The organism is Bacillus sp. MMSF_3328 (genome assembly GCF_030733525.1).
Classification (GTDB): Bacteria; Bacillota; Bacilli; order Bacillales; family Cytobacillaceae; genus Bacillus_AB; species Bacillus_AB infantis.
This window is the reverse complement of record NZ_JASHIV010000008.1, coordinates 57,672-173,014: the sequence shown is the minus strand read 5'-3', so window position 1 is coordinate 173,014 and position 115,343 is coordinate 57,672. Positions and strand designations below refer to the sequence as shown.

87 protein-coding genes, 1 pseudogene and 4 riboswitches (2 of these 92 cut by a window edge) are annotated in these 115,343 nt (G+C 45.2%); of the genes and pseudogenes, 23 read left to right on the top strand and 65 right to left on the bottom strand.

Features of this window, described 5'->3' with window-relative positions:
• The 3 genes from RBB45_RS15110 to RBB45_RS15100 all read right to left on the bottom strand — a co-directional run.
• Positions 1 to 1,983 carry the 5' portion of a S8 family peptidase gene (locus RBB45_RS15110; RefSeq protein ID WP_306009862.1) on the bottom strand. 1,530 nt of this gene lie to the left of the window's left edge, so 1,983 of the gene's 3,513 nt are visible here — the first part of the coding sequence; the start codon lies at positions 1,981 to 1,983; its stop codon lies beyond the left edge, outside the window.
• 291 nt (positions 1,984 to 2,274) lie between these two features.
• Positions 2,275 to 3,357: a hypothetical protein gene (locus RBB45_RS15105; protein WP_022544413.1), complete on the bottom strand. Its 1,083-nt coding sequence runs from the start codon at positions 3,355 to 3,357 to the stop codon at positions 2,275 to 2,277.
• A gap of 12 nt (positions 3,358 to 3,369) precedes the next feature.
• A complete protein-coding gene (locus RBB45_RS15100) occupies positions 3,370 to 4,815 on the bottom strand; it encodes an MBOAT family O-acyltransferase (RefSeq protein WP_306009861.1) in 1,446 nt (481 codons plus the stop codon).
• 164 nt (positions 4,816 to 4,979) lie between these two features.
• On the opposite strand from RBB45_RS15100, the pseudogene RBB45_RS26325 reads away from it, so the two are divergent.
• Positions 4,980 to 5,639 (top strand): annotated as a pseudogene (locus RBB45_RS26325) (C39 family peptidase); the annotation flags it as partial.
• On the top strand, positions 5,613 to 6,683 hold the full coding sequence (locus tag RBB45_RS26320; protein ID WP_371931597.1) for an S-layer homology domain-containing protein: 1,071 nt from the start codon (positions 5,613 to 5,615) through the stop codon (positions 6,681 to 6,683). The pseudogene RBB45_RS26325 and the gene RBB45_RS26320, both read left to right, overlap by 27 nt.
• Before the next feature lie 112 nt (positions 6,684 to 6,795).
• On the opposite strand, the gene RBB45_RS15090 is transcribed toward RBB45_RS26320, so the two are convergent.
• The 4 genes from RBB45_RS15090 to RBB45_RS15075 all read right to left on the bottom strand — a co-directional run bounded on the left by RBB45_RS15090 (position 6,796) and on the right by RBB45_RS15075 (position 12,876).
• Complete coding sequence (locus RBB45_RS15090) at positions 6,796 to 8,802, bottom strand: phosphodiester glycosidase family protein (RefSeq protein ID WP_022544415.1); 2,007 nt, start codon at positions 8,800 to 8,802, stop codon at positions 6,796 to 6,798.
• A gap of 172 nt (positions 8,803 to 8,974) precedes the next feature.
• Positions 8,975 to 10,243 (bottom strand): S-layer homology domain-containing protein, encoded by a 1,269-nt coding sequence (locus tag RBB45_RS15085; protein WP_009792950.1) that lies wholly within the window; start codon positions 10,241 to 10,243, stop codon positions 8,975 to 8,977.
• 210 nt (positions 10,244 to 10,453) lie between these two features.
• Positions 10,454 to 10,618 (bottom strand): YwzD family small protein, encoded by a 165-nt coding sequence (locus RBB45_RS15080; protein ID WP_156917022.1) that lies wholly within the window; start codon positions 10,616 to 10,618, stop codon positions 10,454 to 10,456.
• A 149-nt stretch (positions 10,619 to 10,767) separates the two neighbouring features.
• Positions 10,768 to 12,876 carry an S-layer homology domain-containing protein gene (locus RBB45_RS15075; RefSeq protein ID WP_306009859.1) on the bottom strand — a complete coding sequence of 703 codons (2,109 nt, stop codon included), beginning with the start codon at positions 12,874 to 12,876 and terminating at the stop codon, positions 10,768 to 10,770.
• A gap of 231 nt (positions 12,877 to 13,107) precedes the next feature.
• Here RBB45_RS15075 and RBB45_RS15070 point away from each other — a divergent pair, with 231 nt between their 5' ends.
• Both RBB45_RS15070 and tagU read left to right on the top strand, forming a co-directional pair.
• On the top strand, positions 13,108 to 13,911 hold the full coding sequence (locus RBB45_RS15070) for a hypothetical protein (protein WP_306009858.1): 804 nt from the start codon (positions 13,108 to 13,110) through the stop codon (positions 13,909 to 13,911).
• A gap of 249 nt (positions 13,912 to 14,160) precedes the next feature.
• A complete protein-coding gene (gene tagU, locus RBB45_RS15065) occupies positions 14,161 to 15,087 on the top strand; it encodes a polyisoprenyl-teichoic acid--peptidoglycan teichoic acid transferase TagU (RefSeq protein ID WP_306009857.1) in 927 nt (308 codons plus the stop codon).
• A 46-nt stretch (positions 15,088 to 15,133) separates the two neighbouring features.
• Here tagU and RBB45_RS15060 read toward each other — a convergent pair whose 3' ends face one another.
• The gene (locus tag RBB45_RS15060; protein ID WP_022544416.1) at positions 15,134 to 15,268 is read right to left on the bottom strand and encodes a hypothetical protein; all 135 of its coding nucleotides are present in this window, start codon (positions 15,266 to 15,268) and stop codon (positions 15,134 to 15,136) included.
• Between the two features lie 23 nt (positions 15,269 to 15,291).
• Positions 15,292 to 15,377, bottom strand: a riboswitch (cyclic di-GMP riboswitch).
• Positions 15,378 to 15,559: 182 nt separating this feature from the next.
• Between RBB45_RS15060 and RBB45_RS15055 the strand changes: the two genes are divergently transcribed.
• Positions 15,560 to 15,715, top strand: a complete 156-nt coding sequence (locus RBB45_RS15055) for a hypothetical protein (RefSeq protein ID WP_009792945.1) — start codon at positions 15,560 to 15,562, stop codon at positions 15,713 to 15,715.
• Between the two features lie 112 nt (positions 15,716 to 15,827).
• Here the strand turns inward: RBB45_RS15055 and RBB45_RS15050 are convergent, their stop codons facing one another.
• Positions 15,828 to 16,961: a M20 family metallopeptidase gene (locus RBB45_RS15050; protein ID WP_306009856.1), complete on the bottom strand. Its 1,134-nt coding sequence runs from the start codon at positions 16,959 to 16,961 to the stop codon at positions 15,828 to 15,830.
• Positions 16,962 to 17,139: 178 nt separating this feature from the next.
• On the opposite strand from RBB45_RS15050, the gene RBB45_RS15045 reads away from it, so the two are divergent.
• Positions 17,140 to 17,604 (top strand): hypothetical protein, encoded by a 465-nt coding sequence (locus RBB45_RS15045; protein ID WP_306009855.1) that lies wholly within the window; start codon positions 17,140 to 17,142, stop codon positions 17,602 to 17,604.
• A 244-nt stretch (positions 17,605 to 17,848) separates the two neighbouring features.
• Positions 17,849 to 18,337 (top strand): sigma-70 family RNA polymerase sigma factor, encoded by a 489-nt coding sequence (locus RBB45_RS15040; RefSeq protein ID WP_306009854.1) that lies wholly within the window; start codon positions 17,849 to 17,851, stop codon positions 18,335 to 18,337.
• A gap of 214 nt (positions 18,338 to 18,551) precedes the next feature.
• Here the strand turns inward: RBB45_RS15040 and RBB45_RS15035 are convergent, their stop codons facing one another.
• Positions 18,552 to 19,283 (bottom strand): glycerophosphodiester phosphodiesterase, encoded by a 732-nt coding sequence (locus RBB45_RS15035; protein ID WP_224949526.1) that lies wholly within the window; start codon positions 19,281 to 19,283, stop codon positions 18,552 to 18,554.
• A gap of 143 nt (positions 19,284 to 19,426) precedes the next feature.
• On the opposite strand from RBB45_RS15035, the gene RBB45_RS15030 reads away from it, so the two are divergent.
• Positions 19,427 to 20,287 (top strand): glycerophosphodiester phosphodiesterase, encoded by an 861-nt coding sequence (locus RBB45_RS15030; RefSeq protein ID WP_306009853.1) that lies wholly within the window; start codon positions 19,427 to 19,429, stop codon positions 20,285 to 20,287.
• A gap of 526 nt (positions 20,288 to 20,813) precedes the next feature.
• Here RBB45_RS15030 and RBB45_RS15025 read toward each other — a convergent pair.
• The 9 genes from RBB45_RS15025 to RBB45_RS14985 form a co-directional block, all read right to left on the bottom strand.
• Complete coding sequence (locus RBB45_RS15025) at positions 20,814 to 21,239, bottom strand: hypothetical protein (RefSeq protein WP_148949724.1); 426 nt, start codon at positions 21,237 to 21,239, stop codon at positions 20,814 to 20,816.
• 291 nt (positions 21,240 to 21,530) lie between these two features.
• Positions 21,531 to 22,775 (bottom strand): exo-beta-N-acetylmuramidase NamZ family protein, encoded by a 1,245-nt coding sequence (locus RBB45_RS15020; protein WP_371931596.1) that lies wholly within the window; start codon positions 22,773 to 22,775, stop codon positions 21,531 to 21,533.
• A gap of 132 nt (positions 22,776 to 22,907) precedes the next feature.
• The gene (locus RBB45_RS15015; RefSeq protein ID WP_306009851.1) at positions 22,908 to 24,992 is read right to left on the bottom strand and encodes a glycoside hydrolase family 3 protein; all 2,085 of its coding nucleotides are present in this window, start codon (positions 24,990 to 24,992) and stop codon (positions 22,908 to 22,910) included.
• A gap of 13 nt (positions 24,993 to 25,005) precedes the next feature.
• On the bottom strand, positions 25,006 to 26,703 hold the full coding sequence (locus RBB45_RS15010; protein ID WP_022544419.1) for a serine hydrolase domain-containing protein: 1,698 nt from the start codon (positions 26,701 to 26,703) through the stop codon (positions 25,006 to 25,008).
• Between the two features lie 546 nt (positions 26,704 to 27,249).
• Positions 27,250 to 27,337, bottom strand: a riboswitch (cyclic di-GMP riboswitch).
• A gap of 221 nt (positions 27,338 to 27,558) precedes the next feature.
• Entirely contained in the window at positions 27,559 to 28,728 is a 1,170-nt protein-coding gene (locus RBB45_RS15005; RefSeq protein ID WP_022544420.1) for a toxic anion resistance protein, read from the bottom strand.
• Complete coding sequence (locus RBB45_RS15000; RefSeq protein ID WP_306009850.1) at positions 28,725 to 29,381, bottom strand: 5-bromo-4-chloroindolyl phosphate hydrolysis family protein; 657 nt, start codon at positions 29,379 to 29,381, stop codon at positions 28,725 to 28,727. The genes RBB45_RS15005 and RBB45_RS15000 overlap by 4 nt, the downstream gene beginning before the upstream one ends.
• A 257-nt stretch (positions 29,382 to 29,638) precedes the next feature.
• A complete protein-coding gene (locus tag RBB45_RS14995; protein WP_306009849.1) occupies positions 29,639 to 36,214 on the bottom strand; it encodes an S-layer homology domain-containing protein in 6,576 nt (2,191 codons plus the stop codon).
• Between the two features lie 217 nt (positions 36,215 to 36,431).
• Positions 36,432 to 36,581 (bottom strand): DNA-binding anti-repressor SinI, encoded by a 150-nt coding sequence (gene sinI, locus RBB45_RS14990; RefSeq protein WP_224949511.1) that lies wholly within the window; start codon positions 36,579 to 36,581, stop codon positions 36,432 to 36,434.
• Positions 36,582 to 36,596: 15 nt separating this feature from the next.
• Positions 36,597 to 36,683, bottom strand: a riboswitch (cyclic di-GMP riboswitch).
• Between the two features lie 198 nt (positions 36,684 to 36,881).
• Complete coding sequence (locus RBB45_RS14985; RefSeq protein ID WP_224949510.1) at positions 36,882 to 37,109, bottom strand: hypothetical protein; 228 nt, start codon at positions 37,107 to 37,109, stop codon at positions 36,882 to 36,884.
• Between the two features lie 98 nt (positions 37,110 to 37,207).
• A riboswitch (cyclic di-GMP riboswitch) is annotated at positions 37,208 to 37,290 on the bottom strand.
• Positions 37,291 to 37,454: 164 nt separating this feature from the next.
• Between RBB45_RS14985 and RBB45_RS14980 the strand changes: the two genes are divergently transcribed.
• A complete protein-coding gene (locus RBB45_RS14980) occupies positions 37,455 to 38,963 on the top strand; it encodes an alpha/beta hydrolase (protein WP_306009848.1) in 1,509 nt (502 codons plus the stop codon).
• Between the two features lie 71 nt (positions 38,964 to 39,034).
• Here the strand turns inward: RBB45_RS14980 and RBB45_RS26315 are convergent, their stop codons facing one another.
• The gene (locus RBB45_RS26315; protein WP_371931595.1) at positions 39,035 to 39,787 is read right to left on the bottom strand and encodes a methyl-accepting chemotaxis protein; all 753 of its coding nucleotides are present in this window, start codon (positions 39,785 to 39,787) and stop codon (positions 39,035 to 39,037) included.
• Positions 39,788 to 40,691: 904 nt separating this feature from the next.
• Between RBB45_RS26315 and RBB45_RS14970 the strand changes: the two genes are divergently transcribed.
• Positions 40,692 to 41,930: a helix-turn-helix domain-containing protein gene (locus RBB45_RS14970; protein ID WP_129613255.1), complete on the top strand. Its 1,239-nt coding sequence runs from the start codon at positions 40,692 to 40,694 to the stop codon at positions 41,928 to 41,930.
• 1 nt (position 41,931) lies between these two features.
• Positions 41,932 to 42,084, top strand: coding sequence for a hypothetical protein (locus RBB45_RS14965; protein ID WP_009792924.1), 153 nt, complete (start codon positions 41,932 to 41,934; stop codon positions 42,082 to 42,084).
• 111 nt (positions 42,085 to 42,195) lie between these two features.
• On the opposite strand, the gene RBB45_RS14960 is transcribed toward RBB45_RS14965, so the two are convergent.
• Positions 42,196 to 43,845, bottom strand: coding sequence for a M4 family metallopeptidase (locus RBB45_RS14960; RefSeq protein WP_306009846.1), 1,650 nt, complete (start codon positions 43,843 to 43,845; stop codon positions 42,196 to 42,198).
• A gap of 463 nt (positions 43,846 to 44,308) precedes the next feature.
• Between RBB45_RS14960 and RBB45_RS14955 the strand changes: the two genes are divergently transcribed.
• Positions 44,309 to 44,971, top strand: coding sequence for a hypothetical protein (locus tag RBB45_RS14955; protein WP_306009845.1), 663 nt, complete (start codon positions 44,309 to 44,311; stop codon positions 44,969 to 44,971).
• A 66-nt stretch (positions 44,972 to 45,037) separates the two neighbouring features.
• On the opposite strand, the gene RBB45_RS14950 is transcribed toward RBB45_RS14955, so the two are convergent.
• The 11 genes from RBB45_RS14950 to RBB45_RS14900 form a co-directional block, all read right to left on the bottom strand.
• Positions 45,038 to 45,589, bottom strand: coding sequence for a 3D domain-containing protein (locus RBB45_RS14950; RefSeq protein ID WP_022544423.1), 552 nt, complete (start codon positions 45,587 to 45,589; stop codon positions 45,038 to 45,040).
• Positions 45,590 to 45,776: 187 nt separating this feature from the next.
• Positions 45,777 to 46,016 carry a hypothetical protein gene (locus RBB45_RS14945; protein ID WP_009792920.1) on the bottom strand — a complete coding sequence of 80 codons (240 nt, stop codon included), beginning with the start codon at positions 46,014 to 46,016 and terminating at the stop codon, positions 45,777 to 45,779.
• A 315-nt stretch (positions 46,017 to 46,331) separates the two neighbouring features.
• A complete protein-coding gene (locus RBB45_RS14940) occupies positions 46,332 to 48,008 on the bottom strand; it encodes a DUF4855 domain-containing protein (RefSeq protein ID WP_022544424.1) in 1,677 nt (558 codons plus the stop codon).
• Positions 48,009 to 48,365: 357 nt separating this feature from the next.
• Positions 48,366 to 49,220 (bottom strand): MraY family glycosyltransferase, encoded by an 855-nt coding sequence (locus RBB45_RS14935; protein ID WP_224949495.1) that lies wholly within the window; start codon positions 49,218 to 49,220, stop codon positions 48,366 to 48,368.
• Positions 49,221 to 49,520: 300 nt separating this feature from the next.
• Positions 49,521 to 50,990: a sucrose phosphorylase gene (gene gtfA / locus RBB45_RS14930; RefSeq protein ID WP_306009844.1), complete on the bottom strand. Its 1,470-nt coding sequence runs from the start codon at positions 50,988 to 50,990 to the stop codon at positions 49,521 to 49,523.
• A gap of 12 nt (positions 50,991 to 51,002) precedes the next feature.
• Positions 51,003 to 51,959: a carbohydrate kinase family protein gene (locus RBB45_RS14925; protein WP_129612934.1), complete on the bottom strand. Its 957-nt coding sequence runs from the start codon at positions 51,957 to 51,959 to the stop codon at positions 51,003 to 51,005.
• 200 nt (positions 51,960 to 52,159) lie between these two features.
• Positions 52,160 to 53,830, bottom strand: a complete 1,671-nt coding sequence (locus RBB45_RS14920; RefSeq protein ID WP_306009843.1) for a glycoside hydrolase family 13 protein — start codon at positions 53,828 to 53,830, stop codon at positions 52,160 to 52,162.
• Positions 53,831 to 54,103: 273 nt separating this feature from the next.
• Positions 54,104 to 54,940 (bottom strand): carbohydrate ABC transporter permease, encoded by an 837-nt coding sequence (locus RBB45_RS14915; RefSeq protein ID WP_306009842.1) that lies wholly within the window; start codon positions 54,938 to 54,940, stop codon positions 54,104 to 54,106.
• Entirely contained in the window at positions 54,940 to 55,821 is an 882-nt protein-coding gene (locus RBB45_RS14910) for a carbohydrate ABC transporter permease (protein ID WP_009792913.1), read from the bottom strand. The genes RBB45_RS14915 and RBB45_RS14910 overlap by 1 nt, the downstream gene beginning before the upstream one ends.
• A gap of 84 nt (positions 55,822 to 55,905) precedes the next feature.
• A complete protein-coding gene (locus RBB45_RS14905; RefSeq protein WP_306009841.1) occupies positions 55,906 to 57,222 on the bottom strand; it encodes an ABC transporter substrate-binding protein in 1,317 nt (438 codons plus the stop codon).
• 176 nt (positions 57,223 to 57,398) lie between these two features.
• Positions 57,399 to 58,421 (bottom strand): LacI family DNA-binding transcriptional regulator, encoded by a 1,023-nt coding sequence (locus RBB45_RS14900; RefSeq protein WP_306009840.1) that lies wholly within the window; start codon positions 58,419 to 58,421, stop codon positions 57,399 to 57,401.
• A 348-nt stretch (positions 58,422 to 58,769) separates the two neighbouring features.
• Between RBB45_RS14900 and RBB45_RS14895 the strand changes: the two genes are divergently transcribed.
• The 5 genes from RBB45_RS14895 (at position 58,770) to RBB45_RS14875 (ending at position 65,906) form a co-directional block, all read left to right on the top strand.
• Complete coding sequence (locus RBB45_RS14895; RefSeq protein ID WP_306009839.1) at positions 58,770 to 60,086, top strand: hypothetical protein; 1,317 nt, start codon at positions 58,770 to 58,772, stop codon at positions 60,084 to 60,086.
• A gap of 270 nt (positions 60,087 to 60,356) precedes the next feature.
• The gene (locus tag RBB45_RS14890; protein WP_306009838.1) at positions 60,357 to 61,655 is read left to right on the top strand and encodes an amidohydrolase; all 1,299 of its coding nucleotides are present in this window, start codon (positions 60,357 to 60,359) and stop codon (positions 61,653 to 61,655) included.
• The gene (locus tag RBB45_RS14885; protein ID WP_306009837.1) at positions 61,648 to 62,895 is read left to right on the top strand and encodes a M20 family metallo-hydrolase; all 1,248 of its coding nucleotides are present in this window, start codon (positions 61,648 to 61,650) and stop codon (positions 62,893 to 62,895) included. The genes RBB45_RS14890 and RBB45_RS14885 overlap by 8 nt, the downstream gene beginning before the upstream one ends.
• Before the next feature lie 36 nt (positions 62,896 to 62,931).
• Entirely contained in the window at positions 62,932 to 64,368 is a 1,437-nt protein-coding gene (locus tag RBB45_RS14880; RefSeq protein ID WP_306009836.1) for a M20 family metallopeptidase, read from the top strand.
• Positions 64,365 to 65,906, top strand: coding sequence for an AbgT family transporter (locus tag RBB45_RS14875; protein ID WP_009792905.1), 1,542 nt, complete (start codon positions 64,365 to 64,367; stop codon positions 65,904 to 65,906). The genes RBB45_RS14880 and RBB45_RS14875 overlap by 4 nt, the downstream gene beginning before the upstream one ends.
• Positions 65,907 to 66,121: 215 nt before the next feature.
• On the opposite strand, the gene RBB45_RS14870 is transcribed toward RBB45_RS14875, so the two are convergent.
• The 19 genes from RBB45_RS14870 to RBB45_RS14780 all read right to left on the bottom strand — a co-directional run bounded on the left by RBB45_RS14870 (position 66,122) and on the right by RBB45_RS14780 (position 91,106).
• Positions 66,122 to 68,377: an S-layer homology domain-containing protein gene (locus tag RBB45_RS14870; RefSeq protein WP_306009835.1), complete on the bottom strand. Its 2,256-nt coding sequence runs from the start codon at positions 68,375 to 68,377 to the stop codon at positions 66,122 to 66,124.
• A 355-nt stretch (positions 68,378 to 68,732) separates the two neighbouring features.
• Positions 68,733 to 69,368: a 3-hexulose-6-phosphate synthase gene (hxlA, locus tag RBB45_RS14865; protein ID WP_306009834.1), complete on the bottom strand. Its 636-nt coding sequence runs from the start codon at positions 69,366 to 69,368 to the stop codon at positions 68,733 to 68,735.
• Positions 69,369 to 69,420: 52 nt separating this feature from the next.
• Positions 69,421 to 70,257: an SDR family oxidoreductase gene (locus RBB45_RS14860; protein ID WP_009792902.1), complete on the bottom strand. Its 837-nt coding sequence runs from the start codon at positions 70,255 to 70,257 to the stop codon at positions 69,421 to 69,423.
• Positions 70,241 to 71,329 carry a mannonate dehydratase gene (gene uxuA / locus RBB45_RS14855; protein WP_009792901.1) on the bottom strand — a complete coding sequence of 363 codons (1,089 nt, stop codon included), beginning with the start codon at positions 71,327 to 71,329 and terminating at the stop codon, positions 70,241 to 70,243. Before uxuA ends, RBB45_RS14860 begins: the two co-directional genes overlap by 17 nt.
• A complete protein-coding gene (locus tag RBB45_RS14850; RefSeq protein ID WP_306009833.1) occupies positions 71,326 to 71,961 on the bottom strand; it encodes a bifunctional 2-keto-4-hydroxyglutarate aldolase/2-keto-3-deoxy-6-phosphogluconate aldolase in 636 nt (211 codons plus the stop codon). Before RBB45_RS14850 ends, uxuA begins: the two co-directional genes overlap by 4 nt.
• An 11-nt stretch (positions 71,962 to 71,972) precedes the next feature.
• Entirely contained in the window at positions 71,973 to 72,992 is a 1,020-nt protein-coding gene (locus tag RBB45_RS14845; RefSeq protein WP_306009832.1) for a zinc-binding alcohol dehydrogenase family protein, read from the bottom strand.
• 12 nt (positions 72,993 to 73,004) lie between these two features.
• A complete protein-coding gene (locus RBB45_RS14840) occupies positions 73,005 to 74,279 on the bottom strand; it encodes a TRAP transporter large permease (protein WP_009792898.1) in 1,275 nt (424 codons plus the stop codon).
• On the bottom strand, positions 74,276 to 74,770 hold the full coding sequence (locus RBB45_RS14835; RefSeq protein WP_009792897.1) for a TRAP transporter small permease: 495 nt from the start codon (positions 74,768 to 74,770) through the stop codon (positions 74,276 to 74,278). Before RBB45_RS14835 ends, RBB45_RS14840 begins: the two co-directional genes overlap by 4 nt.
• 92 nt (positions 74,771 to 74,862) lie before the next feature.
• A complete protein-coding gene (locus tag RBB45_RS14830) occupies positions 74,863 to 75,864 on the bottom strand; it encodes a TRAP transporter substrate-binding protein (protein ID WP_009792896.1) in 1,002 nt (333 codons plus the stop codon).
• Positions 75,865 to 75,887: 23 nt separating this feature from the next.
• Positions 75,888 to 76,898: an ureidoglycolate dehydrogenase gene (gene allD, locus RBB45_RS14825; RefSeq protein ID WP_224949433.1), complete on the bottom strand. Its 1,011-nt coding sequence runs from the start codon at positions 76,896 to 76,898 to the stop codon at positions 75,888 to 75,890.
• Between the two features lie 10 nt (positions 76,899 to 76,908).
• The gene (hxlB, locus tag RBB45_RS14820; RefSeq protein ID WP_022544428.1) at positions 76,909 to 77,454 is read right to left on the bottom strand and encodes a 6-phospho-3-hexuloisomerase; all 546 of its coding nucleotides are present in this window, start codon (positions 77,452 to 77,454) and stop codon (positions 76,909 to 76,911) included.
• A gap of 10 nt (positions 77,455 to 77,464) precedes the next feature.
• The gene (locus RBB45_RS14815) at positions 77,465 to 78,421 is read right to left on the bottom strand and encodes a sugar kinase (RefSeq protein ID WP_009792893.1); all 957 of its coding nucleotides are present in this window, start codon (positions 78,419 to 78,421) and stop codon (positions 77,465 to 77,467) included.
• Positions 78,422 to 78,433: 12 nt separating this feature from the next.
• Complete coding sequence (locus RBB45_RS14810; RefSeq protein ID WP_224949431.1) at positions 78,434 to 79,444, bottom strand: LacI family DNA-binding transcriptional regulator; 1,011 nt, start codon at positions 79,442 to 79,444, stop codon at positions 78,434 to 78,436.
• 260 nt (positions 79,445 to 79,704) lie between these two features.
• Positions 79,705 to 80,637: a polysaccharide deacetylase family protein gene (locus RBB45_RS14805; RefSeq protein ID WP_306009870.1), complete on the bottom strand. Its 933-nt coding sequence runs from the start codon at positions 80,635 to 80,637 to the stop codon at positions 79,705 to 79,707.
• Positions 80,638 to 80,639: 2 nt separating this feature from the next.
• Complete coding sequence (locus RBB45_RS14800; RefSeq protein ID WP_306009831.1) at positions 80,640 to 81,989, bottom strand: glycosyltransferase family 2 protein; 1,350 nt, start codon at positions 81,987 to 81,989, stop codon at positions 80,640 to 80,642.
• The gene (locus tag RBB45_RS14795) at positions 81,986 to 82,810 is read right to left on the bottom strand and encodes a glycoside hydrolase family 16 protein (protein WP_306009830.1); all 825 of its coding nucleotides are present in this window, start codon (positions 82,808 to 82,810) and stop codon (positions 81,986 to 81,988) included. Before RBB45_RS14795 ends, RBB45_RS14800 begins: the two co-directional genes overlap by 4 nt.
• 489 nt (positions 82,811 to 83,299) lie before the next feature.
• Positions 83,300 to 90,133, bottom strand: coding sequence for a pullulanase (locus RBB45_RS14790; protein ID WP_306009829.1), 6,834 nt, complete (start codon positions 90,131 to 90,133; stop codon positions 83,300 to 83,302).
• A gap of 471 nt (positions 90,134 to 90,604) precedes the next feature.
• Positions 90,605 to 90,904 carry a hypothetical protein gene (locus RBB45_RS14785; RefSeq protein ID WP_306009828.1) on the bottom strand — a complete coding sequence of 100 codons (300 nt, stop codon included), beginning with the start codon at positions 90,902 to 90,904 and terminating at the stop codon, positions 90,605 to 90,607.
• A gap of 1 nt (position 90,905) precedes the next feature.
• On the bottom strand, positions 90,906 to 91,106 hold the full coding sequence (locus tag RBB45_RS14780) for a helix-turn-helix transcriptional regulator (RefSeq protein WP_022544432.1): 201 nt from the start codon (positions 91,104 to 91,106) through the stop codon (positions 90,906 to 90,908).
• A gap of 323 nt (positions 91,107 to 91,429) precedes the next feature.
• Here RBB45_RS14780 and RBB45_RS14775 point away from each other — a divergent pair, with 323 nt between their 5' ends.
• Positions 91,430 to 92,641: a M14 family zinc carboxypeptidase gene (locus tag RBB45_RS14775; RefSeq protein ID WP_306009827.1), complete on the top strand. Its 1,212-nt coding sequence runs from the start codon at positions 91,430 to 91,432 to the stop codon at positions 92,639 to 92,641.
• A gap of 56 nt (positions 92,642 to 92,697) precedes the next feature.
• Here the strand turns inward: RBB45_RS14775 and RBB45_RS26310 are convergent, their stop codons facing one another.
• The 5 genes from RBB45_RS26310 to codB all read right to left on the bottom strand — a co-directional run bounded on the left by RBB45_RS26310 (position 92,698) and on the right by codB (position 97,258).
• Positions 92,698 to 92,964 (bottom strand): LysM peptidoglycan-binding domain-containing protein, encoded by a 267-nt coding sequence (locus RBB45_RS26310; protein ID WP_009792881.1) that lies wholly within the window; start codon positions 92,962 to 92,964, stop codon positions 92,698 to 92,700.
• A 296-nt stretch (positions 92,965 to 93,260) separates the two neighbouring features.
• On the bottom strand, positions 93,261 to 93,962 hold the full coding sequence (locus RBB45_RS14765) for a phosphoribosyltransferase (protein ID WP_306009826.1): 702 nt from the start codon (positions 93,960 to 93,962) through the stop codon (positions 93,261 to 93,263).
• A 150-nt stretch (positions 93,963 to 94,112) separates the two neighbouring features.
• Entirely contained in the window at positions 94,113 to 94,547 is a 435-nt protein-coding gene (locus tag RBB45_RS14760; protein ID WP_306009825.1) for a VanZ family protein, read from the bottom strand.
• A gap of 176 nt (positions 94,548 to 94,723) precedes the next feature.
• Complete coding sequence (locus RBB45_RS14755) at positions 94,724 to 95,992, bottom strand: cytosine deaminase (RefSeq protein WP_306009869.1); 1,269 nt, start codon at positions 95,990 to 95,992, stop codon at positions 94,724 to 94,726.
• Between the two features lie 3 nt (positions 95,993 to 95,995).
• Positions 95,996 to 97,258 carry a cytosine permease gene (gene codB / locus RBB45_RS14750; protein ID WP_306009824.1) on the bottom strand — a complete coding sequence of 421 codons (1,263 nt, stop codon included), beginning with the start codon at positions 97,256 to 97,258 and terminating at the stop codon, positions 95,996 to 95,998.
• 755 nt (positions 97,259 to 98,013) lie between these two features.
• Between codB and RBB45_RS14745 the strand changes: the two genes are divergently transcribed.
• The 5 genes from RBB45_RS14745 (at position 98,014) to RBB45_RS14725 (ending at position 103,651) form a co-directional block, all read left to right on the top strand.
• Positions 98,014 to 99,261 (top strand): Nramp family divalent metal transporter, encoded by a 1,248-nt coding sequence (locus RBB45_RS14745; RefSeq protein ID WP_306009823.1) that lies wholly within the window; start codon positions 98,014 to 98,016, stop codon positions 99,259 to 99,261.
• 14 nt (positions 99,262 to 99,275) lie between these two features.
• Positions 99,276 to 100,292, top strand: a complete 1,017-nt coding sequence (locus tag RBB45_RS14740) for an NAD-dependent epimerase/dehydratase family protein (RefSeq protein WP_306009822.1) — start codon at positions 99,276 to 99,278, stop codon at positions 100,290 to 100,292.
• A gap of 1 nt (position 100,293) precedes the next feature.
• The gene (locus RBB45_RS14735; RefSeq protein ID WP_306009821.1) at positions 100,294 to 101,355 is read left to right on the top strand and encodes a dihydrodipicolinate synthase family protein; all 1,062 of its coding nucleotides are present in this window, start codon (positions 100,294 to 100,296) and stop codon (positions 101,353 to 101,355) included.
• A gap of 72 nt (positions 101,356 to 101,427) precedes the next feature.
• Positions 101,428 to 102,771, top strand: a complete 1,344-nt coding sequence (locus RBB45_RS14730; protein ID WP_306009820.1) for a helix-turn-helix domain-containing protein — start codon at positions 101,428 to 101,430, stop codon at positions 102,769 to 102,771.
• Positions 102,758 to 103,651 carry a Gfo/Idh/MocA family oxidoreductase gene (locus tag RBB45_RS14725; RefSeq protein WP_306009819.1) on the top strand — a complete coding sequence of 298 codons (894 nt, stop codon included), beginning with the start codon at positions 102,758 to 102,760 and terminating at the stop codon, positions 103,649 to 103,651. Before RBB45_RS14730 ends, RBB45_RS14725 begins: the two co-directional genes overlap by 14 nt.
• Positions 103,652 to 103,734: 83 nt before the next feature.
• Here RBB45_RS14725 and RBB45_RS14720 read toward each other — a convergent pair whose 3' ends face one another.
• The 9 genes from RBB45_RS14720 to RBB45_RS14680 form a co-directional block, all read right to left on the bottom strand.
• The gene (locus RBB45_RS14720; RefSeq protein WP_306009818.1) at positions 103,735 to 105,330 is read right to left on the bottom strand and encodes an extracellular solute-binding protein; all 1,596 of its coding nucleotides are present in this window, start codon (positions 105,328 to 105,330) and stop codon (positions 103,735 to 103,737) included.
• Positions 105,331 to 105,378: 48 nt separating this feature from the next.
• On the bottom strand, positions 105,379 to 106,251 hold the full coding sequence (locus RBB45_RS14715; RefSeq protein WP_009792869.1) for a carbohydrate ABC transporter permease: 873 nt from the start codon (positions 106,249 to 106,251) through the stop codon (positions 105,379 to 105,381).
• 21 nt (positions 106,252 to 106,272) lie between these two features.
• A complete protein-coding gene (locus RBB45_RS14710; RefSeq protein ID WP_009792868.1) occupies positions 106,273 to 107,250 on the bottom strand; it encodes an ABC transporter permease in 978 nt (325 codons plus the stop codon).
• Positions 107,251 to 107,358: 108 nt separating this feature from the next.
• Positions 107,359 to 107,943 (bottom strand): YesL family protein, encoded by a 585-nt coding sequence (locus RBB45_RS14705; protein ID WP_050767281.1) that lies wholly within the window; start codon positions 107,941 to 107,943, stop codon positions 107,359 to 107,361.
• A 119-nt stretch (positions 107,944 to 108,062) separates the two neighbouring features.
• Complete coding sequence (locus tag RBB45_RS14700; protein WP_306009817.1) at positions 108,063 to 110,351, bottom strand: heparinase II/III domain-containing protein; 2,289 nt, start codon at positions 110,349 to 110,351, stop codon at positions 108,063 to 108,065.
• 55 nt (positions 110,352 to 110,406) lie between these two features.
• Positions 110,407 to 111,834: an extracellular solute-binding protein gene (locus tag RBB45_RS14695; protein WP_306009816.1), complete on the bottom strand. Its 1,428-nt coding sequence runs from the start codon at positions 111,832 to 111,834 to the stop codon at positions 110,407 to 110,409.
• A 97-nt stretch (positions 111,835 to 111,931) separates the two neighbouring features.
• Positions 111,932 to 113,005, bottom strand: coding sequence for a dienelactone hydrolase family protein (locus RBB45_RS14690; RefSeq protein ID WP_009792864.1), 1,074 nt, complete (start codon positions 113,003 to 113,005; stop codon positions 111,932 to 111,934).
• Positions 113,006 to 113,032: 27 nt separating this feature from the next.
• Positions 113,033 to 114,871: a ligand-binding sensor domain-containing protein gene (locus RBB45_RS14685; RefSeq protein ID WP_306009815.1), complete on the bottom strand. Its 1,839-nt coding sequence runs from the start codon at positions 114,869 to 114,871 to the stop codon at positions 113,033 to 113,035.
• Between the two features lie 40 nt (positions 114,872 to 114,911).
• On the bottom strand, positions 114,912 to 115,343 hold the end of the coding sequence (locus tag RBB45_RS14680) for a DegT/DnrJ/EryC1/StrS family aminotransferase (protein ID WP_306009814.1). Its footprint extends 801 nt past the window's final position; 432 of the gene's 1,233 nt are visible here — the last part of the coding sequence; its start codon lies beyond the right edge, outside the window; it ends in the stop codon at positions 114,912 to 114,914.

The window sequence follows — 115,343 nt, the reverse complement described above, 5'->3', positions numbered from 1 at the left end:
TCCTTTCGAATTGACATAATGCATAGGCTCAACAGGTTCCTCGCCTTCAAGGAGTTCATAGATATACTGTTCCTTCTCCTCCTCGCTCATCTCTCCCATATCCCCGGGGAAGATCATGTCAAGAGGATACACGCTGATGGTTGAGTCTATTCCAGCAACACCTGTCGACGTAATTTTAATCACCTGCTGCTCTTCCCCTTCAGCTTTGAAGCTTAAATAGTCATCATCGCCGTTTTCGCCTATGAAGGTCAGGCTTTTCTTGGAGTCATAAGGCAGAGTATCCACTTTTAATGGATTCGCCGCTGTCGACTCATCTTCCGGAAGGACCGTAAGCTTTTCAACATTCAGCTCATATTGTGAAAGTTTCTTAGCCGAATCATCATAGCTTCCATTTGCATCTTTTACGCCAATTGCCACAGTTCCTGTGAAAGGCGCTTTTACCAGCTTTCCTTCCGTTTTATTTTCTCTTACTTTATTAACATCTATTATTTCTTTCGCGCCTTTTGGAGAATAGAAATGGATCATCATTTTATAATCATACTGGCTGGAACCGAGCAGAGAAGCCTGGATGTATTCTCCCTCTTTGATATTGAACTTGATCCACTTTTCTTCATAAGGCTTGGTTAAGGTCCCTTTTCTTACAATTTTTTTGCTGCTGTCCACGGTTTCTGCAGCGGTCTGTACTTCTTTTGGGCTTTTTGCCTTATTCACAATGGAAGGAACTTTCTTGATATCAAATTGAAGCGCCTTAACCGGGTTGATTAGACCGCTTCCGAACTTAACATCGTAGCCTGCTGTTCCAAGATCATCGGCCGTGTGCTCCAGGATATATTCGACCTGGGCCGGGGTGAGATTTGGATTCTTGGACAAAAGAAGTGACGCAGCTGCAGCTACCATCGGTGAGGCCATTGATGTTCCGCTCAGCGTTCTGAAGGTTGACTTCTTCTCCGGCTCGTAGATGGTGCTGTATACATCAGCCCCAGGTGCAGCTACATCAATCGATGGGCCATAGGAAGAAAAGTCTCCTAATTTTTTGTACTTATCTACGGCAGATACGCTGATGACCCCTTCATAAGCCGCAGGATAGCTGATGGTGTCATCACCGGTATTCCCGGCAGCCGCTACAATGGTAATATTTTTTGCGAGAGCTTTTTTGACAGCCTCCTCTATGATTGGCGACTTCATCGGACCGCCAAGGCTCATGTTGATCACTTTGGCACCACTTTTGACAGCCTGCATAATGCCCTGGGCAATTGCATAGTCGGAAGCACCCCAGCCCCTGTCAAACACATCGATCGGCAAGATCTGGGCATTGGGATTTATCCCGTATGCACCGACTCCATTATCCTTTTTGGCGGCAATGATCCCAGCAACATGTGTCCCGTGAAAATCTGGCATTCCCGGATTCATTGGATTGACCGTATTATAGCTTGAAAGGAGCTGCCCCTTCAAATCAGGATGGCTGCTGTCAACACCCTGGTCAATGACTGCTACCTTCACTTTATTTTTTCCGGCAAGCTTCTGGGCTTTTTCTGCTTGAAGCATTGTTAAATGATAAGACTCCCCAAGCTTAGGATCCTGAAGCCCGAGAGGCTTGTACATAACAGCAGGGCTGACCGACTGGACCTTGCTGTTTTTTTGATATTTGCCAATCACTTCATTAAGCTTCTTTTTATCCTGAACCTTGACCACTGAATAGTTTAAATCTGCTATCTGTTTTATCACAATTGAACCCATCCGCTTGTGCTCTGCCGCCGAAATGGTTCCCTTATATTTAATAATAAGCGTATCTTCACTGACCAGCTGCCTTTCCCCGGCTTCCAGCTTGTCCTTCAGCAAACGATGATCTTTCAAATTTGAAGCGATGCTGACCTTTTGTCCGCCCTTTGATTCTGCAAGCACATTAACCGGAGCCAGAACTGCTCCCGCCAGCAAACCAGCACTCAGCCCAATCGAGGCAAAGCTTTTCTTCCATTCCCCCATAACTCTTCCCCCTAATAGCATCTGTTTTCTTCTAAACTCTCAACCCTGAATTTCCTAAAACAGGAATACAAGATTCTCACAAGAAATTTTCCCTGCAGTTAAGCACAATAGTAAATATATACATATTAAACCAATATATTCCTACTATATAGACGGATGGGAATGAAAAAAGTTTCATTTATAAAACTATGGTATTAGCAGCAGAATTGACAGGGACCCGCCGGGCTGCTTTGCTCCTCTTCAAGCTTCATAGTATTCTTCAAAAAAAAAAGCATCCGACCGGATGCCTTCTTATTTACTCATAGCCGTTTCACTGCTATTTTCTTTCAGCTGTGCATATTTGAAATTTTTGATCTGCTCTCTCATATTGCTGATTTTCTGGTCGTATTCTGCCAGGGTTTTAATGCTGTTCCCCTTGCTCATTTCGTCAAGCATCCAATCGTTTACATAGGGGAAGTAATGCGATCTGTCCATATAATTGGATACATTGAAGGTTATCTCTGATTCATCCTGGAAATCATAAACTTCCACATTTCCTAAAGAATCAAGTTCTTTAAAGATATCCTTCTTGACCTGAAGCCTGTCTGCTGTAATAACCGGCTTCCCTTCATCTACAACCACATGCCGTGTGATTGGATATGGTGTATAAAAAAAGGTGAATTCTATATCCGGATGCTTCTTTGCCATGGACAGCATGTTGGTCCGGAAGCTTTCCATATAGCTCTCTGTATTATGCGATGCGGCCGGCGGAGCGGATATTCCTTCCAGCTGCTCCTTCATCCCGCTGACTGTAAGAGGCGGCCTTTTCTCACCAAATTTGTAATAGGACCGCGGATCAGCATCCATATTCACTTTATCTTGGTTATGATACTGATAGTCTATTTTCTTCAAGGCATCATAGCTGAGCAGGTACGGCAGATCATTGATGATATTTCTGTCATAAAGATATTCGGGAAAAGTAGCATCCTTCCTGTCAGGTTCGCCTGCCAGAGAATCATAATTGATTTCCCAATAAATCTTTTTAATGTCCTTTGATTTGACGGCGAGCTCTGCAGCTTTTTTCTGCTCATGAGCCGAAGACCCGGATATGGAGGCATTGAGGGATGCTGCATCGAGCTTCCTGTCGATGGTTTCCTCCTTGAAATTATGCGCCATTGAGGTACCGATAAACACGGTATCATAATCGAGATTGCGGATCATCCCTGCCATTTGGTATCTCATATTAAAATTTTTTATGAATGTACGTTTATAGATGCCTTCTTTGTGGTAGTAGACATAAGGATCTGATACATATACCAGTCCCATCAGAATGACAGCCAGGACAATAAATATAAGAGAGAAACCTGTTATAAATCGCTTATACGACATTTCCACTGTCATTGCTCCTTAAAAGTTGAAATATAGGAATTCAGAGATTTTGCCGAGCTGAAGGATCGACACAATTGAAATGATGGCCAGAAAAACCATATTGAACGCTGAAGGCTTGAATCTGTGCATCATTTCAAAGGAATTATGTCTTAAAGTCACAATGAATAAGGCCAATATAATCATGATGAAGCTCGGAAACGTGTAAAACATAGCCCTGTCCGGCATGAGGTTCAGCCCTGTCAACGGCTCGAGCACTGCTGCAGCTCTTGTCGGCAGCTCAAAATTGATGAACCCAAACATGATTTTCAGCATAAGGACAGCCTGAGCAAAGCTTTCGGCCCGGAAAAACACCCAAGCCATATTGACAAAATTGAAGGTGATAAACCAGGCGAGGATTGCCGGCATCTTGAAGCCCTTCCTGCTCCACCACCTGTATACCACAGAGGCAGCCCCGTGAAGGAATCCCCAAAAGATGAAGGTCCACCCTGCCCCATGCCAAAAACCGCTCACTAAAAAGATGATCATAATATTGATATAAGTCCTGAACGGCCCTTTTCTATTCCCGCCAAGCGGAAAGTAGATATAGTGCGTCAGGAAACGGCCCAGCGTCATATGCCATCTCCGCCAAAAATCCTGGATATTAAGAGACTTATACGGAGAATTGAAATTAATAGGGAGCCTGATATTGAAAAGCAGGGCAGCACCCGCAGCCATATCGCAATAGCCGCTGAAGTCAAAATAAAGCTGGAACGTATAAGATAAGGAGACGATCCATGACTCCGCAAAATTCAATTCGGAAATCCTGCTGTAGCCATCATTGGCCCATACTGAAAAAGAATCGGCAATCATGACTTTTTTGAATAGTCCAATCCCGAAAATAAAAAGGCCAAGTGCTATATTCTTCGCCTGAAGGCGGCCGCTTCCCTCTTTATGGAACTCTGACATAATTTCACTGTGGTGCACAATCGGACCGGCAATCAGCTGCGGGAAAAAGCTCACAAAAACCATATATTCATGCAGTTTATAGCCCTTCGTTTCATAGCGGTAGCTGTCAACCAGATAGGCGATCTGCTGAAAGGTAAAAAAGCTTATGGCAAGCGGAAGAGCCAGATGAAGCAGCGGGAATGCATCTCCTGCAAATGTATTGAGAGAGGATAGGAAGAAGTCTGTGTATTTAAAATAGCCGAGCAGGCCGGCATTGAATACAATTCCCAGGGTCAATACAATCTTTCTTTTCTTGATCTCTTCCATTCCCCCAAGACAGGTCCCTATTGCAAAGTTAACCAGCATGGATATCAAAATCAGCGGCAGATAGCTTATGTTCCACCAGGCATAGAAAAACAGGGAAGCTGCGACAATCCACAACTTGGCTGCTGTCCCTTGCTTCATATAGTGAAGAAAAAAATATCCCAAAAAAGCAATTGGCAAAAAATAAAAAATGAATTCATAAGAATTGAAAAGCAATTTGCCTGCACCTCTGTTAAGTTGTAAGTTTTACTGGTCAATTATACTAGATATAAAGGCAGTTGTCATACTTTGCCGAAAAATGCTACGATTCCTATGCTCGTTGATAAAGCCTGCTTAAAAAGCTTTCTCATCAATGCGCTAAAACATTTAAGGAGGCTGTAATGCACTTAAGAAAACTATTTTTTACGGTGTTGATAGGATTTATTTTCACTCTTGCCCTCCTGGAGGAAGAGGCTTTAGCCAAGAAGCTGCTGGATGCCCCCCATATAAAACAATTGCCGGAGCTGCCAAGGGGCTGTGAGGTGACAAGCCTTGCCATGATGCTGCTGGATGCAGGTGCCAAAGCGGATAAAATGACATTGGCCAAGCAGATCAAAAAGGTTCCATTTAAACAGAACGGGCTCCACGGAAATCCATACGACGGCTTCGTTGGAAACATGTATACATATTCCCTTCCCGGCTACGGCGTATATAACGGCCCTATAGCAGAGCTTGCAGAAGATTATCTGCCAGGAAGAACCGTTAATTTAACAGGGCTTGCTCCTTCTTACATATATAAAATGATAGATAAGGGTTCTACAGTCTGGGTCATTACCAACTCACGCTTCAGAGCGCTTCCCACTTCGCAATTTCAGACATGGAACACCAGCACAGGGAAGGTCAGCATTACATACAGAGAGCACAGTGTTCTGGTGACAGGCTATGATTCACAGTATGTGTATATCAATGACCCGCTCTATAAAACCAAAAACCGGGCGGTCAGCCGTAAAAACTTTGAAGCTTCCTGGGTGCAGATGGGCAGACAGGCGATCAGCTATTATCCTAAGAACCAACATTTTTTTGCCGATACAATTGGACATTGGGCAGAAAAAGAGATTAATAGATTTTCAGAGCTTGAATACATAAACGGCTATAAGAATGGATTGTTCAAACCAAATGACAGCATTACACGCAGCCAGCAGGCCATCATGACAGCACGGGTGCTCAATCTTCCTCTCGAGAACAGGAAGAGTCCTTCGTTTAAAGATCTTTCAGTTACGAATACAGAGTACAAAGCTGTTTCAGCACTTGTAGAAGAAGGGATCCTCCAGGACGGGGCAGCCTTTTCCGGCACGAATGCCCTGACCCGGGCAGAGATGAGCAAGATATTAACAATGGCATTTAAGCTCCCGCTGTCTGGAACAAAGCAATTTACTGATGTTTCGGATGCAAGCTGGGCACTGCCATATATACAAACGATTTATGAGTACGGTATCACTTCCGGCTATTCTAATGGCACCTTCAAGCCTAACGACCAGGTGACAAGAGCACAGTTTTCCGTCTTCCTGACCCGAGCGATGGAAAAACTGTGGTTTACAGATATATATAAGCATTGGGCAAGGGATGATATCAGCATGCTGAAGAGAGAAGGAATCATAAAAGGTGAAAGCAACGGCTCCTTCAGGCCGAATGCCAGCATCTCAAGAGCGGAAGCAGCAGTCATGCTGGACAGGTCAATTGACCTCCCTGAAGCGGGCGGGTTCCAGGCAGCCTTTAAGGACCTCCCTGCGAATCATTTTTCTTACAGTTCCGTGATGAAGCTTGTCCAGGCTGGCATTCTATCAGACTCTGAAGCTTTCAGGCCAAATGACGAAATGTCCAGGCAAGAATTCGCCAGGGTTATTGCCCTGGGGTACAAGTTAAACTACACGCCCGCCGATCCCGTGTTCACCGATGTTCCGCCCGATCATGGATTTTATGAGGCGATTCAGGCATTGGCACAGAATAATATCACAAAAGGGAATGGCAGCGGCCAATTCTCCCCCGGAAGCTCGATTACAAGAGCGGAATTCGCAAGTCTCCTGGCGCGCGCCTATAGGAAATAAAAAAAGGAACACCTCTATTATATTTGGGAGGTGTTCCTTTTTTAGGTTTTTCTATGTTGCTGCAGTCTACTTCCGGCTGGGTCAGCTGCTTAGCAGAGCATTAACGACCGGCTTATCTGCTTAAAATCCTGTACAGGAATAATGCATACTGTCCTCTGTTTACCGTGTCGCCAGGCCGGAAGGTATTGTCTTTAAACCCTTCTGTCACCTTATTGGCAATCAAAGACCCCACTGCTTCGTAAGCAAAGCTTGAAGGAGGCATATCAGAGAATCGGATAGGGGCATTGCCTGTCAGCTTAAAGGCCCTTTGGAGTATTACGGCCATTTCAGCCCTGGTCAGGTTGGCATTCGGATCAAATAGATTTCCTTCCTTTCCTTTTATCACTCCTGCAGCTGCGACAGCTGAGATTTCCTTGGCATAACGGTATTCCTTCGGTACATCCGCAAAGCCTGCGTATGGGGCATTGGCAGTATCCAGCTTAAGTGCCCTTGCTATCAGCAGCGCTGCATCCAGCCTTGTTAATGATGCTCCCGGCCTGAAAGTTCCATCATTATATCCATTAATGATTCTCCCATCTGTCAGGAAAGCAACAGAATCAAAGTATGGTGAACTGTAGCCGACATCGGAGAACTTGGCCAGCTCTTCCACTACAGTGATCGGGATTTGCTTCACTGCGTTCCCATAAGAAGCTGTTATCACTCCGGTTCCCGCTGTCGTTGCTTTTACTATATTCCCAGAGACTTCACCGATTGTACTGCTCAGTTTCAATTTGGAAGGATCTTTCGGAAGCGGATTATAAAATTGGTCAAGAACACTGGTTATATTGACAGCTAAAGATGATCCTTTCACAATTTCCCCTGAAGCGGATAATGCCGCATTCAAGAATTTTGGCTCTGAAAGAGGAGCTGTGCTGATTGCCTGAAGGGAAGTGGATACAGCCCTTTCCCTGCCATCAGACGGCTTATTCATCAGTGTGGCCAAGTCATTGCCGTTTTTGCGGGCGATGATGGCCGTACTCCCGCCTCCATCCAAATTAAGAGCTTTATAGGCTCCCAGCTTCACAAGATATTGAGCGAACTCGGTAAGGTTCATCCCCTTGCTTTCTGCCAGCCTTCCATCCACAGTCACCAGGAATACTTTACTCATCGTTTTATCGATGGCTACAGCGGTTCGGGGGGCCCTTTCCCTTGCCCTTGTGCTGTTGGGATCCATCCCCAGATCGACCTTGCCATTATTGACAAGAAGCGGGCCGCTCGCCAGCATATATTCAGAGTTCTTCCATTTATCATCAATATTGATGGCAATCTCTACGGTATCACCGGGCTTCATTTCTTTTAACGCCGGCAGGCTCGTACCGTGGGCAGAAAGAACAAATCCGTCTTCCGGGATTTTGGTGTTCGTGATGTCGCCGTGTGCGCGGATCTGGCTGACTGTGCCTGTAATCACATCACCGAACTCAAGGTCCCTGTTTTTAGAAGCATTGGAGAAGACGACTTCCATCCCATATTGGTTTGTATTCGTATAGCCGTTTGCGTATTCCGGCGTAAACAAAATAAGGTCATCATAATTCCTTATTTTATTCATGCTGGTAATATTCACTGTACGATTATTATGAACAGCAGACATCGAAAGATTGAAAGACTCAATCTGCGGCTTGCCCTGACTGTTGATGCCAAAAGCCACCGGCTTGTTGACATACTGATCAGAGCCTGTAGCGATGATCCCTGTATTCATTACTTTATTACGGTATGAAATCAAGTACATCGGCAACTTTGTGCTCATGTCAAAAAACGATCCATTAACCGCACCTACCACACGATTTCCTTCTCTATGATTAAGCTTCGCCTGAGCAGAAACAGTTGAGATTGTATTGAGCGGCAAAGGTATGGAAAGATCAAGCTTTGTATATGGATCTGCCATATTTACTTCAAGAAATTTAATAGATTGATTATAGGAATTAATAACCTCACGATTTTCCTTATACTTCACTCCAGGTGAAACCTGGAATTGTTCAGCCTCTGCGGCCGAGGCAGCCATGCCCGGAGCCAGGAAGGAACCAGCCTGTACAGCAAGCGCGAATGACAAACAAACAGAAATCAACTTCTTTTTCTTTAACACAATTTGCCCCCTTGATTTATAAAATGTACCAATTTATGTATCTACCATATAGTTTTACCATATTTTCATAGATTTTGTCGATTGAACTCGGAAGAAAACAATTGGTATATTATGGTTCTACAAGCGCAATATGATGTCAAAAAAAAAAGCCGCATCGGCGGCTTCTTTCTTGTTACTGAACTTTTACATTTAAAGTAAGAGTTGTTGTGTTGTTAGACTGATCTGTAAACGGAGCCTCCAGAACATAATTTCCGGCAGGAATAACATCATATTTTGGATGATCGATCAGCTTCCATTTGCCGTCCGTATGAGTCAATGTCCCCCAGTTGGCTCCTATGCCAGCTTTCACAGACTCTACATCTGTGCTTTTCAGCGTCACTTCAACCTGTGTTGCAGAAATGCTGTCGACAACTGTCATTTCCATAGCATTAAGATTAGCAGTACCGTTCGATGCAGGAAGAACAACTGAGGCAGCAGTGCCCCCATTAAAATCGAAAACTGCCGGGGCTGTTACGCCTTCAAGCGTGATAGAACCAACACCTGCTGCCGGCGGCGCAAAATCAAATGCGGTTTCCACGTCATCAACATACAGCCATCCCTGCTTCCCTGCCAAATCGTTATGTTCTACTGTTAACGTCTTGCGGTCTGCCGATAAACTCAATTTTGAAGGCTTTAACTCCATGACGAAGTCACCAGCGAGCTCAACATCTACATAGAAAAGGCTATATACATCTTTAGCAGTATAGTCCTCAGGAGCGGCTTCATCCAAAGCTATAGTAAATGAAGTGGAATTAATTACGGTGACTTCCTCAGCAAGCGGCATGTACATATTCTCAAATACCGCTTCGTAGGTTTTATATAGCAAGTTAACGAACTCGCCCCTCGTAATCTTCAAGTTGGTTCCGAATGAATCTTTTGTTTTCCCGTTTGTAATTTCAGCACCGTAAATGGCTTCAATATAAGGGCCGAAGACACCAACAGCATCCGTGAATGGAGTGTCAGCCGCAAAATCCTCCAGTCCAAAACCGAGCACAAGAATCTTCGCCATAGCTCCTCTTGAAAGCGGTTCGTTCGGAGCAAATGTCTTTTTATCTTTTCCAGAAATGATGCCTTCAGCAGCTAAAGCGTTGACAGCGCCTTCAATCCTTGGAATTAAATCCGTAAATCCTGCATCAGGTGCATTGTTTGTATCTAAATCCAGGGCATTAGCCATGATGACTGCAGCATCGCCTCTGGTAAGGTTCAGATTTGTGCCAAACTCAGTATCAGACTTCCCCTTAATAATGTCCGCTAAATAGAAAAAGGTAACTGCTTCATCATAATTAGAGCTGACATCCTTAAAATTATGAAATTCTGATGCTGAAGCTGCCGGAGCAACTGCTGCTACTGCTATTGCAGCAGTTGTACCTGCAGCAGCAAATTTTTGAAATGCGTTTGCCATGTTCTTGTTTCCTCCTGTTAGAAACTATATAAGTATGATTGCGCCCTCGTGCTTTATATAAGCATAAAAGGGTTTGCAATGATATCTTAACAAATTTAAAGATTTTGTAATACATGTAAATAATACCTATTATTTATTCCAGTATTCTCTCGGATTAATTAATTATGGCAAAAAAAAAGACAGTTCATTATAATCTTGAACTGCCTAAGCTTAGCTGGAGGTATCACTTCTGTTTCCAGAATCCAGCGGAAAAATTTCAATTAGTTTTTTTTGGAGATCCTTGATAAATTCTTCTGTCGAAAGCTGGCTGTCGCTTGTCCCGCTCTTATGCGCCTCTTTCAATATATCAAAGAAGTATTTTTGTTTTTCAGACATTTCCATATACCTTCCAATTCGTAATATCTATTACTATAAAGGAACAGCGCAGCAGTGTAAACAACAAACAGATTACAAGTGTATATTAAATAGATTACTTGTATAAAAAGACGCTGGAAAGTTAAGATTCCTTCCAGCGTCTCCAGTGATTATTTATTGATTGTATCGTTCATCAGATTGGCAGAGATCAGGAAGTTAGCCAGAATCTTAGCCATTTGGTCACGCTGGGTATATCCGTTAGGATCATAGTTTCCATCCAGCTTACCTGAAACGATGCCAGCCTGGTAAACGGCTTCTACACCTTTTTGAGCCCAACCGCCGACTTTCTTCGCATCTTTAAAGTCAGACAGCTTTTTCGACTTATCAAGCTGAGATTTATCATAGTTCAAGAATTTAATGTTCATGGCACGCTCAATCATGGCTGCCGCCTGGGCACGTGTGATTTTTTCATTAGGAGCAAAAGTGCCGTCGCCGATGCCTTGAATAACGCCATATTTAACTGCCGCCATCAATTCGCCTTCTTTGTTGAACCACTCTTTTCCGCTTACATCCTTGAAGGTATGATCATATGCTTGTCCGGGAAGACCCAATGCACGGACCAGGAGAACGGCAAATTGCGCTCGTGTCATATGCTCGGCCGGATCATACTTGCCTGTTTCTTTCCCTTTAATGATGTATTTCGAAGCAAGGGTTTCAATATACTCCTCTGCCCAGCTCTTATTATTAACATCAGGGAATGTAACATCGTTTTCCACAATTGTATATTTAGAGTTCGTCAATGACTTCACTGTTGCAGTTTTGCCGTCAAACAGTGTTGGGACAGCTGAGAATGTTCCATTGTCATTCAACTTAACTGCAACAGACTTTTCAGCATTAAACGTCTTGCTTCCAACAATGTTTCTTTCTACATAAGAACCGAAGACAGAAATCGTTTCAGTTTTGCTGCCTGATACAGCCTGGACGGAAAACTCGATAACATTTGAAGCAAGCTTCAGGCTATTCTTTGTAACTGTACCGCTTACTTTGCTTGGGTCTACCACATTGACAGCTACTGTAAGGCTTAAGCTGCTTTCGCTGACACCAAGCTTTTTCGCAAGGGCACTGACATTGATTTCTGATACCGGCAGATTATAAGATGCTTCCTCCGTACGGACAGCAACAACCGCTTTGGCATTCTTTTTCAATGCTTCGCTGAAAAGGGAAGCAGGAACTTCTGCTTTAACATCCTCTCCTGCACCAACGCTCTCAAGTGTAATTGGTACGACGCTCTTTTCAGAAGTAATGGCAGCCACGATTTCCTGCACCTTCTCAGGTACAACCTTTGTCACAACCTCTGTCACACCTGAAGAGTTCGTCACCTTTTCAATGACAGACGAATCAGCCGGAAGGGTTACGTCGTTTTGGCCAGGGTTAGACGGCTGGGTTGGGACTGGGCCGCCTCCGCCGATTCCGCCTCCAGACGATGGTGTGTTAGGGTTACCAGCCTTTTTGGCAGCCATAATGAATGCCCCTCTTAATGTATCCAAATCATTTGAACTCAGAATACTTTTCGAAACTAACTTATTATTAATATTATCTTTAATATCAAAGATACCTTCAAGACTAGTTCCCATCTTTGAAGCTAGCTTATTATTCAATTCTTTATACTTTGTATTAGAATTTAGCAGTTCATCCCTTATTTCAGCGGTAATACCTTCAATAGAACCTGTTAGTATTACTTCAAATAAGTCTGCAAGGTTCTTGCTAAGGTATTTTTCCCACAGAAGTTTCTCCGAATCAACAAGGAACTCAAGAACAGTGTCAATAGAGCCAGTTCCGACAATTTCCTCAAACGCACGGCCTTCATCAGACTCCTTAAAGTCGTTTAACTGTGTATCAAGATTAGCAGAATTAGCGGTAAAAACAAGCAAGGATAATTCTTTTGCAATGCCCTCGGCTGTAACTTTATTCAATGGTGCGTCTAAATCACCTAATTGGTCATTAATCTTTTGAGCTGTTGCTGGAGTCAGCACAGCTGTCCAATCTCCAGCTCCAAAAGAGCTAAGTCCGTTAGCAGCCTTATTAAAAACAGCTTTCTCTTCGGTTGAGAAATTGCTGTAAATCAGCGTCATTCTGTTCAAAGCATCAGTGGATGTAGCTTCGGCAGCCTCAACTTTTTCTGACGCTGTGAAAATGCCTGTTGTGACAACCGGTGAAAAAGCGATAGTCGCAGCCAGGATGGCTTTGACGGTTTTATTGCTGAATGGATATTTCTTCATAAAATACTGCACCTCTTATTTTTTACTTCCTATGTAAAATATGTATATATTTTGAAGGAGCGGAAAATCTAGTACTATCATACTTTATCGGTTTAACTTATTCAATGGTTCTGGTTATATTTATCTATATAATATTGTAAAACACTTTATATTTTACAATATTTTTCTTTTCTTTCCTATTTTATATGGTAAGATTTTATTATTTGAATCTGAAAGGAGAACTTCACGTTCATGGAAGGTAAGAGAAAAAGAAAGAGAAAGAAAAATAGCAGGAGCAAGGTTTGGAAATATATATTCATCACTTTTCTAGTTCTTCTGATTGGCGGAGGCGGGACGTTACTTTATTTTCTAAAAATAAAAACGTACGATGTGGCTGATGCAAAAGTCGAGGAAATAGTTGATCAGGAATACGATATTGTCCTTCCTGGTGAAGATGGGGAACAAGCCAGTACTGATAATGAATCAACTGCTGATTCCAGCGAAGGCAGCGATGGCGGGGCTGCTTCTGGCACTTCCACCAGTGCAGAAGCGGGGACTTCTTCTGGAACAGCCGAGAAGGCCGGGAAACAAGCACAAGCTGCTCAGAATGGATCTAAGCAAGCTTCGCCTAAAACCCAATCACCCGCCACAGCTGGAAATAAAGGTGCCGGCACAGAACCTGATGCTAAAAAAGATAATCCAGTAACCGTAGCAAGCATAAAGCAAAAATACCAGCCGACCTTTGAATCGCTCGAAAGCCAGGCAAATGAGCGGCTTAATTCACTGGTTTCACAGGCAGTGAGCGAATATCACACAAAGAAAGCGAACGATGAATCCATATCTGTTACTTATTTTTACCGTAAGTACAGTGAGGCTGGCCACGCTTTAGAGAATAGTACTGATGGAGCTTTCCAATATGTTTATGCGGCATTAGAGCAGGACTTGAAAAAGAACGGATTCAGTTCTTCCCATGCGGCAACCTTTAAAACCAAATATGAGAATGCTAAAAAAGCAAGAGAGAGCGCACTGCTTGATAAAGCGAAAAGTGCACTATAAAATTGGAACAAACCACACAGGTTTGTTCTTTTTTCATTGGGAAAAAGGTTTGCAGGATAACTTTTTTCCATTTTAGTATTTTTATGTATCCTAATTAGGTAATTAGACACATTTACAAATAATCTTCAGCATAACAATATAAGAAAGAGCTGGGAATAAACTGCTATACAGATTAGTCCTCTATAATGTTATGCTATCGTTTATGACATAGTTAAACCATTCAATAGACTCGGCTGAAAGGAAAATGAAATGAAACCAACTAAAAAGCAAAAGAAAAGAAAGTGGCTACAGATTACGGCAATTGCTGCTGTCATCCTGGCGGCTGCAGTTGGCGTCTATGCATATTCTGTTTATCATTCGCTGACTTCTGCTGTAGAAACGATGCATCAGCCAATAGAACGGGAAAAGTCCGAAAAGCGCCAGGAGACAGTCACTCTTGAAAAAAGAGATCCCTTTTCAGTTCTCATGCTCGGTGTAGATGAACGTGACGGAGATAAGGGCCGTTCAGATACGATGATTGTCCTGACAGTCAACCCTGAAAAGAATTCGGTTAAAATGCTGAGTATTCCCAGGGACACTAGAACAGAAATTATCGGACATGGTACCACTGATAAAATTAACCATGCCTACGCATTCGGCGGGGTACCTATGGCGATGGATACTGTTGAAAACTTCCTGGACATACCGATTGACTATTATATGCAGATCAACATGGAAGGCTTCCGCGACATTGTCGACTCTGTCGGCGGCATTACTGTTAACAATGATTTAGATTTTGATTCTGGCGGGTATCATTTCCCTGAAGGTACTGTAACAATGGATGGAAAAAAGGCGCTTGCCTTTTCAAGAATGCGATATGAAGACCCTAGAGGCGATTTCGGCCGTCAGCTGCGCCAAAGAATGATTATCCAGGCTGTACTTAAAAAGGGAGTAAGTGTTTCTTCATTAGCCAATTACGATGAGATTTTCTCAGCACTGGGTAAGAATGTGAAAACAAATCTTGCCTTTGGTGAAATGGTTGACATTCAGAAACACTATAAAAATGCAGCTAAGGATATTGAACAGATTTCCATCGAGGGAACCGGAGAAAGAATTGATAACATATGGTATTTAATGGTTTCAGATGAAGAAAAGGGCAGAATTCAGTCGGAAATGAAGAACCATTTAAGCTTATAAATGATAAAGGGCCGGTATCCAAAAGATATCGGCCCTTTTTATCTAGTTAAATTTGGTTGGCGAGTATCGTTACAACTGCACTGGCCAGTACGGTTACTACAGGGATTGAAATGTAGAGCAGTCGCTTTTTCAGCTGTTTCTTCCTCTTGATTTCTTCTGGTGTGGTCCAATTTCTTTTCAAGGTTTGACATCTCCTTTACAAGTGATGGCAGCTGGCTGGCCTTATCGACTGAATAGAGGCCCCTTTAGCTTTGCGTCATCATTTTTCAATGATTTTGCCTTTGGTATTTATATCGGAACTATCTGCCCTTTATTAAACAGGACTTTTATATCATAAACAAAATATCTTGGCAATTCCAGTAATCCTTAAGATTTCATTTAGGTCTTTATGCTCATTTCTGAACATTCCATTGTATCTTCTTTCTTGATAAATTTCTTGAATCCTGTATGATTCCTATGAGGTGCTATTTACATGAAGGATTTTGACAGACTGCCTAAATCAATAAAAAAGACTATCCGTTATATTAATCAGGATGTTAAAACAATCGAACAGCTTGATAGAATAGAGAAGAAGCTCAATCAACAGCTGGCCGACAGAAGAAAGAAGCTGATGGTGAAAGACTTGTGATGCTTTCAAATTCTCCAGGCCTATAAATAGAACAGGAAAGACAGCCACAATAGGACTGCTCACTTCTGTCAGGTTAATTTCTGACTGCAGTTCCGTAATGGCTGTCTTCCTTCTATTCCGACAGCCGCTGGATCGTCTTCGCCAGAAGCAGCGTCCTTTCCGCAAGCGTCGGAATTTCTACATATTCATTTTCGCTGTGGGCATTGCCGCCGACAGGCCCGAGCCCATCCACTGTCGCAACGCCATTGGCAGAGGTGAAGCTGGCGTCCGATCCGCCGCCTGTCGCCGTATCGGAAACCTCAAGCCCAATTTCCTTGCCGACCTCCTGAATGACATGAAGAAGCGATTCATTCTGCTCATTCTTCTCCATCGGCGGGCGGCTGATTCTGCCCTTCACCTCCACCCTTGTGCCAGGCACATCGGTGTGGGAGCAGATTTCCTCAATTTTTTCCTGGAGGAATCTCGCCTGCTCCATATCGGTGATGCGGATGTCCACATGGGCGACCGCGCTTGGCGATACTGTATTGACGGCCGAACCGCCTTCGATCAGTCCGACATTGACGCTGATTCCCTTTTCATGATCGTTGAGCTCATGAAGCTGGATGATCTTATGGGCCAGCTCCTCAATCGCGCTGCGCCCTTTTTCCGGCTCAATCCCCGAGTGGGCAGCTCGACCTTTGACGATCACTTTGTAGCGGCCGCCTCCCCTCCTTGAGGAGACAAGCGACCCGTCCTTCCTGGCAGGCTCCATAATCAGGGCATACTCCTTGCCTGCCGCCTCCCCGATGATCAGCTTCTTGGATGCCGGTGAGCCGATTTCTTCATCTGTGTTCAGCACGATCAGGACATTTTCATATCCCTTTGTCCCGCTCGCTATCAATGCCTTCAAAGCATATAAAAGCTCAGCCTGGCTGGATTTCATATCCGCCACACCCGGCCCCAGCGCCCTGTTCCCCTCGATCCGGAACGGCCTTTTGGCTGCTGTTCCGTCAGGAAATACCGTATCCATATGGGCAACAAGGATGATCTTCGGATCAATGGCATTTTTGTGCCTGATGATCAGATTATTGCCATACTTCTCCTGTTCGTCGACCTGTACCAGGAACCCGAGCCTTTCGTACTCTTCCTTCAGGATAGAGCCTACTCTATCTACCCCCTCTTTATTGTGGGAACCGCTGTCGATATTGACGAGCCTTTCGATCAGCTCCAGCATTTCCCCTTGCCTGCTTCGTATAAAAACCTCCACTTTTTACCCCTCCATAAAAATGAGCCGCAATTATGCACTTTTGTTATGTATCGATTATACCTTACTATTTTGTTTATGTTTCACAATTGGAGAATGTTAACAAGATTAATTTGTCCGGTGATATTTTTCCTCACTGGCGAATATCTTTTTATAACTTGTCTAAAGGAGGCCGGGCACGATGAAAAAACGCGGCAAATTCCCTGTTAAGCTCATCGTGATTCTCATTGCCTGTGCAGCCCTCTTTTTCCTTATCCGGCTCGTCCTGCCTTCCGCAGAAAAGCGGGCCATCAGCACGGTGGATGAGTTTTATACATACGAGCAGAAAGGCGATTTTTCAGCTTCCTGGGAGCTTTTCCATCCGGCAATGAAAAAGAAATTTGATAAAGGCCCCTATATCCAGGACCGGGCTCACGTCTTCTTGAACCATTTCGGGGTCAATACCTTTTCCTATGAGCTTGGCAAGGCGGAGAAGCTTGAGAACTGGAGGATGGCAGATGGCGGGGAAGCCTTTCCTAAGGTTTATAAAGTCACGGTTACCCAGACATACAAAGGGAAGTACGGAAATTTCAATTTAGTGCAGGATGTGTTTGCGGCCGAGATGGAGGATGGCTGGCGGATCCTTTGGGATTATAAGCAGAAATAAGAATTCTCCTGCAAAACCTTTCTTATTTAAGGATGGTTTTCTTGATTTTCTGATAAATTGGCATTTTTTCATTTTTTCTTATTTCCCATGATTTTTATACGAATTTTTTATAAAAAATATCATTTTTAAGATAAAAAAGTACTAAAAAAGAAATTTTCCCTAATTCGCAAACAATTTATTTCCCAACTATGCTGAACTTACCCGGGAATACCTGGCAGGCGCGCCGCCCGATAGGAAAGTCCGCATGGAAAACTTTGAAATGCTTGCAGAACAATACCAGCCGATGATCCGGAAGATCATCCGCACACTATCCATCTATAAAAATGAAGATGAATTCCTGCAGATTGGCCTGATTGCCCTTTGGGAAGCACATGAAAACTTCCGGCCGGAAAAAGGCGAGTTCACTAATTTTGCCTACACCACTATCAAAGGCAAGTTCCTGACAGAAATGACCCGAAACAATAGAGAGGAAGAACAGAAGGTTTATGCGAAGGAAGAATTCTGGGAAAATATCGAGGATGCTGATTCTAGAGTGCCGTTCGAGAAAAAACTGATCCTCTCATACTGCGGGGAACTGACAGATAATCAGACAAAATGGGTGATGTACACGGTGCTGGAGAACTTGACTGTTCCGGAAATTGCAGCAAGGGAAAAGGTTTCTTTGTCTGCAGTCAAGGCATGGCGGAAAGGCGCTAAGGAGAGGCTTAAAGGAAACCGGGAAATTTTTAGTTGAACTGTAACTTTTCTGTAACCATTTTTAACCAGACTATAACTATTTCATAGACGGGGAACTGTATAGTAGAGCTATACCAAGGTTTATCATCGTTTTACCCCATTTTTGAAAGTCCGGCCTGCTGACTGGCACCAGCACGCCCGGCTTTTTTTTGGGGATGGTGACTGGCACCCCAAACAAAAAACAGCCGCCCAACAAACAGCGGCTGTTTAACCTATCTCGCATCCCGAACCTGCATCGCCTTTTCCGGATAATCCGTCATGATGGTGTCCACCCCGAGGTCAAGCAGCTCACGCATCTGTTCTTCTTTATTGATCGTAAACACACGGACCGGGAACTGGTTGCGTTCCGCCTCCCTGCTTGCCTCCGCATAGGCAACCGGCGCATAGACATGCAGTGCTGATGCACCAATTCCAGCAGCATACTTCCACGGCTCATACAACACCTCCATGAACAGGATGGCCGTTTCAATTTCAGAATCCAGCTGATGGACTCTCTTGAGGCTGTAATGATTAAAGGATGAAATAATCGCATGGGATTTATATTCATATTTCTCGAGTGCTTCGAGCACCTTTTCCTCAATGCCCTCATAAGGAATCACATCACTCTTGATTTCAACGTTCAGCCTGATGCCTGATCCCTTGAGCAGCTTCAGCACCTCGCCAAGAACAGGAATCCTTGTTCCGGCGAACTCTTCCCTGAACCAGGAACCGGCATCCAGCCGTTTAAGTTCTTCAAGAGTCATATCCCGGATATTCCCCTTGCCATTAGTCGTCCTGTCGACCTTCTCATCATGGATGACAATCAGCTCGCCGTCCTTTGAAAGATGGACATCCAGTTCAATACCGTCGACTCCGAGCCTCACTGCTTCTTCAAAGGCCGGCATCGTATTTTCCGGATATGTGCCCTTGCTGCCGCGGTGAGCGTAAATTTTAGTTTTTGACACGCTTTCCCCTCCTCTTTCTTCTTATTTCGTTATACCACAAAAAAACAATCTAAAAGAAAAATCCGCTAAAAATTACAAACAACTTTTACAACCGGACAGAATCAGGCATACTGATACGAACGAAAAGAAAAAGGTGCTATCGTGTGAAAACATTTCTTGTTTCCTTTAGTTTACTACTGATCATATGTGCATGCTCAGCCAGTGAGCATCCATCAGACAGCTTTATTGTCATCGGCCACCGCGGTGCCTCGGCCTATGCCCCGGAGCATACGATTGCTTCCTATGAAATGGCCGCCCAGCTTGGCGCAGACTATATTGAAATTGATCTGCAGATGACGAAGGACGGCAAGCTCGCTGCCATGCATGACCAAAAGGTTGACCGCACGACGAATAGATCAGGTGCCGTCCAGTCTTTTACATTGGAGGAGCTGAAGCAGCTTGATGCGGGTTCCTGGTTCAACCGCAAGCATCCCGGTTATGCCGACCCGGCATACAGCCGCCTGAAGGTTCCTTCTTTAGAGGAGATCTTTCAGCATTTCGGCAGCAGGGTGAACTATTATATTGAAACCAAGTCTCCTGATTTATATCCCGGGATGGAGGATGAACTCTTAAGGCTATTGCGTGAATATGGCCTGATAGGCAGCAAAAAGGACAATGCCCGGGTAATCATCCAGTCTTTCAGCAGCAAAAGTCTGAAAAGGATTCACCGGAATGAACCTGACATCCCTCTGATCCAGCTGATCTCCTACAAAGAAAAGGCTGTGTTGACAGATCAGGACATCAAGAAGCTGCAGAAGTATGCAGCCGGCATTGGCCCGAATTATAATATGATTGATGAAGAGTACGTAAAAAAGGCCCGGGCAAACGGACTGCTTGTACACCCCTATACAATTAATAAGCTGAATGAGATGGAAGAAGGGGTCTCTTGGGGAATAACAGGGGCGTTCACGGATTTCTCCGATACGTTGACAGAGGTTATTAGTAATCATGCTGGCAGAGAATAATCAGCATAAACGTAAAAAAACTTCCTTCGACGGGAAGTTTTTTTATCTTCTTTTCGACATACCCTTATTGCAATCAGCCACTAATCTCCTTGATTTTGGATTCTCTCCGGCAATAAGACAAATATTTCTCAGGAAATAAGAAAAAGCCCCGTGAATAGAGTCGTATCTTGTCAATATTTCTTTTGTTTCATTTACAATAAATGGCGGTATAAAGATAATAAGAATTTAGGGAAAATTATTATTGAGAAAAAAGGTCTTGCTGTTACATTGTTGGTTTACTCATCTAGCTGCCGCAGAATATTCGTTTTTTATCTATCAAAAAACACAAGGAGTGGTACTAATGAAAATCAAAGCAGGAAGCTGGGCCATGCTATCCCCACAGGACAAATTCCTTCTACTGAAAATTATCAGCGAACGTTCTAAACATACAGATCATGAATAAGCCATAAAAATAGCTTAGAAACCGGGAGCGGCTTCTAAGCTATTTTATTTATTTCCGGGCATAAAACGAAGATGCAGGAGAATTCTATGTGTTCATATAATGCCTTGTAATCTCATCCCAAATCGCTTTCCCAGCTTCTCTTCTAATCGATGTCAGTGTCTGGCCGAACACAATTCTATGTCCTGCAGCCTTACAGATGATTGCCGCTGGCATAGGGGAAGACAAAATATCAAAGTCATAGAGCTTCATATAAAATTCCTCATCCCAGTGGATGCCGTGCTCATCCTCATGATCGGCAGCCTGGACAACCCCTGTCGCCACACCCCGTGCGATGATTCCCCTCTTGTTGCTATATAAAAACACAAGATCCCCTTCCTGCAGCTTCTTGATCTTTTCCTTCCACGGTGAAAAATATGCCGCACACTTCGCATTGGCCAGCATATCCCTCTCATCCCTGCCATTCGGGCAGCCTGAACGGTTTGTATTGATTAAATAGGCTTTCTGCGGCATGGTATCACATCCTTGGTGTTTTGTTTTTATTATTTTTACCCGGTTTCTGAAGTTGTAAAAGGGGGAGTGTTTTGGTAGAGGGCTAGGGAGTGGAGAGTGCTTATGTGGGAAAGGGTTTTGGATACATGATTTCCTTTCTAAACGGCCTCTCATGTATCCCATCAGGCTCTTCGTATACATGACTCACCCTCTAAACTCTCACTCATGTATTTCATCGCTCAACGCAGGCACCATCCCCCCGCAAAACACAAAAACACCGCCGCATCAAAAGCGGCGGTGCCTGGCACCAGCTTAGTACATCAAATAATCCTTACGCACTTTAGTAAAATCTTTGAGCTCATACTTCCACTGCGATTCAATCCACTCAACAGATTTTCCTTCTTCAATGGCTTCACGGACCCAGCCGTTTCCAATGAGCTGGTCGAAGAAGGAGATGCCGCGGCTGTCTTCAGCGCGGAATGCAAAGTTCTCCGGATACAGGTCATGGATGCTTTTGACGATATGCAGTCCGGTTTTAACTGGTTCAAATTCATCAGGGTCTGTGATGTGGATCTGAATGCCGTGGGACAGTTTGCCGGCATGCTTGGAAATCGATGGTGTGAAGGATGCTGCCCGGAAGCTGACACCCTTCAGGTTCAGGCTGTTGAGCTGCTGTGCCAGGTTATCGGCATTGATGAACGGTGCTCCGATCAGCTCGAATGGCTTCGTCGTTCCCCTGCCTTCCGATACATTGGTGCCTTCGATCAAGGCAGCTCCCGGATATACTAGGGCGGTATCCAATGTCGGCATATTCGGTGATGGCATGACGAATTGGAGACCCGTTTCGTCATAAAGCATATCCCGCTTCCAGCCCTTCATTTTGACGACTGTCAGGTCTGCGCCGATCTTGAATTCCTCATTGAACAGCTTGGCAAGCTCGCCGACGGTCATCCCGTGGCGAAGCGGGATTTCGTAATTGCCGACAAAGGATTTGTACGGTGTTTCCAAAACTGGCCCTTCCACCTCAGTGCCGCCAAGCGGATTCGGGCGGTCAAGGACGATGAATGGGATATCGTTCTCTTTTGCGGCTTCCATTGCATAGGCCATGGTGTAGATATAGGTGTAAAAGCGGGTTCCGACATCCTGGATGTCAAACAGCAGGACATCGACGTTTTCCAGCATTTCCGGGGTCGGCTTTTTGGTTGCCCCATAGAGACTGTATACGGGAAGACCCGTTTTTTCATCTGTATAAAACTCGACATATTCCCCGGCCTGCGCGCTTCCCCTTACACCATGCTCAGGTCCGTACAGGGCTGTAAGCTCTACTTCAGGATCATTATGAAGCAAATCTACAATACTATTAAGCTCCTGATCGACGCCGGTTGGATTAGTGATCAAACCAACACGCTTTCCTTCTATCAGTTCCTTCTCATCATCGAGCAGCACCTCGATGCCCAGCTCGAATTTCTTCGCTTTCTTATCTTTGCCTTTATGCTTTCCGTTATCTGCGAAGGCTGCTGCAGACAGGGCGGACAGTACGAGAATCAGTGACAGCATAATGATCAAGCGTTTTTTCAATGTGACCCCTCCCTGGTTTTGAGAAAAGCCCCAGCCCTGGAATCCAGGCACTGGAACCCTCCATATTGAAAAAATAGTCCAGCAGGAAGATTGCCCTTCCTGTCAGCTGCTTTAATAGCTCAGACCGTGGCCGTATTCATACAAAGTTCCGCCCTCAAGCGAAGGAATTGTCACTGGAAGCTTTCCTGCTGGCGCGAACTCTCCGAAAATCGCACCTGCAGTTGCTTCAAAGCTTGCCGGGCGGAATCCGTACTGCGCAAGATAGGCATCTGTGCCTGGCACGGCCATGATGTCATAAGGATTGCGGATGGCTACCGTGATGACTGGTGCATCTGTTTCGCTGATCAGCTTGTTGATTATTTTCATTTGTGCGCTGTCAGGCGAGCGGCCGGAAACATTATACGTGTAGGAGCCGACGATGACTGCTTTTGCTTTTTTCGCTTTTTCCAGCTGTTCTGCCGTGAGGCTGTAGTCAGCTGATGCTATGATTTCTGTATTAGCGTGGCGTGCTTTTATTGCTTTCCCCAGATCATTGATATAGGTGCTGCCGATAACGAGGATAGAATCACTGTCTGCCGCTGATAGCGGAAGAGCTCCTTCATTTTTCACAAGGGTGATTGATTTCTGTGCTGCTTCCTTTTCAATCGCTTTATGTTCGGCAGAGCCTACGACATTAAGGGCATTGGCAATCTTTTGGTTCAGGTCCTCCGGTGTTTCTTCTTTGATGATTCCCCGCTTGAGCTTCAAAGTCAGAATTCGCTTAACAGAAGCTTCGACCCGTTTTTCCGAAATTTCTCCTGACTTAACAGCAGCCAGCAGCCCTTCAGCGACTGCTTCGAGTCCGACCGGCATCAGGACAATGTCTGTTCCTGCTTTGACGGAGCGGATCGCTGCGTCAACAGGCCCAAAGTGCTCTGCGATGGCATTCATGTTCATCGCATCTGTTGTAATGACTCCCTCATACCCCATTTCCTCCCTCATCAGCTCTGTGAGCACTTTGTAGGAAAGGGTTGCCGGGAGGGCAATTTCTTCACCTGTTTTTTGTGAAATTACTTTTGTATCATCAATTTTCGGGAAGGTGACATGTGCCGTCATGATGGCATCAATGCCTGCTTCCATCCCCTTTTGGAATGGATACAGCTCCACTTCCTTCAATCGCTCTTTATCATGCGGGACCTCAGGCAATCCAAGGTGGGAATCGACTGCTGTGTCGCCGTGGCCAGGGAAGTGCTTCGCTGTTGCCGCGACGCCTGCAGACTGCAGCCCCTTTGTATAAGCTACCCCCATCTCAGCTACAAGCTCAGGGTTTTCCCCGAAAGAGCGGACGCCGATGACAGGATTGTCCGGGTTGTTATTCACATCCATGACAGGCGCGAAGTTGGTGTTGATGCCGAGGGCAGCAAGCTCTTCACCAATGGCTTTCCCCACCTTTTCGGCAGTTTCAGGGGAACGGGCGGCACCAAGGGCCATGTTGCCCGGCATATCAGTTCCCGACTGCAGGCGGGTGACAATGCCTCCCTCCTGGTCGATTGTCATCAGGAGCCCGTATTTTTCTGATGCTTCCTGGTATTGTGAGACCAGCTTCGTTGTCTGCTCGGTTGTCACGACATTCTCGCGGAAAAGAATGACGCCGCCGAGATGGTATTTTTTCACAAGCGCTTCAATTTCCGGCTGGATTTCTGTTACGTTCTGGCCTTTCCAGGTCCGGAAATCCGGCATAAGCATTTGCCCGACTTTTTCTTCAAGCTTCATTGCTTTGACAGCATCATCGACCAGCTGATAACGCTTTGATTTTTCCTTGCGGATTTCTGCCTGAAACCCGGATTTGCGATTTTTTGCGTCAATGGCGATCCGGTCTTTATTTTTTCCATCTGTTACGGTAATAAAAGTACGGCCATTTTTTCCTGACAGTGTTACAGTTCCGTCATCAGATACCCTGGCGACCGTTTTATTGGAGGAGTTCCAGTCAAGATTCTTGGAGACTCCTAGAAAATGCCCTTCCTTATAGACATGCAGTGCTTTAAGCTGCAATGTTTTTCCGCTGAACTGCGTCTCGGATTCCGGCAGGTTCTGCAGGAGGACGAGATCCTTCACCTTATTTTTGCCGGCTGCCGCTGCAGGCTGAAGCCAGGCGGAGAACCCAAGGATCAGAACCAGAAAAGTCATTACAATCGTTTTGAGCTTTTTCAAAGCCATTCCTCCTCAACATTTAATAGCTGCGTTTTTGCCATTCTTCACTCGCAAACTCAGGCTTTATGTCTTTACCTTTCTCAGGAGAGATTTTTATATTATCCAGGTACCAGCCTCTGCCGTTGACGGTTGCATCGGTTTTATAGCGGAAGCGAATGAGCTTAGTATCTGCAGGAAGCTCAGCTTTAACCGTGCTCCAGCTTTCGCTGTTTCCGGTAAAAGATTTGACTTCAGTCCAATTTGTGCCGTCTGCTGAGATTTCCAGATAGCCATAATCGCTGTTTTCCTCAATCCGGTGCCAGGTTTCAAAAGAGAGAACCGCCTGTGAATGCAGATCGACTTCAGCTGTCAGGCTTTTTTCTGTATTATCGCCATAGCCCGAGAACCAGGCCGGCTGCTTGCCAGGGATGCTGACCGGAATGCTGTCTGCCACCTGTCTTGCAAATGCCCTTCTTGCTCCATTCGTTGAAACGGTGTTCCTTGTCGGATGGACCCGGTTGGTCAGCAGGATGGCAATGGTGTCATTTTTCTGGGAGATGACAACTGAAGTGCCTGTGTAGCCTGTGTGGCTGAGTGAATCTTTATCTGTCAGCGCATCGCCGAGCCAGCCCTGGTTCAGCTCCCAGCCTAGTCCGTGGTCATCGCCTGGAAACTGCGGGATCTGATTTTCCGTAAGAGTCCTGACTGTTTCTTTTTTCAGGATGCGCTTTCCGCCATAGGTACCTTCATTTACATACATATGTGCAAACTTCGCCAGGTCTCCAGCTGTGGAAAAGACACCGGCATGACCGGCGACGCCATCAAGCGACCAGGCATTTTCATCATGAACCTCTCCCCAGACAAGGCCGCGCCCAAGGGCAGGCTGATATTCAGTGGCTGCTATCCTGTCCTTCAGACTTTCGGGAGGGTTATACATGGTATCCTTCATGCCAAGAGGCTTGGTAATATGGTCTCTCACATATTCATCCAGGCGCTTGCCTGACAGTTTTTCAATAAGGGCTCCGAGGGCAATCATGTTGAGGTCGCTGTATGTATAAGTGCTCCCCGGTTCATTGGCAAGCGGATATTGCAGAGCGATTGAGATACGGTCTTCGCGGCTGTTCCCTTGTGAATAGAGAGGAATCCAAGCCGTGAATCCAGAAGTATGGGTCATCAGCTGCCTAATGGTCACCTCTTCCTTGCCGCCGGCTGCAAACTCAGGCAGATAATCAGCCACCGGATCATCAAGATTGAAGAGGCCTTTTTCATAAAGCTGCATCGCGGCTGTTGTTGTAAAGATTTTGCTGATGGAAGCAAGGTCAAAGATGGTGTCCTTCGCCATGGAGATAGGCTGATCGGCTTCTGTCAATCCGTCATCTTTGTACTGATAAGCCATGCCATAGGCTTCATGCTTGACGATATGGCCGCGCCGGGCCACAAGCGCCACTGCACCGGGCATCACCCTGGAATCAATCATCTCCTCCATGATTCCATCGATTTCATTGAGCGGGCCTTCAACCATGCCTGCACCCCTGGCAGATCCCGGATGAAGCACCGGCGATGATTTTCCCGGATGATCCCATGGAAATGGAACAGGAGGCATAAACTTTGAAGAACTCATTTCCGGATCCCCCGCTTTTTCTTTTGCTTCAGGACTGTCGCTTGCCATAACTGCAGGAGCCACAGCGCTTAGGCTCAGGATGGCAGCCAATGTCACTTTCACAGACTTATTCTTCATCTTATTCCTCCTCTTATCATCTCTGAACACGAACCGGACTTTCTCCTCCCCTCCCTTTAATTTAAAAATTCAAATAATTACATCTTTAGGTTAGCGAAATAAGTGTATAGATGTCTATACCAAAGAGGACCTAGTCGATGCTGATTCGACGTCAGAACTGTGACTTTAGGCATGGACAGATGGGAGGATTTGTTCGACAAATGTTTTAAATACAATAAAAGGGACAAATCTTCTTTTTTTATTTACTCCGCCTATTAACAAACGAAAGTCTTCAACATTAAACCTGCCGAAAGCAATTTTGAAAACGCCGCGAATCAGGAAACAGGTACATGGCGGGCTATGTCTAAAAAAAGACGGAATGCCCGCATGGCCTCCGTCTTTTCCTGCTATACCTGACTCATTAAAACTGTTGCCAGCACACTTGAAACAATAGTAAATACAAAAATTGATATGTACAATATAATTTTGTTTCTTTTTTTTCTCCGTTTTATAACTTCAGGCGTGTCCCACTTCATTTTTGACATCAAATAGTCCCCTTTTCTGTTTGATGGCAGCTGGCTGGCATTGTTTTTTTTCCACATAAGCCCCTATAGCTTTGCGTCATCACTTTTCAGTGATTTTGCCCTTGATATTCACCCTCTCATCCTGTATTTACCAGATCATGCACTAAAATTTAATACCACAATAAAAATTAAATAAACATGATTTTCAAAAAAATATTTTTTAAATATAGGTGCCGGCCATTCTACTAAAGGAGGTCTTGCAATATCACTTTGTTTAAACCAGTCCATTTTATCCGGGGCGTACTCCTTAAAAATAAAAAGATGCCTCCTATCGGGAAGGCATCTCTACTACTTATCCTTTGATTTCAAGCAGTTTCTGGCGCAGTTCATTTTCCATAGAAGCCAGGTCACTTTCTGCCTGGCGCCGCTTATTGCGGCCCTCCTCCTGGATCCGGAGTGTTTCTTCCAGAGTGGAAATGAGATTTTCCTGGGTTTTCTTAAGCGTCTCAATGTCCACTAGGCCGCGCTCATTTTCCTTGGCGGTTTCAATGGTATTGGTTTTCAGCATTTCCGCGTTTTTCAAGAGCAGCTCATTGGTTGTTTTTGAAACCTGCTTCTGCGCTTCAACGGCATGGCGCTGACGGATAAGGGTCAGGGCAATTGCCACCTGGTTTTTCCACAGCGGGATGGCGGTGTTGATGGATGCCTGGATCTTTTCGACAAGGGCCTGGTTCGTGTTTTGGATCAGGCGGATCTGCGGGGCGGATTGGATCGTAATTTCCCGGCTCAGCTTTAAATCGTACAGCCTCTTGTCCAGCCTGTCCGCAAACTGAAGCATATCGTTGACTTCCTGGAATTTCATCTGGTCGCCTGATGATTCCGCTTCCTTCCTCATCTGCGGGATTGTCTGCTCATGAAGCTCCTCGAGCTTGATTTCGCCCGCTGCAATATAGACATTGAGAGCGTGGAAATATTCCTTGTTCGTGTCATATAACTTCTCCAGCATATGGATATCGGATAAAAGGACATTTTTGCTGCGGTCCAGCTTTACGCTGATCCGGTCAATCTGCGCTCCTGTTTTTTGATATTTGGAGAGGATCTCCTGGACAGAATCGGAGATTTTTCCGAACATGCGGGAAAACAGCGACTGCTTGCCCTGCTTCAGTTCATCCGGATTCATATCATTGAGGCGCTTCATCAGGTCATTGATGATATCACCGACCTCTCCGATATCCTTTTTCTGGACATGCTCGAGCATGCTGTGCGAGAAGGTGAGCAGCTTCGTCTGAGCCTGAGTCCCATAAGCAATCATGGCCTGGTGGTTGCGCGGGTCGATCTGCTCGGCAATCTGATAAGCCCGGGCGCGGTTTTCCTCCGGGATCACGTCTATGAGCTTCACCGGTTTCTCTTCTTTCGCTAGCTCCAGGACAGGTCCGCCATTCATGTCGCCGAACGGGTCGGCAAGGATATCATCCATAAGACTGCTCGTCTTTTTCGTTAATGATGGGTTTTGTTCGCTCATTTCAGCCTCCTGCTTTCTTCAGGTAATCGGTTTTCCTTCCACGTTTTAATCGAGTTTTTGGCCACGTTTATTTCAAAATTAAGATTATCAATATCATCGGAAATCACTTCGTACAAATCCTTCTCAACCGTCTGGGAGAGTTCATTAATGGTCCTTCGGGTTTCCAGCAGCGACTGGTCGATTTCAAGGTTCTTCTTCGGCTGGGTGGAGAGGAAAACATATTTCTCCGTCATTTCCACCAGAGAATCAAGATGGGAAAAATAAAACCGCTCCGCCTGGTAAAAACGCTTCGGCTCTTTCTTCGTCAGCCTGTAAATCTTCCGTGTGATCCTCATCAGTTCAATCCGCTGCTTCAAAGAAGGAAGATGGCGGATCGCAAATAATGACTTGTGCAGGCGGGAAATTTTCTTTTTCCCTTCTGCAAGGTTTGTCTTGATATACTTGTATTCCCTCCGCGTCAGCCCGTGCTTCCTGAGGAAACGGACACGCCCGATCTGGAATGCGGCCAGATATACTAACGCAGCCGCTCCGCCTGCTATCAGCCCGGATAAGAAAAACGTCTGGTCAAATCCGAAATAGCTGACCGTCCAGACCGACCCGGCGAACGGGACAGCCAGTACTGTGCCTATAAGAAACGAAACAATCCGGTTCATTTGTATCGACTCCTGACATAAAATCCTGCTTTACCTGTACATACGGATAAAGACCGAATAGGTTTCACCCAATCTCCCGCCACTGACAGAAAAAGTAAGATTATCTTATTTAATTCAACAATACACGATAAAACTCCTCTTTTCCATAGACCAGGACTGTAAGATTAGGTAGGTCTTGAGGCGTAGAAGATGGTGACAGGCACCTCCCGGTTTTTGTCGAAAATTAAAAGCAGGCTGCCTAAGCAGCCTGCTTTATTTCATTTTGTAATTGTATCATCCATCAAACCGGCGGCTATAAGGAAGTTCGCCAGAATTTTGGCCATATGATCTCGCCTTGTATAGCCATTCGGGTCAAAACGGCCATCCTCACGCCCAGATACTATACCAGCCTGATAAACAGCTTCAATTCCTTCTTTCGCCCATGGTGCAAATTGGGCGGCATCCTTGAAATCTGAAGCTTTCTTACTCTCTTCTAACACATTCTTGTTAAAGCCAATGAACGGAATGTCCATAGCACGGCTGATCATGGCAGCGGCCTGTGCCCTTGTAACCCTCTCATTCGGGGCAAAATTCCCATCCTCTTTGCCCTGAATGATACCGGTTTGAACAGCTGCCATCAATTCACCTTCGCTGTTGAACCATTCAGTCCCTTTTACATCCTTAAAGCGATTGTCATAATCCACAGCCGGAAGGCCAAGGGCGCGGACAAGCAAAACAGTGAATTGTGCCCTGGTCATCTCTTCTAGCGGTGCGTATGTTCCATCTGCTTTTCCTTTAATGATATGTTTGGATGCGAGGGTCTCTATATAATCAGCCGGCCAGCTTTTCCTGTCTACATCCGGGAAGGATACCTTATCTTCTGAAACTGCAAAGACAGTTCCGGCCAATGATTTAAATTCTGCTGTTCTGCCCTTGAACAGTGCTGGTACTGATGAAATGGCACCAGTGCTGTTAAAACGGATGACAGAAGCGGTTTTAGCATTGAATTCTTTGCTGCCTGCCAGCTCATAGTTTAAATAACTGCTGAAGTTTTCAAGCGGCTGCTTCTTCTCTCCAGCTGCCGCTTCTGCAGTAAATTCCATTACCTTTGATGCTAAAGTCAGCTTATTCTTTTCTGCCATTTCTTTAATAGCAGGTTCACCTGCTTCATTAACAGAGATGACGATGGAGAGATTTTCGACATTAGTCCCCAGTTTTTCCACAAGCTCTGCTGTCTGAATCTGGCTGACTGGCAGGGTAATGCTTGCTTCACCATTTTTTATGCGGATGAATGCATCTTTCTGCTTAGCTGCGGCATCCCTGAAGAGAACTGCAGGAATGCTTGCTTCTGCTGTTTCACCCTTAGCCGTCTTCTCCAGCATGATAGGAATCACTTTCTTTTCCCCATTCAGCATGCTGACAATTCCCGGAACCTGGCTGCTCTGGACAGCAGTGACAATCTCGTTCTGCTTTCGTTCAATCTGCACTGCACCTGATGGAAGAAGAATCTCTCCCGGTTTTTGCCCGGCAGGAGGTGCTGCAGGCGGCTGCGATGGCTGAGACGGTTGGGTTGGACCCTGGTTCCCATTGTCTCCCCCGCCAGTTCCGGTTCCATTTCCAGTTGTGAATGACCAGATATCTGACAATGCTTCCCCTGAGAATTCATCATTCACCCGGACATACCATCCGTACAGTTTATTGGCCTCCAGGCCGGCCCATCCTGTTTCTGCCGCTTTCTTTCCTGACAGAGTCTGAGTCTCCCCGATCTGGCTGTCTGTATAAACCTTCATTTCAAGCCTGTCTGTGGAGACGACCTTCTCCTTCGGCTCCAATGGAAGATCGATAACAAACTCATCTTTGCCCGGATAAGAATCTGCATCGTAGAAATTATAATCGTTCAGATACGGAGAGTAAGTTTTTACGTATATCTTATTTTCTGAAGGGTTAACATGCAGGAGACGCATATATCCTTGTCCGCCTTCAGGCCCTCCCTGGTAGTCAGCCAGCATTTGGTATACTTTCCGGTCCGGTGTACCATCACCGTCATCATCAATCTCATCAACGAGCGTTTCGCTGTCATGATAATGGCCGCAAAGGACGGCCAGCACGTTTTTATTTGGCTTTACAATTTCTTCAAAGATTTTGTTTCCAAGCGGACTTCTATTGCCCGAAACAAGAAGGTATTCATGGAAGTTCAGGAACGCCATGCGGTCCGGATATTGGGCAAGCACATCCTTCAGCCATTCAAGATCGGCATCCTCAACGCCCCAGCCCATATAGACCATAATATAATCATTGCCATTTACACTGATAAGGTCGTAATGGCCGCGATTGTCTTTATAAGATCCTCCATAATACGGCTTGTCTGCAAATCTCTCTTCTCCAAAATACTGGGAGTATTGGGTATAATCATTGGTTTTATGATCTACATCATGATTGCCTGCCAGGACACCATAAGGTATATTTGCATCTTCGAGCACGTTCATATACTCATCGGCATATGCCCATTGCTGGGGATCTGTGGAAACATCAACCAAATCTCCTGTATGGAAGACATAAGGGATTTTCAGATTCTCCTTGTTGGCTGCCACCCAGTCTACCATTTTTTTATAAATATGCGGGTAGCTCTCTGAATAATATTGCGTATCCGACATCCAAACCATCGTATAATCAAATGGCGTTTCAGTTGAAATTTCATCCTGGACCATCACTTGTATCTTTTGGTCCTTCATATATTGTTTGCCCTGCACAGATGCTGTCAGAGTGAAATCATCCTGATCAGCCACCTTCCACTGCTGGACTTCCCACTTGCCACTATCAAAATTCCAGACATACATGCTGACTTTTCTTCCCAAAAGGGATTTCCCTTCCCAGTCTATCTGGATGATGTCTGTTTCATCTACTTCCGAATCGACCTTAACTTCGAATCGCTGATAAGGGAATTTTTCTACAGATGACGTTGTTACATACTCGCCATCCTTATCGTTCATTTTATCTTCCTCTGCTGCAACCAGCAAAGTCTCCCCTGCCGGAATCATTTCTGCCGGAGGCTCCCTGTCAGCTGAGTTGGAGAAGACACTTACTTCTGCATCTGCCGGCTTGTATTCAAAGCCTTTGTAAAATCTCACAGACAGATCATCATTAGTAGGGTCGGAAACCTCTACTGACAGCTTCGCATCTGTTTTTACATCTTTTGCCCCGTCTTCGGGAGAAAGTGCCTTCGGCTTGGCAGGATGTTCATCAGCAGTTTTAAACACTACAGATTCTTTACCTGTATTGCCGACCAGGTCGATTGCAGTGATTTCAAAGGTATGTGAGCCCGGATCCAGCTGGGCAGAGCCTGTATCATATGGCAGGGTAACTTCCTTGCCATCAAGAGTGGCTGATACGGAGGTTACCCCGGACCAGTCATCTTCTACATCCGCGTCCAGTGTAAAGCTGCCTTTATATTCCTTGCCATTTTCCACAGAAGCCGTGATAAGCGGTGCCGAATTATCGACAATTACTTTTGAAGAAGCTGAACTATCCCCTTCAGTTGCTGTTATTGTATGCTCGCCCTCTCCGGCTTCAAGGGTATTCCACTTATAAGCCTTGGCGGCAAATTTTTCTTCCGGCACCTCGAAAGAGAAATCATAAACAGGCTTGGCAGAGCCTGCGTCTCCGACAGTCAATTCCTTTTCCTTGTCGCTGTATGCCGGGTCATATATGACAGTCCCGTCGCTTAGGACAAGTCTGGCATTTTTAATATAAAAGTCATCACGGTTTTCCTCTGATTCCTGATCAAAAGGAGACACCTTTGTGCCTGAGCGGACGGAAATGACAGCCGGTTCATTCAATGAAAGCTTGTCCGGTTCAATAGGAACAGTCATTGTTACATATGAATTGATCGTATCGTCAAATATCTTTAAAACTTCATTACCCATCGTAACACCATTTTGGAAAAATAAATTTATCTTTTTAACATCAAATGCAAAGTAGGCCTGTTTTTCCAGCGCTTTATAGGTTTCTGCTGCAACACTCTCTCCATCGATTTTGAGTTTGATATTTTCATAACTGCCCGAAGCAGAGGCTGCTTTAAGAATTGTCTCTTTTGTAACAATAGAGTCATTCTTAACATTCAGGCGCAGTCCTGTTTCTTCTTCTCCGCCTGTTATTTTAATCTCTGCCGGCTCTGACTCGATTGTATGGGTTCCATCTGAAACGAGCGTATAATACTCGACTTTATCTTTTCCAATCAGCTCCGGAGAGTAGATTTTGAAATGATAGAGTCCATCATTATAGCTTGGCTGCAGATCAGCCGATCTGTATGCCCCATTGCTGTCCGTTCTGTAGAAGAGGCGCATTGTTTTTACATCCTGGTCATCTGCGGCGTCAAACAGGAGCTGCAGATCTTCCTTCTCGTTTACTTCTGTGATACTGGAAAGATCCTCAATGGCAGGTGCTTTTGTGTCTTCCTTAAGCTCTGCCTTTGCTGCCGGGACCTGGGTCTTCATGACCGCACCAGGGGTTGCATTGTCTGCCCCCGCACTGATTTTGACCATTTTGGTTGTTTTATCAGTAGGAAATGCATAGAATATGCCCTTATTGGCAGCAGTATCCTTCTTATTCGGCTCATCATTATAGAAGGACGCTGCTATTTCCCGGCCGGTATTAGTCGCAATGACAATGCCCCTGTCCCCTGTATTGGCCATCCCATTGGAAACCATTTTAAAGAGATTCTTATTTTCTTCGAGATTGGTAGAGTAATTGCTGTTAAAGTCTTTTGCTGTTTTATCAGTATTTCCTGTGTTGATAATCCAGAAAACAACAGCTTCACCTGAAGGTATAATAATATCCGCTTTTTCCGGCCCCCAGATCAAGTCTGCTTCGGGCCCTTCCATTGGATAGCGGTAGCGGATTTTATAATCCTTAAAGTTAATAGGTTTATCTGTATTGTTATATACTTCAATAAATTCATAGCCATCAAGAGCATTCACATTGGTAGAATCAGGTACAACCTCAGTAATGAGCAGCGGCGGCACTTCATTCTTTGCGTATTGGGCCGGTGTAATAGTTGCTGTAGCATCACCGGTGCTGCTGGAGTTGATTCCGTCGGTTGCTTCTATTTTGTAGACAATCTGTTTTGACCGCAGATCCGCTTCAGGGATGACTGCTTCATAAACATTTTCAGCTTGCCCGCTTACAAGCATTTTGACCGTTTTCCATTCAGCTGCTTCTGCAGCCCGGTAAGAGAGGGAAACAGCCTGCACTTCTGTGTTATCTGTAACGGTTGCTGAAATCATTGCATCCTGTCCGCCTTCAATTTCAGTCTGTACTTCATGGGTAATGACTGGAGCTTCACTGTCATCTGACAGCTTCACCGGTTCTGAAGGTACCTGGCCTGGAAAAACAGCCCCTGGTGCTGCTTTTTCACTGATCCCAGCCTTCACCATATCTTTGCCGGCTGAAGGCGTTTTATAAGTAATTCCGCTATTCGGAAATACATCAGAACTGCGGTTATTATATGCCGCTTGCGCAATCTCAGTCCCAAGATCATCGGCTATGATCAGTGTGCGCTCCGATCCGTTCGCCATTCCATCATTATGGATTTCAATGACCTGGCCGGCATCCAGGCTTGTTCCGTAGTTCTCATTGAAGCTTTCCAGCCCTGTTTCATCATTGGCCCCATTTTTGATCCAGACCACGGCAGAACTCTGCGGCTCTACCATTTTATCTTCAGCAAGATCCCAATTTAGCTGGGTATTATTCGGATATCGGTAAATGATTTGATAATCTTTTAGATTTATTGCTTGATCGGCATTATTATAGATTTCAATAAACTCGTACCCATCCTTGCCATTAACATCTGAACTATCCGGAGTGATTTCCGTGATCATCAGCCTTGGCTTTGACTGGGGTTCCGTTTCTTGAACAGTTTCTATCTTTGTTTGAACAGGCATTGATTTATCTGCCGGAAAGGCAGTTGTATTCATTCCATCTGCTGCCTCAATATAATAGGAAAGTGTACCGCCCAAATAGTCGGCAGCCGGTATTGCCGCTGCATATGTATTGTCACCATTTTTAACAAGAGGGACAGACTTCCACTTCATGCTTCCATGGCTCTGATAATAAACCACGGCTGTCAGCAGCTCCTGGTCATCCTCTATAACTGCTTCAATCTGCAGATCCATGCTGCCTTCCACCGTTTCGGCAGGAGTATGGGTGATGACTGGAGCCGTATTATTTTCTCCCTCTGGCACGGAAATTTGACCAGCACTAACTATTCCCGGTGAAGGTGCTGCTTTAATCTGAAATGGGAGCATTTCTGCTGATTCCGGCTGGCTTTTAAAATGCTTAGAGAGCCCTTCTCCCGTTTCATCCTTAACATAGCTGGCAAAAGAAACTTCAGCATTCTGGCCGTCGACAATTTTTATTCCCCTATTGCCTGTGTTGGCCATTCCTGTGAATCCGCTTCCTGTGAACTCAAGGATTGCTTCATCCGGCAGTTCAGCCGCATAATGATTCCTGAAATCCTCTTTGGTTTTGGCGCTTTTGTTATACCAGAGAACGACGGTTTCGTTTGGCTTCAGTACATATTCACCAAAAGACAAAGGCAGCTCTTTGCCTGCTTCGTCGGTATATACATAATAGAACTGGTAATCTTTAAGACTTATCTCCTGAGCTGATGGATTATGCAGCTCAAAATACTCATAATCCTCTGCACCCTTGATGTCAGGAGCAATTTCCGTAATCAGCAGCTGATCAAGCTTCAGCGCTTCCTCCGCCTGAACAGCAGACGAGAAAGGCGCCAGCATGCTGCCTGTAAGCATCGAACTCATCAGCAAATGACCAAATTTCGATCTCTTTTTCCCCATCCCTCAACAAACCTCCCCAAATTTCTCTCAATCTAATTGTAAAAATGGAACATGAAGGAATTGTTGGAAAATTGTAAAGATAGGGTAAAGTGGTTAAAGTGGTGACAGGCACCTCCCGATATTTGAAGATTCTTGTCGAAAAAAAAAGAAACGCCATACCGGAAGGGTAGACGTTTCTTGGTTCTATGTATGTTCCTGTTGTTCTTAAGTAAAATTTTCAATCAGTTTCTGTTATATTTTCCTGCCTGGTCCAAAAATCATGTTCTCCTCTAAAAAAGCTCTCTACTTCTCCCAAGGTCAAACCAACATTTCTTGCTTCCAGCAATAATTCGATCCACTCTTTTTCTACTTCATTACTCATACCCATAACCGTTTCCCCTATTGCGGCAGCCCAGCCGTCTTAACCATACATGGCCTTAGACCTGAGGCTTTGCGCCCTTATCTTTCAATAAGTTTGCATTTCACAGAAATGTAGTACAGGTATAAAGTACCCCTTGAAATGAAAAATTAACCATTTTTTTTACGACAGAAACCTACATAGATTTGTCGAATTCTTGAAGCTGATCTTTAAGAGTTTCTATTATTCTCTTTTAATTTCCCAGTTGTATAAATGAATGATAACAACAGCAAGAAAGCGAAGGAATTTTCCCTTCGCTTTCTTTTAATGCTACACTACAGCAGCATGTTTCACGCTATATGAAGGCAGCTGATGCTCGAGCTTCCTGCCTGCTGCCTTAAGGTTGGCCAGGCATTCTCTCCGCAGGCTGTCCGTGCAAATGAAATTATAGTTTAGCTCCCGTTCCAATTGAGAAAAGCTGGCTGATAGATTCTTCCCGCTTTCAACAGCTTTTCTTAACTGCTCCTCAAAAAATTCTTCCGTACCAAAAAAATACATGATTATGCACCCTTTCCTTTCAGTTACTATGCCAAAAGGTTCGGCCGATTAGCTCTGAAAGGACTAAGTATTAAATCCAAAGCTATCCACTTTATCACCCTGGCAGCCCGACTATCGTAGCTTACGCCTTAGACTCGCGGCTTTGCGTCCTTATTTTTCAATAAGTTTGCCTTTTTCAATATTCATACTATTATCATATTACTTTTGTCATCTTTTATCAATTGCTGCTGCTAAATTTATAAGATTTTTTTATCAAAAAAATGTTTATTTTTTCCTAATAAAAGGGAGTTCCCTGCCGATAATAATGTAAATGGCTTTTGCCAGAATGAATTTTCGGAGGGCAACATGAAGACGACTAAACGAGGAATAAGCTATAAGTCGATTAAATCAGCCAATCCTGATGCAGAGACTGTTGTCCTCACACATGGACTTGGTCTGGACAGCACTGTATGGAACCTTATTCTTCCTCAGTTAGCAGATTATCATATCCTACTATTTGACTTTAGGGGTCACGGATACAGCAGTGCTGCAAATGGATCTTTATCCTGGAATATACTGAATGACGATTTCGAATCAGTACTGGACGAGGCAGGGTGCTTCTCTTTTCATTATATTGGTCAGGGCTTGGGGGCTTATTTCGGCTCACAGTGGCAGGATCAACACCCTGGCAGTATCTTGTCGTTCATTGTCTTTTCCACGCCAGCAATCAATTTGGCCGATTGCATAAGAAAAGCACCTTCAGAGAATAACTTGCCGCTAATTGATAAAGAGGGGCTGGCAGATTTTTGGATCACACATCTTCTTTATAAATCGATCGGCCCCAATTCCTTTCTTATAAGAGATGCTTGCTCAAGGCTTGATTTGCCATCTTATTTTTTGGCAAGGGAGTTAATCTCTGATTCTTCTATTATTCATTTTAAACATATGAATATACCAGCCTTGTTTTTAGCAGGGGAATTTGATCACTTTTATCCGGCCTCCGTTGTCATGCTGAGCAGCGATTATATCAGAAAAAGCAGAAAATACATCATTCCTTCAGCATCCCATTTGATACAGCTGGATCAGCCTGAACTGACACTATCCAAATGCCGGGAGTTTCTGGCCGATCCAGCAGTGATGGCGGAAGTGAAGCCCGATTCGGGAAGCGCTTATACGCAAAAGCTGCTTCTCCAACTGGAGGCAGCTTTTGAGACGCCTCCTCCAAATCAAGATAAGATTGAAGTTTATATGCTTGATGAGTTTAAAGTGACAGCCGGAAATACAATAATTGAAGGAAAATGGAATCAGCGCAAGGCGAAAGAGATTCTCGCTTACCTGTGCCTGCATGGACCAGTTTCCAGGAATATTATTACGGAGGTCTTCTGGCCTTCCCTGCCTGTAGCCAATGCCCAGAACCAGCTGCGCGTCAGTTTGACGCACCTGCGTAAAATTTTTCAAGGCGGCGGGATTCCTGACCCCTTTACGATTGAAAACAATATCATCTCCATAAATAGAGCTATAGAAATCGACGCCCTGAAATTCTTCCACCTGTTGAATCAGGCGCTCGAAGCAGAGAACTGGGCTGATATAAAACTGTTAAAATCAAAGGTATCAGGCAAGATCCCGCCGAAGCTTATGCCGCAGTTCAAAGCCAAATGGGCAGATGACTACAGGAGGGACTTAGAACTCTCCATCATCAGACTTCTTAATCTAACTTATAAGAAGCATATGCACATGAGAGAAATTTCTGAAGCATTAAATGATATGCAGCTGCTCCTGAAACTGGCTTCAGAGGATACAAAGCTATATAAGGAAATCAGCGATCTATACCAGAAAGTCAGCATGACTCCCATTGAAATATGGGAACCTGCTTAAAGCTCCTGAGTATTTGACTAAGCACCAATAAAGAAAGGACAGCGGCATTTGCCGTTGTCCTTTCTTTCTGTTCAGCTTTCAACCTTAAATTTTTGAAGCAGCCCATTAAGGTTTGCAGCAATATCATTAAGGGCTTCCGATTCTTCTTTGACTGTCTCCATATCCGCAGTTTGGGTGTCAACATGGCTGACAACTTCCACCAGCCGTTCATTGACATGCTGGAATTGAGAGGATAACTCTTCAACACTTGCCGCCACCTCTTCACTTCCTGCTGCCATTTGTTCACTGACCGCCGATATTTCCTGGATGCGCCCGTTCACGTTATCTACAGACCCCAGTATGCTTTCAAAAGATTGTACAACAGCCTCGATGGATAGCTTGCCGCCTATTACATCCTGATTGGTCTTTTTCATTGCAGCGGATGTGGCATCCGCATCCCCCTGGAGCTGCTGGATGATGGCTGATATGTTGGAGGCAGACTGATTGGTCTGGCTGGCCAGATTCCCTACCTCATGGGCGACAACCGCAAACCCCTTCCCATGCTCCCCTGCCCTGGCCGCTTCTATGCTTGCATTCAGTGCCAGCAGATTTGTCTGCCCGGCAATGTCCGATATTTCCTTCGTTATAACGGCAATTCTTTTTGAACCTTCAAGGAAGCTATTAATAGCCTCTTCAAGTGAATTGAAGGACTGGTCGATACCATGCATTTTTTCAGCAGCCTCAAGCACCTGATGCTTTCCTGAAATGGCAAGGCTGGCCGTTTCTGCTGAAGCCTGATTGACTAGGCTGGAGGTTTCAGCGGTGTTGCTGACGCCTACCGACATCTCATCCATCGTGACAGCAACTTCATTGGCCGATTGCAGCTGCTGATAGACAGTCTGCTGAAATTCCATGATCTGCTTTTTGATTCCCTGGAGGCTCTCATTCGTCTCTGCGACTCTTTGCTCTAATGAACCTGAGGACCTGGATACAGTACCTCCCGTATCCTTGACACGTGCAATCAGCTCCTGAAGGCCGGCTCTCATATGCTCAAGCGGTGCACTGATGCTTTTCAGCGGTCCCAGCTGCTTAATGTCAGCCGGCTTTGACAGATCTCCCTTGCTCACCCGCTCCACAAAACGCTGGATTTCATTGAACGGCTTTGCATACGAAGCAAAATTAATAAATCCTGAGAGGATAAATGCTATGATGATCAATCCCAGCAAAGCAGCTGATTCTGCCGAGAACACCTGCTTTTTGAAAATCAATGAATAGATGGCTATGATGATCATGCCTGAGACAGCAGCCTGCATTGCGACATTCAGCATATAAACCATTATTTTTTTAATGACATCATTCTTTTTATTCCCCATTATACTCCCCTATTCCCATTTTCATATAGTTCCTTTAATGGATATATCGGTATAACAGCAGGGAAATTTAGCTTCATACAAAAAAAGGCAGCAGACGATATCAATTTTTTACAAGGCTGCAACTGACAAGCATTTTGTTAAGAATTCTTTCTCCTGTTAACGTAATGCATTATTCCAGGAGCAGATCATTGAAAAATTTTCCCAACTTTATGCAATTGTAACTTTTTACCTATTATTGTATGATGATACCAAAGACCCACCAACCCCTCTTCAACCGCACCCTGCTATTAATCAAACGTTTGATTAATAGAATATTCTTACACTTATTCCCCTTTGCTGGTATACTATTCCTACGGGAAAAGTAGGAGGTAAAAGCATGAGAACCGGAGCGCTTATCAAGTATTACCGGACAAAAAAAGGGATGACACAGAGGGAATTGGCCCAAGGTGTCTGCTCCATCTCCCACCTTAGCAAAATAGAAAACAACTCCAAAGAAGCCCATGATGGCACGATCGACTTATTGCTGAACAAGCTTGGCATCACTTTACAGCAGGCAGAAGATAAGCAGGAACAGTTCGGGAGTATGATCGAGGATTTTATCACCAAGCTGATCTACTATCAAAAGGAACAGGCAGAAGCAGCATTCCAAACCCTGTCTAAAGCAGAAGAGCTGATCACCTTTACTCCTTACATAAACTACTATTCTCTCTGGAAATACCGCTATCTTATCTTCGTCGGAGATATAAATGGAGCAGCGGCTCAGAGAGAGCATCTAGGCAAGATAAAAAAGAATTTTTCCCAACATGAAACCTATTTATACAGCTACTTTAATGCGTTATCTTTAATACAGACAGGTCAGCTGGAAAAAGCAGACAATATCCTCAGCACCCTGATTGAGGATAAAGTGAAGGAAAGCGCCATCGGAGCCGGGGATTTGTTTTACCATTACGGACTTGTCAAAAGCATGAAGGAAGAGTCAGGGGCGGCCGTCCACTATGGAAAGAAAGCACTGGGACATTTTTCAGACCAGTTCAATTTCAAGCGGATTCTGCACACCCTGATGCTGCTGGGCATCAATTATACCCACGCAGGCATTTATCATGAGGCAGCCGAGTGCTTCAGGCATCTGCTCAGGAACATTGAAGCGCTGAAGATCGAGACAGCCCTGCTGCCGCAGATTTACCATAATATGGGCTATCTGTACAGAAGGACCAATGACCTGAAGAAGGCATCATTGTATTACAAAAAAAGCCTGGCCCTTCATCCGGTCGAGTCGTCCAACTATTTGATCAGTCTGTATTCATATGCCGAGACTCTTCACAAGCTCGGCGACAATGACAGCAGAAAGCATTTTGAAAAACTGAAACTGCTTGCACAGAAAGCCAGCTCCAGAAAGTATGAGCTGATGTCCCATTATCACCTCACCAGTTTTGCAGATGAAAGCAAGGCTGTAGAGTTTTTGCAGGAAAGGCTCCTGCCTTTTCTTGAAAAGACCGATGAGCACGAGAATGAGCTGGAGGAATTCTATCAGGTGCTTGCAAGGCATCTGATTCATCATGGCGAGTACGAAAAGGCAATCCAATATATCTCAAAGTACAGGGAGGAATTACAGTAAAATGAAGAAAAAATATCTGTTTCTGCTGATTGCCGCTTTGGGTTTGCTGGTTCATTACGGTGATGCAGCTCCCCCGGACGCTAAAAGCTCCTTTGCTGCATCTGAAAATCCTGATGATCGTCCCATTCAGCCTCCTTTGAAGGAAGACAGCTGATACCCCCTCTACTATCTTCCCCAGGCATATCCCTCAAGTCACAGGAAAAGAGCTGCTTCTCACTGGAAGCAGCTCTTCTTCTTGTTAAGAAAACTAACCGGTATTCGGCTTTTAATAGACCCCTACATTGTCCCAGGCAGTTCTGACTGCATTATAAGCAGAGCTTCCGCTTCCATATAAATCTGCGGCAGACTGCAGGAGCGCTGCGCGTGCATAGCTGAAATTGCTCGTCGGTGTCAGATAGACAGTCAGGGCACGGTAGTAGATTTTTTCGGCCTGGGCCTTGCCGATGCTGCTGATTGTATAGTAGGCAGCTTTATTCGGGATTCCGCTGTTGATATGGACGCCTCCATTATCGGAGCTTGTGTTCACATACTGGTTCATATGCTCAGGCTGCCCGTACAATGTCGGGTTGGACATGCTGCGGAGGGCATCGCCGGAACGGCCAGGGGTGTACACATCCTCACCCATCAGGAAGTCGCCTGGATCAAGGAAATATCCAAACACATCGGAGAAGGACTCGTTCAGAGCACCAGACTGATACTGGTACTGCAGATTGGCCGTCCTTTCAGTGACCGCGTGGGTGATTTCATGGGCCACTACATCAAGGGCTCCGGAGAGAGATGTAAATTGGGAGCCATCACCGTCTCCATAAACCATCTGCGAACCATTCCAGAACGCATTATTATAGCGTGATCCGTAATGGACCGTTGATCGGATGGTTGCCCCATTATTGTCGAAACTGTTGCGGTTATGCGTGTTTTTAAAATAGTCATAGACCTTTCCGGCGTAATAATGTGCATCCACATCCGCCCTTTGATTGGTCGCAGTCCATGCATTATTGCTGTCGGCGGAACGCGAGCCTGGCAGGGAGGATCCGTTATTGGCAGTGAAGGTCTCAATGACTCCATTCATTGGCTTTGTAACATCATATAAGTAATAAGTTCCGCCTGAAGAATAAGTATTCAATGTTTTGGAGCCGCCGGTCACGCCTGTGCCTGTCCCGGTTGCAGCCGCATCTGCCACAGCATTATAAGCTTCGACAATATGGCCGTTCTTCGCGTCGACAAAGATCTGCCAGTTCGCCCCATACGGCTCAATGAACTGCAGCTGGACCTTGTAAGCGAGCGTATACTCCCCGTCCTTTTCATGGATCACAAGGTCATTTTTCACATGCGTATTTTTCACTTCACTCTTTTTGCCGGCTTTCTGGAGGTCAGCAGGCACAGCCTGGTCGCTGCCTTTTGTATCCTCTTCTGTCAGATTGATATTTTTCCAGGCAAGATCAGCCGCTTCTTTTTTACTGATGGCTGCTTTTGTATCAGTTATTTTTTCTGATGCATCAGCATATAATTGTCCTGTCGCAGCCGTTACATCACTATTTTTATCTGTATGGACCTTGAAAATAGCCCCTTCCACCGGGACCCCATTAATAGACTGGGAGAATTTATAATGCTTCATTCCAAGGTCATCTGTTTCAGCATTCAACAGTATGAGCTCCTTGAAAGGATCTACTTTGAATAAGTCTTTATTATCTTTGAGGAATTTTTTTATATCATCATCATTTTTGGCTTTGTTTTTTGATAGCTTGCCAGCCAAAAATTTTGGGGCATGCTTCTCTTTTTGTTCGAGCTTTTGCTGCAGCTCCATTTGATTGAGCAATTTTTCTGAAGGAGATAAACCGTAGGCAGTGGCTGCCGGAAATGCGGCACTGAGAGCTAAGGAAGTTCCGAGTACGAGCGTTGCTAACTTTTTTGTCATTTTAATATCCCCTTTGGCTATTTTTAGGACTAGCTAATCCATATCTACACGTGTTAAGGATAAGTGTAGCCAGCGAGCAGGCTAATCACAATAAATCCATATACCCAGCAGGCCCAAAAAAGATAAATGAAGGAGTCTGATAGAGAAATGGGCAAAAACTTTCCCAATCCCTATGATGTCTAACGCCAGGAAAAGCTAGGGAAGTTTCGATGTAATTTTGCTTCAGCTTCGTAAAAAGGTGAAATCTTTACTATTACTCTTTTTATTTTTCCCAATATATTTTATCTGAATATATAGTTTCCCTTTTACAATCCTATGTAAATAAGCATAGGCTAATAGACACTTATTTTTACATATTACCCCAAGATCAGATGACCTTTGTAACATTTCTGAAATATTTCCACTCTTCTGTAAACCTTTAGGTTATCTTGATCGTCTAAAGAGGAAAAAAGGAGGCATTAAAATGAAAAAAATCTATGCCATTATTTTTACGGCATTATTCCTTGCTTCAGCAGGAGCCTTTTATATGGAGGGAGCCCCTTTGGATGCGACTGCTTCTGATAAGAAAGCTGACGAAGTTCAAAGTGAGAAGCAGGAAGAAACGGCAAACGCCAGTGCCAAAGCTGAGGAAACTGTAACTGTAGAAACAGAGCCTTCCAAGGACAAGGAAGAGCCGCTGCAGGATCTATCCGAAACTGAGAACGGCGCCTCTCAAGAACCGTCGGAAGAAAGTGAAACAGATTCTCCACAATCACAGAATCAGGATACAATTAAAATCGAGAATAAAGTATACGTCAATATTATGGATAAAGAAAAATTTGCCCACATGAGCAGAACAGCCGCTAAATACGGAGCCAAGTTGTACGCATTGCCAAATTCCGACCTTTTTGTCATAGCCAAGGATGGCAAACCGATTGTTTATATGAGTACAGGAGTCAAAAATGCACCTGTGGCCTATGCCGATTTGCTGGCTGAGCTTTTCGCTGAAGGCTTTAATGAATACAAAAAACTGTCCGAAAACATCCTATTTTCCGCTGAAACGGGAGCTGAAGTATCTGTTGATTTTGGGGGTTATATAGCCTATGGAATTGAAACAAAAGAGGGCTGGATAAAAGTTTCCTGGTAATATGCGGGGTGTCAGTCCGGATAATAGCAAAAAAAAAGCGGCTCCCTATGTGGAAGCCGGTTAGGATCATTTATAAACTTTGACAGTGATTGTTTTGTTTCCCCACTGGAGGGCACGCTGTTTATTAGGGATAAAGACATCAATTTTATTTCCTTTAACAGCTGAGCCTTTGTCCGCTGCAATGGCCATGCCATAACCGGGAACATATACCTTAGATCCCAGCGGAATGATTCTTGGGTCGACAGAAATAGCCTTGATGTTTGGATTCTTTTTCAGGTTTAAGCCGGTATACGTAATTCCGCTGCAGCCTTTGCAGCTTGCTGTATATGCGGTAGCTTTCACTTTTATTTCTTTGTAGGCAGCAGCAGGAGCTTTTGCTGTTTTTGCACTTTTTACTGCTGTACCTGCTGTTTTAAGCGTTTGATTTATCTTTATATGATCTGAAGTCAGTTTGTTCCAGGTTTTTAATTGCTGTACTGTTACATTATGTTTCTTGGAGATTGACCAGAGGGTGTCTCCCTTTTTTACCTGATATGTAGTTCCAGAGGCGAAAGTGGCGTTTGAAAATCCGAAAAGCAATAACAATGCTGCACTTACATTTAGTAGTAATTTCTTCAAAACGTACTCTCCTTTGTCTTCTATCATAGGAACATGTTAACAGTTTAAGATAACAATAATGTTTCAATAGGTTTCTATTTATGTTACAAAACAATTCATTTAAACGTCATTTTGTAATATAACAAAAAAAACAGCTTATTTAACCAAAAGAAAAAGGAGTTTTTCAACTCCTTTTCTGTTTATGTAATTAAAATAATTGCCCCGGCTTCAGCCTGCCCTTTTGCAGTAAGTTTCTTCGTTTCTTCACTCTCCAGGCGTCTATTATGATGATAAGAATAAGAGTTCCTGAAAAGATCGCTCCCTTTCCTTCTACCAGGTTAAATACCAGGGCAACCCATCCTTCACTAATTAAAGTAAATATGGACGTAAACAGCATGATCATCGCGTAAATAATCAGGATTATTTCTGCCAGAGTCAATGCCCTCATTTTTTCAACCTCCCAGGTATATAAAAATACACTAACTCTTACCCTATGACCAGTGGTATAAAACCTGGCCCCTTTTTCTTAGAAAACAAAAGTGCCAGTACTTTGAGTCAAAAGGAATGATGCAGATTAAAAAGTCATAGCATAACCTCCGTCTTTTGGGTGCCGAGGAGATCCACCCGGATGCTTTTGCGGCATTGCGGGGGCGGGACTCAGCTGCTGTAGGTAAATCGGAAATTTATGATTTTTCACAAGCATTTTTTTCACCGACTAAAATAGGACTGCCTATTCAGCAGGCAGCCCTTTCAACTTTATATATCATTGCATGATAGAATATGACAAACTTTTCAACTGTTCGTAGGCTTCCATATAATAAGGTGTTCCATACTGGATCATCCTGTCTACCATGCCAATCCCCTGATAGAAAATGAGACTTTGCCCCGGAAGACCATACCGATGTGACATCTCAATGTATTTTTTAAAATTTACAACACCCGCTTCAATTTGATGCGGTCCATACTGATCTATTTCAATATTGATTCCGCTGCCGTAAATTTGGGCATTAAGAAATGCCCGGTGAAGCCGTTGGTCTGCATCTGTCAGTTTAAGGCGGAACGCATTTGGCTGAAGGTAGGCCCCATCAAACCCGTATGTTTCCCAGCGTTCAAAATTAGTAGATAAAGCATGCGGCGAATAGATCAGGAACTTACCTTTTTGATGGATCCTGGCAGAAATTTGTTCTACAAGCGGTCCATCCTGGGGATAACCCATTGTCTCACTCATCCAATAGTATCCTTTAAAAGTAAGGTTGGAAAAGCCTTTTTCCTCCCAGACAGCTTCAACAGCTTCCATATACCACGCCGCCATTTTTTCCCGCTCTTTCGGGCTGTTCTTCAGCACTGCTCCATCAAGGCCAATAATATCTTCCTGAAGCTTCGGATAAGGAATTGCTAAATAAACATTGGCCTTTTTCTGCAGCTGTGCGGCTGAAGCATTCAAAGCCTCAAGGACTCCATTCTCAGAAAATGTCTGATCAATATACCATTGGAAGTCTGAGTAATTGGCGTAATTCTTAGAAGAACCCAGCTCGCCCCCAGGATAGCTTCTTCCAAGTATGATAAATGTATCAAACAAAGTTTGGTTTGTACCCCCCGGTGTTAAATAGGGTTTGAAATAATTGGCGGTAAAGTCTGTGTTCTGTTCTGCCCCATTATAAATGAGTACTCCGTTCCTGATTCCAGTTTCACTAAGAAGTCCTGTATGATCTGAAAAGGATTGAAGTGTATTGTCAGCAGGATGAACAGTCCCATCAGGATATTGCATGGCCAGATTGATGGCCTCTTCTGCAGATCTGACAGTATGTTTAACCTCCCCTGACGCTTTCACATTGTATTCAAGCGGCTTGGTATAAATCCTTGAAAGGAACACGGCGAATTGAAGACGGTCAACAGTCAGATCCGGCTTAAAAGTGCCGTCCCCATAACCGGTTGTCACTTTATTCTCGGCAATCGCATCTACGAATGGATAGTATGGATCATCGGCTGGCAGATCTTTAAAGCTTGATTTTCCAGAACCTATGTATTCAAATCCCACAGCCAATGCCATGGCCATATCTTTTCTTGTTAATGGTTTTGCCGGATCGAATTTATTGTCGGTCAGTGAAAACATGCCTTTATCAAGCACAGCCAAAACCTCATTATAACCCCTTGTAGAAGGGTTCATATCGGCAGGAATCACCTGCGGTTCTGCCGGGGCTTCCAGGTTCATTGCCCGGACAAGCATGATGGCTGCGTCATTCCTCGTAATAGAAGCACTCGGGCTGAACTTCCCTAAATGACCTTTGATTACTTCTTTATCAGATAAGAATTTTATGTCCTGGTAAGCCCAATGGTAGCGTGACACATCACTGAACTCATTGGCCTTAACAAGTGCAGGCGACAAAAACACTAGCAGCAACATTAGAATACTGGACGAATAGATTGATAGTTTTTTCATAGTAATACCTCTGATGACCATTGCCTCCATTTTTCTACTTATTTACAGATATATCTTTTATCGTCAGCACTCTGCTCATTTTTACAAAAATAGCAAAATATGCTTAAAAAGTTCTGCACATCCATTTTATACTAGAAATTACCATTCAGGAAGGTTTTTTTGGTGACAGGCACCTATACCAGTATTAGATCCCACGGTATCATCTCTTACGGAAACAACACCAGACAGTTGCTGATTTCAAGCCTTCTCCCAAATAAAAAAACGGAAAATGTCTTATCTTTCCGTTCAAATGGTGACAGGCACCTATACCAGTTTCTTTATGAAATGAATTTTTCGACAAAATCCGGGAGGTACCTGTCACCTATACAACCATTTCACCCGAATAAAATGGGTTAGGATAAACAGGATGGCGGCTAGTATGACGGCTCCCCAAATGAAGGCGGGAGATAGGAAAAATAAGGGCAGGCTGAACAAAAGGGCGACGATCATGCTTATATTAATGGATTGTTTCGTTGCTGCTCCTCTGCGGATAAGCAGGCTGCAGACAAAACTTGGAACTCCTATAAGGTAGAAAGGGATGTAGACAATTTCTACACCTTTAAAACAGGATAATGTGATTATGGCCATGATGAAACCTGCTAGTGAAGAACAGCCGCTTCCTGCTTCATTGCTGCCGGATAACTTAGCTATAATGCAAGCTAAAAGCAGTACACCCATAGCTGCTGAAGAGTTATCTCCCTTAATGGCAGAAAGGCAGGTAAGAACCGCCAGAACCAGCGCTGACAACGGAAGGACTAAAGCGTTGGATTGTCCGGGATAGTGAACACTATAAGTCAAAGATAGAAGGAACAGCAATGTTAAAGGAATTGATAAAGCATAAAAGTTAACTACCCCGCCTAAATAGGTATTTATGAAGCTGATTTCAACTCTTCCCCAGTAAATAACGATAAGGGCGGCTATCACCTGCGCCGGCAGCATCCACCAAACGGATATTCTTTTCTTATCAAACCACCATCCGGCGATGACTACAATGGCTCCCCCAATTAATATGGCAGAAGTATTGTAAAATACTCCTTTGACCAGTAACATGCCAATGGCAAACGGAACAAAAACTGCAATACCTTCAACTATAGAATCATTACCTTTTCTTCTTATAATCTGACCTAAAAGAATAGTACAAATAAAACACACTAATGCTGCCACAACCAGCATAGATCTCCCACCCTTTAATTAAAATTAATATGGTCTGCTCACCTCAATTCTACCACAATTTTACAGAAGGGTGACAGGCACCTATACCACTTCTATACCAGCTTTAATTAAAACAATCATAGAGGAGTTGTTTTACATTTAAACACGGCAGGGAGCAGTGGATTAAGACACTTTCGACATTATCCGTCAAATTTCGGGAGGTACCTGTCACCAACATAAAAGCACCAATAACAAAAGGCAGAGCCGCAGCTCTGCCTTTTGTTCGCAGTACCAGGTACCTTAGCGTACCTCGCACCCATATTAAATGTTATACTGTGCCATTTCCCCGCTGTCATCGACATACTCAATAGTACTCTTGTTCGTTTCCAGATCAATGAACAGTGAACAGTGTTTGCTGCCGTTTCGCCAGGAGAGGCGGATTTCGCTGTCAGGTGAGTCGAGGACCTGGAATTCGCCGCTGAATGCTTCATAATCATTGCGGAAGCGGATGAGCTTCAGGAGTCTCTGGACAACTGGCTTTTCCAGGGATTCTTCAATTTCATCCAGGCTGAAGTTATGGCGGTTGATTTCGCGCCCTTCACCGGTGCGTGCTACATTTTCCACATCATTCTCACCGGCAAGCAGTCCGATATAATAGACCTGCGGGACGCCCGGCGTGAAGAACTGGATGGCTCTGGCAGCAAGATAGGCATCATCATCGCTGTTCAGGACGGAATAGTAGGAGCAGCGGATCTGGTGGACATCAAACCCGTCCTCTGCCTTATGTTCGTCAGAAAGAATCAGGCTAAGATTGGATCCCCTTTCAAGGCAGACATCCACAATGTCTTTCGCTTCCTTTGTATCGATCAGGCCGTCTAGGTCAGGCTTGACCGGTATGCCGTCATGGCAGTCGAGCATCGTGAACTGCTTGTGCGGGCGGTTCTTCAGGTAATCAGCCAGGTTCTTGCTTGATTTGTTGATCAGCGTCTCGAGTACACGGTATGGCAGGATAAAGTCATAGATCCAGAAGCCGTGTTCGGCTAGCTTATACTGAATGGAATAATGGGAATGAACCTCCGGCAGTAGCTCGATGCCCAGAGAATTCGCCAGCTCCATGATCCAGTCAAGGAACTCATAAATTTCCGGTTCAACAAAGAAGCAGCTGGTGCCAAGCTTTTTCACGACATAGCCGACCGCATCAAGGCGGACAATTTTGACGTTCTGCTCTTTGAAATTAGTGAAGAAGTCGGATAATAGCTGCCTGACCTGCTCTGATTTGATATCAAGGTCAATCTGTTCAGAGGGGTCTGTTTTGCCAAAAGTGGTCCATACTGTCTCCTGTTCGCCTGTTTCTTCTATTGTGAAGGTTGAATATGGGAGCGGCCTCCGCAGGAACATCTTGTCAATATCCTCCTGTAAAGGCTGTCCGTCTTCCCAAAGCTTGTCAAGGGTGATGAACAAATCGGCATACTGGGACTGGCGGCCTTTTGCCAAAAAGTCCTGGAAGTACTCGGATTTCTGCGAGATATGGTTGACCATCAGGTCGACAAGGATATCAAAGTTTTCGCCGATCTTCCGGATATCTTCCCATCCCCCGAATTCCGGGTCGATTTCAAGATAGGTAAGCGGGGCAAATCCCCTGTCGCCTGAGGATGGAAAAGGTGGGAGGATATGCACGCCGCCTTTGAAAATATCAGCAAAATGTTCTGTCATTACTTTGTTGAGCATTTTCAGATCTCCGCCGAGGGAGTCCGGATATGTGATAAGCTGTACTTGATTTTTAACTGCCATTTCTAAAACCTCCTACAGTCCGTACATTTCTTTTAGTTTTTCCAGCGGGGGCATGCTGCAGACCGCACCTGTGAATTTTAATTTATAGGCGCTAGCTGCCGAACCCAGCTCCAGGGCTTCCTTTACGGAAAAGCCTTTTACCAGTGCCGTATAAAAACCTGACCAGAATGCGTCTCCTGCACCGGTCGTGTCGATCACATCAGTCGCAAGCGGCTTGATTCTGAAGGTTTCTTCTCCATTGGATACGATCGCTCCATCCTTGCCGATCGTCAGGATGACAAGCTTTGCGCCAAGATCAAGGAATTTGCGGATCTGATTTTCATGGGTGTCCTTCCCGAACAGCCGCTCCGCATCGTCCTCAGATGGCTTTATAATATCGACCATCCCAATGATTGATTTAACGTACTCAATCCCTTCGGCCCCTTTTTTCCATACCATCTGATGGTAATTCGGATCCAGGCAGATCAGGATATTTTGGCTGCGCGCCTGTTCAATCACTTTTTCAATCGTATGGCGGGCCGGTGCCATCGAAAGGGGCCAGCAGGAAAAGTGGACGATTTTTGAATCCAGCAATGCCTTTTCAAGCTCTTCCGTATATTGGAGCTGATAGTCTGCCCCGCGGTAAAAGATGGGATCGGGCGTTCCTTTGCTTTTTGCGACCACAACCATACTGGTGGACGAATCCACGCGCTGAACCAGTCCCGGGTCGATCCCTGTTTTGCGGAGATGGCTGATAAGAAAGGTTCCCAGCCTGTCTTCCCCTACTGCAGACGCGACCAGGGAACGGATTCCCAGCCTCTTTACATTCATAGCAATATTGGCCGGTGATCCGCCAAAATAGTTATGATAAACTGCCGGCTCATCTGCAGGACTGTATTCTTCTGAAATCATATCGATCAGGATTTCGCCTATCGTTAAAATATCATTGCCTCTCGGCTGGAATTCAATTTTCTCATCTAATTTAAGCATCGTAATCCTCCATCGCTGTACTTGCCGCAACTGATATTAAGGGAAAATCTTTCTGCTCCTTTTTCCGGCAGACATGTCCAGTGCTGTCAGGCAGTCTGTACCGTTTTATACCGTCAGGCAGCCTCTATGACTCTACCTTCTGCAGGAGAAAAACTTTTACAAATATTGAGTGCAAAAAGAAAGGGGCAGGTGCCCCATTCTTACTTTAAGAGATACACCCTTGTTTCATAAGGGCTTAAAGTGAATTCCTTTTCCAGCTTCTTTTCAGGAACATCATAGTTATTTAAAACCAGTTCACTTGAAGCACCCCCGATTGCCGACGGCAGCTCTATTTTTTCAGGTTTGTCATGGAAATTGCAGATTACAAGAGCCTTGTCGCTTCCCATTGTCCTGGTATAGACAAAAAGTTTCCCATGGTCAGGAAGGATAAGCTCGTACTTTCCATATACAAAGACTGGGTTCTCTTTGCGGATGGCGATTAGTTTTTTATAAAAATGAAGAATCGAATTTTCATCCTTCAGCTGGCTTTCAACATTGATGGTACGATAGTTCGGGTTCAGGCCCAGCCACGTTTTGTTTCCTTCCGTGAAGCCGGCCATATGCGAGGCATCCCACTGCATCGGAGTCCGTGAATTGTCGCGGCCCTGTTTCCAGACGACCTCCATTATGTCAACGTGCGGCACGCCCTTTGCGGCTTCCACTTTGTAATAGTTCACCATTCCAACATCGTTATAATCTTCAATTTCAGGGAATTTCACATTGGTCATCCCAATTTCCTGGCCTTGATAAATGAAAGGTGTGCCCTTCATCAGGAAGTAAAGCGCCCCAAGCATTTTTGCGCTCTCTTTCCAGTACTGCTGGTCATTGCCCCAGGATGAAACACGGCGCGGCTGGTCATGGTTTTCGATGAACAGGGCATTCCAGCCTCGTCCTTCAAGGCCTTCCTGCCATTTGGTCAATGCTTTTTTCAGCGCTATGACGTCCACAGCATCTTCTGTGTCCTTGTCCCACAGGTCCAGGAATTCGAATTGGAAAATCATATTAAAATAGCCATTTTCCTCGCCGACCCACTTGTCAGCATCCGGAATGCCCACTCCATTCGCTTCACCAACGGTCATGACATCATAATTGCGGATCGTCCTGTCCGCAAATTCTGTAAGGAAATCATCAATCCCAGGGAAATTCATCATTTTCGGAAAAGATGGGACCACATCCAGATTGTCCGGGTTTGGCATATCCGGGAAACCGGGCTCTTTTTTGATATGCGAAATCGCATCGATCCTGAATCCATCAATTCCTTTTTCAAGCCACCAGTTGACCATTTCATAGAGAGCCTCCCTGACCTCAGGATTCTCCCAGTTCAAATCCGGCTGGCGTGCAGAGAATATATGCATGAAGTATTGCTTTGTTTCTTCATCATATTTCCACGCAGGCCCGCTGAAAATGGATTCCCAGTTATTCGGCTCCTTGCCATCTTTTCCGTCACGCCAGATATACCAGTCCCTTTTCGGATTATCTTTTGAAGAGCGGGACTCTAAAAACCATGGATGCTCATCACTCGTATGATTAATCACCAGGTCCAGGATCAATTTCATTCCGCGCTTATGGACTTCTTCAAGCAGAAGATTAAAATCTTCCATTGTGCCGAATTCATCCATAATATCCTGGTAATCAGAAATATCGTAGCCATTATCATCATTAGGCGACTTATACATCGGGCAGATCCAGATCACATCAATTCCCAGATCTTTAAGGTAATCAAGCTTCGTAACAATTCCTCTTAAGTCCCCGATGCCGTCTCCATTGCTGTCCATAAAGCTCCGCGGGTAAATTTGATAGGCTACTGCTTCTTTCCACCATGCTTTTTTCATCTCTGTCAAAATCCTTTCGTTGTGCCTTCATTTTTTCCGGCTGAATTTAGCCTGGTTCAGGTGTGAAATCAGTGTTAATGGCGTTTTTTTAAAAAAACTATCTGGTATTGCCGCCGCTTAACACTGATTCAGCCCACTTTTTCAATAATTCGGCCAGTTTTTCTATTTTTTCTCCCTAAAATTGCGGGGATTCACCCCAGAATCCGGGATATTCGCCCTGCTTTACATTTTTTACCAAAAATATAACCTTATGTCACTTAGCCGGACTCCAGCCTATTTAATAGACCCCTGCATTACGCCATTAATAATCGCACGCTGGCCGATCATGTACATGATGAGAATCGGGATGACGGTTAATAAAATCGCCGGGATCAGCAGTTCCCAGTTATTCATATATGTGCCGTTGAATACTTTCATCTGGACCGGCATGGTATAGACAGATTCATTGTTCAGCACCAGTGACGGCAGCAGGTAATCGTTCCAGATCCACAGCACGTTCAATATTGAAATCGTAACTGCGATAGGCTTCAGCATCGGAAGGACAATCAGGAAGAAGATCTGCAGGGAATTACAGCCATCAATTCTTGCTGCTTCTTCAACTTCTATCGGGATCGACTTGATAAAGCCATGGAACATGAATACGGAAAGCGCACTGCCGAACCCAAGGTAGAAAATGATCAATAGCGGAATAGGAATCGCGTCAATCAACTGCAGTTTCGCCCCATAGATATAAATCAGCGGGATCATGAGCGACTGGAACGGGATGACCATTGATGCAACCAGCACGGTGAAAAAGAATTTATTGAACTTGGTCGGCCTTCTCACAAGATGGTACGCCGCCATGGCAGAGAAAAAGACAATGAACAGTGTGCTCAGGGTGGTAACGATGAACGAGTTCCTGAAGGTGACACCAAAGTTCATCATGTTGATTACATCAGCAAAATGGGCGAAATTCCAGTTTTCCGGAAGGGCAAAGGGACTGGTCAGGATTTCCCCATTGGTTTTGAATGAGTTGATGATGAGCAGCACAAAAGGAAAAATAAAGCTGACTAAAGCAATGATTGCCAGCAGGTAGAGAAGGGTGCTTGAGACAATTTTTCGCCTGGCCATTATGCTTCGACCTCCATTTTCTTGCTGGTATAGACTTGAAAACCGGTTACAGCGGCTACAATCACAAACAGGATAATGGCCTCAGCCTGTCCTGTTCCATAGTTTGATTCAATAAAGGCTTTATTGACAACATGCATGGAGACCATTTTCGTGCTGCCAAAAGGGCCGCCATTTGTGAGGGCAAAATTCAAGTCATACACCATGAATGCATTTTTTAAAGAAAGGAACCCGGTCACTACGAATGAGGGAACCATTAAAGGCAGCGTAACATTCAAAAGCCTTCTGAACGGGCCGGCTCCATCGATTTTGGCTGCTTCAATCAACTCTCTTGGAACACTGATCAATCCGGCGATGAAGATGATCATCATATAGCCGGCTGTCTGCCAGATGGTTACGATGACGAGCGACCAGAAAGCCATGGTCGGATCCCCGAGCCACCCGAGTTCAAGCCAATCTATGCCAAGTTTGGTGCCTAATGCAGGGAGTGACTGAACGAAAATGAATTGCCATATATAACCAAGTACCAGTCCGCCGATCAGGTTAGGCGTAAAATAAGCTGTCCTTAATGAATTCTGGATCTTCAAGCCGGACGTAACCAGGTACGCCAGACCGAAGCCGAACAAGTTGACAAAAAACACGGTTGCCACGACAAATTTAAGTGTCAGCCAAAGCGATTTCCAAAATTCCGTATCTTTTACAGCTTCCAGATAATTCGCCATGCCTGCAAACACCACCGGATCAGCCGGAGTCTGCATCGTATTAAAAGTGAGGAAAAGGCCGTATCCAAATGGGACCAGTACGGTGATACAGAAAAAAAGGAAAACAGGGCCCAGGAATAAAAGCGAATTGCCGATATCACCTATTTTTTTATTTTTCTTCATGCTTCCACATCCTGTCTGTTAGGTAAAAAAAGCAGGCAGGATAAGTTCTCTCCGCCTGCTTTTTTGTTTTCACTTGAGTCTGGATTATTCTTGGTGGGTCTTATAATAGGTTTCAAAAGCTTTTGCAAGGTCTTCTCTTTTGCTTTGATTCGCAATGTATTTCTGAACCTCAGGACCAAGGATAGTAGTCCAATCCCCTGTATTGATATAGTTGGTGCTGAAAGGCATTGTCTTGCCGGCAGCAAGTGCATCACTGATGGCAACGCCGAGCGGGTTGGTTACTTTGTTTGGATTGTTTTTGAATGCTGAGATGATTTGAGATTTATTAACGATAAAGTCTTGTCCTGCTTCATCGTATACCAGCCAATTCAAGAATTCTTTCGCAGCGTCCTGTTCTTCTTTAGAAGCCTTCTTGTTCACAACAAATGCTTGAGTAGGACCGGCTGCAATCTTGTTGTTCAGCGGGTTATCAGGATTGTTGTCGACAGGGACAGGCATGAATCCAAAGTTTGTACCTTCAAGCGCTTTCAAAGAATCAAAAGCCCAGTTTCCGTTGAAAAGCATCGCAGAATCGCCTTTTCCGACAGCTACATGCGCAGCATCATAATATTGGCCAGTCGGACGTGCACCGAACATATTGTAATCCTCTGTAATCAGCATATCCAATGTGTCATAATAGCCGTTCCAGGCTTCATTCTTGTTATAATCGAATTTTCCGGCTTGCACTTCTTTCAAAGTTTCCGTTGGATCTTCTGTCTGATTAAGAAACAGAGAGCTGTAATGGTTCGCAACTGACCATGCTTCAGTCTGATAAGCCACTGGCTGCTTCACACCAGATTCCTTGATTTTATCCAATAGATCTGCCAGCTTGTCGCGTGTATTGATTGAGAATGGATCAAAGCCTTCGCCTGCTGCTTCTTCAACTACTGTCTGGTTGTAAACAAGTCCCATACCTTCCAGGGCGAACGGGAAACCGATTACATTTCCTTCTTCATCTTTAATGGCATCGCTTGTTTCTTCATTCCATTTTTCATCAGACATATCGATTCCTACATCTTTATATTTATGAGTGGCATCATAAGGAGAAAACATTGCCAATGTAACCGTTTTCCCAGAGGCGGAAAGCTTATCATAAACGTTCAATGCGTCTCCGACTGCCACTGATTCAACCTGTACATTGATGTCCTTATGATCGGCCATAAAATCCTTTGCGGCCTGCTTAAACTGGGCATCAATCTCACCCTTGCCGTTTGTAACAATAATGTTTACTTTCCCATCTTTTGAGCCTGTATCTCCTTCAGAAGAATTGCCTGAGCAGGCTGCAAGAGAAAAGGTTAATGCGGCTGCCATGCCGGCAGCGGCCGTCTTTTTGAACATTCCTGATTTAGAGAAATTGAACATTTTTTTACTTCCCCTCTGTTTGAGAATAGTTTTAGCAGATTAGACCATTAAGCTCTTCTGCATGAATTTGTGAAAAGGTTTTCCTAGCTCTTACAATTATGATTATATTAAGTTATTAATATTTTGACAAGTACTTTTGAAAACGATTTCCTAAAAGTATTAATTTCAGCAAAAAATCACAATTCCCTATCTGCCTGCATCATTTTCTTGACACTGTCCCTCAGGCTCAGCCGGTAATCAATATAATGCTCTTGAGGCGCAGTTCCGGGCTGGCCAATGTTTTGAAGCAGAGCCTCCATTGCTTTGGACCCCATAGCTTCAAAGTCGACCCTGACCGTTGTCAGCTGCGGGCGTACAAGCGTTGCCAATTCAATATCGTCAAACCCCGCAATTGAAATATCGTCAGGAACCCTGTATCCCTGGTCCTCTGCGCAATTTTTGGCGCCGATGGCAATCGTGTCGGATGCGCAAAGAATGGCGGTCGGAAGATCCCTCTTTCTAAGCAAAGTCACCATCGCTTCATACCCCTCCCCAGAGGAAAAGTTGCTTTCAGCAATGAAATCCTGATTGACAGGAAGACCTAGGCGTTTCATTTCATCAATAAAACCCTTATAGCGTGAATAGCCTGCTGACTGATCGTGCAGCGGACCATGAATCATTCCGATTTTTTCATGGCCGCAGCGTACCAGATACCTGACCATTTCTGTTATCGGTGTATAGTTGTCAACATCTACCCAGGTGATGTTTTGCCCAGTTACCTTCTGCCCGACTACTACAATGGGGATCTTATTGGCTTTTATCCAATCTATATGCTGCTCGGTCGTATGGATGGCGGACAGGATAATGCCATCCACCTGCTTTTCTTTAAATATTTCAAGGGATTTCAGCTCCATTTCGGGATCGAGCCTGGTGTTGCTCAGGATAATATTGTAGCCATTCCTGTTAGCCACATCTTCAATGCCGTTGATGAGCTCGGCGGATGTATAGTTGATTTGCGGAAAGATGACCCCTATTAAATTCGTAGATTTGCTGATCAGCCCCCTTGCAAGTGCATTGGGACGGAACTGGGTTTCACGGATGACCTTCTCGACTTTTTCCCTTATATCATCATTCACAGGCTTGCTCTTATTAATTACACGTGAGACCGTTGCAACAGAGACTCCTGCCATTTTTGCAATGTCTTTTATAGTTAATTTCATAGTTTATTCTCACCCTTCAGGAAAACGTTTTCTTATCACTTTGAATCTATAATTACACAGCGGGTTTGTCAATATACTTATTGTTGGGTGCCAGGTACCATGAAAAGACACTTCCACCCTATCTGTCCACGGAGCGTACCTGGTACCACAAAAGGACACTTCACCCCATCTGTCCACGGAGCGTACCTGGCACCACGAAAAGACACTTCACCCCTTTTTGTCCACGGATGGTACCTGGCACCACAAAAAGACACTTCACCCCCTTTTGTCCACGGATGGTACCTGGCACGGAATTTTTGGTATATAATAGGCAGAAGATTACAGCTGATGCGGAAATAGGTGAATGGAATGGAGATTACATTAGGGGTTATTGGGCCTGAGGATTCGGTCCGGCATATTATGGATTCGGCGGAGTCTTTTTCAGATTTGCGGCTGGTTCCTTTTTATTATGGGAGCCTGGAGGATATTGACGGGATTATCGGGGAAAACCAGCAAAGGATCGATCAGTGGTTTTTTTCCGGTCAGGTCCCTTATACATATGCTTTATCAAAGGAGCTGATCTGTGAGGAGAACAGCTTCTATCCTCCCCTGTACGGCGCGAGCCTGCTTGGAAAGGTGCTGGAGTCTTATCTCGATAAGGAAAGGGTGATCAAAAGCATCAGCCTGGATACGATCCAGGAAGAGGAGCTGGAAACGACGAAGCGCTATTTTTCTCTGCAGAGCCTGGAGATCCATTCTTTTTCTTATCCGGATTTCCGCCCTGTTGAGGAGCTGGCCGAGTTTCATATTAAGCTTTACCGTGAGGGCCGGACGGAGGCTGCTTTTACCTGCCTGCGGGGAGTCTATGACTATCTCAAAGAAATGGATATTCCCTGCTATCGTGTGTATCCTTCCCATCTATCGATTCAATTTGCGCTTAAAATTCTCAAAGAACGCGGCCACTCATCCTGGTATCAGCGTTCGCAAATGGCGCTTCTTGGAATTGAACTCATCCAGCCTGATAATGAGGGAGAATTCTTTCATTCCTATGAACGGAAGCACAAGGAGCTTGCCATGAAGAAGCTTCTCATCGAGCTTGCAGAGCATGTGAACGGGTCATATGTGCAGATTGGGGACGGCCTCTACTTTATCTACACAACGCGCGGCGAGGTTGAAATCAAACTTGATAAAAAGGATCTTTACGACCTGATTGAGACGGTCTATGCCCAGACCCAGTTCCGCCTCCGCATCGGCCTTGGCTACGGAATCACAGCCCTTCAGGCGGAGGAAAATGTGCAAAATGCACTCAGGAGCGCCCGCCAGAAGGCCAAGCCGGCAATCGTTCTCGTTGATGAAAATGAGGAGCTGACAGAGTTTCATCCGTCCGGCGATTCGGTTACCTTTCATTCTAAAAAATGGAGTGACGAAGGTTGGGCAGACACGCTGAAAAAAGCGAATATCTCTCCTGTCGCGCTTTCGAAAATCCAGACATTGTCCAATTTTTATAAAAAAACCGAAGTGAATTCCCGGGAGGTGGCAGGCTGGCTGGAGAGCACTGAGCGGAATGCGCGGCGGATCCTTTCAGAGATGGAGACTATCGGCCTCGCTGAAAGCAAATCAGTCCAGACTGGCCAGTCAAAGGGCAGGCCGAGAAAGGTTTATAAACTTTTATTGAATGGTAATTAATAGCAAGCCAGCAGGAGCCTTCTGCCGGCTTGCTTTTTATTTTGCTTTCAAGCCCTGCCCTGCCCATTTTCTCACTATCTTTACATACCCTGTTTGTGAATTATTCTACAAAGTATCAATTTTCTAAATATTGTAGTATACTCCCCTTTAAGGAAAATAAACGGCAATTATCCGAAAACAAAAACTCTGATGATTGCACCAACTTAATGTCTCTATAACTTTTCTAAATTAGGAAACAACCAAAATTTTACATACAGGGAGTGCTGAAATATGACCAGCGAGTTTGTCAAAAATCTTACTCCGCAGCTAGTGGAATGGCGCAGGACGCTTCATAGCCTGCCGGAATTGGGCTTTATGGAATATATCACAACCTACCGGATCGGGAAGGAGCTCGAGAAGATGGGCTTTACCCTCCATATCGGGAAGGATGCCCTGCAGGAAGATGCCCGCCTCGGCGTGCCGAAAAAAGAAGCTCTGGATGCACACGAAGAAAAGGCAGCTGCTTGGGGAGTCGAGAAAGAATGGCTTGAAAAGTTGTCAGGCGGCAACACCGGCCTAGTGGCAACATGGGACACAGGAAGAGCTGGAGACCATATCGGATTCCGCTTCGATATCGATGCCCTGCCGATCCTTGAGTCTGCCGATGAGTCCCACCTTCCATGCAAACATGAATTCTCATCAGGCGAACCTAATGTAATGCATGCCTGCGGACATGACGGCCATGCAACGATCGGCCTCGGCACAGCGAAATATATTGCAGAGCATACCAATGAACTCAAGGGAAAATTCACGCTTCTTTTCCAGCCGGCAGAAGAAGGCGGCCGCGGCGCAAGGGCAATGGTGGCCAAGGGCTGGCTTGATGATGTTGATTATTTCTACTCCGGGCATATCGGGATCCACTCCTACCCGGTCGGAACCATCGCCGCAACAACGACAGGATTCCTTGCATCAACAAAGTACAATGTTTCATTCAAGGGAGTTTCCTCCCACGCAGGCATGCATCCGGAGCTCGGCAAAAATGCTCTGCTTGCCGCAACCACTGCAGCCAACAATTTATATGCAATCCCCCGCCATTTCGACGGCGTCACCCGCGTGAATGTCGGGCGCCTGACTGCCGGGAGCGGACGCAATATCATTCCAGAGGACAGCTATATGGAGATTGAAGTGCGCGGTGAAACGCATGCTATAGGTGACTATATGGCAGAGAGTGCCCTTCGGATCATCAAGGCGGCGGCCGATATGCATGATGTCACCTGTACAATCGAGCCTGTAGGAGTCACCGAGGTGATGACCTGCGACGAAGAGCTGATTCCGAAGATCCAGGAATGGTGTGCTTCAAGCGAGCTTGTCACAGAGGTCATCCCCTCTGTCCCTGTCTCCGGCTCTGAGGATGCAAGCTTTATGATGAACAAGGTCCAGGAGCATGGCGGTAAAGCCACCTATATGCTGTTTGGCACTAAGCTTGACTTCCCGCACCATCATCCTCAGTTTAATTATGAGGAAGGAGTGCTCGCGGCAGCGGTCGATACATTCGCCAGCATCATCAAAGGCGGCTCCTCCAATGGCTGACCTGCACAGCTGGCTTGAAAAAAATCTAGCCATCCTGAATACAGTCTCTAGCATGGACCAGCCGGAGGGCTTCACCCGCCTCAGCTTCACCGCCGAGGAAAAAGCGGCCCATGCTGCTTTCAGAAAAGTGGCGGAGGAGCTCGGGCTCCACACCCTTCAGGATGCGGCCGGCAATCAGTGGGCCATATGGAAAACAGACAGCAGCCTGCCTCCTGTGGCCGTCGGCTCCCATCTTGATACAGTTGTGAACGGCGGCGGATATGACGGTCCAGCCGGGGTGCTCAGCGCCCTGGCCGCCATCAAAACACTGAAAGATTCAGGGTTCCAGCCAGCGAGAGATATTGCAGTCGTCTGCTTTGTCTCAGAAGAGTCAGCGCGATTCGGCCTGTCGACCATCGGCAGCAAAGCCGTTTCCGGGAAACTCAACAGCCGGGAAGCCGGCAGGATGACTGACCGCAATGGTGTCACCGTTAAAGAGGCTGCCGAGGAATTTGGGCTTGACTGGTCCAGGATCGAAGAAGCTGAACTGCCTGCTGAGAAGCTTGCCTGCTTTTTGGAGCTGCATATCGAACAGGGAACCCATATTGAGGAGCATGGCGCAGAAATCGGGATTGTAAACGGCGTCGCCTGCCCGGTCCGGCTGAAGGTTCACGTCAAAGGAATGGCCGGCCATACCGGAACGACCCCAATGCATAACCGAAAAGATGCATTCGTCGCCATCGCCCCGCTCGTCACCTTTGTGCATGAAAGGGCGTCACAGTTAAGTGAAGAAAGCATCCAGCCGCTCGTCGCTACAGTCAGCACCGTTGAATTGAAACCGAACAGCATGAACGTTATCCCTGGAGAAATCGAGCTTGGCATTGACATCCGCAGCGTTGATGACATGCTGAAACGTTCTTTTGCTGAAGAAATAAAGGACTTTTGCCAAAAGGCCGCTGCAGACAGCGGAGTGGAAATCCACGTTGAAACCCTAATCAACAATGATTCCATCATGCTTGATCCCAGCATGCAGCAGAAACTTACCGGCATATGCGGAGAGCTCAGCCTGAAAGCCCACAGCATGAACAGCGGCGCAGGCCATGATGTCATGAATATGGCAGCCAAATGGCCGTCCGGATTGATTTTTATCCCATGCAAGGATGGCATCTCCCATCATCCAGATGAATTTGCCTCCATTGAAGACATGGCCAAAGGCGTCCGGGTAATCACAAGATTCCTAGAAAAAGAGGCTTCCTTATAACAGCCGATATTTGACTTATTTTAAAGGAGTGACCTGATGACATCCCCCGTAAAAACGTATTTATCTGAAAATAGACAAACTTTCGAAAAGATAAGCGAATACATCTACCATCATCCTGAAACACGCTTTGAAGAATATGATTCTGCTGAGTTCCTCGCAGCGGAATGTGAAAAAGCCGGATTCCAGGTTGAACGGAATGCCGGGAATATGGAAACAGCCTTTGTTGCCTCTTATGGCAGCGGTTCGCCTGTCATCGGCTTCCTCGGAGAATTTGATGCCCTTTCCGGCCTTGGTCAGGAGCCCGGCAAATCCTCTCCGGAGCCGACAGGAAAAAATGCCGGCCACGGGTGCGGCCACAATCTGCTCGGCACCGGTGCTTTTGCAGCAGCCTGTGCAGCAAAAAACTATCTAGAAGAAAACAATCTGCCGGGAACCATTAAATTTTTCGGATGTCCCGGTGAAGAAGGCGGTTCAGGCAAGACCTTCATGGTCAGGGAAGGTGTTTTTGACGGAGTGGACGCTGCTCTTACCTGGCACCCGTCACCGGCCAACAGCATCATGAGCTTATCGAGCCTTGCAAACTATCAGGTATTTTTCCGCTTCAAAGGGCTTTCCTCCCATGCGGCCAACTCCCCTCATCTTGGGCGGAGTGCACTTGATGCAGTCGAGCTTATGAATATCGGGGTCAATTACCTCCGCGAGCATGTGATTCCGGAGGCGCGCATCCATTATGCGGTCACCAATACGGGCGGCATTTCCCCGAATGTGGTCCAGGCGGATGCTGAGGTTCTGTATTTGATCCGCTCGCCGAAGGTCAAGCAGGTTGACGATATCTACAAACGGGTGTGCAAAATTGCTGAAGGTGCGGCTTTGATGACCGAAACCGAGCTGACCATTGAGTTTGATAAAGCCTGCTCCAATTACATCCCTAACCGCAGCCTTGAGCGCATCCTCCATGAAAGCCTGCTTGAAGCCGGGATCGAAAAGCCGGACGAGCAGGAGGAAGCATACGCGAAACAGCTGTGGGACACGCTCTCTGAAGGCGAAAAAGAAAGCTATATTGATATCTTAAAAGGCTTCGGCTATATCGGGGATGGCAGCGAATTTGCCGGCAAATATCTGGCAGACACGATATCGCCGTATGAACCTTCAGGCGGCGTCCTTTCTGGCTCGACCGATGTATCAGATGTCAGCTGGGTCATCCCGACTGCACAACTGACGGCCTCGACCTCTGCTCTCGGAACGCCGCTGCATACCTGGCAGATGACCGCCCAGGGAATCAGCAGCTATGCACATAAAGGCATGATGCGGGCAGCGGAGGCGATGGCATTGACCGCCATACGTATGCTGACGGAAAAAGAAGAGCTTGAAAAAGTACTGCAGGAATTTGCTTTATTCAGGGACGGAAATCCCTATACATGTCCAATTCCGGAAGGTGTTAATCCTTCCAAGCTATCGGAGGGGTCCTCATGAAACTAGAAAACCAGCCTGGAACAAGTCCACAAAAGAAGGAAGGCATTTTTCAGAAATTCCTGAACGGAATTGAAAAAATAGGCAATAAGCTGCCAGATCCATTTATTTTATTCGTCGTCCTGACGCTTCTTGTCATTGTCGCTTCAGCCATTTTTAAAGCGTTCGGTGCTACGGTCGTCCACCCTGGAACAGGGGAAGAGCTGCCCGTCAAGAGCTTAGCTTCAGGTGAAGGTCTGCAGTATATCCTTAGCTCGATGCTCGATAACTTTACAGGCTTCGCACCGCTCGGCCTCGTACTGGCCATGATGCTTGGTATCGGCTTGGCCGAGAAAGTCGGTTTGCTTGATTATGCCATCAGGAAAACCATTCTGAAGTCACCGCCGGTATTGATCACTTATACTGTCGTATTTGTCGGAATCATGGGGAACCTGGCCTCAGATGCGGCCATGGTACTGATTCCGCCGCTCGCCGCCATGGTTTTCTACAAGGTTGGGCGCAACCCGATCGCAGGTCTCGCAGCCGGGTATGCTGCAGCCGGTGCCGGTTTTACAGCCAACCTTGTCATTACCGGGACAGACACATTGCTTGCAGGGATCTCCACGGAAGCTGCAAGGATCATTGATGACAGTTTTACCGTTTCACCTGTTGATAACTATTATTTCAATATTGTTTCCGTCTTCCTTCTTACAGTAGTCGGTGCCCTTGTCACCACTAAGTTCATCGAGCCTCGCCTTGGCAAATATAAAGGTGATGTCGTCGAAGAAGCAGTCACAGAGGATCACCCGAAAGCAGGCAAAGGCCTTCGCAATGCCGTCATCGCCGGGGGAGTTTATTTAGCCATCATCCTAGTCACTCTCTTCCTGCCTGACAGCCCATTGCGCGGCGAAGGCGGAACCATTGTCCCGTCTCCATTCATTGACGGCATCGTTCCTATTACCCTAATCTTCTTTATTGTGATCGGGGTTGCCTACGGTATGACAGTCGGAAATATCAAATCAAGCGGAGATGTTGCCAAGTACATGGCTGAATCCATGAAGGATATGGCAGGCTATATCGTCCTGATTTTTGCCATCGCGCAATTCATTGCCTATTTCAGCTGGTCCAATATCGCGACATGGGTAGCTGTAAACGGCGCCGAATTCCTGAAGGACATCGAGTTCACCGGAATCGGACTCATTATCGGATATATCATCTTTACCGCCTTGCTGAACTTCCTGATCACATCAGGTTCAGCCAAGTGGGCGCTTGAGGCTCCTGTCTTCATCCCAATGTTCATGCAGCTGGGCTACAACCCTGCATTCACCCAGGTTGCCTACAGGATCGCCGACTCGTCCACAAACATCGTCACACCATTGATGCCATACATGGTCATCACCTTATCATTCATGCAGAAGTACGATAAAAAAGCCGGGATCGGGACCTTCATCGCCCTCATGCTCCCGTACTCCATCTGCTTCCTGCTCACCTGGATCATCCTGATCCTGGTATTCTACTTCTTCGGCATTCCATTTGGGCCGGGGATTGGGCCGATGTTGTAAAAGAGCTTACTTGGCACCAGCAAACGAATTAACAGAAAAAGGCCCGCAGCCAAGCTGCGGGCCTTTTCCTCAATAAGAAGTCCGTTGGGATCATTCGTAGTTCTTGTTCTGCTCCCATTCAATTATATCAAAGTTGATGGTTCAGCAAGCTGCGTTTTCCACCTTAAAAGCTAGCCTTGTGGGATATTCTTCCACAAGGCTTCATTATTTTTTCACTATTTCACGTTGCCCGACATAATAAAAGTCTTCCAAATTCCTGTACTCTGAGAAACTTCTTCTCCTAAAACCACCAGTTTGCCTTTGTGGTTAAAGAGGAAATATCCTTCTCCACTCATGCTGTATGTTTTGCGAAGTGTAAAGGTCTCATAGTCATAAACATAGATTCTATCGCCTATTGTTAAATAGAACTCTGTCAATTCAGGATTGAAGGCAACATCACTGAAGCCTGTTCTCAGGTCAGTGAAATACTTCATATTTGTTTCTCTTAAACTGGTTGATCTGAATACTGTTCCAGCATGGTTAAACAGATAACGGCCATCCGGAGAAATGGTCATATAGGTATCTAAATTATAATCACCATGATAAGGAGAATCATAGCCTCCGGTGAATATACCATTTTCAACAGTGAAGACTTCCATATCCCGCGGACTGGTATCTGAGTTTACCGCATATATTCTCTTTTTATCAGAGTGCATAAAGAGCTCGCTTTGCTGGCGGATTGATTTTGAAGACACTTCTATACCGGTTTCTTTATTGTAGCTTTTTAAGTATGTCCACTGGCCGGAACCTGAAGAAACATAAAAATAGTTTTCATCAGCAACAATGTCATACGGGTCCACATTGATATCAAAGTACTTTTTAATCTTTAATGTCTGGGGATCTACAATTGCGACTGCACCGTTTTGTGTTTCATTCCACCAATAAGAGCTGTGTTCTCCTTTTAACAGGGTGACATAAAGCTCTCCATTCGCATAAAAAACACTCTCAGCAGGCAAACTGAATGGCAGCCGCTTAATGGATTTGGTTTCATAATTAACAGCGATCAGCGCGCCATCTTCGTTTATTCCATACACAACCGGCAGTTCACTGTCATGTACAGCATCAAGGAAGATATCAGACAATGTTTGCTTTGTGCCTTGAAGAGGTTCCATATTGATTGGTTCCGGACGCTCTTCTTTTACCTCATCCTCTTCCCATTCATCATCTTCCTCAAAGTCTAAAACAGGCATTGCAGAAAATTTCTCGGTGCTGATTTTTTTAAAGTCAGCCTTCTTATAATCTTTTAGAAACTCATTCACATAGTCTGAAGAAATAGCAAAATTAATATCTTCAAATCCAAAGGAATTCAATCCAAGTACATAGCCCTTCATGTTTAAAAGAGGGCCGCCTGAGCTTCCAAAAGTAATTTGAGCAGTTGTTTGTATGGCTTTTAGGCTGCCCATTTCATCCTCAAAGATTTGCTTTCCAGACACAATTCCTTCTGAAATTGTATTTTTCAAACCAAACGGGCTGCCGATTGCTACTGCTTTTTCACCTTTAACAGCTGAACTAAAGCTCGCCAATGGCAAAGAAGGAAAACCAATTCTCTCTGCTGGCTTCAGAATCGCTAAATCAAGATAATCATCGTATTTAACTACCCCTTCCAGCTCAAATTCCTTGCCGCTTTCTGTAATGGCAACAGCCCTTGTTCCGCCGCTGATCACATGAAAGTTTGTGGCTACAAGCTGGTTGGCCACAATAAATCCGCTTCCTTGTGAAACAAGTTCATCATTTTCATCATATAACTCAATAACAACAACACTCTGCTCATTCTTTGCAATTTCTTCTGTACTGCGAACTGGTGCTTTTGCCATGTCGAACGGTTTAAAGTCCTCATTTAAAAAGCGGGACATGAACGCTGCAAAGTGCGCTCTGACCATGGTCTCATTCGGACGGAAAGTTCCATCCGGATAGCCTGTGGTGATATTGTGTGCTGCCAAAGACTGTACAAATGGATAAATGCTTGCTGTGGCCGGCACATCTTTAAAGCTTGAATAGGAAGTGCCTTTAAGCTTATAGGCGTTAACAAGAATAATCGCCATCTGGCCTCTTGTCAGCGTACCATTGGGATCAAAAATCCCAGCGCTTTTACCTGAAATGATGCCCAGCTGTTTTGCTTTGGCAATCGCATCATATCCAGAACTGCCCGGGGGAACATCTTTAAAATTAGGGTTTGGCGCATCTCCCGTTTTGATGCCAAGTTCCCTAATAATCATGTGAACGGCCTGTACCCGTTTAATCGGATCCTGAGGCCCAAATTTACCGTTTGAATATCCGTTGATAATTCCTCTGTCTGATAAAAATAATATTTCATCACGAAAGGCAGTTACGTCTGGATATAATATACTTCCCTCCGCCTTTTTAAGGTCAATCGACACCGGAATAGTCAACAAGAGAAATAAAGTTAAAATAATCTTAAATGCCCGCTGCAAGTGCGTTCCTCCTTCATGGTTATCAGATAGATTTTAATGGAATTGGAGGAAAATAGCTTGTTGTAAAATATGGGATTTATTTCATGGTGACAGGCACCTCCCGAATTTTGTCGAACACCCAGCTAGCAGCATTCTCCCTCAACGTGTAACTGTAGACTATTCAATTTCCCCTATCCATAGATAGCCAGCAATATTAAGCATTTTCTAAGACAGCTGCATTCCCGGGGACAGCTTTATTGAGGAATGGAAATGCGTACACGCTTAGCAGAGAATACGATAATTTAAGGAATTTAAAAAATAGACCTGTGCTAAAAGCACAAGTCTATTCTAAGAACTGAAAATGGTTAATACTAGTTTACAAATCGGCCCCTATCAGCCTTTTCAGTGAAAGACTGCTGGCCCCCGGCTTTTCACTGCCCGTAATGGCACTTCCAACAATGGCAATGTCCACAATACTATTTTTCAATGTACCAATTGTTTTTTCTGAGATTCCTCCTGCTATGGCAATCTCTGAATCCTCAAGTCCTTCTGCCGCCTGAAATAACGCCGGGTCTGCCAGCTGCCCCTCCTTCTGCATGTCTTTCCCAATATGGAGACAGAACAGGCGGGCTCCGAGCTGATGAATTTCCCTCGCTCTGGCAGAGTCGTGTATGCCCAATAGATCAATCATGATTCTTTTTCCATGTGCCTCTGCTGCTTCGAGTGTTTCCTTAATAGTTCCATTATGCGAGAAGCCCATTACGGTGACAATATCCGCTCCTGCCCCGAAAGCCTGATTAGCTTCGTGCCTCCCTGCATCACATGTCTTCATATCGGCTACAAGCACTTTTTCAGGAAATTCCTTTTTCATGCTGCGGATGATGTCCATGCCATATTCTTTAATCACGCCTGTCCCTATTTCAATCCAGTCAATATTTTCATAAGCTTCCTTAACGATGCGGAAGCACTCCTCATTTGTCAGGCGGTCAAGAGCCAGCTGTACTTTCATCATTATCCCTCTTTCGTTAAAAATCCACAGGAATTCTCCTGTGGACATTTAAGTATTAAACTCCTGAATAGGCCATGAAACCGCCATCTACAGGTATGGTCACACCTGAAACGAAGCCGGAGTATTCCCCATCGGCGAGCCATAAGAGCGTGCCAAGAAGGTCATTGGGCTTGCCAAATCTTTTCATTGGTGTATGTGCGATGATTTTTTCTGATCTCGCAGTATGTGACCCGTCCTCCTTCAGGAGCAGATCACGATTTTGTGAAGTTAAAAAGAAGCCAGGCGCGATAGCATTTACCCTCATCCCCGTCTCAGCAAAATGAACAGCCATCCACATGGTAAAATTATTTATAGCCGATTTGGCAGCGCTATAAGCAGGCACCTTTGTCATCGGGGAATACGCACTCATTGAGGATATATTAATAATGATAGGCGATTCCTGCTTCAGAAGTTCCTTGCCAAATACTTGGCTGGCCAGAAATGTCCCGGTGAAATTGCTCGCAAAGACCTGTGAAAACCCCTTTTCGTCCATATCAAAGAAGGTCTTGCCGGAGGATTCCGGGTCAAAAGTTTCGGCTGCCGTGATAGCATCCGGATGATTGCCGCCTGCACCATTGATTAAAATATCCACCCGCCCAAAGCTTTTTAATACTTCTTCTTTGGCGCTTTCCAACGAGGATCTGTCCAGAACATCTGCGGCAGCAGCTATGGCTTTGCCGCCGGACTCATTTATTTCAGAAGCGATGGCCTCTCCTTTTTCTGCAGTCCGGTTCAAAATAGCAACATTGACTCCATGCCTTGAAAGCTCCCGTGCCATTTCTGAGCAAAGCACCCCGCTCCCGCCTGTTATAACGGCGGTTTTCCCATTAAGGTTCTCATGAATTGGAAACATTAGAATTCCCCCGTTTTTCAGATTGATAGGCATCCCACAGCCCGTGAAGGTACATGATGCCAAGCGCCCTGTCATACAGTCCGTATCCCGGCCTGCATTTCTCATCCCAGATATGCCTTCCATGGTCAGGCCTCACATATCCTTCATACTGAATATCGGACAGTTCTTTGACAACCCCTTTAATATTAATGGATCCATCTGATGTCAAATGAGAGGTTTCAATAAAATCGCCATTTTCATATATTTTTACATTGCGGATATGGGCGAAAGGAGATCTTCCGGCAAACTCCGCAGCAAGCTTCACCATATCATTTGCCGGATTTGCCCCAAGTGAACCGGTACAGAATGTAATGCCATTGGAAGGTGAGTCAGAAATGGCAAGAAGCTTTTCAAGGCTCTCTCTGCCTGTCATGATGCGCGGAAGGCCAAAGATGGACCATGGCGGATCATCCGGATGAATCGCCATTTTGATTCCTGCCTCCTCGGCTACAGGCAGAATTTCATGCAGGAAGTACCCAAGATTCCTCCACAAGTCTGACTCTCCTATCTCTTTATAGGCTTCAAACAGCTCCTTGATCCGCGCAAGCTTTTCCGGCTCCCAGCCTGGCAGCGTCAGGTCAGAAGCAGCTGCAACCGTGTCTATTAATTCCTGCGGATCCAGATTATCCACCTTCAGCTTTTCATAAAAAAGGGCTGTGGATCCATCCGGCAGCTCTTTATAAAGCTCTGTCCTGGTCCAGTCGAAAATCGGCATGAAATTATAACAGATGACCTTGACGCCAAATTCACCAAGATTGCGGATGGTCTGTTTATAATTTTCTATATAAAAATCCCGTTCTTCATTTCCGAGCTTTATTGATTCATGAACATTTACACTTTCGACAACTTCTCCATGGAAGCCAAATGATTGAATATACTCGAGCTCGGATTGAATCTCTTCCTTCTCCCAAACATCTCCGGCAGGTTTATGGTGAAGTGCCCAAACTATGCCCTTTACATCCGGGATCTGCTGGATGTTCTCCAGGTTTACCGTATCATTATTCCTGCCATACCAGCGGAATGTCATGTTCATTTCTGTCCACTCTCCTCTGCAGCAGCTATGTATTTCCGGCAGAGCTCTGTGACTGCTGCCTTTCCTCCAGATTGATAGGCTTTATTCAGGTCGCTTCCAATCCCGGCAGCAACAGCTCCAGCCTTCAGCCAGCTGCCAATGTTTTGAAGATTTACTCCTCCTGTCGGCATGAGCTTCACCTGCGGAAGCGGGCCATTGACTGCACCGATGAAGGATGGATCAAAGCGGTTGGCAGGAAAAAGCTTCACGATGTCAGCTCCGCTTTCAAGGGCTGACACAATTTCCGTAATGGTCATACAGCCTGGCAGGTATGGCACGCTGTATCGATTGCATATTACAGCTATGTCTCTATTAAAATTGGGGCTGACTATGAAGCTTGCCCCGTTAAGAATGGCATGCCGGGCTGTCTCCGGATCCAATACTGTCCCGGCGCCTATCAGCCCGCCCTCACTTCTCACAGCTTCAAATACCTTTGCCACATCAGGCGTCGTGTACGTCAATTCTATTGCCTGGAAGCCGCCTTCTAAAGCTGCGGCCGATATGTCAATAGCCTCTTCGGCAGTCCTGCCCCGCACAACGGCAACAACCTTTGAATCTGCCAATTTATTCAACACTTCTATTTTTCCGTTCATTCTATCACTCCTCATTCAAAGACAATGACTGCTTTGCGCACCTGGTCCGGATTTTCCTCAACAAAGTTGAACGCTTCCTGAACTTCATCAAGAGTAAATTTATGAGTAATAAATCCATTTGCTTCAAGCTTTCCTTCGTTCAGGAGGGAAATTACTTTTCCAAACTGGTTTGTCTGTAATCTTGAACCGACAATGGTAACTTCCTTCTTGGTGATAGGAAGCTGGGAAATGGGCGATGGCTTCTCGTCAAAGCCCAGCACAACCACCCGTCCTGCCGGGGAAACCACGTTTACCCCCAGCTCAAAAGTAGATGGCAGGCACACAGCGTCAATGACAATATTCGTCCCCTCTCCTCCAGTCAGCTCCATAACTCTATCTTCGACGGACTCTTTTCCGGCATCAATGACTTCATCAGCCCCATTTTCCTTGGCAAACGCAAGGCGCTCTTGTTTTAAATCAGTCATGATGACATGCGCGCCGCTGAGCTTCGCCATCTTCAGGATGCAGATGCCGATTGGGCCGCAGCCCTGGATGAGGACAGAGTCACCTTCTTGAACATCACCTCTCCAGACAGACTGGGCACCAATCGTATATGGTTCGGCCAGAACGATTTCATCCCAGTCAAGGGTTGGGTCTGCCGCATGAAGCTGCTTTTCCGGCAGAACGAAATATTCCCGCATGCCTCCATCCTCATGTACGCCGAACACAGACAGGGTGCTGCAGACATTAGGTCTGCCTGTCCGGCATGCATAGCATTCCCCGCAATAGCGGATCGGCTCAACCACTACATGGTCGCCAGGCTTTACGCCCGTAACGCCCGATCCTATTTCAACGACTTCTCCCGCGACTTCATGCCCGGGGACTCTTGGATATGTGGCCAGCGGATTGGTTCCATGATAGATATGCATATCCGAGCCGCAGATCCCTACCCGCTTTACTTTTACAAGTACTTCTTCAGGATGGGAGATGGCCGGTTTTTCCGTATCAATAATTTCCATTTCCATTGCTTTTGGTATTTGTACTGCCTTCATAATTTTCTCCTCCTATTCAAATAAGCTTGGCAGGAACAGTGAGATTTGCGGCACGAATGCTACAAGCAGCAGGACCGCCAGGCTGACACCAAGGAATGGCACCAGCTCCTTCGCTGTTTTTCCAATGGATACCTTGCCGATTTGAGATGCAACGAAGAGACATACACCGACTGGCGGTGTTACAAGTCCAATGACAAGATTCAATACCATCATGACTCCGAACTGGACTGGATCCATGCCGACCGAAGCGGCAACCGGCAATAATACCGGGAACAGGATCACAAGAGCTGCGATTGTTTCCATAAAAGTACCGACAAACAGCAAGAGCAGGTTAATCAGCAGAATGACTACAATTGGATTGCTTGAGATACCAAGAATGGTATCGGCAACCATTTGCGGAATCTGTTCGCTGACCATGATCCACCCAAACAGATTCGCAAAGCCGACCAGCAGCATAATGGAGGCTGTGCTCGTCATGGAGGACAGCATAATTTCCGGGATTTTTCTTACAGGAAGCTCCTTATAGACAAAAATTCCGATGACAAAGGCATACAAAACAGCAATGATGGAGGCTTCTGTTGGTGTGAAATATCCGCCAAGGATTCCATAAAGGATGATAACTGTCATGAACAGCGCCCAAAAGGCACCGGTAAAGCTTTTCCAAATCTCCTTCAGAGATTTTCTTTCCCCCTTTGGATACTTGCGCCTTACAGAAATGATGTAAGTAGGAATCATAAGTCCCACACCGAGCAGCAGACCAGGCAGCGCTCCGGCAAGGAAAAGGTCTCCGATTGATACCGATGCCAGCGTCCCGACAATGATCATCGGCAGGGATGGAGGAATGATAGGTCCTACTGTAGAGGATGATGCTGTTACTGCAGCAGAAAAGCCGGCTCCGTAGCCTTCTTTCTTCATTGCTGGAATCAACACTGCCCCAATGCTTGCCGTATCTGCCAGTGCAGTTCCGGAGATTCCCGCAAATCCCATGGAGGACCCGACATTAGCAAGTCCAAGACCGCCGCGGATATGGCCAAAGCAATTATTGGCAAAATTGATGATCCGATCGGTGATGCCTCCAGCATTCATCAGGTTCCCTGCAAGAATGAAGCCCGGGATACATAACAGAACAAAGGAATTTAGTCCCCCGAACATTTTTTGAGGAATGATATTCAGCGGAATATCGCCAAGGATCAGATAAATGAGCGATGACAGGCCAAGGCTGAAGGCAACTGGCACGCCAAGGAAAATCAAGATGATAAAAGAAAAGAACAGCACGGCTGCCATCATAGTTCTCCACCGCCAATCTGTGAATTAAAGTCTTCTTTATTGCGGATAAGCCTAATGATTTTTACGATAGAATATAACACCAGGAAGATGCTCATAATCAGGATGGATGCATGAATGGCAGACATCTGGAAAGGCATGGTCGCTGACGTCTGATTTTTCCCAAGCTGATAAAAAAACCACCCTTCCTTCACCAGGATTACCCCAAGGAAGAGAATGAGCAAATATATAAATACCTCATAAAATCTGCGGACATTATGGGACATCTTTGCAAAGATCAAATCAACATTTATGAATTCCCCCCGCAGCAAAGCAAGCGGAGCCCCAAAGCAAATTGCATACAAGAACAGATAGCGGGTAAGTTCTTCAGTCCAGATGGCTGTATAAGGGAGATACCTGGACATAATCTGGATCATAACAACGATGATGACACCTGAAAAACTGGCAACTGTCAGAAAAGATAATGCACGGTCCAGCCAGATTCTTATTTTCATCGTTATACCTTCCTTTCTCTATAGCTGATAAAAGGTTTGAAGAAAGGCACTGCGGGCAAGATTCCCGGTGCCTTTCCCAATCAGCCGATCTATTATTCTACTTCAAGGATTTTCTCATAAAGCTCATACTGTTCAGGCTTCAGGCTGTCTTTGATTGCAGGCTGCATCTTTTCGCGGAAAGCATCCTGGTCTACGTCGATAAACTCCATGCCTTCATCTTCCAGCTCAGACTCGATTTTGGAAATCTCTTTGTCATAAAGCTCTTCCCCAAAGGCTTGAGCCTCTTCAGCCGCTTCCTTTACAGCTTTTTGCTGCTCTTCATTCAGCGCTTCAAACTGTTTGTTTCCTACAAGAATATAAATCCATGAATATACATGCTCTGTACGGTTAACATACTTTTGAACCTCGTAAAGACCGCCGCTCTGAATTAAGTCGACCGGGTTTTCCTGCCCTTTGATGACTCCCTGCTGAAGGCCTGTGAAGACTTCGTTAAAGTCCATAACCTGTGGTTTAGCACCCGCTTCCTCCCAAACTTTGAGGAATAAAGGAACATTCGGCACACGCATGGAGAAGCCTTTCAGATCAGAAGGTGATTCAATCGGCTCTGATGAAGTTAGGTTTCGCGGAGCCCTTGTATGATAGTACAGCGGTGTTAATCCAGCTTTTTCCGTAATTTCTTTTTCAATCTCTTCACCAATTTCGCCTTCTACGACATTTTTTACATGCTCCAGATCACGAAACGCATATGGAACTGCCATCAAAGCTGCTTTTGGCGCCCAGTTCTGCAGGGTTTCGCCCGAGATAACCATATCGGCTGTGCCTGCCTGAATCGCATTAATGGTATCGGTTTCTCCCCCTAAAGAGTTATTTGGAAAAATTTGAATTTCAATCTGTCCATCTGTTTTCTCTTCCACAAGGCTTGCAAATTCTTCTGCCGTTTTATGCCAGATATGATTCTCATCTGCAAGATGGCCGAATTTCCACTTGATTACTTTTCCATCACCATCTCCGCTGGCCCCGTTTGAACCTCCGGAACCGCATGCACTAAGAAGTAATGTTGCAGCCAAGACGCCTGATAACCACTTTGCTTTCATTTGTAATTCCTCCCAAGTTTGTATTAGTTGGTTAAATATTCGTGTACAGTTGAGGCAATGGTAATGCCTTCCTTTAGGTTCTTCTCTTCATTTCTCTGCTCGATTTCCCCTGGAACCAGTACGCTTGAATACCCTGGTGCAGGAGGCGATTGCCTGATTTCGTCCATCATGCGGTCCATATTTTCGAGAAACGCTTCTTCATCAGTGAAAAAGGCAGGATTAATGGCACAGAAATAATGGCCAAGCTTTCTTTTTTTGTCAAGGTCGCCATACATTTTTGCAACATGCGGACCAAAAGCCGCTCCTGCAAGAAGTCCTGAAAAAATGTCGACGATCATGGAAAGGCCATATCCTTTAGGTCCTCCAAACGGCAGAAGTGAAACCACCTTGCCGGGATCCGTTACGGCTGCCCCATTTTCATCTACTCCCCAGCCTTCAGGAATATCCTTGCCTTCCTCTTTATGCTGGAGCACCTTGCCGAAGGCTACATTGGATGTTGCCATGTCCAGGATGAATGGCTTATTCATCTTTGCAGGGACTCCATAAGCAATCGGGTTTGTGCCAAGGAAGGCCTCTTTTCCGCCGAAAGGCACCACAATTTTGTCAGTATGAGTCATGGCGATCCCAATCAGATTCTCTTCCGCAGCTTCCTGTACAAAATAACTGAGCGCACCGCAGTGGCTGCTGTTAATGGCTGTGACCATTCCAATGCCGTTTTCCTTTGCCATGGAAATCGCCTGCTTCATGGCCTCATCACCGATTACATGCCCGAAGCCGTCATCGCCATCCACTACACCGGTCACCGGTCCTGTTTTGTTGAATGTGATATTGGCATCCGGATTGATCCCCCCCGCATTCAGGCGGTTCACATAATGCTCCGTTCTTAGCACACCATGTGAATTTACGTTGCGCAGATCGGCATGGACGAGTATTTCCGCTACTTTTTCTGAATGCTCCTGATTCAAGCCGGCTGCAGTCAGCTTTTGTATAACGAGCTTTTTAGCTTCTTCGTGAGAAATCGTTATTGTTGACATGATGGGCCTCCTACTCAAGATTGGTATGGTTTTTTTTCATTTCATCGTTTACATCATTTTCATCAAGACTGTCTATGATGGCTGCATCGAGCAGAAGGTGAGCAGCCTGATCAAATTGATTGCCCAAAGGCTGAATAGTCTTTGGCTCTCCGGGCAGGCGATATTTTGTCGCAGCCGGAATAACTAGGCATCCGGCAAAAACAGGATTCTGGACAGCCTCCTTGCTTGTCGTGACTAGAAATACCTTAGACCCTGTCTTTGAAGCGTTTTCAGAAACGGACATAGCCTGGCCGGTTTTTCCGGATCCTGATAAAACAATAAGAATGTCATTTTCCGAAATCGCAGGTGTTGTTGTTTCACCTACAACATATACGGTTTTACCGCTGTGCATCAGGCGCATGGCAATTGCTTTGGCAACGAGCCCGGATCTGCCTTCTCCCGCAAAGAAAAATCTTCCGTCTCCTTTTAGGAGTTCAACAAATGACTGATATTGTTCAGCATCAACTGCTGTACAAACCGCTCTCATTTCCTCTAGAATGGCAGCTGTAGTTTTCATAGGCTCCCCCTCAGCGTTCAACGATTTCTTCTTTATTTATAAATGCCTTTACTTCCTCCAGGTATGGCAGACCTTCATTATCCCCTGAAACGGTTGTAACAAGTGCCCCTGTACCATTGGCAAAGCGGAGAAGCTCTTCCGGGCTGTAGCCATGCAGCCAGCCGTATGTATAGCCTGCATCAAAGCCGTCTCCGGCTCCCACTGTATCAACTGCTTTTACCGGAAAGCACTCTGCCTTTGTCCAGCTTCCATTTCTCAAAAGCTTCGACCCGTTGGCCCCGTCCTTTATAACCAGATCCGCAATGCTGTAATCGCTTGCAAATAACGCCAAATCTTTCTCAGAATCACTGCCGTTGATTTGTCTGATCTCATCGAGCCCCGTCAGGAGGATGTCTGTATATGGAAATATGGCTTTATAAGCTTTTCTTGCCTCTTCGATCGTCCAGAGCTTAAGCCGGATATTGGGATCGAAGGAGACTGGTATTTGTTTTTCCCTTGCCAGTCTGGCAAGCTTTAATGAAATACCCGGATTTTTTTTGTCTATTGCCATGAACACGCCTGTCAGATGAAGGAGGTCTACACCTTCCAGAATCTTTTCATCAATCATGTCTTCCGATAAGGCAAGAATCGGCGAGTTGTATCGGTAATAAAAGGTCTTTCCTGACCCATCCTCGTTTATCTGCTTAAAATTCAGCGAGGTAGGGCTGCCTTCGACAAAATCCACTGCGGCTGTGTCGATTCCTTCACCGCGGGCGAAGTTATAGATGACCCGGCCAAATTCATCATTGCCAAGCCGGCTGACCCACTTGCTGCTGAGGCCAAGCCTTGCGCATCCAATTGCATAATTCAGCTCAGCGCCTCCTATCTTTCGCTCAAAGCTTGTCACGAACCTAAGCGGGCCTTTCGCCGATGGATTAAGGGTAATCATGGCATCCCCTATGGTTAAGACTTTTTTCGGTGATGTCATTTGCTTTCTCTCCTAACTCTTTATCGACTCCCGCTCAACCAGGAGCGGAGCGTATCTTTTTACTTCATATGATTCTGCCATTTCCTGCTCTCCTATAAGCCTCAGAAGCTCTACGGCCGCATCCTTGCCAATCTCAAAGGTTGGCTGTTTAATAGCTGTGATTGGCGTGGCTGCGATCTCAAGGAAATCAGAATCGTCTATTGCTACTACACTGACATCCTCCGGTATACGAAGCTTCTTTTTTCTTAGAAACTTCAGAAGTTCGATAAGGGAAAGATCATTTGTAGCAAAGAAACAATCGGGCATCTCATCTGCAAGCCAGAGATTTTCCAGCTTATCAAAAATTTCATGCCGTTCTGCTGCAATGATCCATTCTTCATTTGGGGTAATGCCATTAGCTTTAAGCTTCTTCCGGTATCCTTCAATCCGCTCTAATCGGGGGGTTACTTTCTGGGCGGTCGACATGGACACTACCCCAATTTTCCTTTGTTCATGCCTGAGCAGCTCTTCAACAGCAATCTCTGCAGCTTTTACATTATCAAGGAGGAAAGTGGGATAAATGGGTTTTACCGGCTTTCTGTCCACGAAAACAATGGGAAAATTCGAGCGCTTTAGCTGTTCATAGAGCAAGGCATTTCCTTTTGTAGGAAAGATGATCAAGCCATCCACCTGCTTTGCCAGGAGCATATCAATATATGCACGCTCCTTTTCCGGATTTTCATCCGAATTGCAGACAAACAAGTGAAAATGATTCGTTTCGCAGACATCCTCTATCGCCCGGATAATCTCTGTCGAAAATGTATGGAGAATATTGGCGACAATCACCCCTATTGTGGAGGACTTTTTCTGCTTGAGGCTTTTAGCCACAAAGTTGGGTATATAGCCCAGCTCACTGATCGCTTCCTGAATCCGGATCTTCGTAGCCTCGGCCATATACTCATAGCGATTATTGATATATTGCGAGACTGTGCTCTTGGAAACGCCGGCCTTCACCGCAACATCTTGCATTGTTATTTTATTCATTTTATGGTCCCTCTCTATAAACCGATTTAGTAAATCGGTTTAGTAAACCGGTTTAGGGAAAGTATAAATGAAAACCCTTTCAAAATCAAGGTTAATTCTGAAAATTTTTATATTGGTGACAGGCACCTCCCGAATTTTGTCGAATTTTAACTTGATAATCGGGCTGGGTAAGGCAAGGTAACTAATGGAAATCCTAAAATACGGGTGGCTGCACGAAAATAGGAGGCGCTCTTCAGCAGCCTCCCTTGCAGTAATATATCCTATGGCTTCACATACTCTATAAACTCCTCCATAGTCGTTTCCGCCACCACCGGCAGCCTCGGGATCTCATAAATGCGGTCGCCCCTCTCTGCCGCTTTTTTCTCTACAGTAAATGCCATTCGAAACCCTAGATTGATTAGGGAGTTTATCGTATTCGGAGAGTATTCCCCGTAAGGATAGGCAAACGCCTTTTTTCTGCCTTCCAATTGCCTGATGCTGGTTCTTAGGTCTTTTTCAATCTGATCTGCCTCTTTTGTCAGCAGAAAGGAAGCATCCTGATTAAACCGGTTTTTTTCCCTCTGGTGAAGATTGTAGGTATGGCTCTGATAGTCGAATACATCACAGCCTCTTTCTATTTCATGAAGGCTGAGATACTGGATTTCCTCAGGCACATAAGGATGGAGCTTGCTTGTCACATACCCGGTTATGATAAAGCTGACAGCTGTGAAATTGTATTTTTTTAAGATAGGATAGGCTTCCACATAGTTATCCTTATAACCATCATCAAAGGTGATAACAACGCTCTTAGTAGGAACATCCTTTTTCCTTGCTAAAAAATCATATAGCTCAGATAACGTCAAAGATGTATAGCCTTTCTCTTTTAAATAGGCCATTTGCTTTTCAAAGTCTTCCTTTAATACAACCATTGGATTCAGTTTACCTTTGATATAGTGGCTTTCAGACAGGTCCTCTCTGCTTACAATATGATGGTATGACAAGACAGGAACTTTAGCTGCCGCCTCTTTTGGAGGCTTTTTTATCGTAGATTCCTTGGTGCAGGCATCCAAGTGAAAGGATTGGTCTGCGGGATATAATCCCTGATGCTCAACAGCGAGAATATCATATTCGTCAACGACAAAACTGAAACCTGATATCATCAGGGTCAGCAGCACCAGAAAACCAAAAGCAACCGCTCCCTTTGCAGCCTTCATGCTCACGCCTTTTCCGCCCCTTTCCATGCCAGATTTCCAGACCTCTCAAGCTTATTCCAGCTTTTAGATTTATGAAAAAAGGACACCGTCCCGTAAGCGACAAACAATAGATTCATAATGCGGTAGAATAATATATCCGCCGGCAGAAAGATAAGGATCCTGAGTATATCCCTCTTCCGAAAGGAAACCCCATGCAGATGGCTGATAAACAATGTTGTAAAAAATTGATAGATATACAGGAAGACGGCCCCTGAACCGAGCATGAGCACAAGCAGAAGCTGGCCCTGATTCAACAGCAGCATCGCCGGTATGGCCAGCATTGGAAAGGCATTCAATGTGCCGACAAGGAATTGGTCAAACAAAAAGACAATAGAAAAGCCAAAAGGCAGTTTGCGGAAAAAGGATTTCCGGTATTGTATCAGGCAGTCAATAAAGCCTTTCTGCCAGCGGACCCTCTGCTTGAACATGTCCCTTAGCGTACTGGGGCATTCAGTATAACAGACAGCGGCTGGGACGTAGGAAATTCTGTGGACACAGCCATGTTCTTTGATCAGCTTCTGGATCTTAAGGGTAATATCCATATCCTCGCCAATCGTTTCCCGAAAACCGCCAATATTAAATAGGACCTCCCGGCGGAATGCTCCAAATGCTCCTGCTATGACCGTCATGGCTCCGAGCGATGCCTGGGCCCGTTTATGAAGATAAAACGCGGTTAAATATTGGAGGAACTGAAATTTAATGATCCCCTTTAGCTTAAAAGTAGGTTTAAGATGATGGACGTGCCCGCTGAAAGCCTGTGCAATAAGGACGTTTCCACCGCAGGCAATAATGCTTGAATCCTGGAATTCAGCATTCATTTCTGAAAGGCTGTTCCTCTCCAATATGCTGTCCGCATCAAGCGTAACAACAATGTCATTTTGGCTGAAGTTGATTCCGGCATTCAAGGCATCCGATTTTCCGCCATTTCGCTTGTCAATGACAAAGATATTGGAGTACCGCTCTGATTGAAATACAGCTGTTATCTCTTTATGCTCTAATTTTCTTGAAAAAGCCCTTCTGCATGGCACCAGGGACAATACCTCTGTAAGCATGTCAATTGTATGGTCAGTTGATCCGTCATTTACAATGATCAGCTCTGATTCCTGATGCCTCTGGCCACTGTAGCCGATGATACAGGATTCTAGCACTTTTTCTTCGTTAAAAGCTGGCACAATGACGGAAAAGCTGTACATTTGCCTGACTTCCTTGCGCTTTTTTTTCTCTTCCTTGAACAATGGAATTAAAATATAGAGGGACTGCATAATCACAAAGGCAAAAAAGATGGCAAAAGATACATACAGCAGTACTATCACTGTCCTATCCCTCCTTGTTGGTATACCCTGACATAGTCAATCAGCAATTCTTTTGGAAAATCATCCTGCGGATCCGGCGGTCCCGGCCAGTTTCCGCCGATGGCCGTATTTATATACAGAAAGAGAGGCGAATCCGGCGAAAATTTATCTGTTTCAAAGACGTTTCTGCCGTCCAGTGTCCATATGATTCTTCCCGGTTCCCATATTAGACCGTACAGATGGAAATCCTCAGAGAAATCAATATCCTCCGTTATCTTTGTGTAATCCCTTTTTTGTTTGCCGGCTTCGTCCTTCCAATGAACAACATAATAAAGCTCGTTCGGAGCCTGGCCAATATTCTCCATGATATCTATTTCCGGCAGCCAGTCTTCGTCGGAATTCACAAGCCAGAAAGCGGGAAATATGCCTCTTCCCTTCGGCAGCTTCGCTCTGATCTCAATTTTTCCATAAGTGAACTCAAACTTGCTTTCAGTCGTAACAGCACCAGAGGTATAGCTTCGTCCCTTATAAGACTCTTTTCTGCTTGAAATAACCAGGAGATCATCCCTGACATCAATATTTTCCGGAAGGTAATACTGCCATTCTCCATTTTTTTCTGATGGCCAATTTTGCGGATTCCACTTTATGAATGACTTTTCATCGTGAAATTCATCATTCCAGACAAGATGCCACCCATCTTTCTTTGTCATATCCACTGAAGGGGCAGCCATTTCTTCTTTACCGAATACTCTTTCTGGCATCTTCGCAGCCGTTTGCTTTTCATGTATAAATTCACTGCCTGGCAAAGCCAAAATAAGAAGAAACAAGAAAAAAATCTTCATGGACGCACACCTTCTTTTTAAGATATTAATTATTCTTTATTGAGAACATAAAGATAACACTAATTTGTTCTTTTTAAAGAACGATAAGTTTATATTAACAAACAGCTATATATTCGTCTAGTAATAACTAAAGTTATAAAAAAATCTTGCAGGAAAACATCAAAATATACAGAATATTGACAATAAAAGGAGATGATCATATGGAGCAGGCTGTCAAAGAAAAATGGATTTGCTCTCAATGCCAATCTGAAATTACTGACTACACGGAGTTTGTCGATAACGATGGAGTTTGTGATGATTGCTATAGCATCCCTTTGAAGAAGAGACGGGGGCTGGTTATTCGGTGACAGGTACCTCCCGATTTTTGTCGAAGTATGAAATGAAAATTGCATTCAAAAAGCCGGCTGAATTTTCTTCAGCCGGCTTTTATTTGGTGACAGGCACCTCCCGGATTTTGTCGAAACAACCGGAAGATGCCTTCTCACTTTTTTAATTCATCATTTCTGCTTTTCGCAGGAATTCTGCAAGGATTTTTGCCATTTGATCACGTTTGGTGTAACCGTTTGGATTGAATGTGGATTTCGTCATTCCTGACATAATGCCTGATTGATAGACAGCCTCGGCACCTTCTTTTGCCCATGCTCCAAATTGGCTGGCATCTTTAAAGTCTGTCAGCTTTTTATTAGCATTCAGCTGCGACTTGTCAAACTCCAGGATGTCCAGATCCATTGCTCTGGCGATCATAATGGCTGCCTGGGCACGTGTCAGCTTTTCGTTTGGCGCAAAGGTGCCATCCGGTTTGCCGCTGATAATGCCGAAGTGGACAGCTGCTGTCAGTTCCCCGTTTGCATTGAACCACTCATTTCCCTTAACATCTAAGAATTTCTTATCATACGCTTTTGCCGGAAGCCCTAGAGCCCTTACAAGCAAGACAGTGAATTCTGCACGAGTGATTTCCTCCCCTGGTGCATACTTCCCATCTGCTTTTCCTTTAATGATATATTTGGAAGCAAGGGTTTCAATATACTCTTCTGCCCAGCTTAACCCGTCAACATCCGGGAATGACTTATCATTCTCAACTATGGCATATACGGAATTCGTCAGTGATTTGATCTTCGCCGTTTTGCCGTCAAATACAGTTGGAACAACTGTAAAGCTGCCATCCTGATTAAATCTGACTGCAGTGGACTTGCGAGGATCAAATTCCTTGCTGCCCATAATCTCTTTTTCTGCAAACTTTTCAAATGCTGAAATGCTCTCTTTCTTATCTCCAGCATGTGCCTCAAGCTCAAACGCAAACGCATCTGACACAACCTGAGCATTTTTAGACGGTGCTGAAGCTTGATTAACAGACACTGTAATATAAACAGCATCTTCAGAGACTCCAAGCTTTTTGGCCAGGGCCGCAGTATCAATCTCTGATAAAGGAATCCTGTAGATTGCACCATCTGCCTGGATTTCAATGATGACATCTTTATCCTTTCGAACAGCTTCACTGATCAGCTTTGCCGGCAGCTGTGCCAGAACAGTTTCCCCTGAAGACGGCTTTTCCAGTTTCACTGCTATCATTTTTCTATCCGCTGAGATGGTATTTACGATCTCCGCTATCTTCTCGGAACGGATTTTTGTAATAACCTCCATTTTGCCGGATGGATTTTTTTGTCTGACTATTTCTGCAGCCCCTGCCGGAAGCTCGATGGTTCCAGGCTTCCCAGGTGCAGGCGGATTGGAAGGCTCATGATTGCCGCCCCCATTGCCGCCAGGGTTTCCCTCTCCCTTTGCGCCTTCCTTGATAATTACGACTGTTAATGGATCCAGTGTCAGCTTTCCATCTGCCAATGTGAAGCCGGACGGATTCTTAACGGCCTTGGTTCCAGCTTCGTCGTTATCCACAAGAACAGTCCCTTTCGAGAGATCCAGTTCCCCAAGCGTCAGGCTGCGGGCTTTGCTGTCAGCATTCATGAACACATAATAGCTGCCCGTTTTGTCTGTTGATACATTTTTATATGCAATCAGCAGATCCTGATCCTTCATTTCAGGGAAACTAAGCAGGGAAACGTTTTTGTCTACAAGCTCTTTATCTCCAAGGCGGAAGGCGTTTGTTGATCTTCGCAGTTCAATCAGGCCTTCAGTGTATTCGCGTGTCATTGTATTTACTTTATAAGCTGATGCATTAGTGGCTTTCTGCCAGTCAAATTTGTTGATCGCATCAGATGAATCATAAGAATCATGGATAAAGTATCCAAACGGAACCCCATTTTCATCTGTCAGCTCATGGTATTTCTGCTCCGGCACTCCTTCAGCGAGCCATTGCTTTGTCCGGCCGTATTCCTGGCCGGCATGCAGGAAGGCAGTTCCCTGCGAGGTCAGGATCAGCGAGTTGCCGAGGCGGATCCGCTTATGAATTTCCAGATTATTTTCCGGGATGGCCGGGTCTTTTTTAATAGACTGGGCGATTACATCATACAGCGGTAGATTATCGTGTGCTGCAATATACTGGACCATGTCGCCTGGATCATCATCTGCAGTATTGGACGGCTGGCCTTTGATATTATTGAAAATAACACCCAGATCACGGGCACCGCCTGTGATGAATCTCGGCTCCCCTTCCGAACCGAATCCGGATTTCAGCTCATTGCGGATTTCATCCGAAAATACACCGACATCATCAGTCTTATCCATCCAATCCTGATCTGCTCCCATTCCTTCAAGTGCCGGGTCGGCAAGATGACCTGCAAATGTCCGCCAGCCTTCTCCGATGAACAGGGCATCCGGATTGATTTCGGCAGCTGCATCATAAGCATTCTGAATGGACGGATAAGTTGCATCCCCCATCATATCGAAGCGCATGCCATCAATCTTGTATTCTTCAAACCAGTATTTCACAGAATCAACCATCAGCTTTTCAGCCATTGTATGGCTTGTCGCAAGATTATTGCCGAACCCTCCAAGGAAATTGCCTTTGGCATCCTGGAAAGCATAGTAGTTTGGCACAATATCATTGAGCGTGCTTGCTTTGGCCATGTGAGTGTAAACAACGTCAAGGACCACACCCATGCCGGCATCGTGGATTGCGTCAATCAATTCCTTCAGTTCCTTCACACGCAGCTCAGCGTCTTCAGGATTTTCCGAGTAAGCCCCGTCAGGAGAGAAATAGCTGTGCGGGTCATAGCCCCAGTTATACTCGTTTCCTCCTGCTGAATATTCCATTTCTCTCTCGCCCATTTGGGTTTCATCGCCAAAATACCAGGCCATGACAGGCAGAAGCTGGACGTGTGTCACACCAGTCGACTTAATATAATCTAGCTTGTCGATGAATGCTTTATAAGAGCCCCATCTTGAGTTCAAGTCGCCTTCAATCGAAGGATCAGAAGTGAAATCGCGGACATGGACTTCATAGATGATGGCATCCTCGCGCTTTTCATATCCTTTGATGCTGGCATGGTCAAAGCCGTTCGGATCTGTTCCCTTCAGATCGATGATCGCCGCTTTTCCAACATCATCGCCGTCTGGTCCGGCTTCCCCTTTCGTGTTGACGGTAAAAGCAGCCATCGACTTCGCATAAGGATCCAGCACCTTTTTCGTTACGCCGTTATTGGTTACTTCATACTGATAGTAATAGCCTTCAAGGTCTTCTATATCAAGCTCGGAAGGCTGAATGTCTATTGACCAGACACCCTTATCGCCAAGTTCCAGGTCTACACTGCCGATCAGCTTGGCAGCGTCTTTTTTATCATAGAAATTGGCTGTAACCCTGCTTGCTGTCGGCGCCCACAGTTTCAGCACCGCTCCGCCGTTTTTGTAGGTGGCTCCAAGGTCATCGCCATCATAGCTGTACAGCTTATCAAGCATCCGCCAGCCTGATGAAGCAGAAACTGTGCGGCCGGAATAGGTTACGGAAAGCGGCAGTTTCTCAAGATCGAATACCGCTTTAACTTCAGCCGTTTTATCACCAGTAATCTTTGCACTTGTAATGGATATTTCTTTACCGTCCTTATCAGTGATTGATAAGCCGGCTTTCAATCCGTCTGCAGTCAATCCTTCTGTCATGGTAAAATTCAATAGAATCGTATCTTCTGAGATGACTTCTGCAGTGGTCATCCCTGATGCCACGTCTCCATATGGTGAAATATAGACCAGATCGTCTCCCTGCTTGATCCAAAGCTGATTATATTTATCCAGCAGGTTGAAGGTCTTGTCACCGGCATCCTTTTCCCCATTGCTTTCATTCACGATAAGGAAGCCCAGTTCCTTGCCATCTTCCTTCAGTTCGATGTCAGCATACGCCCCGTACCGGTCTGTTCCGGTAAAATCAGCTGCGCCAGCAGGCCAGTTTTCTGAAGGAGCTGCTGAATCGCCCCAGTGCCATAGTCCAAATTCATCATAATCCCCGTTGTCACGGGTATAATGGATGCGGACTGTGTTATCCGGAAGATCGACAGGTTCATAGGTAAACACCTGATCAGATCCCTGCTCTATCCAGATTTCATTCATCTCCGGCGAGGAAATAGTGAAGCTCTTATCTCCGCCGTCCTTGCCTGCATCCCCTTTGGACACATCCATGATCAGGAAGCCGATATTTTTGGCTCCTTCAGCAAGGGGTACATCAATATAGGCACCATAGCTGTCTTTCTTTTCAAACATAGTAGCACCGACCGGCCAATTGGCTGACGGGGACTTCACGTCATTCCAGAGCCATGCCCCGTAGTTTTCATAGCTGCCGTCGGCACGGTTATAGTGGATGCGGACAGAGTTCTCAGGAATCGGCTCGATTTCAGGTTCCTCGCCCTCTTCCCCGCTTTGAAGCGATGCCCCTGTGATGCTGCCGTTATCCACGGTCAGCAGGACAGTGCCGCCATCTGAGTTGGCCGGGATTGTCAGAACAACTTCTCCAGCTTCAGTAGTTTGGTAGCTTCTATTAGAATAATGATCTGTTACTGTGGCTGCTTTTGAATCAACAGCCAGCTTAATGGTTTTTGCCTTATCCGCTGTGTTTAGGCCGGCATACACGGTCTGCTCCCCATAGCTGCGGGCAAACAGCAGGAATTGCTCCTTGTCAGAGCCGCCAGTCACTGTACGGTCACCTTTGGCAAAAACCTTGGAATGGTCCTTCCTGAAGTTAAGGATCTTTTTATAATGCTCGAGCATGTCATTGCCTTCCACTCTATCCCATGCAAAATCGTAGCGGTTATCATACTGAGGATAGTTGTTGGCGCCTGTCTGTCCAAGCTCCTCCCCATAATAGATAACAGGCTGGCCTTTTGCAGTTGCCTGCAGGGAGGCTGCTACCTTCATTTTGCCCTTATCACCGCCGAGTGAATGCAGGAAACCGTCCTCGTCATGGCTGCTTAAAAACTGGCCCAGTGTTGCGGTGTTATCCACTTTTGCATTCCGGGCAGCAAGGGCATCATTGGCGGCCTTAAGTTTGCCATTCACAAAATTGCGGGCTGTTTCTTTGAAGCCGAAGTCCAGCAGGGAATCCATCATTCCGGACTCTAGGTAGCCAAAATCATTGCCTGGTGCTGCACCCCATGCTTCCCCGATCATTTTGAATGCCGGCATCTTTTCGGTGAGCGCATTTTTGAAGCTCATCCAGGTCGCATCCTCTACGTGTTTAACGGTATCCACGCGGAAATAATCGATTGTGTTGCCGTTTGCTGTTGTTGCTTTTTCAATCCAGTCTGTCTGCCAGTCGATGATCTGCTTGCGGACGGCAGGATCCTCTGTTTTGATATCCGGCAGGCTGGACAGCTCGCCAACCACTTCATCGGTGCCCACATTACCCTGGCGGACGATATCCTTGAAGCGGCTCCGGTCTTCATCATCCGGGTAGCCTGGCGGAGGGTTTTCTTTGCCGGCATCCAGCTCTTTGAGGCCGTATCCGGTATGGTTCAATACAACATCCACCATGATTTTAATGCCGCGCTCATGGGCTTCGTCGATGAGGGTATGGAAGTCCTCCATCGTGCCGAAATGAGGATTCAGCTTGCTGAAATTTTCCGCCCAGTAGCCGTGGTAGGCATAATACGGTTCGCCATCAGCCTCACCACTGCGGACATCATATTGGATATTTTCGACGACCGGGGAAATCCAGATCGTATTGATGCCAAGGTCATCAAGGTAGTCCAGCTTTTCTGTTACCCCTTTGAAATCCCCGCCCTGATAGGCGCCGCGGGATTCGTCATAATTCAGTCCGTATGGATCATTGTTGGAGGAATTGCCGTCAAAGAAACGGTCTGTCAGCATAAAGTAGATGACTGACTCATCCCAGTCGAAATCAGCTTCGCCGGCAGATTGCCGTGTTTTGATTTCAATCTCGGCATTCCCGCTATATTCATTGCCATAAGAATCTACTGCTGTAACAGGAATCTTTTTCACACCTGCGGTAGTGCTGTCATCTGCAGCAATGGTGATTTTGCCGAGTGAAGGGTCGATTTCCAGCTGATCAGGACCTCCCAATGAGGAAGTATCAGCGAGAATTTTAGTAATCTTCACCTCATCAGTCTGTCCTGCTATATCCACACTCAGAACAGCATTTTGGCTATAATCAATGGCTGCTGGCCTGGTTGAGGCAGATACAGTCAAGTCAGCCTGCTGAAAGTCGATGGCAGAGACACCGTCCTTGGTGTTATAAGGATCTGTGACCTCTGTTGTCTTGCCGTCTTTGGTAACAAGATAAGAGTACTCATGCTTTCCGTTAGGGATGTTCTCATATGTAAGCATGAATCGCTCGTTTTCGGGCTCATACACCATCTCTTGTGTTTCACCGTTGAACTTGAGTTCAACTTTTTCAATAGAATTCATGCTGTCATTGGCAAAAAGCTCTTTATCGCGGTAATAGAAAGTGGCATTGCCTTTGTTGATAACAGGCGCTGATCCGTCCGGGACAATCCGGATCTTTTCCACACCGCTCGTGATGTATGCTTTTGTCAAACTGTCATTTTTGTTCACAGGAATGAAGCGGTCGCCAAATTCCTTTTCCGCAGTATCCCAGTCCTCTGTGCTGCGGAGCACAAAGCCGAACTGCTTTGTTTCAGGGGCAACAGCAATATTGACGGTCGCAACCCCGTTTTCATAGGATTCAAAATTAATCTGGTCATCCTTCACGCCTGTGTTCCAGGCCCAGATATTCCAGCCCTCATAGGCTTTGTCATCGCGGGTATAAGTAAAACTGACCTGCCGTTCAGAGGTTTGTGCCGCTTCAGGGGTGTCGGATACTTCTGTTTCAGCTGCTGCCGCACGTGCCGGCATAAATGGCAGCCACAGGCTTAATAGCATAATGGCCGACAGGAAGATGGACAGTTGGCGTCGGTTTTTTTGCATGAATTGCTTTCCTCCTTTTGGTTGGTTGGATAGGATTAACTTTGTTCGGGGGAGCCTCCTTTCTGTCGGAGATAGCCCTGCAGCGCGGGTTGCGAAAGCGTTTGCACAAATTTGCACAACTAAATGACTGTAACCGTTTGCAAAATATAGGATGAAATGACTACAAATGTGCGTGATATGAAAAGACAGCTTGTGCAACCGCTTGCAGTTCGTAAGCAAATTTTACAATAATTTTCAGAAAACGGCAACAGCAAAGTGAGCAGGGGGGCGGTTTAGGCCAGGGGGTCAGACCCCTTAGCCCATTAACGCAAATAAAAAAGGAACAAGGGGGCTGTCCCCTCATCCCTTCTACTGCCTTCTCAATTGAAATAAGTATGCTGCAGATACGACGATTTGTGGACCGGGGGGTCAGACCCCTTGGCCCATTAATGTAAATAAAAAAGGAACAAGGGGGCTGTCCCCTCATTCCGTCTACTGCCTTCTCAATTGAAATAAGTATACTGCAGATACGACGCTTTGCAGCAGGAAGATCAGCAGTATATAGAAGATAAAATAATCCTGGTGCATGATTTTTGTGATGGCGGAGAGAAAGAATCCCAGCATGACACCGGCTGTCAGGAGCTTGTAGGAAAGGGACATGACCTTCAGCTGGATCACCTGTCCCCTCTCATCCTTGGATTCACTGTCTTTCTCAAACCTGGCTTTATAGGCCTCCGACAAAATGACACAGACAACAAGTACGACAATCGAAGCATTGAGCATTGAAAACATCTTATTCCTCCTTGTAATCAAAAACGTCCATGATTGGTTTGTCTACTGCCTTTGCAATCTTAATGGCCAAAATCAGAGAGGGATTGTATCTGTTTTTTTCAATGGAAAGGATTGTCTGCCGGCTGACCCCGACTGCATCTGCCAGCTCCTGCTGCGTCATTTTCTTTTCCGCTCTGTACACAGAGATTTTATTATCAAGCATTTTCATCCGCCCTTTTGGTAAGCCATTGAGTGAATTGTAAAATATTCCTTACAAAGTGTAAAGTATTTTTTACAAAAAGTAAGAAATTAATTACATATATAGATGCATAGTCATGCTTAATTTGAGAACGGGTGACAATGGGCATGATCTTTCTATACACCTGATAGGACGAACTATTCAATTATTTCGAAATGCGAAATATTCGACACTCTTCATTTCATTCCTACAAAACTAGACCTGTGCGTGGTTCATATTTCGACAAGGTGACGGCGGCTTGTCGATTTACAATAGTCTTTGTAAGAAAAGCGAAGGAGAGTGACAGGATGAAGGTAAACAAATGGATTGCAGGATTAAGTACAGCAGTGGTTTTATGTGCGGGGGCTGGAGGCACAGCTATTGCGGCCCAATCTCCTGACAGCGGCAAGGCAGGACAGTATGAGGCCAGCTCTATGGCTGGATTTACTGACTATGCCGAAATGGTAAACAAGCTCCAGCAGATTGAGAAGAGCAGCCAGGGCAAAGTGTCGTTATCGGTTGTCGGCCAATCCAATCAGGGACGGGACATTTACCAGGCACGAGTTGGTACAGGGGAAAAAGTGGTACTGATTGAAAGCGAAATTCACGGCAATGAAAAGACGGGCACAGAGGCACTGTTAAAAATCCTTCAGTATCTCGGATCCAGCAATTCACCGGAAGCGAGGCAGATCCGTGAAAATGTCACTTTAGTGGTGCTGCCAAAAATCAACCCTGACGCTTCTGAGCTTGACCGCCGCGGAAATGATATGTCCTGGGAGGAAGCTGTGCAGGATTTCCCTCAGCTTGCAGCAGCCGCAAAGCCAGCATGGAATTATTATGCCTCAGGCACAATCCAGGAGCGAAATTACACCGGACAGCCCGGGTTTGATGTGAACCGCGACTTCAACCCTGACTTGGATTACGTACCGCAGGCCGGAGATTTCCCTGGCAGGTCAAGCGAACCCGGCTGGTACATAACACCGGAATCCCAAACCGTAAGGGATGTGTATAAAGCATTAAAGGCCGAGTTTGGGAAGGTTGATGTCTTCGTTGATCTTCACCATCAAGGACAATACTATGTAGAAGGAACGGACGACATCGTCACGATGTCCTTGTCAGGCGAGTTTGTTCCTGATCCAAATACATCTGCGGGAGCCAAATATGCGGAATATGCAGATCAATATAATGTTGAGTATTCAAAGCAGCTGAATCTAGCAGCTTATAATGCCCTTCAATCAATCGGCAGCTCGCCGTTCAATAACATCACCCTCTATCAGCAAAACCTCGACCTCCCAGGCACTGCATTGGGAAGCTTCGCCCTTAACGGAAGCGGCACGGTCCTATTCGAGGTCAGGGGCCAGTCCCATACGCTTGGACAAAAGAAAAAGGGACAGCTTGTGAAGGCGGTTGAAACCGGCTTGAATGCTATTATTGAAGGAGTTGCGGACGGCTCGGTGGAGAATCTGGATGCTGATGATTATAACGAGATTCCGAATACCGCTTATGAGCCAGGTCTGTAAAGGATAAAAAAAGCCTCCATCCTGGATCCCCGGCAGGATGGAGGTTTTTAATTCTATTAGTTACAGTTATATGTCATTAAACGCTGGCCTACATAAATTTTGTTCGGATCCGAAATATTATTCAGTGATGCCAGATAGGAAGCCGTCACCCCATACTTAGCGGCAATTTCAGATAGAGTGTCCCCTGACTTTACATAATAATAGACCGGGCCAAAGCAGCCTGGAGGGGCGGCTTCAGCAGTGGAAGTGCCTACAGTGCCGAATCCCCCCAGAATCCCTAAAGACATAGCAGACGCTAATACAATTTTCCCAAGCTTTTTCATAGAAATCTCCTCCTAATATAGTTTCGGTTCTTCCTTTCAAAACTATCAAATATTGGAAGGAGTAACAATGGGGTTGACCTTGGGAAAACTTACGAAAGTCTTGTTATGATAACTTAGGGCTTATGGAGTGTTTATTTAAAGGCTGATCTAATTTAAGAATACGAGGTTCTCTATTGAGTAATTTACTCGCAACAGGAGTTGACCTAACGTTCTTTATAGCAATACCTGCTTGGGAAAATCCAAGGATAATAGTTTTTTTAACAAAAAAAGAGGAACAATTACCTGTCCCTCATTCCTTATACCGCCTTAGACTGTATCATAAATCTTCTGTCCCCGTCCCACCATGCTACCCTGAGCTCAGGGTATTGAGAGGATATTAGAATGGCCTCTTCTACATTCGCCGTCACCACATGGGTAAAGCCGAGTGAAATCGCCATTTTCCCTTTATCGATATGCCCTGCGGCAATCCCATCGCCTTCGCGGACAAGGGAAAAGAGCTGTTCATCCCAAAGGGTTCTCTCAAATTGATGATCGGCGATATTTTCTAATCTAGAAACGCTGCTTTCCGCTGGATTAAGCCTGAATCTTTCCCACGGCAAAATAAAGCGGGCATTTTCTTCCGATGTTTCAAAGCAGAAAAAGTCAGGCACTGATGCTGATTTCGAATCCTTGCAGATTACCAGTGTTTTTACTTCAATTCCTTGTTGGATTAAAAACTCTTTACTGTTGATCAGCGTATTCCCCATTCCCGCAAAATCTTCAACTAGGAGGGCTTTCTTTAGGCTGGGGGCATGCCCTTTCCACTCTGGCGACTCGCTGTTGCGGTCATATGTCAAAAAATAATAAGGCAGCCCTGTCAGGAAAGCCAGGTGAAAGCCAGGAAAAGAGCCGCCCCGCAAAATAATCACGAGCCCGTCAAAGCCCTCCCCCCTTATCTCGTCCGCCAGAGAATCGAGCGATAGGGAAATCTGATTATAATCAAGATATATATTTTTCATTTATCTAGCCTCTTTTAGAAAAACTCAATAACCGGGAAAGCTGCTTAAAGCTTTGCCTGTGTCATTATATTATAAAAAAAGAGGAAGGGTAAATGGCAAGATTTGATTGATTCCTTTTGGGGGAGCTGTGCGCCGGTTACTTAGAAACCTTTATTTGTTCTGGCTCATACTTTTTTGCTGTCTGCTTTGGCCGGCAGCAGACTTTATTAAACTATAGACAAGCAGGGCAAGGAAGATGCCTCCGCAGTCTACCATCACATCCAGGAGCAGCCCGCTCCTCATAAAGTATAGCTGCAGGAATTCTGTTGCCAGCGCATATATGGCTGCAATGATAGCTGAATATGCTTGGGGGATGAGGCTCAGCAGCCCGCCAGTCAACATGAAAAAGGCAAGAGCATGCCCAGCCTTCTGGTAAGCAAAATTCTTATCAGCACCGGATGGCCAAGGCAGCAGCAGTTCTTCAAACGAAGGGTTCCCCTGCCATTTGAAATGAACTTCTCCTGAATCTCTTAAATCAGCAAAATTGCTTGAACAAGTACAAACGAATATAAAGACACTCATCATAACCACAAAGAGAATCCTCAAAATAGCGCACCGCCTTAGTTTCTTTAAGAACAGTCTCGCCGTTGAGGAATTAAACTATACAGCGTAAATCCCCGTGTCAGGCACCGCTCATGGACAAATATAAGGAAAGTGTCTTTTCGCGGTGCCTGACACGGAATATCAAGAAGGGGCAGCCGCCGCTGCCCCCTCTCTTTAGATCATTTGCTAAAATTTATACTTTCTCTTTGCTCCCCCAGCAGAATAGAAGTCTGCCTTGGACTTGCCTGCGCAATGATCCTGCCGTTTCGGATAGAGTAAAGGACGGCTGCCTGTTTGCGGATGGCTTCGTATTCATTTTCAGCGTCGAGGACAATGAAGCTGGCCGGTTTTCCGGATTCTATACCGTAGCTGTCTTTGATGTGAAGCGTCCTGGCGCTGTTATCGGTAATCAAGTCAAAGGAACGGACAATTTCTTCGTAGCCCATGAGCTGGGATACGTGGATGCCCATGTGCAGCACCTGAAGCATATTGCCTGTTCCAAGTGGATACCACGGATCAAAGATATCATCATGGCCGAAGCTCACATTCATTCCCGCTTCGAGAAGCTCCTTCACTCTTGTGATGCCTCTTCGCTTTGGATATGTGTCAAAACGGCCCTGAAGGTGGATGTTGACGAGCGGGTTGGCTACAAAATTGATGTCGGACATCTTAAGAAGTCTGAAGAGCTTGTAGGCATAAGCATCATTATAGGAGCCCATCGCTGTTGTATGGCTGGCTGTCACTTTGCTGCCGAACCCCCGCTCATATGCTTCCGCTGCCACCACCTCAACAAACCGTGATTGCTCATCATCGATTTCGTCGCAGTGAATGTCTACTAGACGGTCATATTTTTCCGCAAGGTCAAATGCAATTTTCATAGAAGATACACCATATTCTCTCGTAAACTCAAAGTGCGGGATGCCGCCGACCACGTCTGCACCCATTTTCAGCGCTTCTTCCATCAGCTCTGCCCCGCTTGGATAAGAAAGGATCCCCTCCTGCGGAAAAGCAACCAGCTGCAGATTAACATGGGAAGACATTTCTTCTTTTACTTCCAGGAGCGCCTTTAGCGCCGTCAGGGTTGGCTCCGTCACATCCACATGTGTGCGGACATGCTGGATTCCCTGTGCGATCTGCCATTTGAGCGCTTTTTTAGCCCGCTCCTTTACATCCTCATGTGTTAAAGTTTCCTTGCGCTGTGCCCATCTCTGGATACCCTCAAACAGTGTGCCGCTCTGGTTCCATTCAGGCTCTCCTGCTGTCAGTGTTGTATCCAGATGAATATGCGGTTCAATGAAAGGAGCTGAAACTAGCGCCCCTTTTACATCAAGCTCCTCACCTTGCCAATCTGATACATCTCCCTGCGACAATTCCGCAATCTTTTCGTCTCTTACTAATATATTCCAAAGCCCATCCTTGCCTCTAAGCTTTGCATTTTTAAATAACATCATTTAGCTCACCTTTTCCATTTCTGTTATTGTGCCTGTGTTTGCCGTGAGAGCTGCAAGCTTGGTGATGACAACGAATGTGATCGCCGCCCCAAGCAATGCATTGACCGGAGGAATTCCCGGGATGAAATTCGCAGCAAGCACACCCGCACCCCATGCAATCATGGCCGGCCAGTTTACAGCTTTGAATCTCATTTGCTCAAATTTCTTATACTTGCCTCTGTTGATGATAAAATAGTCCGCCAGAATGATGGCTCCCACCGGCGGCAGAGCTGCCCCGAGGATAGTCAGCCATCCGACGAAGTTATTGTAGAGCCACATTGCCAGGATTGTACCGACGATTCCGTTAAAAATGACAACCTTGCTTTTCGCGATTTTTGTAATGCTTGAGAATCCGAGGCCGGATGCATACAGCGCATTATCATTGGTTGTCCAGATATTAAGCCCGAGCACCAGGATGGCCGGGAGGATCAATTTTTGAATGAACATCACTTCGGAAATATCAGATTGTCCGGTCGCAATGGCTCCGATGGCTCCGAAGATGAACATGAGCGAATTTCCGATAAAGAAGGCAATCACAGTCGTAATGACTGCTGACCGCTTCTTGTTGGCAAAGCGGGCAAAGTCAGGCGTAAGCGTTCCCGCACTGATAAAAGAACCCACACAGATCGTTAATGCTGCAGCAAGCCCGATTGCTTCTGTCGGCTGATACTGCATAAGGCCGTCAAGACCTCCGACCGTTTCCGTTGCCTTGAACACTGAAAAGCTGCCAAGAATGGTGATGAGCGGAACCGCGATAAAGCTCAAGATCGCCAGTGCCTTCATTCCAAAAAACGCCGTCGCCGTCATCAGGACGCCGGCAATCGCAATCAGCAGATACGCATCAAGCCCAGTCACCTTCTGGACAGGAAGAGCAAACATCGCCACACCGACGCCAAACCAGCCAACCTGGGTCGCTGCCAGTAAGAATGAAGAAAGATAAGAACCTTTTTCACCGAATGCATAGCGCGTCAGAAGATGGGTGGATAAGCCCGTCTTCGCCGCGATGTAAGCGAGCGCTCCAGTATAAGCGCCAAGTATCAGGTTCCCTGCCAGCACGATACCGATAAACTGCATAAAAGTCAGCCCTGAACCAAGCGTTCCGCCTGACCACATGCTCGCCGAGAAAAATGTCAGCCCCAGCATCACCACAAGCATCCTCCAAAAACCGCTGCGGTGTTTCTGCGGAACCGCACTCAGTGAAAAATCCAAATCTACCTTTTTCATTTCCATTCCTCCTATAAGTTTCAATAGTGTTGAAACTGGTACCGAAGGAGCCTTCGATGGATAAGAAGCTGGAACGAAAAAAGCTTCTCGCCGTTTCCGACAAGAAGCCTTTTTCCTCATGAAAAACCAGCGGGCAGGATACACCTCACCCAATGATTCTCATAATTTCCGCTGTCCTTGCCAGCCTCACGGGACTGAATTAAAGGTACCAGTATTTAATTGGTTATTATTATTGCAGAAAAATTGGGGGATGTCAAATGGGGGAGGAGCGGTGCGGTCCTGGCAGATATTAGAGTCATTTTAAAAAATGGGACTTTCCACAGAATATTTGACAACTCCGCCAGACTGTAGGTTGCTAAATCGGAAGAGAGTTTAATTTTCAGCATTGAAATAGTATAAAAACCTCCCCTATACATGGGGCATTTTTCATTAACTAGGCTTTGGTTATATATGATTCTATCCAAATTTACTATATTTCTCCCTATATGGCTCATTATTCTACCTATATATTTAATTATTCATTCCAAAATCAGCGTTATTCTTTCCTGATTACATTTAATGGTATTCCCACAAGCCGAAGCAGCATTTTGTCTCAACAGGCACAATGACAGAGTCATTCTAAAAAATAAACTTAATTAAAGACTTATTAAAGACATTTCTTTAAATAGGAGTGAGCTATAGAATATATAAATAAGAGGTTCCGAATATTCAGTCAATATAGAACCTCTACTTTGCTGAAAGGAGGAATTTCACTGATGGAAACCGGAGTCACCAAAAGCAAATCAGCTCCTGCACAGGGACTGGAGAAAAAGAAGGGATTCTTAAATCAGCTCGGGCCTGCCTTTATTACTTCGGCCTTAGTTCTCGGACCCGGAAGCCTGACCCTTTCTTCTAAAATCGGAGCCATTTACGGAATGCAGCTCATCTGGGCTCTGGTGATTGTAGTGATTTTCATGATGATCTTCACAGAAATGAGCACAAGGATTGGATTGGCAGCCAATGAGTCTTTCATCCAGGTAATGAAAAAGAAATGGGGCAGGACAGCTTCCCTTTTGATTGGCATAGGAGCTTTTCTTGTTACTGCTTCTTTTCAGGCAGGCAATGCGCTCGGTTCAGGGCTGGCTGTATCAAGTGTCACCGGCACGTCTGCCAGCCTTTGGATCATAATTGTCACACTGCTCGGAGTTGCTTTTTTATTTTCCAAGAATTTTTATCAAATCCTTGAGAAACTTATGCTCGGGCTTGTAGTGCTGATGCTGGTCTCATTTGCAATCACTTTAATTCTCGTAAAGCCTTCTTTTACTGAAATGCTTGCAGGCTTTGTCCCTATTATTCCTGATGGCTCCCTCCCGCTGATTATTGCGATAACAGCAACTAGCTTTTCTATCGTTGGAGCCTGTTATCAATCATATCTAGTACAGGAAAAAGGCTGGAAGCTGGAACATCGTTCTTCAGGCATGAGGGAGACGTACTTGGGCATCTTTATTCTGGGCCTGATATCCCTTATGATCATGCTTTGTGCAGCAGCCATTTTGAAGCCGCAGGGAATTGTAGTTAATTCAGTCTCTGATATGGGCCTTGCCTTGGAACCGCTATATGGAAACTGGGCAGCTATTCTCTTTATGCTTGGGCTTTTTGGCGCCTCTTTTTCCTCACTGATGGGGAATGCAACTATTGGAGGTGCTTTGCTATCAGATGGCCTTGGACTCGGAAGCAAGCTGACCTCTAAATCAGTAAAGGGCTTTATTATTCTAGTCATGGCTTTTGGATCGCTTGTTGGCATCATCTTTGGGTCTGCACCAGTGAATATGATTATATTCGCTCAGGCCATCACCATTGTGATAGTTCCATTCATTGCAATAGCAATCCTTGCGGTAGCGAATGATGAAAAGATTATGGGTTCAATGAAGAATACGCTTTGGAAAAATGTTTTGGGCATTGCTGGTTTGGCCGTCCTGATTCTATTGGCGATCAACAACATTATCACAATCTTTTTTAAATAAATGAGGTGAAGGAAATGAAAACAATTGCAGAAATGGAAGAAGTAATGACAAATCCATCACAAGAACTTGTAAACGACATAAGCAGACTGGATGGAGATATCATGATTCTGGGCGCTGGCGGAAAAATGGGTCCTACTCTCGCAAAGCTGGCTGCAAAGGCTGTGCAAAGATCAGACACCGGCAAACGGGTTATAGCTGTCTCCCGCTTTTCATCTGGCACCCTCCAAAAGGAACTGGAGGAAGCTGGTATCGAAACAATAGCCGCTGATCTGCTCAATGAAGAGGAGCTCAATGGACTCCCGGATATAAGAAATGTCATCTATATGGCCGGTAATAAATTCGGCACAAATGGCAATGAACATTTCACTTGGGCCATGAATGCCTATCTGCCGGGACGGGTTGCGGATAGATTCAGGAATTCCCGCATTGTCGCTTTTTCTACAGGCAATGTTTACCCGCTTGTCCCTCTCACTAAGGGAGGATGCGATGAAGAATACCCTGTCGGCCCTGTCGGCGAGTATGCCCAGTCCTGTCTTGGAAGGGAAAGAATCTTCACTTACTTTTCCTCTAAAAACCAGACACCTGTTACTATCTTTCGCTTGAATTATGCTATTGATATGCGTTACGGGGTGCTATTGGAGATAGCCAGGCAAGTGTATGACGAAAAGCCGGTCGACTTATCTATGGGACATGTAAATGTCATCTGGCAGGGAGATGCAAATGAGTATGCACTTCGTTCTCTGCTGATATGCGACAGTCCTCCTTCCCTGCTGAATGTAACCGGACCTGAGACTGTATCTGTCCGCTGGCTTGCCCAGCAATTCAGCAAAACTTTCAATAAACAGGCAGTCTTTATAAATGAAGAACAGCCTTCAGCGCTGCTGAATAATTCAGGCAAAGCACATCGGCTTTTTGGCTATCCTAAGGTATCGCTTGAACAGATGATCATGTGGACAGCGGAGTGGGTTTCAGGTGACGGAGCAGTCCTTAACAAACCGACTCATTTTCAGCAAAGACAAGGAGTTTATTAATATGCTGGATGAACAAGTAAAAAGACTGTTATTTGAAGGTACAGTCATTCCAGCCCACCCTCTTGCTCTGAACGAAGATCGGACGCTTGACGAGGATGCCCAAAGAAGGCTAACAAATTATTATATGGATTCAGGTGCCGGTGGTGTAGCAGTAGGCGTTCATACTACCCAATTTGAAATTCGCGACCCCCGATTTGGACTTTACGAAAGGGTTTTGCGGCTCGCTGTTGAAGAAATAGATAAAAGGAAGCAAAAAGAAGGATTTATAAAAATTGCTGGTGTATGCGGTCACATTAAACAGGCTCTGGAAGAATCAAAAACTGCCAAAGATCTGGGATATGATATGGTCTTGCTCAGCAATGGAGGCCTCTCCGGCCTTTCTGAAGCAGAACTGCTGGAGCGTACTCAGAAAGTTGCCGAAGTTATGCCTGTTTTTGGGTTTTATCTGCAGCCATCAGTAGGCGGGAGAGCATTCAGCTATGAATTCTGGAAGGAATTTACCGAAATCCCGAACATCCATGCCATTAAAATGGCTCCCTTTAATCGCTATCAGACGCTTGACGTGGTCAGGGCAGTCTGCCATTCCTCACGAGGCAGCCAAATTGCTTTATACACAGGAAATGATGACAATATCATCAATGACCTTTTAACAGAATATGAGTTTAACGTTAATGGGAAAATGGTTAGAAAACAGATAGTCGGCGGACTGCTTGGCCAATGGGCAGTCTGGACATATAAAGCCGTTCAAATGCTTGATGAAGTTAAGGCCGCCAGAAGCCGCCGGGAGGTTCCTTCCTCACTGCTGACACTGGGCCAGCAGCTGACTGATGCAAACGCTGCACTATTTGACAGTGCTAATGGATTTAAAGGATGCATTACAGGCATTAATGAAGTCCTGGCAAGACAGGGGCTCTTAAAAGGAAATTGGTGCCTGCTCGATAAGGAAAGGCTAAGCTCCGGCCAGTCAGAGGAAATAGATCGTGTCTGCAGGGATTATCCGCATTTAACAGATGATGATTTTGTTAGCAGGATACCGACCAGGTACGGGAGCTACGGACAATGACAAATTGATCCAAAAGAACACTTTCCGCCCGCGGGAAGTGTTCTCCTTTAATTAACTCAGGAGGGCTTTGCAATGAAAGATCCTATAGTAATCGGTGTAATTGGTCCCGAATGGATGAAAGAAAAAATTCTCCATTGTCTGCGGCTGTTCCCAAACTTCTATCCCGAAATCAGAACATCAAATGATATAAATGATGCCCCCGCTTTTACTAAGGAATTGGCTGTCATTTCTGATGTCCTGCTGTATTCCGGCATATACCCTTATTCTATTTCAAAAAGTGAGATCCCTCCCCACCTGCCAGCTCATTTCATTCCTTTAAAGGGCTCTGGCCTCTATAAAGCCCTATACTCCCTTAAGAAAAATCTTTGCAACTTAGACTGTATTTCCTCAGATATTCTGCTCCCTCCTGAAGTTAGGCGAACATTAAAGGAACTTGGTGAAGACATTGATGTGAAGTTTTATCCCCAAGGCTTCTCATCAGAAAGAGTAATGGACCTGGCCGATTTTCATTGGAGCCAGTATCATTCAGGCAATACTAATGCTGCTGTTACAGGTGTAAAAGCAGTGGCTGAAGAACTCGCTGGGAGGGGAGTTCCGGCAGAATGGGTTACTCCAACAGAGGATGATATCATCGTAACGCTCGAAAGGGCACTCCTCTCAACAGAAAAGCGGAGGAACCTGGAATCCCAGATTGTCTTTGGACTGATTCAAATAGACAGATACCATGAACTGGTAAAGCAGGCTGCTTCAGAGCACCAGATCCAGCGCCTTAATCTCCGGTTATATCGAATTTTGCTTGATTATATTGAATTACTGGAAGGCCATCTCACCTCCCTGAATGGAAATGAATATATGTTCATCACAACGAGAGGAGCTTTCGAAAGGGTGACCAGGGGCTACAAATGGATCCCTATCATTAAAGATGTCGGCAGGGAGCTGAAGCTGAGGCTCTCTTTAGGAGTTGGATTCGGTCTTTCCGCCAATGAAGCCGGAACCCATGCGCGGATTGCTCTTTTGCAGGCAAAAGACTATGGGGGCGAGTGCTGTTTTATTGTAAAAGAGGATCGCAGTGTTTTCGGGCCTGTCGAATTGGCCGCTCCTATCTCCTACCCTTTGTCTGTAACTGACAGCCAGCTTCTTAAGAAGGCAGAGGAATCTGGAATGACAGCCATCTACCTGCAAAAACTTACCTCTCTCATTGAGAGAAAAAGGAATAATCAGTTTACAGCCTATGAACTAGCTTCTACGCTCGGAATCACAGCCCGAAGTGCCCATCGGATCATCTTAAAGTGGATGGATGCAGGTATCCTGGCTGTAATCGGGATGGAAAAGATTTCGGCGCGCGGAAGGCCCCGACAGGTTTATAAACTTGCAGAATCAAGAAATTCAAAGGGGGACACTAATGCATACTCTTAAAATTGGTATGATTGGCTTAGACACATCGCATTGCCTTGAATTTACAAAACTCCTAAATGACTCCCGCCATCCTTACCATGTTAAAGGGGGTAAGGTCTATTCTGCCTTTCCCTATTATTCTAAGGATCTGGAAATAAGCCGCAGCAGGGTGGCGGGGTTTAAAGAGACCTTGGAAAAAGATTATAATGTTATTATGACTGATTCTATTCAGGAAACAGCTGCTTCCTGCAATGCCATTATGCTGACTGCAGTAGACGGCAGAAAGCATCTATCCTTATTCAAAGAGCTTCTTCCCTATAAGCTTCCTGTCTTCATTGACAAGCCAATGGCCGTTTCGCCAGTTGAGGCCGAAGAGATTTACAATTTGGCACAAGATTATGGAGTACCGATCATGAGCTCCTCCTCATTAAGGTTTGCTGAATCCTTTGACCTTTTTCTCAAACAGCATAAACAATCCATAACCGGAGCCTATTTCCATGGGCCTCTTCCCTTGCTGGAGCAAATGCCCGGTTATTACTGGTATGGCATCCATATGGCAGAAATGGCCATAGCAGCATTGGGGCCAGGGCTCAAAGAAGCACTGGTTCGCCAGCATGATGAATATGAATTTGCTCTTTCCCAATGGGAAGATGGGCGAATTGTTTCCTTCAGGGGAGACTATGAGTGGCACTCCCGCTTCGGGGTCATTTTCCATACAGGAGAAGGAGCTGTTTCCCTTGACTTATTAAGTGATAACAAACCTTTTTATGCCTGTCTTCTGGATGAAGTCATACGTTTTTTTGAGACTGGAATAAGCCCTGTTCCATGGGTGGAAACGCGTGAAGTGATTCGATTAGTAGACATGCTTACCAAGGAACGGATAAAAAGCAAATTGATATGAACCTGGAGCAGACGGAGTAAACTAAACCAAAGGCCTTTTCCTCAGCGGAAAAGGCCTTTATCTTTATTTAACGTTTGTTTCTTTTACTTCCACTGCCTGTCTCCGTACCCTTTATCTTGTATTCCTTTGTTAACCTCCTGGATAATGGCCTCTCCACCTCTATTAAGATATTCTTCAACCATCTTATCCCAGTCGCCTACAGGCTTCTGTCCGGCTATCATCTTGGCTTGTTCGTTCATAAGGAACTGCATCAGATCTGCCCCTTTTTCCTGCTGTGTTTGTGAGATGATACCATGGATGGGATTAACATACAACTGCCCTGATTCAAACATATCCTGAAGCGAATCGACCAGCCCTTTCATTTCCGTCATGCTGTAATCATCGGCATAGCTGATATCTGCATCAGCAGGAACATGCTCACGATTATCAAGGAAATAGGTGGAAGGCGCCAGTCCATCAGAAGAGAAATTCTCGACACGTACCGGTGCATTGTTTTCCATATTATATCCTGTACCTTCCTTCCCCCACATCCAGTCAAAATCTTGATTTCCAGGCGTTTTTTGATCTAATGGGAAAAACTTTTTCCCTGCGTCCACCATCTCAAGGGTACGGTGAATTTTCCCTTCATCTTCGTCAAGTTTGGCGTTTAATGCAAGGATCCCGGAGTATCCTGATCCCATTGTAAATCCTTTGGAGCCGTCTGGCGCTTCGAATGGCGGCACGGCAACAAACTCAGCATCAGGATGAATCTTCAGCAGCCCTGCCATATAATCCTCACTCATTCCTGCTACGCCGCCAACAAAAATGCCTGCTTTTCCTGAATAGAATTCATTATTGGTATCAGCCCAATTCAGCACAGCAAAATCCTTGGTCATCGCATTTTCATCATAAAGATTTGCAAAAAACTGGATCAATTCTTTACGTCCATCCGAAATCATGCCGGGAATGAAATCTCCATCTTCATTCTGATGATACCAGGCATCAAAATCCCAGTAAGTACCCATATTGAAGTTAGGATTGATATTTTCACCAATCGCCAGGCCATACGTATCGTCTTTTCCATTTTTGTCAGGATCCTCTTTAGTGAAAGCGATTGCAACTTTTTCTAACTCTTCATAGCTCTTTGGCATCTCCAGACCCAGGTTATCCAGCCAGTCTTTTCGGATAATCGGGGTGAGTGGATATGGATTCGAGTATCGCGGAATTCCATATATATTTCCATTCACTTTGAAGGAATCATATACATGGTCAGGAATTTTAGACAATGTTTCAAATTTCTCCAGATAGTCATCCAGCGGAAGGAATGCTCCTTCGTTTGCCCACTGATAAAACCTTGTATCATCAGCAGGAAAACCAACCATATCCGGCATACTGCCAGAAGCAACGATGGCAGAAGACTTTTCCGCGTAGTCACCCTGCGGGATAATTTCCGGCTTGTAATCAACATTAAAACGCTCGTTGATCATGTCGAGACCAGGGCTTGATGCAGGAGGCGGATCCCCAAAACGAAAGGTCATCCCTGTAATGGTATATTTCTTACTATGGTCGAATGGATCGGAGGAACTTTTATCCTTTTCTTTATCTGTATCCTCTCCTTTCGTTTCTTCCGAAGTACAGGCAATCAGCCCGAAGCTAAGAATAAGAACTAAAAAACTGATCAAAAGATTTTTCCCTCTCAAATTAACCCCTCCAGTTTTCTTTTTTTCGCCAATTGCCTATTATCTGAATCAGCCTTTTACAGAGCCAAGCATCACTCCTTTAGCAAAATGTTTCTGCAGGAACGGGTAGACAATGAGTATAGGAATAGTAGCTAATAAAATAGCTGCCATCTGTACCGTTTCGGGAGGGGGCAATGATTCCATCATTTCGTGCGCCCCAAGTGCAGCATTAGGTTCATTTACAATTACGATCTGCCTTAAGATTACCTGTATCGGCCACTTAGCTGGATCACTTAAATATAGAACTCCTGTAAAATAGCTGTTCCAGTGGCTGACTGCGTAGAAAAGCCCAAATGCTGCCAGCGCCGGCTTGGATAAGGGCAATATAATCTTAGTGAAAATCTGAAGATCATTAGCGCCATCAATAATCGCTGCTTCTGTCAGTTCCTCGGGTATCCCCTGGAAGAACTGCCTCATAATAATTAAATTGAAAGGACTGATGGCTACAGGGATAATCAGTGCCCAGAGAGTATTCAATAGCCCTGTTGCTTTTACGATCATATAGGTCGGTATCATTCCTGCTGAGAACAGCATCGTAAAAAGAACTAGGAATAGAATCATCCGCTGGCCATGAATCTTTCTGGTAAGGGCGTAGGCCATCGTAGAGGTGAAGAAAAGATTGATAAATGTGCCTATGACCGTTATATATATAGTGACAAAAAGCGAGCGGATGAATTGGTCGGAGCCGAGAATATATTCGTAGGCATCTGTCACCCATTCCTTTGGCCATAGAAGCAAATCATTCTCCAGAAAATCACTAAGGCTGGAAAATGAGACTGCAAATATATATATAAATGGAAATATCATCGTAGCAGCTATAAATATCAGCAGTATACTGTTCGCACTGTCAAATATTTTATCCCCGGCAGAAGACTTGAACAAAGGCTACTCCTCCAATCTGATTTAATATAGACCCTCTTCGCCAAATCGTTTCGCCAGCCGATTGGCCAGAACAACCAGCACTAGGCCGACAATTCCTTTAAACAAACCGACAGCTGTGGCAAAGCTGTAATTGGCCTGCTGAATGCCTTTAAAATAAACAAACGTATCGAGTACATTTCCGGATTCCATATTGAACGGATTGAGCATAAGGAAAATTTGTTCAAAACCGCTGTCCATAACAGTCCCCAGACGAAGAATCAGAAGTATAATGATTGTACTCTTCAAAGCGGGGAGTGTTATATGCCATATCTGCCTCCATCTGCTGGCACCATCCATAACAGCTGCTTCGTATAAATGGGGGCTTATTCCCGATAGGGCAGCCAAAAAGATGATCGTTCCCCATCCGGATTCTTTCCAGATTATTTGCAGTACTATGAGAGGCTTGAACCAGCCGGGATCTGTAAGAAAAGGGATTGCCTCCATTCCAAACGCCCCAGACAGGAAATTGTTCACCAGCCCTTCACTCCGCAAGAAGATGACAGTGATCCCGATGACTACAACCCACGATAAAAAGTGAGGAAGATATACTATGGACTGCAGAAATCTTTTAAAAAACTGATTCCTCAATTCGTTAAGCATCAGTGCCAGAATGATGGAAATAGGAAAAGCAAAAATGATCTGCAGCATAGATATTTGCAGGGTGTTCCAGATGACCCTGATAACCTCTTTATCTTCGAAAATAAGATAGAAGTATTTTAACCCGGCCCACGGGCTATCGGCAAAGCCTCTGAAAGGGCTGTAGTCTTTAAAAGCCAGCAGCAGTCCTGCCATAGGTATGTAGCGGTAAACTAAAAAGAACAGAATTCCCGGCATGATCAAAAGGATCAGATATCGATCATTCCACATCTTTCTTTTTGTTCTGCCCCATCTGCTATTTGCAATAGTCTTTTCTTTTGCAGAAGGTGAGGAACCTTTGATCGGCTTTTGCTCTAATTCCATTGCCTGGGCCTCCTTTCATTTACTATTCAGCCTGTTTCTAATACATGTATACGACATGTATTTATAAAGTAACAATAATACAAATTTTAAGAAAATTCAATATTTATTTTAAGCTTTTATATCTTCTTCCTTTCTTTCAATCTGTTCAAAGAGACGGCTTGATAGAATCATTAGAGGCATTGCAATTAAGGTGCCTCCGAAAAATGGCAGCAGGCCTGGTACTTTAATCATTAAATAATAGGGGAAATAAAATCCTAAAGCCATAACAACTGAATATAAAGGGTGTGAAAGTGCAATCAGGACAGCATTCTTCACATATTGTAATAAGCGCAGTTCATACTGGACATACATAGGGAAGGCAAATAGAAAAGCAGCAAGGTATACAGCTCCAAGAATAAAGAAGAAAAACGAAAAAAGGGTGCCCCATAAAGAAGGGATACTTCGAAAGAACTGAAGGTCTACATACAAGATCACACCGATTACTCCCCAGAGCAAGCCATACAGATTAGCTTTTAAAAACTCTTTTCTGTATTGCTCTTTGAATAAAGCATATGTCCCTTTTTCCAGTTCTCCTCCATGCTGCCATTTCCGCATTACTGAAAACATGGCTGCAGTAGAAGGAAATACCCCGGCGATAATACCCCCCGCAAGAATACCTGCAAGCCAGAGTATATTCAGCCAAGCCAGTTTCATGGCCTGGTCCCCCAATCGATATATTGCACCTTTCCATCCAGTCAGTTCCATGTTATTAACTCCCTTTTAAATACGCGCGAATAAACAATTCTGACTATTCAATCTTACACTAGCCTTGTTCAGTTTTCCAGACGGCAAGAAAGAAATGCTTCTATTTTATGATTCCCTTTAGGCAGGCTAAGCTTTATCCCTTCCATTTCTGAGGTAAACATCCTTTGTTCAGCTGAATGGCCATTTATGAACAACCCCTTGGCAGGAGACAGCGCGAGATATATTTCATTTTCTCCCTCCAGCTCCAGCTCTACAGTTACCCTTTGTTCATTTATGATTATAGCTGCACAGACTGCAGTTGGGGAAGACAGCAGCAGCCTTCCGTTTATGCTTATTTCGGTTCCATTCACCAATGAAAGTGCTGATAGCTCATTGGTTTTTTGTCCCACTGAGGCCCAAGCATCTTCTGCCTTGAATATAATAGAGCTTCCTGCCACCATTTCAGCTTCCCGCTTACCTTCACCCGCGCCCAAAACCAGACAGTCAATGATGCCGCTCTCATTATCTTCAACCCGAAGAACTATTTTGCCGGAATCCTCCTGGCATACCAGTGTTTTATTTGATTTCGAAGGATCGATGAGTGTTATAAAATATGGTTCTTCCTCCCCGGCGGCCGTTATTTCAAGGTAAGTTCCATACTCCTCTGCTCCAGGATATTTCTTGACACCTATATTCAATTCATCAGGATAGCATGTATAAAGCCTGACAGAAGATCTGTCCCCCAAAAAAGTTATGCATTTCTCATTTATATACATCCCATCAAGGATTTGCTGACCGCCTGCAAGTATGTTTCCTGTAGTGTGATATAGAAAAGACAGATTAATGTCTGGCCTGCTTTTAATGACTTTATCCACTAAGACATAGTAGCGGTTATCAATATAGAAAATTTTTCGTTTCCATTCAGAAATTCGTTCATCGTAAGCACCGGCAGCCTCTCCGGCAATCAAAGAGAATTGCTCTGAGGTATACCAGTCAGCCAGCATTCCTTTTCCTCTATGAATTTGTCCTTGCCCGTCAGCCAGCATACTGTTATGGCCGATTGTGCCAAGAGTAAATTCCCGCCTCGGCCCCTCTACATAATCCTGATAACCGGGATTCGTGATAAGCCACTCCCCTGCCGAATGGAATATAAAGTTGTTCTGATCAAAATGATTATGATCTTTTCCAGAGGGGCTTGATGCAAACGCAAGGAAATAATCATCCTTACCCCAGCCGCTCCTTAGCGAGGCCCAGCCAATTCCCGGAAAAACCTTGTGCAAGCGGCTTCCATAATACTCTTCAGGTGACTGGGGGGCAGGAATCCTTTTTAAATCGAGCAATATGTCCAGCTTCTTTTCAGGATATCTATGAATATACCAGCTTGCAGCAGGATGGTTTGTACTGGATGCCAAAATAGACATAACATAGAATACATCCAAGGAATAGAATGAATCGGAAAAATTAACAAAGCCCGGCTTATCTCCTGTTCCGAGCATATATAGGAAAATATCAGGGAGAAATTGAAAAAATGGGTGCTGCAGCAGATCTTCTCTTCCAGCTGCACGCTTTAGGCAGTCTGCTGCCATCAGTATATGCCTTGCAGCTACATTGAGATATAATAGCCCTTCAATATCCGGCTCTATTAATCTATCGTCTAAATAACGGATTAAATACCGATAAGCATTTTCAAGAAAAGGTGCAATTGCTTCCTTATTATCATCAGACAGAACAGCCAGCGAACCAATCAGCATGGCAACTCTTTTTGACGCAATAATGTTGTGGCTGTCATAATTCAGGAAATCAATCTTCAAGGGCATTAGTCCCAGCTCAACTATAGCTTTTTCGACAGACTCTCTTTCTTCTTTTAAAAGGATAGAATAAATGCTGTCATAACCTATTGCCATTCCAATGGTGAAATGGGCATTGCTCAGGTTGCCCTCGGCTCCCCTCTGGGGAAATTCATACCATCTTGAGTAAGAGGAAAGAGTAAGGAGATATTCCTTTACCTTCTCTGCGTATAGTGGTTTACCGGTCATGGCATATGCAAATGACAAGACTTTGATTCTCTCTTCAATTGCTCTTGAATACATTGTCCAGAAAGGAAAATCTGTGTATCCTGGCGGCTGCTCCACTTCTTCAAGCTGAACAAGAGGCAGAGAGATTGTTAAAGTGACATTGCAGCTGGGATAATGAACAGTAAAATCCGTTTCAGCAGCATACCTCTCTGCCAGATGCAGAACCTCTTTCCATATCTCAGTAAACTGAATATGAGTGGCTGAGCTATCTGATGAACGTACCTTGATAGCGGCTATTTCCTCGGCATTAAATAAGACCCTTGGATGGGGCCTGATTTCCCCCAGCAATTCGTCTATATCCATTCCTTTTCTCACCTTTCTGTTCTGTATGGAAACCCCATGGAAATGGGAGATGGCTTTAAAGAATGGCAGCTTCCTGATTCAGCATATCATCGATTCTTTCACAGGCATCCTCTGCCTTCTCCATATTTGCCCAAAGCAAGTGGAGCTCACTCTCTATCAGTGCCATCTCCTTAACGGTTACATTCAAATCTTTTTTGGTAAATGCATGCGGCATAATATCTTTGAATGCATTATAGTTGGCTGGATGCACACCTGGCTTAAGGAGGTAGTTATCTTCCGCTACAAAACGAAGGACTGGGATCGTGCATCCATTCTGTTTGATCATAGTTTGGGCTTCAGTACTAACCATGTAGCTTACAAGCGCCTGAGCAGCTTCTTTTACAGGTGAATTTGCACTTATTCCAAGCGCTCCCCCTAGCAGCAGGGTAGCCTGATTGCTTTTTTGAGGAGGAGCAACAATGTCCCATTTAATTTTGTGGTCCCTGAATTCGTTCATGAAATAGTAAGTTGTCAGAATCATGGCAGCCCGTTCCCGCATAAACAAATTCTCTGCCAGGTCATTGCTGCCGTGCGAGAAGATAGGAGAGACTTGATGCTTATACATTAAATCAACACAAAAGTTTAGAGCCTCAATATTCTCCTTGCTATTCATCAGCGATTTCGAGCGGTCCTCCGTCATAAATTTCCCGTCATTCTGAAGGAGGAAAGCCGGCCATCGATTTGAAGAAGAAGAAAAACAAAAACCGTATTGGGCTATAAGGCTATTTTCAGCATTGAATTCCTTTGTATTATCCTGTGCCGTCTCCAAAAGATCTTTCCATGTGTCCATCCTGAAACTTTCGGAAATTCCTGCTTCCCTAAACATCTTTTTGTTATAGCAGACAACAACGGGTGAAAAGACAAACGGCGTGACAAGAACCTGGTTATCATGGGTGAACATGTCAAACACTTTTTCATAGCTGTCCTTTTCGGGATCAATATGTCCAGGCAAAAACGGATCGATGATTCCCAGCTGACCGGATTCAGCCAGCTGCCGGAAGTGAATATCTGAAACCATAAATACATCTGGGCTGTTTTGCGTCTTTAGAGATTCCGTCAGGTTGTATACATATTGGCTTTCAGGATATATCTGAAGGTTTACCTTGATATAAGGATTAAGCTGTTCAAATCTTTCAATAATTCTTTCGACAATTTCGATCTCATAGGAATTAGAAAACCAGCCGAGATTAATAGTCTGCTTCTGGGTATCCTGTGGAACCGTCACCCTATTTCCTTTACCGGGGATTTTTTCTATCAATCCTTCCTCAACCAAAAGAGCCAGTGCCTTCCTGATAGAAACTCTGCTCAAATCATATTCCTTGCTTAATGTATTTTCCGGAAGAATGAATTCACCAGGCTTAATCCTGCCAGAGATAATCTCTTCTTTTAATTCATGAATGAACCTACCATAACGGTCATCAAAATCATTTTTTCTTTTTAGCATACATACAGCTCCCATACAGCTTAATAACCCTAATTTTAACCTGAGCCATTCTGATTTTGCAAAATGTACCCCATTCAGCCGGACTTGAAAGCGCCCATTATACAAGCAGCCAACAATCCATGAACGAGTAGGCAATCTCCCTGATTTCAGGCGGGAAATCATGGCCTGCCTGGCCTATGTAGGATACAAAGCGGTCGCCTGCCCCAAGCCGGTCATACAATAAACGAAGTTCTGCCAGGCCCTCGGCAGCTGGCTGCCAATGAGGAAAGATAGGATCATTCTGTCCCATCCAGACAAAAAAGGGAGTAGGGGCTGCAAGGGCTGCAATCTCATGAAATTCAAAGGGTGCTTTCCCGACATTAATGTATTCACTCACCTTCGGAATATGTGTAAACCATTCCCGCCTGCCCCAGCGATGTGTCTCCGGATCCCCGGTAAAAGTGGAAAAACCGCAGCTGCAGGCAATAGCTTTAATCCTTTGGTCGATACCTGCCAGAAAATAGCCGTTATAGCCTCCCAGGGAGTGGCCAATTACACCAATCCTCTCTGGGTCGGCTGGACAGATTTTTTCCAATACACTGATTGCCTGCCGATGGTCCGACAGCATCTTTGCAACAGCAGACCATTCGGGATGCTGTTTATAAAAGCCAGCCGTATAGAAGGGCTTATCAGCAGAATCAACTCTCTCTCCAGCTGTAATAGTGTCAGGCGCCAATACCAAATAGCCTCTTCTTACAAGCTCAAGCCCATATTGACGGTTTTCCCTTCCCTCAGCCAGACAGACCTCATCTTTCCCCTTTTCAGAGGTAGGATGGAGAGCAAGTATTGACGGGAGGGAATTTTGTTTAAATAAGCATTCAGTGAACAAGAGATCCCTCACATCCTGCTCTTCCTTCAATTCCATAGCCCTGCCTTGTACCGGGAGGAGAATATTGGCAGGGACCCAGTCACCATAAATTGCTGAATATCTGATTTTGATTAGATAATGATCTTGAAAAGAATGCCAGGAGATTAGATCGATATCTGGCTGGGGCATGGTTGGCAGCCCGCCGATACAATCAAGCCAGCCTTTTAAAATCCTTTCTCTTTTACGCTCCCAGTCCTTTTTTGTTTTAACTCTCTCCAGTAAAGGGGGGAGACCCTCTGCAGCCAATACATCCAGTGAATACATCGTAAGACATCCTCCTTTCAGCACATTCTACTGTGTTTCTGACCGGCACGTGCCAATGCTGATCAGCCTGCTTCCGCTCCCATAGTAGACCCTGCCCTTATGAAGGACGATCCCGCTGGATGCCCCGCCGGTAAGGTAATGTCTGGTAGAAGGGTTTGCAATGATGCCTTCCCTGATTCCACAACTCAACAAAGCCTTGCTTAGAAGAAGGAATAATGTGCCCGAATCCTTAAAATAAGCAAAGGAGTTTCTAACAGGAAAACCTGATTCGGACAAGTCCTTTCTGAATAGGACTTCTTTGGTATATGGATTACAGATGAAATATAAGCTGCTATCCGTTAAGCAGTGCACAAGATTGAATGGATCGATGAAGAGCTGGACTATTTCGCGTACCCCTTCTACCGGCACAAATCGCTCCGCTGGTTTTTCAGTTTTCCATTCAAGCAGGTACAAGTGTGCTTCCTTTTCAGCAGATGAGGCACCCCCCGGGGTTTCAACGCTGGTTCCTCCCAGTATAAGACCTTCCTGCAGCTCTCCAAGACAAAGCGTGCTCTGGTTTGGAACTATCCGGCCATGGGGAATGACTGATGCCTGCCCGGTCTCCGTACTATAAATTGCCAATCCTCCTCCGGCCAGTCCATAACCGGGAAAACCTCCCCATATAATATGCTTCTTATCACTGGCAGCAATGGCACATCGAGGCCGGTGAATATCCTCAACCTGAAGCACAAGGCGCGGATTCAGATTTTGTTCTATTGGTTTTTGTGTATCAAGGATATAGAACTTCCCTCCTGCGTAAGCAGCCCCAAAGACGAGATTTCCCTTTGAAGCATAGGCAGCGATATTTCCGCCGCCACCTCTTTCTATTACCTTCCCTCCATAGTTCCTGAGCTCTCCCGATTCAGGACAGTACCGAAAAAGCTGCAAAGGATGCATGGAAGTTCCATAGATTTGTTCATCAGGCCCAAGAAATAAAGTCGAAAGCTGTGCTCCCTCTGATTCATAGGTTAGCTCAATCACTTTTCTTTGGCCTGTACCATTATGTATAAATTCAGCAAATCCTTCAGAAAGGCTATAAGAATCTACTTTATACTCAGCATCAAGATTAGTATGGACCTTCTGGAATCCTTCACCCTCATAAATAGATGAAGCCCTTTCTACAGGATCAACGCCCTCCACTGCGCCATCCAAAAACATTTTCCATCGTGTGGTTTGACTAACCTCCCTCATGTCCCCAGCTTCCCAATGGCCGTATACCTTTCCGTCAGCTGCCTGATATACATACCCAGCCCCTTTTGTCCGATCTTCATGAGGTACTAGGCTTTTTTTCACTCCGCTATCAGGATTGAAGGCCACAATATTTTTCCGTTCTGTTCCAATCCCGACATATACCCAGCCCTTAACATCGGCAGCTGCGCTTGATGGATATTTTTCAGAAGGATCCATGCGGCCAAAATCTTTGATGCTCCAATCTGAAGGGCAGAGCCCGAAGAGATGGCAGTGTGGATAGGTGGTGAAATAAATATTGCCTCCTTTACCCTCGGCAAAACTGAATCCGGCTATTTCTTCCCCATTATTAATAACTGAATAAAACACGATTTTTTCCAAAAACGGATCAAGCACAAGAATCATTTTTCCTGCTCCTGTATAAAACAGCCCCTTGCTGCTGAGTGAGGCAAAAGGATATTCTCTATTATTTTCCGGAAAAAATACCTGTTTTGTCCTTCCGCTTAAAGGATTGACAACCAAAGCAAAACCCTTTGCAGCTATAACGAACCTGCACTCCCCATGCCTGGCACACATAGCAGATGTCCGTTCTTCCGCAGCGGCAACCGGAATGCCATGGCTAATAAATGTTTCTTTCATATCGATACTATTCCCCTTTCATGCGGAGGGTGTTTGCAGGTCAGCTTGCATAGAAAGCAGCAACCTTCCTGATTGCTTCAATCATTTCCTCCACATCATCATCAGAATAGAACTCATTAATATCCAGCCGGATGGCTGTCGCAAGGATTTGTTCTGCCTCAGGACAAATCCCTTTTGTATATTCATAGTCACCAAGAGAGAAGGGATAATGGCTTCCTTTATATGCCTGCTGCTTTTTAAAAAGCGGATGTTCATATAGGACATGCGGTATATATCCTGCCTGATTTGGAATGCCTTCTGCTGCCAGTGCCTCTGAAAATTCCTTTCTAGTACAGCGCAGCTCGGACAGCTCCAGAGTCAGCATATAAAACCAATAACTGCACCATCCTTCTTCTGTAATTCTCATAGGCTTAATTCCTTTTAAGTTTTTAATGCCCCTATTTAAATTTTCTCCAAGCATATTTCTGCGCCC

Excerpts from the sequence above, each read along its gene's own strand:
- RBB45_RS26320 (WP_371931597.1), top strand. The coding sequence starts at position 5,613 with ATGGGCAGACAGGCGATCAGCTATTATCCTAAGAACCAACATTTTTTT.
- RBB45_RS15085 (WP_009792950.1), bottom strand. The coding sequence starts at position 10,243 with ATGGCAAACGCATTTCAAAAATTTGCTGCTGCAGGTACAACTGCTGCA.
- RBB45_RS15080 (WP_156917022.1), bottom strand. The coding sequence starts at position 10,618 with ATGTCTGAAAAACAAAAATACTTCTTTGATATATTGAAAGAGGCGCAT.
- RBB45_RS15075 (WP_306009859.1), bottom strand. The coding sequence starts at position 12,876 with ATGAAGAAATATCCATTCAGCAATAAAACCGTCAAAGCCATCCTGGCT.
- RBB45_RS15070 (WP_306009858.1), top strand. The coding sequence starts at position 13,108 with ATGGAAGGTAAGAGAAAAAGAAAGAGAAAGAAAAATAGCAGGAGCAAG.
- tagU (WP_306009857.1), top strand. The coding sequence starts at position 14,161 with ATGAAACCAACTAAAAAGCAAAAGAAAAGAAAGTGGCTACAGATTACG.
- RBB45_RS15055 (WP_009792945.1), top strand. The coding sequence starts at position 15,560 with ATGAAGGATTTTGACAGACTGCCTAAATCAATAAAAAAGACTATCCGT.
- RBB45_RS15045 (WP_306009855.1), top strand. The coding sequence starts at position 17,140 with ATGAAAAAACGCGGCAAATTCCCTGTTAAGCTCATCGTGATTCTCATT.
- RBB45_RS15040 (WP_306009854.1), top strand. The coding sequence starts at position 17,849 with ATGGAAAACTTTGAAATGCTTGCAGAACAATACCAGCCGATGATCCGG.
- RBB45_RS15025 (WP_148949724.1), bottom strand. The coding sequence starts at position 21,239 with ATGCCGCAGAAAGCCTATTTAATCAATACAAACCGTTCAGGCTGCCCG.
- RBB45_RS15020 (WP_371931596.1), bottom strand. The coding sequence starts at position 22,775 with ATGCTGTCACTGATTCTCGTACTGTCCGCCCTGTCTGCAGCAGCCTTC.
- RBB45_RS15015 (WP_306009851.1), bottom strand. The coding sequence starts at position 24,992 with ATGGCTTTGAAAAAGCTCAAAACGATTGTAATGACTTTTCTGGTTCTG.
- RBB45_RS15010 (WP_022544419.1), bottom strand. The coding sequence starts at position 26,703 with ATGAAGAATAAGTCTGTGAAAGTGACATTGGCTGCCATCCTGAGCCTA.
- RBB45_RS15005 (WP_022544420.1), bottom strand. The coding sequence starts at position 28,728 with ATGAGCGAACAAAACCCATCATTAACGAAAAAGACGAGCAGTCTTATG.
- RBB45_RS15000 (WP_306009850.1), bottom strand. The coding sequence starts at position 29,381 with ATGAACCGGATTGTTTCGTTTCTTATAGGCACAGTACTGGCTGTCCCG.
- RBB45_RS14995 (WP_306009849.1), bottom strand. The coding sequence starts at position 36,214 with ATGGGGAAAAAGAGATCGAAATTTGGTCATTTGCTGATGAGTTCGATG.
- sinI (WP_224949511.1), bottom strand. The coding sequence starts at position 36,581 with ATGGGTATGAGTAATGAAGTAGAAAAAGAGTGGATCGAATTATTGCTG.
- RBB45_RS14985 (WP_224949510.1), bottom strand. The coding sequence starts at position 37,109 with ATGTATTTTTTTGGTACGGAAGAATTTTTTGAGGAGCAGTTAAGAAAA.
- RBB45_RS14980 (WP_306009848.1), top strand. The coding sequence starts at position 37,455 with ATGAAGACGACTAAACGAGGAATAAGCTATAAGTCGATTAAATCAGCC.
- RBB45_RS26315 (WP_371931595.1), bottom strand. The coding sequence starts at position 39,787 with ATGTCGGTAGGCGTCAGCAACACCGCTGAAACCTCCAGCCTAGTCAAT.
- RBB45_RS14970 (WP_129613255.1), top strand. The coding sequence starts at position 40,692 with ATGAGAACCGGAGCGCTTATCAAGTATTACCGGACAAAAAAAGGGATG.
- RBB45_RS14965 (WP_009792924.1), top strand. The coding sequence starts at position 41,932 with ATGAAGAAAAAATATCTGTTTCTGCTGATTGCCGCTTTGGGTTTGCTG.
- RBB45_RS14960 (WP_306009846.1), bottom strand. The coding sequence starts at position 43,845 with ATGACAAAAAAGTTAGCAACGCTCGTACTCGGAACTTCCTTAGCTCTC.
- RBB45_RS14955 (WP_306009845.1), top strand. The coding sequence starts at position 44,309 with ATGAAAAAAATCTATGCCATTATTTTTACGGCATTATTCCTTGCTTCA.
- RBB45_RS14945 (WP_009792920.1), bottom strand. The coding sequence starts at position 46,016 with ATGAGGGCATTGACTCTGGCAGAAATAATCCTGATTATTTACGCGATG.
- RBB45_RS14940 (WP_022544424.1), bottom strand. The coding sequence starts at position 48,008 with ATGAAAAAACTATCAATCTATTCGTCCAGTATTCTAATGTTGCTGCTA.
- RBB45_RS14935 (WP_224949495.1), bottom strand. The coding sequence starts at position 49,220 with ATGCTGGTTGTGGCAGCATTAGTGTGTTTTATTTGTACTATTCTTTTA.
- gtfA (WP_306009844.1), bottom strand. The coding sequence starts at position 50,990 with ATGGCAGTTAAAAATCAAGTACAGCTTATCACATATCCGGACTCCCTC.
- RBB45_RS14925 (WP_129612934.1), bottom strand. The coding sequence starts at position 51,959 with ATGCTTAAATTAGATGAGAAAATTGAATTCCAGCCGAGAGGCAATGAT.
- RBB45_RS14920 (WP_306009843.1), bottom strand. The coding sequence starts at position 53,830 with ATGAAAAAAGCATGGTGGAAAGAAGCAGTAGCCTATCAAATTTACCCG.
- RBB45_RS14915 (WP_306009842.1), bottom strand. The coding sequence starts at position 54,940 with ATGGCCAGGCGAAAAATTGTCTCAAGCACCCTTCTCTACCTGCTGGCA.
- RBB45_RS14910 (WP_009792913.1), bottom strand. The coding sequence starts at position 55,821 with ATGAAGAAAAATAAAAAAATAGGTGATATCGGCAATTCGCTTTTATTC.
- RBB45_RS14905 (WP_306009841.1), bottom strand. The coding sequence starts at position 57,222 with ATGTTCAATTTCTCTAAATCAGGAATGTTCAAAAAGACGGCCGCTGCC.
- RBB45_RS14900 (WP_306009840.1), bottom strand. The coding sequence starts at position 58,421 with ATGAAATTAACTATAAAAGACATTGCAAAAATGGCAGGAGTCTCTGTT.
- RBB45_RS14895 (WP_306009839.1), top strand. The coding sequence starts at position 58,770 with ATGGAGATTACATTAGGGGTTATTGGGCCTGAGGATTCGGTCCGGCAT.
- RBB45_RS14890 (WP_306009838.1), top strand. The coding sequence starts at position 60,357 with ATGACCAGCGAGTTTGTCAAAAATCTTACTCCGCAGCTAGTGGAATGG.
- RBB45_RS14885 (WP_306009837.1), top strand. The coding sequence starts at position 61,648 with ATGGCTGACCTGCACAGCTGGCTTGAAAAAAATCTAGCCATCCTGAAT.
- RBB45_RS14880 (WP_306009836.1), top strand. The coding sequence starts at position 62,932 with ATGACATCCCCCGTAAAAACGTATTTATCTGAAAATAGACAAACTTTC.
- RBB45_RS14875 (WP_009792905.1), top strand. The coding sequence starts at position 64,365 with ATGAAACTAGAAAACCAGCCTGGAACAAGTCCACAAAAGAAGGAAGGC.
- hxlA (WP_306009834.1), bottom strand. The coding sequence starts at position 69,368 with ATGATGAAAGTACAGCTGGCTCTTGACCGCCTGACAAATGAGGAGTGC.
- RBB45_RS14860 (WP_009792902.1), bottom strand. The coding sequence starts at position 70,257 with ATGTTTCCAATTCATGAGAACCTTAATGGGAAAACCGCCGTTATAACA.
- uxuA (WP_009792901.1), bottom strand. The coding sequence starts at position 71,329 with ATGAACATGACATTCCGCTGGTATGGCAGGAATAATGATACGGTAAAC.
- RBB45_RS14850 (WP_306009833.1), bottom strand. The coding sequence starts at position 71,961 with ATGAACGGAAAAATAGAAGTGTTGAATAAATTGGCAGATTCAAAGGTT.
- RBB45_RS14845 (WP_306009832.1), bottom strand. The coding sequence starts at position 72,992 with ATGAAGGCAGTACAAATACCAAAAGCAATGGAAATGGAAATTATTGAT.
- RBB45_RS14840 (WP_009792898.1), bottom strand. The coding sequence starts at position 74,279 with ATGATGGCAGCCGTGCTGTTCTTTTCTTTTATCATCTTGATTTTCCTT.
- RBB45_RS14835 (WP_009792897.1), bottom strand. The coding sequence starts at position 74,770 with ATGAAAATAAGAATCTGGCTGGACCGTGCATTATCTTTTCTGACAGTT.
- RBB45_RS14830 (WP_009792896.1), bottom strand. The coding sequence starts at position 75,864 with ATGAAAGCAAAGTGGTTATCAGGCGTCTTGGCTGCAACATTACTTCTT.
- allD (WP_224949433.1), bottom strand. The coding sequence starts at position 76,898 with ATGTCAACAATAACGATTTCTCACGAAGAAGCTAAAAAGCTCGTTATA.
- hxlB (WP_022544428.1), bottom strand. The coding sequence starts at position 77,454 with ATGAAAACTACAGCTGCCATTCTAGAGGAAATGAGAGCGGTTTGTACA.
- RBB45_RS14815 (WP_009792893.1), bottom strand. The coding sequence starts at position 78,421 with ATGACATCACCGAAAAAAGTCTTAACCATAGGGGATGCCATGATTACC.
- RBB45_RS14810 (WP_224949431.1), bottom strand. The coding sequence starts at position 79,444 with ATGAATAAAATAACAATGCAAGATGTTGCGGTGAAGGCCGGCGTTTCC.
- RBB45_RS14805 (WP_306009870.1), bottom strand. The coding sequence starts at position 80,637 with ATGAAGGCTGCAAAGGGAGCGGTTGCTTTTGGTTTTCTGGTGCTGCTG.
- RBB45_RS14795 (WP_306009830.1), bottom strand. The coding sequence starts at position 82,810 with ATGAAGATTTTTTTCTTGTTTCTTCTTATTTTGGCTTTGCCAGGCAGT.
- RBB45_RS14790 (WP_306009829.1), bottom strand. The coding sequence starts at position 90,133 with ATGCAAAAAAACCGACGCCAACTGTCCATCTTCCTGTCGGCCATTATG.
- RBB45_RS14785 (WP_306009828.1), bottom strand. The coding sequence starts at position 90,904 with ATGTTTTCAATGCTCAATGCTTCGATTGTCGTACTTGTTGTCTGTGTC.
- RBB45_RS14780 (WP_022544432.1), bottom strand. The coding sequence starts at position 91,106 with ATGCTTGATAATAAAATCTCTGTGTACAGAGCGGAAAAGAAAATGACG.
- RBB45_RS14775 (WP_306009827.1), top strand. The coding sequence starts at position 91,430 with ATGAAGGTAAACAAATGGATTGCAGGATTAAGTACAGCAGTGGTTTTA.
- RBB45_RS26310 (WP_009792881.1), bottom strand. The coding sequence starts at position 92,964 with ATGAAAAAGCTTGGGAAAATTGTATTAGCGTCTGCTATGTCTTTAGGG.
- RBB45_RS14765 (WP_306009826.1), bottom strand. The coding sequence starts at position 93,962 with ATGAAAAATATATATCTTGATTATAATCAGATTTCCCTATCGCTCGAT.
- RBB45_RS14755 (WP_306009869.1), bottom strand. The coding sequence starts at position 95,992 with ATGTTATTTAAAAATGCAAAGCTTAGAGGCAAGGATGGGCTTTGGAAT.
- codB (WP_306009824.1), bottom strand. The coding sequence starts at position 97,258 with ATGAAAAAGGTAGATTTGGATTTTTCACTGAGTGCGGTTCCGCAGAAA.
- RBB45_RS14745 (WP_306009823.1), top strand. The coding sequence starts at position 98,014 with ATGGAAACCGGAGTCACCAAAAGCAAATCAGCTCCTGCACAGGGACTG.
- RBB45_RS14740 (WP_306009822.1), top strand. The coding sequence starts at position 99,276 with ATGAAAACAATTGCAGAAATGGAAGAAGTAATGACAAATCCATCACAA.
- RBB45_RS14735 (WP_306009821.1), top strand. The coding sequence starts at position 100,294 with ATGCTGGATGAACAAGTAAAAAGACTGTTATTTGAAGGTACAGTCATT.
- RBB45_RS14730 (WP_306009820.1), top strand. The coding sequence starts at position 101,428 with ATGAAAGATCCTATAGTAATCGGTGTAATTGGTCCCGAATGGATGAAA.
- RBB45_RS14725 (WP_306009819.1), top strand. The coding sequence starts at position 102,758 with ATGCATACTCTTAAAATTGGTATGATTGGCTTAGACACATCGCATTGC.
- RBB45_RS14710 (WP_009792868.1), bottom strand. The coding sequence starts at position 107,250 with ATGGAATTAGAGCAAAAGCCGATCAAAGGTTCCTCACCTTCTGCAAAA.
- RBB45_RS14705 (WP_050767281.1), bottom strand. The coding sequence starts at position 107,943 with ATGAAACTGGCTTGGCTGAATATACTCTGGCTTGCAGGTATTCTTGCG.
- RBB45_RS14700 (WP_306009817.1), bottom strand. The coding sequence starts at position 110,351 with ATGGATATAGACGAATTGCTGGGGGAAATCAGGCCCCATCCAAGGGTC.
- RBB45_RS14695 (WP_306009816.1), bottom strand. The coding sequence starts at position 111,834 with ATGCTAAAAAGAAAAAATGATTTTGATGACCGTTATGGTAGGTTCATT.
- RBB45_RS14690 (WP_009792864.1), bottom strand. The coding sequence starts at position 113,005 with ATGTATTCACTGGATGTATTGGCTGCAGAGGGTCTCCCCCCTTTACTG.
- RBB45_RS14685 (WP_306009815.1), bottom strand. The coding sequence starts at position 114,871 with ATGAAAGAAACATTTATTAGCCATGGCATTCCGGTTGCCGCTGCGGAA.